The 114,519-nt window shown below is 66.7% G+C and carries 105 protein-coding genes, 1 other RNA gene and 1 pseudogene (2 of these 107 running past the window's edge); 51 read left to right on the top strand and 56 right to left on the bottom strand.

Annotated features, from left to right (window positions below; translation table 11 throughout):
- The 19 genes from IB225_RS01005 to asnS all read right to left on the bottom strand — a co-directional run.
- Positions 1-71: the start of a DUF2939 domain-containing protein gene (locus IB225_RS01005; RefSeq protein WP_192308899.1), read on the bottom strand. 472 nt of this gene lie to the left of the window's left edge; only the first 71 of its 543 coding nucleotides appear in the window; its start codon is at positions 69-71; its stop codon lies beyond the left edge, outside the window.
- Between the two features lie 31 nt (positions 72-102).
- Positions 103-789 (bottom strand): DUF2461 domain-containing protein, encoded by a 687-nt coding sequence (locus tag IB225_RS01000; RefSeq protein ID WP_192308898.1) that lies wholly within the window; start codon positions 787-789, stop codon positions 103-105.
- Positions 790-847: 58 nt separating this feature from the next.
- On the bottom strand, positions 848-2,287 hold the full coding sequence (gene sbcB / locus IB225_RS00995) for an exodeoxyribonuclease I (RefSeq protein ID WP_192308897.1): 1,440 nt from the start codon (positions 2,285-2,287) through the stop codon (positions 848-850).
- Positions 2,284-3,657, bottom strand: a complete 1,374-nt coding sequence (locus IB225_RS00990; protein WP_192308895.1) for an NAD(P)/FAD-dependent oxidoreductase — start codon at positions 3,655-3,657, stop codon at positions 2,284-2,286. The genes sbcB and IB225_RS00990 overlap by 4 nt, the downstream gene beginning before the upstream one ends.
- A gap of 12 nt (positions 3,658-3,669) precedes the next feature.
- Entirely contained in the window at positions 3,670-3,999 is a 330-nt protein-coding gene (locus IB225_RS00985) for a GIY-YIG nuclease family protein (protein WP_192308893.1), read from the bottom strand.
- Positions 4,000-4,074: 75 nt separating this feature from the next.
- Entirely contained in the window at positions 4,075-5,349 is a 1,275-nt protein-coding gene (kynU, locus tag IB225_RS00980; protein ID WP_192308891.1) for a kynureninase, read from the bottom strand.
- A 107-nt stretch (positions 5,350-5,456) separates the two neighbouring features.
- On the bottom strand, positions 5,457-6,467 hold the full coding sequence (locus tag IB225_RS00975) for an amidohydrolase family protein (RefSeq protein WP_192308889.1): 1,011 nt from the start codon (positions 6,465-6,467) through the stop codon (positions 5,457-5,459).
- A gap of 79 nt (positions 6,468-6,546) precedes the next feature.
- Positions 6,547-6,954, bottom strand: a complete 408-nt coding sequence (locus tag IB225_RS00970; RefSeq protein ID WP_192308887.1) for a hypothetical protein — start codon at positions 6,952-6,954, stop codon at positions 6,547-6,549.
- Entirely contained in the window at positions 6,938-7,579 is a 642-nt protein-coding gene (locus IB225_RS00965) for a nucleotidyltransferase domain-containing protein (protein WP_225583159.1), read from the bottom strand. The genes IB225_RS00970 and IB225_RS00965 overlap by 17 nt, the downstream gene beginning before the upstream one ends.
- Before the next feature lie 44 nt (positions 7,580-7,623).
- On the bottom strand, positions 7,624-8,172 hold the full coding sequence (locus IB225_RS00960; RefSeq protein ID WP_162337415.1) for a 3-hydroxyanthranilate 3,4-dioxygenase: 549 nt from the start codon (positions 8,170-8,172) through the stop codon (positions 7,624-7,626).
- 1 nt (position 8,173) lies between these two features.
- The gene (locus tag IB225_RS00955; protein WP_192308885.1) at positions 8,174-8,794 is read right to left on the bottom strand and encodes a hypothetical protein; all 621 of its coding nucleotides are present in this window, start codon (positions 8,792-8,794) and stop codon (positions 8,174-8,176) included.
- Positions 8,791-9,192, bottom strand: coding sequence for a RidA family protein (locus IB225_RS00950; protein WP_192308883.1), 402 nt, complete (start codon positions 9,190-9,192; stop codon positions 8,791-8,793). The genes IB225_RS00955 and IB225_RS00950 overlap by 4 nt, the downstream gene beginning before the upstream one ends.
- Complete coding sequence (can, locus tag IB225_RS00945; protein ID WP_192308881.1) at positions 9,185-9,859, bottom strand: carbonate dehydratase; 675 nt, start codon at positions 9,857-9,859, stop codon at positions 9,185-9,187. The genes IB225_RS00950 and can overlap by 8 nt, the downstream gene beginning before the upstream one ends.
- A 15-nt stretch (positions 9,860-9,874) precedes the next feature.
- Positions 9,875-11,296, bottom strand: coding sequence for an aldehyde dehydrogenase (locus tag IB225_RS00940; protein ID WP_192308879.1), 1,422 nt, complete (start codon positions 11,294-11,296; stop codon positions 9,875-9,877).
- Between the two features lie 44 nt (positions 11,297-11,340).
- Positions 11,341-12,129, bottom strand: a complete 789-nt coding sequence (locus tag IB225_RS00935) for an SDR family oxidoreductase (RefSeq protein ID WP_192308877.1) — start codon at positions 12,127-12,129, stop codon at positions 11,341-11,343.
- A gap of 133 nt (positions 12,130-12,262) precedes the next feature.
- On the bottom strand, positions 12,263-12,907 hold the full coding sequence (locus IB225_RS00930; RefSeq protein WP_192308875.1) for an FMN-binding negative transcriptional regulator: 645 nt from the start codon (positions 12,905-12,907) through the stop codon (positions 12,263-12,265).
- A 7-nt stretch (positions 12,908-12,914) separates the two neighbouring features.
- A complete protein-coding gene (locus IB225_RS00925; protein ID WP_192308873.1) occupies positions 12,915-13,223 on the bottom strand; it encodes a hypothetical protein in 309 nt (102 codons plus the stop codon).
- Positions 13,220-13,525, bottom strand: coding sequence for a hypothetical protein (locus tag IB225_RS00920; RefSeq protein ID WP_192308871.1), 306 nt, complete (start codon positions 13,523-13,525; stop codon positions 13,220-13,222). The genes IB225_RS00925 and IB225_RS00920 overlap by 4 nt, the downstream gene beginning before the upstream one ends.
- Positions 13,525-14,925 (bottom strand): asparagine--tRNA ligase, encoded by a 1,401-nt coding sequence (asnS, locus tag IB225_RS00915; RefSeq protein ID WP_192308869.1) that lies wholly within the window; start codon positions 14,923-14,925, stop codon positions 13,525-13,527. The genes IB225_RS00920 and asnS overlap by 1 nt, the downstream gene beginning before the upstream one ends.
- A gap of 111 nt (positions 14,926-15,036) precedes the next feature.
- Between asnS and IB225_RS00910 the strand changes: the two genes are divergently transcribed.
- From IB225_RS00910 to IB225_RS00890, 5 genes are all read left to right on the top strand, one after another.
- Entirely contained in the window at positions 15,037-15,375 is a 339-nt protein-coding gene (locus IB225_RS00910) for an iron-sulfur cluster assembly accessory protein (protein WP_192308867.1), read from the top strand.
- 171 nt (positions 15,376-15,546) lie between these two features.
- A complete protein-coding gene (gene rpsF / locus IB225_RS00905) occupies positions 15,547-15,972 on the top strand; it encodes a 30S ribosomal protein S6 (RefSeq protein ID WP_192308865.1) in 426 nt (141 codons plus the stop codon).
- Positions 15,973-15,983: 11 nt separating this feature from the next.
- Complete coding sequence (rpsR, locus tag IB225_RS00900; RefSeq protein ID WP_056880329.1) at positions 15,984-16,214, top strand: 30S ribosomal protein S18; 231 nt, start codon at positions 15,984-15,986, stop codon at positions 16,212-16,214.
- Positions 16,215-16,312: 98 nt separating this feature from the next.
- A complete protein-coding gene (gene rplI, locus IB225_RS00895; RefSeq protein WP_192308863.1) occupies positions 16,313-16,762 on the top strand; it encodes a 50S ribosomal protein L9 in 450 nt (149 codons plus the stop codon).
- A 225-nt stretch (positions 16,763-16,987) separates the two neighbouring features.
- Positions 16,988-18,388, top strand: a complete 1,401-nt coding sequence (locus tag IB225_RS00890) for a replicative DNA helicase (protein ID WP_192308861.1) — start codon at positions 16,988-16,990, stop codon at positions 18,386-18,388.
- Positions 18,389-18,390: 2 nt separating this feature from the next.
- Here IB225_RS00890 and IB225_RS00885 read toward each other — a convergent pair whose 3' ends face one another.
- The 6 genes from IB225_RS00885 to IB225_RS00860 are packed head-to-tail and all read right to left on the bottom strand — an operon-like array spanning position 18,391 to position 24,503.
- The gene (locus IB225_RS00885) at positions 18,391-19,404 is read right to left on the bottom strand and encodes an aromatic ring-hydroxylating dioxygenase subunit alpha (RefSeq protein WP_192308859.1); all 1,014 of its coding nucleotides are present in this window, start codon (positions 19,402-19,404) and stop codon (positions 18,391-18,393) included.
- Positions 19,401-20,510 carry a GNAT family N-acetyltransferase gene (locus tag IB225_RS00880; RefSeq protein WP_192308857.1) on the bottom strand — a complete coding sequence of 370 codons (1,110 nt, stop codon included), beginning with the start codon at positions 20,508-20,510 and terminating at the stop codon, positions 19,401-19,403. Before IB225_RS00880 ends, IB225_RS00885 begins: the two co-directional genes overlap by 4 nt.
- Positions 20,507-21,670 (bottom strand): ATP-grasp domain-containing protein, encoded by a 1,164-nt coding sequence (locus IB225_RS00875; RefSeq protein ID WP_192308854.1) that lies wholly within the window; start codon positions 21,668-21,670, stop codon positions 20,507-20,509. The genes IB225_RS00880 and IB225_RS00875 overlap by 4 nt, the downstream gene beginning before the upstream one ends.
- Entirely contained in the window at positions 21,667-22,506 is an 840-nt protein-coding gene (locus tag IB225_RS00870; protein WP_192308852.1) for an MBL fold metallo-hydrolase, read from the bottom strand. The genes IB225_RS00875 and IB225_RS00870 overlap by 4 nt, the downstream gene beginning before the upstream one ends.
- The gene (locus tag IB225_RS00865; protein ID WP_192308850.1) at positions 22,493-23,485 is read right to left on the bottom strand and encodes an NAD(P)-dependent oxidoreductase; all 993 of its coding nucleotides are present in this window, start codon (positions 23,483-23,485) and stop codon (positions 22,493-22,495) included. The genes IB225_RS00870 and IB225_RS00865 overlap by 14 nt, the downstream gene beginning before the upstream one ends.
- Before the next feature lies 1 nt (position 23,486).
- A complete protein-coding gene (locus IB225_RS00860; protein ID WP_192308848.1) occupies positions 23,487-24,503 on the bottom strand; it encodes a beta-ketoacyl-ACP synthase 3 in 1,017 nt (338 codons plus the stop codon).
- A 238-nt stretch (positions 24,504-24,741) separates the two neighbouring features.
- Between IB225_RS00860 and alr the strand changes: the two genes are divergently transcribed.
- The 4 genes and pseudogenes from alr to IB225_RS00840 form a co-directional block, all read left to right on the top strand.
- Positions 24,742-25,932 (top strand): alanine racemase, encoded by a 1,191-nt coding sequence (alr, locus tag IB225_RS00855; RefSeq protein WP_192308845.1) that lies wholly within the window; start codon positions 24,742-24,744, stop codon positions 25,930-25,932.
- A 31-nt stretch (positions 25,933-25,963) separates the two neighbouring features.
- A complete protein-coding gene (locus tag IB225_RS00850) occupies positions 25,964-27,382 on the top strand; it encodes a deoxyribodipyrimidine photo-lyase (RefSeq protein WP_192308843.1) in 1,419 nt (472 codons plus the stop codon).
- Between the two features lie 58 nt (positions 27,383-27,440).
- Complete coding sequence (locus IB225_RS00845; RefSeq protein ID WP_192308841.1) at positions 27,441-28,901, top strand: wax ester/triacylglycerol synthase family O-acyltransferase; 1,461 nt, start codon at positions 27,441-27,443, stop codon at positions 28,899-28,901.
- Between the two features lie 211 nt (positions 28,902-29,112).
- Positions 29,113-29,685, top strand: a pseudogene (locus IB225_RS00840) (OmpA family protein); the annotation flags it as partial.
- Between the two features lie 54 nt (positions 29,686-29,739).
- Here the strand turns inward: IB225_RS00840 and pip are convergent.
- Positions 29,740-30,693 carry a prolyl aminopeptidase gene (gene pip, locus IB225_RS00835; RefSeq protein WP_192308837.1) on the bottom strand — a complete coding sequence of 318 codons (954 nt, stop codon included), beginning with the start codon at positions 30,691-30,693 and terminating at the stop codon, positions 29,740-29,742.
- 154 nt (positions 30,694-30,847) lie between these two features.
- Here pip and IB225_RS00830 point away from each other — a divergent pair, with 154 nt between their 5' ends.
- A complete protein-coding gene (locus tag IB225_RS00830) occupies positions 30,848-33,211 on the top strand; it encodes a Tex family protein (RefSeq protein WP_192308835.1) in 2,364 nt (787 codons plus the stop codon).
- Positions 33,212-33,256: 45 nt separating this feature from the next.
- Here the strand turns inward: IB225_RS00830 and IB225_RS00825 are convergent, their stop codons facing one another.
- Both IB225_RS00825 and IB225_RS00820 read right to left on the bottom strand, forming a co-directional pair.
- Positions 33,257-35,005 carry a hypothetical protein gene (locus tag IB225_RS00825; RefSeq protein ID WP_192308833.1) on the bottom strand — a complete coding sequence of 583 codons (1,749 nt, stop codon included), beginning with the start codon at positions 35,003-35,005 and terminating at the stop codon, positions 33,257-33,259.
- A 173-nt stretch (positions 35,006-35,178) separates the two neighbouring features.
- Positions 35,179-37,230 carry a hypothetical protein gene (locus tag IB225_RS00820; RefSeq protein ID WP_225583157.1) on the bottom strand — a complete coding sequence of 684 codons (2,052 nt, stop codon included), beginning with the start codon at positions 37,228-37,230 and terminating at the stop codon, positions 35,179-35,181.
- Positions 37,231-37,369: 139 nt separating this feature from the next.
- Here IB225_RS00820 and IB225_RS00815 point away from each other — a divergent pair, with 139 nt between their 5' ends.
- A complete protein-coding gene (locus IB225_RS00815; RefSeq protein ID WP_225583155.1) occupies positions 37,370-38,635 on the top strand; it encodes a DUF1343 domain-containing protein in 1,266 nt (421 codons plus the stop codon).
- A 59-nt stretch (positions 38,636-38,694) separates the two neighbouring features.
- Here IB225_RS00815 and IB225_RS00810 read toward each other — a convergent pair whose 3' ends face one another.
- The 6 genes from IB225_RS00810 to smpB all read right to left on the bottom strand — a co-directional run bounded on the left by IB225_RS00810 (position 38,695) and on the right by smpB (position 43,919).
- Positions 38,695-39,324, bottom strand: coding sequence for a DUF2894 domain-containing protein (locus tag IB225_RS00810; protein ID WP_192308831.1), 630 nt, complete (start codon positions 39,322-39,324; stop codon positions 38,695-38,697).
- Positions 39,314-39,961, bottom strand: a complete 648-nt coding sequence (locus IB225_RS00805) for an OmpA family protein (RefSeq protein ID WP_192308829.1) — start codon at positions 39,959-39,961, stop codon at positions 39,314-39,316. Before IB225_RS00805 ends, IB225_RS00810 begins: the two co-directional genes overlap by 11 nt.
- Positions 39,958-42,045, bottom strand: coding sequence for a DUF802 domain-containing protein (locus IB225_RS00800; RefSeq protein ID WP_192308827.1), 2,088 nt, complete (start codon positions 42,043-42,045; stop codon positions 39,958-39,960). Before IB225_RS00800 ends, IB225_RS00805 begins: the two co-directional genes overlap by 4 nt.
- Positions 42,042-42,719: a DUF3348 family protein gene (locus IB225_RS00795; protein WP_192310802.1), complete on the bottom strand. Its 678-nt coding sequence runs from the start codon at positions 42,717-42,719 to the stop codon at positions 42,042-42,044. The genes IB225_RS00800 and IB225_RS00795 overlap by 4 nt, the downstream gene beginning before the upstream one ends.
- Before the next feature lie 118 nt (positions 42,720-42,837).
- Positions 42,838-43,191, bottom strand: a transfer-messenger RNA (tmRNA) gene (gene ssrA / locus IB225_RS00790).
- A gap of 239 nt (positions 43,192-43,430) precedes the next feature.
- On the bottom strand, positions 43,431-43,919 hold the full coding sequence (smpB, locus tag IB225_RS00785; protein ID WP_192268265.1) for an SsrA-binding protein SmpB: 489 nt from the start codon (positions 43,917-43,919) through the stop codon (positions 43,431-43,433).
- A gap of 41 nt (positions 43,920-43,960) precedes the next feature.
- On the opposite strand from smpB, the gene IB225_RS00780 reads away from it, so the two are divergent.
- Together IB225_RS00780 and IB225_RS00775 are read left to right on the top strand one after the other, a co-directional pair.
- Positions 43,961-44,389: a type II toxin-antitoxin system RatA family toxin gene (locus tag IB225_RS00780; RefSeq protein ID WP_192308825.1), complete on the top strand. Its 429-nt coding sequence runs from the start codon at positions 43,961-43,963 to the stop codon at positions 44,387-44,389.
- A 1-nt stretch (position 44,390) separates the two neighbouring features.
- Positions 44,391-44,639 (top strand): RnfH family protein, encoded by a 249-nt coding sequence (locus IB225_RS00775; protein ID WP_192308823.1) that lies wholly within the window; start codon positions 44,391-44,393, stop codon positions 44,637-44,639.
- A 12-nt stretch (positions 44,640-44,651) separates the two neighbouring features.
- On the opposite strand, the gene bamE is transcribed toward IB225_RS00775, so the two are convergent.
- Positions 44,652-45,044, bottom strand: a complete 393-nt coding sequence (bamE, locus tag IB225_RS00770; RefSeq protein WP_192308821.1) for an outer membrane protein assembly factor BamE — start codon at positions 45,042-45,044, stop codon at positions 44,652-44,654.
- A 103-nt stretch (positions 45,045-45,147) separates the two neighbouring features.
- On the opposite strand from bamE, the gene fur reads away from it, so the two are divergent.
- On the top strand, positions 45,148-45,552 hold the full coding sequence (gene fur / locus IB225_RS00765) for a ferric iron uptake transcriptional regulator (protein ID WP_192308819.1): 405 nt from the start codon (positions 45,148-45,150) through the stop codon (positions 45,550-45,552).
- 106 nt (positions 45,553-45,658) lie between these two features.
- Here fur and recN read toward each other — a convergent pair whose 3' ends face one another.
- Complete coding sequence (gene recN, locus IB225_RS00760; RefSeq protein ID WP_192308817.1) at positions 45,659-47,326, bottom strand: DNA repair protein RecN; 1,668 nt, start codon at positions 47,324-47,326, stop codon at positions 45,659-45,661.
- 89 nt (positions 47,327-47,415) lie between these two features.
- On the opposite strand from recN, the gene hrcA reads away from it, so the two are divergent.
- From hrcA to recJ, 14 genes are all read left to right on the top strand, one after another.
- Positions 47,416-48,465, top strand: coding sequence for a heat-inducible transcriptional repressor HrcA (gene hrcA, locus IB225_RS00755; RefSeq protein WP_192308815.1), 1,050 nt, complete (start codon positions 47,416-47,418; stop codon positions 48,463-48,465).
- Positions 48,466-48,506: 41 nt separating this feature from the next.
- Positions 48,507-49,025, top strand: a complete 519-nt coding sequence (gene grpE / locus IB225_RS00750) for a nucleotide exchange factor GrpE (RefSeq protein ID WP_192308813.1) — start codon at positions 48,507-48,509, stop codon at positions 49,023-49,025.
- A gap of 110 nt (positions 49,026-49,135) precedes the next feature.
- Positions 49,136-51,055, top strand: a complete 1,920-nt coding sequence (gene dnaK, locus IB225_RS00745) for a molecular chaperone DnaK (RefSeq protein WP_192308811.1) — start codon at positions 49,136-49,138, stop codon at positions 51,053-51,055.
- A gap of 94 nt (positions 51,056-51,149) precedes the next feature.
- Positions 51,150-52,268 carry a molecular chaperone DnaJ gene (gene dnaJ, locus IB225_RS00740; protein WP_192308803.1) on the top strand — a complete coding sequence of 373 codons (1,119 nt, stop codon included), beginning with the start codon at positions 51,150-51,152 and terminating at the stop codon, positions 52,266-52,268.
- 137 nt (positions 52,269-52,405) lie between these two features.
- A complete protein-coding gene (locus IB225_RS00735) occupies positions 52,406-54,307 on the top strand; it encodes a DUF3857 and transglutaminase domain-containing protein (RefSeq protein WP_192308801.1) in 1,902 nt (633 codons plus the stop codon).
- A gap of 28 nt (positions 54,308-54,335) precedes the next feature.
- Positions 54,336-55,463: a prephenate dehydrogenase gene (locus IB225_RS00730; RefSeq protein WP_345776585.1), complete on the top strand. Its 1,128-nt coding sequence runs from the start codon at positions 54,336-54,338 to the stop codon at positions 55,461-55,463.
- Between the two features lie 131 nt (positions 55,464-55,594).
- A complete protein-coding gene (locus tag IB225_RS00725; protein WP_192308797.1) occupies positions 55,595-56,905 on the top strand; it encodes an EAL domain-containing protein in 1,311 nt (436 codons plus the stop codon).
- A gap of 54 nt (positions 56,906-56,959) precedes the next feature.
- Positions 56,960-57,673 (top strand): 4-hydroxy-tetrahydrodipicolinate reductase, encoded by a 714-nt coding sequence (gene dapB, locus IB225_RS00720; protein WP_192310801.1) that lies wholly within the window; start codon positions 56,960-56,962, stop codon positions 57,671-57,673.
- A 224-nt stretch (positions 57,674-57,897) separates the two neighbouring features.
- Positions 57,898-59,022 carry a glutamine-hydrolyzing carbamoyl-phosphate synthase small subunit gene (gene carA / locus IB225_RS00715; RefSeq protein WP_192308796.1) on the top strand — a complete coding sequence of 375 codons (1,125 nt, stop codon included), beginning with the start codon at positions 57,898-57,900 and terminating at the stop codon, positions 59,020-59,022.
- Entirely contained in the window at positions 59,022-59,645 is a 624-nt protein-coding gene (locus tag IB225_RS00710) for a hypothetical protein (protein ID WP_192308788.1), read from the top strand. The genes carA and IB225_RS00710 overlap by 1 nt, the downstream gene beginning before the upstream one ends.
- Positions 59,646-59,762: 117 nt before the next feature.
- Entirely contained in the window at positions 59,763-63,008 is a 3,246-nt protein-coding gene (gene carB / locus IB225_RS00705) for a carbamoyl-phosphate synthase large subunit (protein ID WP_192308786.1), read from the top strand.
- Positions 63,009-63,016: 8 nt separating this feature from the next.
- On the top strand, positions 63,017-63,481 hold the full coding sequence (greA, locus tag IB225_RS00700; RefSeq protein WP_192310800.1) for a transcription elongation factor GreA: 465 nt from the start codon (positions 63,017-63,019) through the stop codon (positions 63,479-63,481).
- Between the two features lie 7 nt (positions 63,482-63,488).
- Complete coding sequence (locus IB225_RS00695) at positions 63,489-64,442, top strand: phosphoglycerate mutase (RefSeq protein ID WP_192308778.1); 954 nt, start codon at positions 63,489-63,491, stop codon at positions 64,440-64,442.
- A complete protein-coding gene (recJ, locus tag IB225_RS00690; RefSeq protein WP_192308776.1) occupies positions 64,439-66,166 on the top strand; it encodes a single-stranded-DNA-specific exonuclease RecJ in 1,728 nt (575 codons plus the stop codon). The genes IB225_RS00695 and recJ overlap by 4 nt, the downstream gene beginning before the upstream one ends.
- Before the next feature lie 7 nt (positions 66,167-66,173).
- Here recJ and IB225_RS00685 read toward each other — a convergent pair whose 3' ends face one another.
- Positions 66,174-67,379, bottom strand: a complete 1,206-nt coding sequence (locus IB225_RS00685) for an acyltransferase family protein (protein WP_225583151.1) — start codon at positions 67,377-67,379, stop codon at positions 66,174-66,176.
- Positions 67,380-67,534: 155 nt separating this feature from the next.
- Between IB225_RS00685 and IB225_RS00680 the strand changes: the two genes are divergently transcribed.
- Entirely contained in the window at positions 67,535-68,416 is an 882-nt protein-coding gene (locus tag IB225_RS00680) for a LytTR family DNA-binding domain-containing protein (RefSeq protein ID WP_192308772.1), read from the top strand.
- A gap of 1 nt (position 68,417) precedes the next feature.
- Here IB225_RS00680 and IB225_RS00675 read toward each other — a convergent pair whose 3' ends face one another.
- On the bottom strand, positions 68,418-70,343 hold the full coding sequence (locus IB225_RS00675; protein ID WP_192308770.1) for a GGDEF domain-containing protein: 1,926 nt from the start codon (positions 70,341-70,343) through the stop codon (positions 68,418-68,420).
- A 130-nt stretch (positions 70,344-70,473) separates the two neighbouring features.
- Between IB225_RS00675 and prfB the strand changes: the two genes are divergently transcribed.
- The 4 genes from prfB to IB225_RS00655 all read left to right on the top strand — a co-directional run bounded on the left by prfB (position 70,474) and on the right by IB225_RS00655 (position 76,905).
- Positions 70,474-71,599, top strand: a protein-coding gene (gene prfB / locus IB225_RS00670; RefSeq protein ID WP_192308762.1) for a peptide chain release factor 2 whose coding sequence is annotated in 2 segments (ribosomal slippage) — positions 70,474-70,548 and positions 70,550-71,599 — 1,125 coding nt in all. Because the reading frame shifts where the segments join, the coding sequence is not laid out codon by codon here.
- Between the two features lie 102 nt (positions 71,600-71,701).
- Positions 71,702-73,213 (top strand): lysine--tRNA ligase, encoded by a 1,512-nt coding sequence (gene lysS / locus IB225_RS00665; protein ID WP_192308760.1) that lies wholly within the window; start codon positions 71,702-71,704, stop codon positions 73,211-73,213.
- A 410-nt stretch (positions 73,214-73,623) separates the two neighbouring features.
- Complete coding sequence (locus tag IB225_RS00660) at positions 73,624-74,709, top strand: two-component system response regulator (RefSeq protein WP_225583389.1); 1,086 nt, start codon at positions 73,624-73,626, stop codon at positions 74,707-74,709.
- 3 nt (positions 74,710-74,712) lie between these two features.
- Entirely contained in the window at positions 74,713-76,905 is a 2,193-nt protein-coding gene (locus tag IB225_RS00655; RefSeq protein ID WP_192308756.1) for an ATP-binding protein, read from the top strand.
- Between the two features lie 183 nt (positions 76,906-77,088).
- Here the strand turns inward: IB225_RS00655 and IB225_RS00650 are convergent, their stop codons facing one another.
- Positions 77,089-77,955, bottom strand: coding sequence for a crotonase/enoyl-CoA hydratase family protein (locus tag IB225_RS00650; RefSeq protein WP_192308754.1), 867 nt, complete (start codon positions 77,953-77,955; stop codon positions 77,089-77,091).
- A 268-nt stretch (positions 77,956-78,223) separates the two neighbouring features.
- A complete protein-coding gene (locus IB225_RS00645; protein ID WP_192308752.1) occupies positions 78,224-79,903 on the bottom strand; it encodes a long-chain fatty acid--CoA ligase in 1,680 nt (559 codons plus the stop codon).
- Between the two features lie 114 nt (positions 79,904-80,017).
- On the opposite strand from IB225_RS00645, the gene IB225_RS00640 reads away from it, so the two are divergent.
- A complete protein-coding gene (locus tag IB225_RS00640) occupies positions 80,018-80,458 on the top strand; it encodes a nuclear transport factor 2 family protein (RefSeq protein WP_192308750.1) in 441 nt (146 codons plus the stop codon).
- On the opposite strand, the gene IB225_RS00635 is transcribed toward IB225_RS00640, so the two are convergent.
- On the bottom strand, positions 80,459-80,908 hold the full coding sequence (locus IB225_RS00635; RefSeq protein ID WP_192308748.1) for an LppP/LprE family lipoprotein: 450 nt from the start codon (positions 80,906-80,908) through the stop codon (positions 80,459-80,461). It lies immediately after the preceding gene.
- A gap of 112 nt (positions 80,909-81,020) precedes the next feature.
- Positions 81,021-83,789, bottom strand: a complete 2,769-nt coding sequence (gene acnA / locus IB225_RS00630) for an aconitate hydratase AcnA (RefSeq protein ID WP_192308746.1) — start codon at positions 83,787-83,789, stop codon at positions 81,021-81,023.
- A 224-nt stretch (positions 83,790-84,013) separates the two neighbouring features.
- Between acnA and IB225_RS00625 the strand changes: the two genes are divergently transcribed.
- The 3 genes from IB225_RS00625 to acnB are packed head-to-tail and all read left to right on the top strand — an operon-like array spanning position 84,014 to position 87,261.
- On the top strand, positions 84,014-84,220 hold the full coding sequence (locus IB225_RS00625) for an AbrB/MazE/SpoVT family DNA-binding domain-containing protein (RefSeq protein ID WP_192308744.1): 207 nt from the start codon (positions 84,014-84,016) through the stop codon (positions 84,218-84,220).
- Positions 84,217-84,618: a type II toxin-antitoxin system VapC family toxin gene (locus IB225_RS00620; RefSeq protein WP_192308742.1), complete on the top strand. Its 402-nt coding sequence runs from the start codon at positions 84,217-84,219 to the stop codon at positions 84,616-84,618. The genes IB225_RS00625 and IB225_RS00620 overlap by 4 nt, the downstream gene beginning before the upstream one ends.
- 51 nt (positions 84,619-84,669) lie before the next feature.
- Positions 84,670-87,261: a bifunctional aconitate hydratase 2/2-methylisocitrate dehydratase gene (gene acnB / locus IB225_RS00615; RefSeq protein ID WP_192308740.1), complete on the top strand. Its 2,592-nt coding sequence runs from the start codon at positions 84,670-84,672 to the stop codon at positions 87,259-87,261.
- A gap of 64 nt (positions 87,262-87,325) precedes the next feature.
- Here the strand turns inward: acnB and hflD are convergent, their stop codons facing one another.
- Genes hflD through IB225_RS00595 form a run of 4 tightly spaced genes read right to left on the bottom strand, consistent with a single transcriptional unit; the run spans position 87,326 to position 89,993 of the window.
- Positions 87,326-87,937, bottom strand: a complete 612-nt coding sequence (gene hflD / locus IB225_RS00610) for a high frequency lysogenization protein HflD (RefSeq protein WP_225583149.1) — start codon at positions 87,935-87,937, stop codon at positions 87,326-87,328.
- Positions 87,934-89,052, bottom strand: coding sequence for a tRNA 2-thiouridine(34) synthase MnmA (mnmA, locus tag IB225_RS00605; protein WP_192308736.1), 1,119 nt, complete (start codon positions 89,050-89,052; stop codon positions 87,934-87,936). Before mnmA ends, hflD begins: the two co-directional genes overlap by 4 nt.
- On the bottom strand, positions 89,049-89,510 hold the full coding sequence (locus tag IB225_RS00600; protein WP_192308734.1) for an NUDIX hydrolase: 462 nt from the start codon (positions 89,508-89,510) through the stop codon (positions 89,049-89,051). The genes mnmA and IB225_RS00600 overlap by 4 nt, the downstream gene beginning before the upstream one ends.
- Positions 89,511-89,993 (bottom strand): hypothetical protein, encoded by a 483-nt coding sequence (locus IB225_RS00595; RefSeq protein WP_192308732.1) that lies wholly within the window; start codon positions 89,991-89,993, stop codon positions 89,511-89,513.
- A 91-nt stretch (positions 89,994-90,084) separates the two neighbouring features.
- Here IB225_RS00595 and clpS point away from each other — a divergent pair, with 91 nt between their 5' ends.
- Together clpS and clpA are read left to right on the top strand one after the other, a co-directional pair.
- Positions 90,085-90,405: an ATP-dependent Clp protease adapter ClpS gene (gene clpS / locus IB225_RS00590; protein ID WP_192308730.1), complete on the top strand. Its 321-nt coding sequence runs from the start codon at positions 90,085-90,087 to the stop codon at positions 90,403-90,405.
- Between the two features lie 153 nt (positions 90,406-90,558).
- Positions 90,559-92,841 (top strand): ATP-dependent Clp protease ATP-binding subunit ClpA, encoded by a 2,283-nt coding sequence (gene clpA / locus IB225_RS00585; protein ID WP_192308728.1) that lies wholly within the window; start codon positions 90,559-90,561, stop codon positions 92,839-92,841.
- A 47-nt stretch (positions 92,842-92,888) separates the two neighbouring features.
- Here clpA and IB225_RS00580 read toward each other — a convergent pair whose 3' ends face one another.
- The 7 genes from IB225_RS00580 to IB225_RS00550 form a co-directional block, all read right to left on the bottom strand.
- Entirely contained in the window at positions 92,889-93,257 is a 369-nt protein-coding gene (locus IB225_RS00580) for a hypothetical protein (RefSeq protein WP_192308727.1), read from the bottom strand.
- Positions 93,258-93,442: 185 nt separating this feature from the next.
- The gene (gene infA, locus IB225_RS00575) at positions 93,443-93,661 is read right to left on the bottom strand and encodes a translation initiation factor IF-1 (protein WP_055943174.1); all 219 of its coding nucleotides are present in this window, start codon (positions 93,659-93,661) and stop codon (positions 93,443-93,445) included.
- Positions 93,662-93,747: 86 nt separating this feature from the next.
- On the bottom strand, positions 93,748-94,494 hold the full coding sequence (aat, locus tag IB225_RS00570) for a leucyl/phenylalanyl-tRNA--protein transferase (protein WP_192310799.1): 747 nt from the start codon (positions 94,492-94,494) through the stop codon (positions 93,748-93,750).
- 31 nt (positions 94,495-94,525) lie between these two features.
- A complete protein-coding gene (locus IB225_RS00565; RefSeq protein WP_192308725.1) occupies positions 94,526-95,653 on the bottom strand; it encodes a GNAT family N-acetyltransferase in 1,128 nt (375 codons plus the stop codon).
- Between the two features lie 11 nt (positions 95,654-95,664).
- Positions 95,665-96,552: a metallophosphoesterase gene (locus IB225_RS00560; protein ID WP_192308723.1), complete on the bottom strand. Its 888-nt coding sequence runs from the start codon at positions 96,550-96,552 to the stop codon at positions 95,665-95,667.
- Positions 96,553-96,576: 24 nt separating this feature from the next.
- Positions 96,577-97,530: a thioredoxin-disulfide reductase gene (trxB, locus tag IB225_RS00555; RefSeq protein WP_192308722.1), complete on the bottom strand. Its 954-nt coding sequence runs from the start codon at positions 97,528-97,530 to the stop codon at positions 96,577-96,579.
- On the bottom strand, positions 97,527-97,745 hold the full coding sequence (locus IB225_RS00550) for a hypothetical protein (RefSeq protein WP_192308720.1): 219 nt from the start codon (positions 97,743-97,745) through the stop codon (positions 97,527-97,529). The genes trxB and IB225_RS00550 overlap by 4 nt, the downstream gene beginning before the upstream one ends.
- A gap of 74 nt (positions 97,746-97,819) precedes the next feature.
- Here IB225_RS00550 and IB225_RS00545 point away from each other — a divergent pair, with 74 nt between their 5' ends.
- The 9 genes from IB225_RS00545 (at position 97,820) to IB225_RS00505 (ending at position 107,778) form a co-directional block, all read left to right on the top strand.
- Positions 97,820-100,183, top strand: coding sequence for a DNA translocase FtsK (locus tag IB225_RS00545; RefSeq protein ID WP_192308718.1), 2,364 nt, complete (start codon positions 97,820-97,822; stop codon positions 100,181-100,183).
- A gap of 92 nt (positions 100,184-100,275) precedes the next feature.
- Positions 100,276-100,899 carry an outer membrane lipoprotein chaperone LolA gene (gene lolA / locus IB225_RS00540; RefSeq protein ID WP_192308710.1) on the top strand — a complete coding sequence of 208 codons (624 nt, stop codon included), beginning with the start codon at positions 100,276-100,278 and terminating at the stop codon, positions 100,897-100,899.
- A 51-nt stretch (positions 100,900-100,950) separates the two neighbouring features.
- Complete coding sequence (locus IB225_RS00535; RefSeq protein ID WP_345776555.1) at positions 100,951-102,318, top strand: replication-associated recombination protein A; 1,368 nt, start codon at positions 100,951-100,953, stop codon at positions 102,316-102,318.
- Between the two features lie 22 nt (positions 102,319-102,340).
- A complete protein-coding gene (crcB, locus tag IB225_RS00530; RefSeq protein WP_192308708.1) occupies positions 102,341-102,754 on the top strand; it encodes a fluoride efflux transporter CrcB in 414 nt (137 codons plus the stop codon).
- A 207-nt stretch (positions 102,755-102,961) separates the two neighbouring features.
- Positions 102,962-104,488: a hypothetical protein gene (locus IB225_RS00525; RefSeq protein WP_192308706.1), complete on the top strand. Its 1,527-nt coding sequence runs from the start codon at positions 102,962-102,964 to the stop codon at positions 104,486-104,488.
- 116 nt (positions 104,489-104,604) lie between these two features.
- Positions 104,605-105,024 carry a hypothetical protein gene (locus tag IB225_RS00520; protein WP_225583146.1) on the top strand — a complete coding sequence of 140 codons (420 nt, stop codon included), beginning with the start codon at positions 104,605-104,607 and terminating at the stop codon, positions 105,022-105,024.
- Positions 105,021-105,725, top strand: coding sequence for a C39 family peptidase (locus tag IB225_RS00515; RefSeq protein WP_192308704.1), 705 nt, complete (start codon positions 105,021-105,023; stop codon positions 105,723-105,725). Before IB225_RS00520 ends, IB225_RS00515 begins: the two co-directional genes overlap by 4 nt.
- A gap of 1 nt (position 105,726) precedes the next feature.
- Positions 105,727-106,230 (top strand): hypothetical protein, encoded by a 504-nt coding sequence (locus IB225_RS00510; protein WP_192308702.1) that lies wholly within the window; start codon positions 105,727-105,729, stop codon positions 106,228-106,230.
- A 48-nt stretch (positions 106,231-106,278) separates the two neighbouring features.
- Positions 106,279-107,778 (top strand): transporter, encoded by a 1,500-nt coding sequence (locus IB225_RS00505; protein ID WP_225583144.1) that lies wholly within the window; start codon positions 106,279-106,281, stop codon positions 107,776-107,778.
- A gap of 9 nt (positions 107,779-107,787) precedes the next feature.
- On the opposite strand, the gene IB225_RS00500 is transcribed toward IB225_RS00505, so the two are convergent.
- The gene (locus IB225_RS00500; RefSeq protein ID WP_192308701.1) at positions 107,788-108,162 is read right to left on the bottom strand and encodes a DUF4345 domain-containing protein; all 375 of its coding nucleotides are present in this window, start codon (positions 108,160-108,162) and stop codon (positions 107,788-107,790) included.
- 156 nt (positions 108,163-108,318) lie between these two features.
- On the opposite strand from IB225_RS00500, the gene IB225_RS00495 reads away from it, so the two are divergent.
- Positions 108,319-108,768 (top strand): hypothetical protein, encoded by a 450-nt coding sequence (locus tag IB225_RS00495; protein WP_192308699.1) that lies wholly within the window; start codon positions 108,319-108,321, stop codon positions 108,766-108,768.
- Positions 108,769-108,778: 10 nt separating this feature from the next.
- Here the strand turns inward: IB225_RS00495 and hemN are convergent, their stop codons facing one another.
- A complete protein-coding gene (gene hemN, locus IB225_RS00490) occupies positions 108,779-110,185 on the bottom strand; it encodes an oxygen-independent coproporphyrinogen III oxidase (RefSeq protein WP_192308697.1) in 1,407 nt (468 codons plus the stop codon).
- Between the two features lie 45 nt (positions 110,186-110,230).
- Positions 110,231-111,463: an MFS transporter gene (locus IB225_RS00485; protein WP_192310795.1), complete on the bottom strand. Its 1,233-nt coding sequence runs from the start codon at positions 111,461-111,463 to the stop codon at positions 110,231-110,233.
- Positions 111,464-111,635: 172 nt separating this feature from the next.
- Between IB225_RS00485 and IB225_RS00480 the strand changes: the two genes are divergently transcribed.
- Together IB225_RS00480 and fdhD are read left to right on the top strand one after the other, a co-directional pair.
- The gene (locus tag IB225_RS00480; RefSeq protein ID WP_192308695.1) at positions 111,636-113,945 is read left to right on the top strand and encodes an FdhF/YdeP family oxidoreductase; all 2,310 of its coding nucleotides are present in this window, start codon (positions 111,636-111,638) and stop codon (positions 113,943-113,945) included.
- Positions 113,935-114,519: the 5' portion of a formate dehydrogenase accessory sulfurtransferase FdhD gene (gene fdhD, locus IB225_RS00475; protein WP_192308693.1), read on the top strand. 225 nt of this gene lie beyond the right edge of the window; the window shows 585 of its 810 coding nt (coding positions 1-585); its start codon is at positions 113,935-113,937; the stop codon falls past the right edge of the window. The genes IB225_RS00480 and fdhD overlap by 11 nt, the downstream gene beginning before the upstream one ends.

Genomic DNA, 114,519 nt, shown 5'->3' with positions numbered 1-114,519 from the left:
CCAGCCACCACGTAGGCAACCAGTCCCAGGACGATGGCCAGCAGTACGCCACCCACGAGCCACTTCTTCATTGGCGAGCCCTGCATCGGTGCGTCCTCCGGGTCAGAATTCCAGGTCCAGCGCGGCACACAGGTAGTCGACGAACGGGCCCAGCGTCTTCAGGTCGCCTGCCAGCGTCTGGCGCAGGCGCGGCCCGGTCATCGTCGCATCGTCCAGCGAGCGCCAGAAGACGAAGTTGCGGTGCTTCAGATCCTCGATGAACTCGAAGTCCGCCGGAAAACCACGCGGCGGGCGCACCAGTTTCTCGCTTTCCTCGAATTCGAAACGCCGGCGGAAGCCGGGATCGTGTGCGGCCTTCTTCCAGCTGCCCGGATTGTCGAGGATGAACTGGCGAACGCGACGCTGGGTGTCGGGTTCGGGATGCCACAGTCCCGCGCCGACGAAACACTCGCCGGGCTGCAGATGCAGATAGAAAGACGGTGCGGGCACCTGCTTGTGGCGCTCGTGGTACAGGCGTGCGCCTTGCCAGGACTTGTACGGCGACTTGTCGTTGGAGAAGCGGGCATCGCGGTAGATGCGGAACAGCGAACCGCCGACCGTCTTCGGGTCGGCACGGAAATGCAGGCTGACCGCCGCCAGATCCGGCTGCATATCGGTCAGCAGCCGCAGGAACGGCTGACGGACGTGGTCTTCGTACTGCGCCTTGTGGTCGTTGAACCAGGTCTTGTCGTTGTGGCGCGCCAGCCCGCGCAGGAACTTGAAACTGGCATCGGAAAAGTAGGTGGCCATGGCGCCATTCTAGTCAGGCCGGTGTCATGGAACCGACAAGACTGCCCTCGATGTCCGCTTACAGGCTGGCCTGCACGTCGTCGCGCCACTGCTGGATCCTGTCCAGCAGCGCGAGGCGGTCCGCATTCCCGGCTTCGGTCTGTCGCAACTGGGCGACTTCCGCGTCGAAGCTTTCGAAGGTGTACTCGGACAGACCAGTGTCCGTCGCCAGCCGCTGGCGCCGGTAATCGTCCCAGCGCTGGCGCTCCGCGGCAGACAGGGTATCGGGCCAGTTACGTGCGCGGAACCGGAACAGCAGCTCCGGCAGTCGCGCATCGCGGAAGCCGAAGTCGCGCTGGCCGAGCAGGGGAGGCGGGGTGGTGCGCACGTCGGTGAAGCGGCGCTTGTCCGTATCTGCCAGGAAGCCACTGTAGAGCGAACCGTCGACATCGCCGGGCTCGAAGCTTCGCTCGGTGGAGAAGACACGGCGCACGGTTTCGGCCAGGTCGGGACCCGCTTCGCGCAGGATCGCGGCATGGCGCTCGCAACGGGCGGGATCGATGCCGAGCCGGTCCATGTCGGCGGGTCGTAGGTGCGACCAGGCCACCAGCGCCGGTGCGCGATTCAGATGGACTTCCTTCAGCGGGATCCGCTGTTCGCCTTCCGGCAAGTCAGCCGCCGGCGTGTAGAGCCGGTCGGCGATATCCTCCGGCGACATCGACAGCAGCGGCGTGGGGTCGCTGTCCAGATCGAACACCACAACCCGGTTGTCGATGCGCGGATGCCGCGCCAGCGGCAATACCGGGGCAGCGCACAGCCGGTTCGCCGGATAGCGTTGCGACACATGCAGGACCGGCAGCATGGCCGTCGTATCCAGCAGGCGCGCCGCGAAGCGCTTGTCGCGCAGCTGCAGTGCGTATTCCCACAAGCGCGGCTGCGACTGCCGCATCAGGCGCGCCAGCCCGATGGTGGCGTATACGTCCGACAGCGCCTCGTGCGCGTCGCCCTCGCGCACGCGGTTGGCGAGGGCGAGCTGTTCCAGCTTGAACGAGGTGGCGCCGTCGTCGCGCTTCGGCCAGACGATCCCGTCCGGACGCAGCGCGTGCATCAGCCGCATCACGTCCAGCAGGTCCCAACGCGAGTTGCCGCCGCGCCATTCGCGTTCGTAGGGCTCGTGGAAGTTGCGGAACAGCCCGTGGCGTACGAACTCGTCGTCGAAGCGCAGGCTGTTGTAGCCCAGCGTGCAGGTTTCCGGGCGGCCCATCTCGTCGGCGATGCGGGCGAAGGCTTCGGCTTCGTTGACGCCTTCGCGCAGGGCCTGCTGCGGCGTGATGCCGGTGATCAGCGTGGCGACGGGCGAGGGGAGCAGGTCATCGGCCGGCTGCACGAAGAAGCTGATCGGTTCGTCGATGACTTCGAGCGCCGGCGTGGTGCGCACGGCGGCGAACTGCGCGATCCGGCTGCGCCGAGGGTCGGCGCCGAAGGTTTCCAGGTCGTAGAAGAGGAAGCTGGCGCTCACGCCACCGCCTCCTCCAGCACCGGCAGAAGGCCATGGACGTCGGCGTCAACGGCGGCCCAGTCGACACCGTCGAGCGACGCGCGGCCGACGGTATGCCGTACCAGCAGGTCGCGCTGCACATGGCTGCGGTGTTGCGCCACCGCGTACGGGATGCGCATGAAACTGACCATCGTGTAGTGCGGGACGAAACGCTGCGGGTGGCGCTCCTGCAGCGCCAGTTCCAGTTCGCGCTGGAGCAGGAAGCCGCTGTCGTCGACCTTGTCACGCATCTCTACGTAGTTTTCCAGCGCCATCTCCTGGATGGCCAGCGCGTTCGGCTTGCGCTCGGCCTCGAACGCGGCGAACGCGTCGGCCAGGCTGTGAGTTGCCTGCAAATGGCGTGCAAGTGACACGCAATCCTCGAAGGCGCAGTTCATGCCCTGGCCGTGGAACGGCACCATGGCGTGAGCCGCGTCGCCGAGCAACACGGCCTGGCCGCCGAGATGCCAGCGGTCGAGATACAGCGTGGCCAGCAGGCCGGTGGGGTTCGTCTCCCAGTCCTGCTCCAGGTCCGGTATCAAGGGAATGGCGTCAGGGAAGTCGCGCAGGAACAGCGCCTTCGCGTCCTTGCCCGTGCGCACGCTGGCGAAGCTGGGATCGCCCTGGTTGGGCAGGAACAGCGTCACGGTGAACGTGCGCTCGTCATTCGGCAGCGCAATACACATGTAGTGGCCGCGCGGCCAGATGTGCAACGCATTCGGCTCCATCATGAAGCTTCCATCGGCCGACGGCGGGATTTCCAGTTCCTTGTACGAGTGGTCGAGGAACTCGGTGCGTTCGCCGAGATCCTCCTGCGAGAGCATCGCGCCGCGCAGCGAGGAGCCTGCGCCGTCCGCGCCGACCAGCGCCATGAAGGGGGTCGGATGCTTGCTGCCGTCCCGGTCGTCGGCGAAATGCGCGATGCGCCCGTCGAAGTCCACCTTGTCCAGCCGATGGTTGAAGTGGAGCGTCGCGCCTGCCTTCTCGGCGAGGTCCAGCAGCGTGATGTTCAGGTCGCCGCGATGGATCGACCAGATCACCTCGTTGTCGTCGCGACCGTAGCGCTGGAGCTGCAGCCGCCCGTCCAGCGCATGCACCATCCGCCCGCGCATCATCACGGCCTGACGCATCACCGCATCGTCGGCATCCGCCATGCGCAGGGCGTGACGGCCGCGTTCGGTCAGCGCCAGGTTGATCGAACGTCCCCCGGCATAGCCCTGCACACGCGGGTCGCCGCGCTTCTCGAACACGTCCACGCGCCAGCCGGCACGCGCCATCAACGTGGCCAGCAGCGCGCCGGCCAGGCCGGCGCCGATGATGGTGATCGAGCGAGTGTCTTCAGTAGTGTCCAAAGCTTTGATCCGTCATCCCCGCGAAGGCGGGGACCCAGTGACTTGGCCCTGACCGATGATGTCGTGCCAGAGATCGTTCCAGTAAGGATTGGATTGCTCGATAAGCCGGATTTTCCATGCCCTTTCCCACTTCTTCAGTCGCTTCTCCCTAGTGATGGCAGCATCCATCGTCTCGTGAAGCTCGTACCACACCAGCTGCGTGACACCATATCGATGAGAGAAGCCTGGGACTGCATGATGGCGATGTTGCCAGATACGTCCCACGAGATCGCTGGTGACGCCAATGTAGAGCGTTCCGTTGCGCTGGCTGGACAACATATAGGTGGCCGGTTGCTTGTCCATAAGCGTCCGTTGTGTAGCGAAGTCGCTGGGTTCCTGCCTGCGCGGGAATGACGGGTTCCCTATGCGTCGGGCTTGTCAGAATCCCCGCCACGTCTCGACTTCCTCGACGAAGCGGTGGACATCCATGTAGCGGTTGTAGAGCGGAGCGGGGGAGATGCGGATCACGTCCGGTTCGCGCCAGTCGCCGACCGTGCCGACGGACAGCAGGTACTCGAACAGTTCGCGCCCGCGCTCGCGCCCGCCGATCACGCGCAACGACAACTGCGCGCCGCGCTGGGCGGTGTCGGCGGGCGTGATGATCTGCAGCACGTCCGACAGTCGCGCCTGGATCAAGGCTTCCAGCAGACCGGTGATCTTCAGCGACTTGGTGCGGATCGCCTCCATGCCGCCGGCCTTCTCGAACAGTTCCAGCGACGCGCGCAACGGTGCGAGGCCGAGGATCGGTGGATTGCTGAGCTGCCAACCTTCGGCACCGGGCGTCGGCACGAACGCCGGCCCCATGCGGAAACGGGTTTCCTTCTCGTGGCCCCACCAACCTGCGAACCGCGGCCGGTCGGTGTTCGCATGGCGTGCATGCACGAAGCAGCCCGCCACCGCACCGGGACCGGAGTTCAGGTACTTGTAGTGGCACCACACGGCGAAATCGACGCCGCTGTCGTGCAGACGCAGCGGCAGGTTGCCGACGGCGTGCGCCAGATCGACACCGACGATGGCGCCCTGCGCATGACCGAGGCGCGCGATCTCGGCCAGGTCGAAGGCCTGGCCGGTGCGGTACTGGATGCCGGGCCACAGCACCAGCGCCAGGCGCGGACCGTGTTCGGCGATGGCGCGTTCGATCGCCGCCATCGACAGCGTGCCGTCGGGCTGGTCGGGTTCCACTTCGATCAGGTCGGTCGCGGGATCGAAGCCATGGAAACGCACCTGCGATTCCATCGCGTGACGGTCCGACGGGAACGCACCCGCTTCCATCAGGATCGCCGGGCGCTCCGCCGTAGGGCGGTAGAAGCTGACCATCATCAGGTGCAGGTTGGTGGTCAGCGTGTTCATCGCCACCACCTCGGCCGGCTCGGCGCCGACCACGCGCGCCAGCGGTTCGCGCACCAGTTCGTGGTACGTCATCCACTGCGCGTTGCCGGTGAAATGGCCTTCGACGGCCTCGGTGGACCACTTGTCCAGCACCTCGTTGAGGTAGGTGCGCGCACCTTTCGGCTGCAGGCCCAGCGAGTTGCCGCAGAAGTAGATCTGGTCGTTGTGCTTGTGGCGTGGAATCAGGAACTCGTTGCGGAGCGCACGCAGCGGGTCGGCGGCGTCGAGGGCGATGATGTGGGTGCGGGACAGCGGGTCGGTCATGGATGCGTCGGTGGACTAAATGAAATGTTGTGGGAGCGACGTGAGTCGCGATGAGGCTTTACAGGGATTCATTGATCGCGACTTACGTCGTTCCCACAGGTGCGGCGTCACAGGAACCTCGCCGCGGACAGGCCCAGCCATTCCAGCGCAGTGCCGTGATACAGGCGTGCCTGCTGTGGCTCGTCCAGCCCCAGCGCGGCGATGCCGGCGCCCGGCTCCTGTTCGCCCAGCGGGAAGGGGTAGTCGGTGCCCAGCATGACGCGCTCGTGGCCGACGGTATCCAGCAGGTAGCGCAGCGCGCGCGGATCGGCGACCCAGGAGTCGAAGTACACGCGGCCCAGGTAGTCGCGCGGATTGCGCGGGTTGTCGGTGGCCACCAGGTCCGGCCGCATGTTGAAGCCGTGCTCGATACGGCCGATGGTGTAAGGGAAGCTGCCGCCACCGTGGGCGAAGCAGACCTTGAGCTGCGGCAGGCGCTCCAGCACGCCACCGAAGATCAGGCTGCAGGCGGCGCGCGACTGTTCGGCGGGCATGCCGACCAGCCAGGGCAGCCAGTACTTCTGCATCGACGCGGCGCCCATCATGTCCCACGGATGCACCAGGATGGCGGCACCGAGCTCGCTGGCGGCCTGGAAGAACTCGAACAGCTCGGGCGCGTCCAGGTTCCAGTCGTTGACGTGGCTGCCGATCTGCACGCCCTGCAGGCCCAACTGGTCCATGCAGCGCTCGAGCTCCTGCACGGCCAAGCGGGGCGACTGCATCGGCACGGTGCCGATGCCGGCGTAATGGCGGGGATAGTCGCGGCAGGCGGCGGCGGTGTGGTCGTTGAGCGCCTGGTGAAGTTCCAGCGCGTGATGCGGTTTGGCCCAGTAGCTGAACATCACCGGCACCGTGCTGATCACCTGCACCTGCACGCCGAACTGGGCGTAGTCGGCGATACGTTCCTCGGGATCCCAGGTCTTGGGCCAGATTTCGCGGAAGAACTTGCCGTCCTTGTAGATGCGGTGCCGCCCGTCGTCGCCGTGGTGGATCACCGGGAAGCGCAGGTCGCCGTACTTGGCCGCGAGGTCGGGCCAGTCGCGGGGCAGGAAGTGCGCATGGGTGTCGATCTTCAGCATCGTCGGATTGTAGGGGCAGCGTGCGCGGGATTCGCGCTGCACTGCCGAAAGCTGCACGCAGTGCGAGAGGCGTGCGCTGTCATTTTTCCAGCGCGTCCGACACGCGCTCGCAAGCGGCGATCAGGTCGTTGACCAGGCGTTGGTCGACGTCCACGTGACCCTCGTATTCGGCCAGGTTGCGCAGGTCATGCGCCTTGGCCAGTACGCGCCATACCTCGGGTCCGAGGCCCAGCGTATGGGGCAGCACCTGGAAGACGATGTAGCGGTGGCGTGCGCGGAAGCCGGCGCGGCGCAACGCCGCCAAGCTCAGGGCGTGGGCCGCGTTGTAAGCCAGGTCGAAGCGGCTTTCCAGCGACAGGGCGTCGTTGTGCGCATCGGCCAGGCGGGCCAACCCCGAGCGCAACAGGCCGGCGGTTTCCTTCTTGTCGGGAGGCTCGGCACTGAGCGGGCCGCTGTGGGTGGCCAGCTTCTCAAGCGGCGAGGTCATCTTCGCCCCCGATCAGCCACTGACGCGGTTGCTGCAGTACGCGGGTAACGAAGCTGTTGCCGGCATCGAGGCGGCTGCGCAGTTCATCACGTGCGTACACAGTGGGATTGATCTGACGACCCAGCCGTTCCGCCACCGGGTGCAGGGCCAGCATGATGTCGGCGTAGGCCAGGTCGTCGGCGATCACCATCAGGTCGATATCGCTGCGGGTGGTGTCGCTGCCTTTGGCAATCGAGCCGTAGAGGAAGGCCGCGTGGATGCCGCTGGCCAGCGGCGCGAGCGCTTCGCGCAACGGTTCGGCCAGTCCGAACGTCTTGCGGACGATCGATGCCAGTTCGTCATGGATCGGCGCGTCGGGATTGGCGCGGTAGCGCTTCTGGTTGCCGACATGTTCGACGGTGAGCAGCCCACTGCCGGCCAGCCGGGCCAGCTCGCGCTGGACGGCGCCACTGCCGGCGCCCGTGGCCTGGATCAGTTCATTGACCGCGTAGCTGCGCCCGGATTCGCCGAACAGGCAGGCCAGCACGCGCTGCTGGGTGGTAGTGAAGAGGGCGCCCGACAGGCTGGCGGTGGCATAGCGTGCCGCCGCCTCGCTGACCTTCCCGGATCGGGGGGTGTCGTTCATGCCCATATCGGGCACGATAATGCCCAGATTGGGCAAGTGCAAGCTCAGGTGATGTCGGCCTGCGAATCGGCCTGCATCTCGTAGCGGCTGGGCCGGGGATTCAGGTGGCCGCAGGCCTTGCAGGTGCGCAGGTCGTCGTTGCGGTAGAAAGCCTCGAACACGCGGAAGAAGTCCTGCTCGATATCGTTGAGGTGGAAGTATTCTTCGTAGACCTTGTGGTTGCAGCGCTCGCAGAACCACAGCAGGCCATCGTCCTCGTGCGGCAGGCGCTTGCGCTCGATCACCAGGCCGACGGAGCCTGGCATGCGTTGCGGCGAATGCGGCACCCGCGGCGGCAGCAGGAAGATCTCGCCGGCCCGGATCGGGATGTCGCGTACGGCGCCATCCTCCTGGATGCGCAGCACCATCTCGCCCTCCAACTGGTAGAACCACTCCGGACCCTCGTCCCAGTGGTAGTCGGTGCGCGCGTTCGGGCCACCGACCACCATCACGATGAAGTCGCCGTCGTAGATGACCTTGTTACCCACCGGCGGCTTCAGCAGGTGGCGGTGCTCGTCGATCCAGGCCTGGAAGTTGAGTGGATTCGGCAGCATGTCAGCCCCCTTTGGGCGCTTTCGCAGCGTCGTTCTTCAGATCTTCGATGCGCGGGGCAGGATCACGGAGTGGAACGCCGGCATTGCGCGCCATCTCCGCAGTCCGTGCCCGTGATTCCGCCAGCGTGAGGCCCGTCATGCTCTTGCGCTGCTCGTCGGTGACCGCGTCTTCCGCCACGGGATACAGGTACATCCCGGTCGCATCGCTCAGGAATTGTGTTGCGTACCACTGCGGCTGCTGTTGCCTCATCAGCAGGCGATCCCACGACGCCGCGACCAGCCAGCGTCGCCGTTTCTCTTCCGGCGCCAAGTTCATCGCCAGTGTCGCCAGCGCATGGGCCATCCGGATGTCGTCCGCCGTGTCTCCATGCTGGAACACCCACGCTGCGTTCTCGTAATCGCTGCCGGTACGCAGGGCGCCTTCGCGTATCAGCGCCTTCACGCGAGCCAGCCGCGCGGCGTCGCGAGGCGCCACCTTTGTCCAGTCGATGGCCCCCTGCCGGTCCGCCTGGTCCTGTTGACGAAGGGACGCCAACTCGCCGTTGTCCGCGAGTGTCTCGCGCGCCGATGCGTTGACGCTCAGCAACAGGAAGAACAGCGTGGCGAGCAACCGATGCTTCATGGGGTCCTTTCCCTGGGCACGTGGGCGATGCATTTCAGTTCTATGGAGATCGGCGTGGGTAGGGCGGTGATACCAAGCGTGGTGCGGCAGGGAGCCGTGGCCGCATCCGGGAAGTATTCCGCCCACACCCGGTTGTAGCCGGCGAAGTCGCCGGCCATATCGGTGAGGTAGACGGTCACGTCCGCCAGGTCTTCCCAGCGCGCATCGCTGGCGTCGAGCACCGCGCGTACGTTGGCGAAAACGGCGTGCGTCTGCGCCTCGATGCCCGCGGGAATCGCGTTGGTCGCCGGCTCGCGCGGGCCGATGCCGGAGAGGAACAGCAGGTCGCCGACGCGTCGCGCATGCGGGTAGTGACCTACAGGCTTCGGTGCGCCGCCGGCATGTACGGCATCACTCATCGCGCTTGCCCTTGACCGGTACGCCCGACAACGCGCGCTGGTAGGCGGGCTGCAGTTCGTCCTGGGCCGCGATGTCCATGCCGAGTTCGCGCACGCGGCCATCGAACAGGCTATAGACCCAGCCGTGGATCGCCAGCGGCTGTCCGCGTGCCCAGGCGTCCTGCACGACGGTGGTCTGGCAGACGTTGAAGACCTGCTCGATGACATTCAGTTCGCACAGGCGGGCGTGGCGCAGCGACTCCGTGTCGACCTGTTCGAGCAACGCGTTGTGCTTCAACGCGACGTCGGCCACGTGGCGCAGCCAGTTGTCGGCCAGGCCCACGCGCAGGCCGGTCATCGCGGCGTGCACGCCGCCGCAGCCGTAGTGACCGACCAGCAGGATGTGTTCGACCTTGAGGATATCGACGGCGAACTGGATCACCGACAGCGCATTGAGGTCGCCATGCGACATCACGTTGGCGATGTTGCGATGGACGAAGACCTCACCCGGGTCCAGGCCCAGGATCTGGTTAGCAGGCACGCGCGAATCGGAACAGCCGATCCACAGGTAGCGCGGCGATTGCTGTTGCGACAGCCGCTTGAAGAAACCGGGGTCCTCCTGCTTGATGCGGGCGGCCCAGTCGCGGTTGTTCTGCAGCAGTTTCTCGAGTTCGGATTGATCAGACATCGTGTGTATTCGTCCTCAGCGCAACGCCACGCAGACGTTCTTGGGTTCGGTGAAGAAACGCATGGCTTCCAGGCCGCCTTCGCGACCCAGGCCTGACGATCCCGTGCCGCCGAAAGGCGTGCGCAGGTCGCGCGTCATCCAGGTATTGATCCAGACAATGCCGGCGCGCAGACGCGCGGCCAGGCGATGGGCGCGGTCCAGATCGCGCGTCCACACGGTCGCTGCCAGCCCGTAGTCGCTGGCATTGGCCAGCGCGAGTGCATGCGCTTCGTCCTCGAAGGACTGCAGCGTAACCACCGGCCCGAAGATCTCTTCGCGGTTGGTGGTGGCCTCGGGGCCCAGGCCGTCGATCACGGTCGGCGCGATGTACCAGCCCGGCCGCTCCAGTGGCTGGCCACCGGCCAGGACGCGGCCGCCTTCCAGACGGGCGCGCTGAATGCAGGCCAGCACCTTGTCGAACTGCGCCTGCGACACCATCGCGCCAAGGCGTGTGGCGGGATCGTCGAGCGGGCCGGCTTTCAGGTCGCGGACGCGCTCGAGCAGGGCGTCGCGAAACTCATCGTAGATGGCCTGCTGAACCAGCAGGCGCGAGCCGCACAGGCAGATCTGGCCGGCGTTCTGGAACGCGGAGCGGAGCAGGGTATCCAGATGCGCACGCCAGTCGCTGTTGGCGAACACCAGCGTCGCGTTCTTGCCGCCCAGTTCCAGCGACACCTTCTTGAGTTGCGGGCCGGCGAGGCCCGCGATGCGCCGCCCGACCGCCGTACTGCCGGTGAACGACACTGCCTTGATCGCCGGGTGCAACACCAGTGGCTCGCCAACGGCCGGTCCGGTGCCATGCACAATATTCAGTACGCTGCGCGGCAGGCCGACTTCGGCGGCCAGTTCGCCCAGCATCGTCGCGGTCGCAGGCGTGATTTCGGAGGGCTTGGCGACCACCGTGTTGCCGGCGGCCAGCGCGGGCGCGATCTTCCAGGTGAACAGGTAGAGCGGCAGGTTCCAGGGTGAGATCGCAGCCACCACGCCCAGCGGTTGGCGCAGTGTGTAGTTCAGCCCGGCTTCGCCATGGTGCGACTCGCTGGCGAACTGGGTGGCCGCGTGCGCGAAGAAGCGCAGGTTGGCGACGGCGCGCGGAATTTCGATGTCGCGGGCCAGTGCCAGAGGTTTGCCGGTGTCGCGCGACTCGGCCGCAGCGAAGGCGTCGCGCCGCTGCTCCAGCGCATCGGCCAGTTTCTCCAGCCATCGTGACCGCTCGCTTGTCGTGAGTCCCGACCACAGGGGGAAGGCGTTCTCGGCTGCCTGCACGGCCAGCAGCACGTCGCTTTCGCTGCCCTCGGCGACCTCGGCGTAAACCTCGCCGGATGCCGGCTCGAACACGGGACGCCAGGCGCTGCCGGTGCGCGGTTCGCCTTCGATGAAGTGGCCGAAGCGGTCCATGCCCACTAGCTTAACCCGGCTGGCAAGCCCCCCGTCCCGCCGCCTCAGATCGACTGCATGCGACCGCCGTCCACGGCGAGGCTGACGCCGGTGATGTACCCGGCCGCCGGTGAAGCCAGGAAGGCGATGGCGGCAGCGATTTCGTGGGCCTCGGCGAACCGGCCGGCGGGTACGGAGGCCAGCATGGCGGCGCTGATCGCGGACTCGTCCTTGCCGGTGGCCTGCACGCGATCGCGCAGGATCTGCTCCAGCCGCTGCGTGCGCGTGTAGCCGGGCAGCAAGTTGTTGACGGTGATGCCGTCGGCGCCGAGCTCCTTCGACAGCGTTTTGGCCCAGCTGGCCACCGCGCCGCGGATCGTGTTGGACACGCCGAGGTTGGCGATGGGCTCCTTCACCGAGGTGGAGACGACGTTGACGATGCGACCCCAGCCGGCGCTGCGCATGCCGGGCACCGTCAGTTGCGACAGTGCCTGGTTGGCGAGCAGATGACGCTGGAATGCCGCCAGATAGTCGCTCGCGCCGGCATCGATGGCGCGTCCACCCGGCGGGCCGCCGGTGTTATTGATGAGGATGTGTACCGGCCGTTCCGCTACCAGACGGCCAACCTTGTCCTGCAAAGTCTCAGCGTCCGATACGTCGGTGGCGATGCTGTCATGCCGCTGTCCGTCCGCGACGCGGGGCAGGGCGGCCGCTACCTCCGTCAGTACCTCTGCACGGCGGGCCAGTACGGTGACGTCGGCGCCCAGCAGGGCGAGCTCATGGGCGGCGGCACGACCGATGCCTTCGGAAGCGCCGCAGACCAGGGCGTGCCTGCCGGCGAGATTGAGGTCCATGCGTCGTTCCCGGAATGACAGGGCGTCGAGTGTAGCTCTGCCGAGTACGCGATGCGGGATGTGTGGTGTGGGAGCGACGTAAGTCGCGATGCTCTCCCTCCCCAGGCTCGGGGCATGAATCCCGCTTCGCGACTTACGTCGCTCCCACACCGTCTGTCCGGTGGGCGAGGCGCTCGCGCATGAGATCGGATACCGCCACATTGTCTTCGCCGCCCAGTTTCTGAAGTGCTGCAGCGGCGCCTTCGACATTGGCGACCGGATGGTTCTGGCTGAGCTTGAACTTCAATTCAACGCGCTCCACCACGAAACGGAAGCCGACGATGCCGCGCAGCTGGCGGACATGGTCGTCGCGGTCGTGTTCGAAGCGCCAGTCGTTGCCGACGTGCGCTTCATTGATCTGGCTGAGCCGGTCGACGATTGAGGCCAGTTCGGCCGTGTCATCGGTGGTATGCAGCACACCATGCAGGTGTGCGACCGCGTAGTTCCAGGTCGGCACGCGGGCGGCTTCTTCCTTGTCCGCGTACCAGCCCGGCGACACATAGGCATGCGGTCCATGCACGATCATCAGTGCCGGGCCGGCATGTCGTGCCTGCGGATTCGGTCGGGCCCAGTGGCCTTCGATGACGATGCGGTCCCCGTCGCGCGCGTACAGCACCGGAAGATGGCTGACGACCGGCAGTCCGTCGGCCACGGTTACCAGGGTGACGAAGGCATCGCGCGCGATCAGCCGGTCGAGTTCGGCAAGGTCGGTTTCGACGAATGCGCGCGGCGTGTACATGAAGGGCTCAGGCGCGGGCGCCGAGCGACTGCACCATCTGCGGCACCAGGGCGGCATCGTCGTCGCCTTGCGGCGGCTGCACGCCGGTCAACGAGAAGCCGCGTCCCAGTGCGTCTTCTTCGTCCAGGCCGTCGAATGCGACGAACTCCGCATCGAACAGCGCAGCGCGGGCGCTGTCTTCGCTGTCGTAGGGCAGGGTGTTGCCGTCGCTGTCCAGCACCTCGGCGGTGCCGGCTTCCAGCAGGCGCAGGCGGGCCCAGATCAGCGTGCGACCCAACGAGGCGATGTACCAGTCTTCGCGGATAAAGGGATTCATGCGAAGGCCTCCGCCCACAGCGCGAGTAGGCCGGCCATCAGCAGGCCGAACATGATGACGCACAGCGAAATGCGGGCCGGTGTCGCCAGACCCGACAGCGAGGTATCCGCAATCCGGCGGTAGTCGCCCGACAGCAGCCAACGCAGTGCGACAGGTTTCAGGAACGCGCCTTCGCCCCACTGCGCGCCGAGCGCGCCGTGGCGGTCACGCACGTGCACCAGCGTGAGCGGCCAGAAGATCACGAACGCGCAGAACCCGGCGATGGCCACACCGACGAAGCAAAGGGCGAAGAACAGGATCATCAGAACTCCGCGTTGCCCGGCGCGCGCGGGTAGGCGATGGCGTCGCGGATGTTGCTCAGGCCGCACACGTACACCACCAGGCGCTCGAAGCCGAGGCCGAAGCCGGCGTGCGGCACCGAGCCGTAGCGGCGGAAGTCGCGGTACCAGCCGTAATGCGCCGGATCCAGGCCGAACTGCGCCATGCGCGCGTCCAGCACGTCCAGGCGCTCTTCACGCTGGCTGCCGCCGATGATCTCGCCGATGCCGGGCGCCAGCACGTCCATCGCGGCGACGGTCTTGCCGTCGTCGTTCAGGCGCATGTAGAACGCCTTGAAATGCTCGGGGTAGTTGGTGACTACCACCGGCCGTCCCACATGCTGCTCGGTCAGCCAGCGCTCGTGTTCGGTCTGCAGGTCCAGGCCCCATTCGACCGGGAACTCGAACTTCTGCCCGGACTTCTGCAGCAGCGAAATCGCGTCGGTGTAATCAATGCGCTCGAACGGCGAGTTGACGAAGGCTTCCAGACGGGTCAGCGCGGTCGGTTCGACGCGCTCGGCGATGAAGGCCAGGTCGTCGGCGCGCTCGCTGAGCACGGCGCGGAACAGGTACTTCAGGAAGTCCTCGGCCAGCTGCGCATTGGCGGCCAGGTCGTTGAAGGCGACTTCCGGTTCGATCATCCAGAACTCGGCCAGGTGGCGCGTGGTGTTGCTGTTCTCGGCACGGAAGGTCGGGCCGAAGGTGTAGACCTTGCTCATCGCCAGCGCGTAGGCCTCGGCGTTGAGCTGGCCGGACACGGTCAGGAAGGTTTCCTTGCCGAAGAAGTCGCGCGAGAAATCCACCGCGCCTTCCTTGTCGCGCGGCAGGTTGACCAGGTCCAGCGTGGACACGCGGAACATCTGGCCGGCGCCCTCGGCGTCGGAGGTGGTGATGATCGGCGTGCTGATCCAGAAGTAGCCGTTCTCGTGGAAGAAACGGTGCACGGCCTGGGCCAGCGAGTTGCGGATGCGGGTGACCGCGCCGAACAGGTTCGTACGCGGGCGCAGGTGGGCGAACTCACGCAGGTACTCCAGCGAGTGCTGCTTGGGCTGCATGGGGTAGGTGAGGGGGTCTTCCACCCAGCCGACCACCTCGATGGACGAGGCCTGAATCTCGAAGCTCTGGCCCTGGCCCTGCGAGGCCACCAGGGTGCCGGTGGCGACGACCGCACAGCCGGTGGTCAGGTGCTTGATCTCGGATTCGTAGTTGGCCAGCACGTCGGGCGCGACCACCTGGATGGGCGCGAAGCAGGAACCATCGCTGACGTTGACGAAGGACAGGCCCGCCTTGGAATCGCGCCGCGTGCGCACCCAGCCGCGCACCGTGACTTCGCCGCCGGCCGGGAGCTTGCCCGCCAGCGCATGTTCGACGCTCACCACCGTCATGGCTTGAATCCTTCGATAACAGACTTATTAATGGAACGCGGAGTTTACAAGAGCCGCGCAGCCCTCGGCAGACCGACGGCTATAATCGTCCGCGTCGCACAGGAGACACGCATGGCCATCACCCTGACCCCGGTCGCACTCGAGCGCGTACAGCGCTTTGTCGAGCAGACCCCGGCTGCGCTGGGCCTGCGCTTCGGCGTGACCCGCACCGGCTGCTCAGGCTGGGGACATGTGGCCGACCTGGCCCGCGACGAACGCGAGGGCGATACCGTATTCGACTTCGCCGGTGTGAAGATCTACGTGGACGCCACCAGCCTGCCGCTGGTCGACGGCACCGAGATCGACTTCGCCAAGCAGGGGTTGTCCGAGACCTTTGTCTTCAGGAACCCCAATGCGGCTGCCGAATGCGGCTGCGGCGAGAGCTTCACCACGGCCGCGGACGCTGCCTGATCGCGTTCGGGGGCACGACTTGCCCCTAAGTGATTGACCTGCCATAATTTCCGGCTCCCGGAGGCCTGCGGGCCCCGGTTCCTCGCCCCACCGTGTCCGATTCCGGGCATCGGGGGGCTGTCCCGTCCGGCCGTTTTCCTGGCCGGGCTTACATCCGAAAGGTAAATAACGATGCGTCACTACGAAGTCGTGTTCCTGGTCCATCCGGACCAGAGCGAGCAGGTGCCGGCCATGATCGAGCGCTACAAGGCGCTGATCGAAGGCGGCAACGGCAAGATCCACCGTCTGGAAGACTGGGGCCGCCGTCAGCTGGCCTACCCGATCCAGAACCTGGTGAAGGCCCACTACGTCCTGCTCAACATCGAGGCCGACCAGGCCGTGCTGAACGAGCTGGTCGAGAGCTTCCGCTTCAACGATGCGGTGCTGCGCAACCTGGTCATCAAGCGCGATGGCCCGGACACCGAGCAGTCCCTGATCATGAAGAACAAGGACGAGAAGGGCGACAAGCCCGAACGTGGCGAGCGTCGCCGCCGTGACGACGACGAGGTTGGCAACGAAGCCTCCTCGACCGATTCCGACAACGCCGAAGCCGCCTGAGGAGCACCCCCATGTCCAAGTTCTTCCGTCGCCGCAAGTTCTGCAAGTTCACCGCCGAAGGCGTGAAAGAGATCGACTACAAGGATCTCAACACCCTGCGCCAGTACCTGACCGAGAACGGCAAGATCGTGCCGAGCCGCGTCACCGGTACCAAATCCCGCTACCAGCGTCAGCTGTCCGCCGCGGTCAAGCGCGCCCGTTTCCTGGCGCTGATCCCGTACACGGACAACCACGACGTGTAATCCAGGACCTCCCCGCACGGGGAGGTTCTTCTTTCCCACTGTCATTCGGACAGCCAATCGCTGCAGGCCCTGCCTGCTAACGAATACGGAGCAATACGATGGAACTGATTCTTCTGCAGAAAGTGACCAACCTGGGCGTCCTGGGTGACAAGGTCAACGTGAAGCCGGGCTACGGCCGCAACTTCCTGGTGCCGCAGGGCAAGGCCGTGCCGGCCACCGCCGCCAACGTCGCCGAGTTCGAAGCCAAGCGCGCCGACTACGAAGCCAAGGCCAAGGCCGTGCACGACGAGGCCGAAGGCCGCGCCGCGAAGCTGGAAGGTGCCAGCGTCACGATCACCGCCAATGCCGCAACCGAAGGCAAGCTGTTCGGCTCGGTCGGCCCGCGCGACATCGCCGACGCCTTCACCGCCGCTGGCCTGCCGCTCGAGAAGAGCGAGGTCATCATGGGCGAAGGCGCGCTGCGCAACATCGGCGAGTACGACATCGTGGTGAAGCTGCACGCCGACGTGCAGACGACCGTCAAGGTCGTGGTGCAGGCGGAAGCCTGATCCCACCCCGCGCATCATCCGTGATGCCGACAGACGGGCGCCGAAAGGCGCCCGTTCTGTTTTGAGCTTCATCGTTCGCCGACCGACGACCGGCATCGTCGCAGCGGGTGAGACGACATGCGCCCAGCGTGCTGTCACTTATCCACAGGTTGTTCCGTCGCGAACCCACAGGCCGGGCTCCTAGCATGTCCGGTCCGGCCTTCCACGATCTGGTTGTCTCTGCCCATGTCCGCACGCCCCGGTTTCCGCTCCGATCCCCACGATGCGCGCATCGAACAACTGCGCGTTCCGCCGAACTCCATCGAAGCGGAGCAGGCGGTGCTGGGTGGCCTGATGCTGGCGCCGGAAGCCTATGACCGCATCAACGACAAGCTGACGCCGAACGACTTCTACCGGCGCGACCACCAGCTGATCTACCGCGCCATCGGTGAGTTGGCCGAGCGGAACCGGCCGTTCGATGCGGTGACGCTGGGCGAATGGTTCGAGTCGCAGGGCCAGTTGGAGCTGATCGCCGGCGGCGCCTACCTGGTCGAACTGGCCAGCACCACGCCATCCGCCGCCAACATCACCGCCTATGCGGAAATCGTCCGCGACAAGGCGGTGATGCGCCAGCTGATCGAGGTGGGCACCGAGATCGTCAATGACGCCTTCCAGCCCGATGGCAAGGAAAGCGATGAAATGCTGGCCGTGGCCGAGCAGAAGGTGTTCGCCATCGCCGAGCAGGGTGCGCGCGGCCGCACCGACTTCGTGGCGATGAACGACGCGTTGAAGGACGCGTTCGAAGTCCTGCGCGTTCGCTCGGAAAGCGGCGGCACGGTGACCGGCCTGCCGACCGGCTATACCGAGTTCGACCAGATGACCGCGGGCCTGCAGCCGACCGACCTGGTGATCCTGGCGGCGCGCCCGGCGATGGGCAAGACCACGTTCGCGCTGAACATCGCCGAGTACGCCGCGATCAAGTCGAAGAAGGCCGTCGCGGTGTTCTCCATGGAAATGTCGGCCGGCCAGCTGGCCATGCGTCTGATCTCGTCGGTCGGCCGCATCAACGCCACCCGCCTGCGTACCGGCGCGCTTGAAGACGAGGACTGGAGTCGCGTCACCAGCGCCATCCGCATCCTCAAGGACCAGGCCAAGGTCTTCATCGACGACACGCCGGGCCTCTCGCCCGACGTGCTGCGCTCCAAGGCGCGCCGGTTGAAGCGCGAGCACGACCTGGGCCTGATCGTCATCGACTACCTGCAGCTGATGTCGGTGCCCGGCAACAGCGAGAACCGCGCCACCGAGATCTCCGAGATCTCGCGCTCGCTGAAAGGCCTTGCGAAAGAACTCAACGTCCCCGTGATCGCGCTGTCGCAGCTCAACCGCTCGCTGGAAACGCGTACCGACAAGCGCCCGGTGATGGCCGACCTGCGCGAATCGGGCGCCATCGAGCAGGACGCCGACATGATCGTCTTCATCTACCGCGACGATTACTACAACAAGGAAACCTCGCCGGACAAAGGCCTGGCGGAGATCATCATCGGCAAGCAGCGTTCCGGTCCCACCGGCTCGTGCAAGCTGCGGTTCTTCGGCGAATACACCCGCTTCGACAACCTGAGCCACGACAACATCGGCGCGTTCGAGTAGCGCTAGAGCATCATCCGTACAAGGCGTTCGGCGGAGGGTGCAGGAGATTCGCCGCGCAGCCAGAAGGCTTCCAGCGCACCGCGCACCACATCCAGTTCGGTGGACGCGCCTTGCCGGCCGGGAAAGCGCCGGCGGTTGTCCGTCTGCAGGGCCAGCATCGCGGCGTCCTGCGCATTGACCCGCTTCAGGAAGGGCCAGGCCAGCAGGCGCACGGCCCATGCCGGCGCCCAGCGCCCTTCGACGTGCAGGGCCACGAACACATCGGTGGCATCGGTTGCCACGGGCGTGAAGTGCAGGTCGATCAGTACGCGGCTGCCGTTGGCGTACCCGTACTCCAGGCGGGCGGTGCCCGGAGCTGCGAAGTGCGCGCGCTCCATCGTCCGTTCGGATTCGAACAGTCGGTAGAGCAGGCCGGACTGCGACGGCCTGCCACTGTAGTCGACGATGAAGCCTTCCGTGGTGCCACGAAAGCGCGCTTCCATCGGCATCCGTGCGCCGTCGCGCCGCACCAGGCCGGCGTGGACGAAGTGGGTGTGCAGGGGATCGAGGAAGTTCTCCATCGCGTCCACCACATGGGCGGACCAGCGGGTCTGCCACTGGAAGCGACGTGTGGCGCCATCGGTTTCCCGTATCAGCGCGCTGGGTGCGGACGCGCCGCTGTCGCCCGGGCGTACCCAGACGAAACCATCCAGTTCGTGCACGGCGAAACGACGCACGCGCACGTTGGGGAGTGATGCGTCCGGCGGCAGGCCAGGGATGCGCTTCAGGCCACCGTCGGCGCCGAAGGACCAGCCGTGATAGGGGCAGGCGATGTGGTCACCCTGCACGCATCCGGCGGAGAGCGGCGCATGCCGATGCGGACAGCGATCTTCCAGCGCGATCCAGTCGCCTGCGTCGGTACGCGCGAGCGCGATGTGGCGATCGAGCAGCGAGATCGCGACCGGTGCACGGCCGATCCGGTTCGCGCGCGCCACCGCGTACCAATGACCATGCAGAGCGGGATGCCAAGGGTTCACAGACGATACCTGCGCAGCAGCGGTGCGCCGATATGGCAGGTGATCGCCGACAGTGCCGCCACGGTGAGGCGCGTGCCGCGGGGCAGATGTCGCGCATAGACGGCGCTGTACTCGATCGAAGGCGTACCGCCACGCAGGCGCTTGAAGTCCGCCGCGCCCGCACTGAAGTTCAGGCGCCAGCCGTTCTCGATGCAGGCCCGGTACGCGCAGGCCATCGCCAGCCGGTACAGGCCCATCCGCTGCGGCATCGCGGTGTCATAGCCGACGATCGGGGCGGTCACGGTGCATCCCTGGCGGAACAAACCGATCACGCAGACCAGTCGCCCGTCGTCATCGCGGAATCCTTCGAAGGAAAGCAGGCCGGCGTGATGCCATGCGCGCAGGAAGTCTTTGCCGTAAAGCGGATTGTGGCGCGAGTATTTGCCGATGTAGAGCAATGCATACAGTTCGGCGATGCGTGTGTAGTCGTGCTCCGTGACCTCGTCATCCCTGCAGTGGCGCAACGGTGTGCGGAGCAGCAGGGACAGGTCGCGCTTGAGATCGCGGCGGCGGCTCGCCAGCGAAGCGATGTCGTCGTACAGATAGACCTGCCGGCTCGCCACGGGCAGGCAACCGGCTGCGCGCAATGCGTCGAGCCAGTCGCCGTTGTGGTGTTCGTTCAACGAACGGAACCACAGCGTATGCCGGGGCCACCGCGCCACGGCTTCTTCGATCATGGAAGCAGGATCGACTGCGTCCAGTGGCGGGTAGAGGTTGGTCGACAGCAACCAGTTGTTGATCGCCACGGCGTTGTCCAGACCGCTCAAGGCGAGGCCGCCTCCCAGCGTCGACAGCAGCCAGTGCGCGCCGTCGCGCAGCGATGCAGGCAGGTAGCGGGCGCTCTCCTCGCCGGCGCAGTCGGCGTAGGTGGTACGCGGCGAGCAGACCCAGGCGTCGCCCTGGCGGCCATCGTGCACGCTGACGGGTAGAGTGCCGGCGCCCGTGTGCAGGGTTTCGACCCGGACATGCAGGTTGGACACCATCGCAGCAGTGGGGCGGCCCGCATGAAGGGCGGCGAACGTGCTCGCCTGCGTTGCGAAGTCCGCATGGGCGGCCCGCGCGTTCAAGCGTCTACCACCGGCATCGGTTCGCCGTCCCACTCGATGTCGCGGGTGGCGGCTTCGCGCAGGTTGCACTGCTGTCGCAGGGCGAGCACGGCGTACGCACCGAGATCGGTGAGCGCACCGACCAACGGCGAGCGGTCGCCGGGCACGGAGACCACGTCGTCGGCGCGCTGCCAGTCGCGTTGCCACTGGCGCAGGCTTCCCTTCGCCGCCGCGCTCGCCAGGCCGGCGCTGGACATCAGCGCCGCGATCATCCTGGGGCGCGCATTGATCGGCTCGTGCAAGGGGCCTTCGCCAACGAGGGCCGCCGGCAGGTCCGCGTCGGAGGGAAACAGGTGCAGGCCGCTGGTGGCGCGCGGATTGCACTCCAGCACCCGCGCGATGCCGTCAGTGCCCTCGATCCAGTCGAACGACAGCTGGCCGCTGTAGCGTGTGTGGCGGACCAGTGCGTCCACCGCCTCACGGATCGCGGGACGGTCCACCGGCTCGAAGTAGTAGCTCGAACTGCGCCTCAATCGGTAAGACGGGCGATAGACCGCGTGCGCGAGCAGGCGTCCGCGGTGCGCGATCGCATACGAGCACAGTTCCTGCCCAGGCAGGAATTCCTGCACCACCCAGTCCCCCAGCGCGGGCAGTTCGGGAGCCGCGGCGGGAATGCCCTCCGGATACAGCCGCACGTGCACGCCGAACCGCGAGTATTCGGGCTTCAGGACCACGCCGCGTCCGGATGCCCATTCACGGGCTTCGTCCAGTGTGCGTAGCCGCGTCGTCGCCGGTGCCGGCATGCCGCAGGCCGCGGCGATACCGGCGAACTGCCATTTGCTGTGCAGGGAGGCTACGGTGGCGAAGTCGTCCACCGCTACCTGCAGTTCGCGCGGCAGAGCCGGCCGGTGTCGCGAGAGGTAGACCGCTTCCTCGCAGGTCGGCAGCAGCAGGTCGATGCGCTGTCCGGCGACGATGCGCCGCAAGTCCTCGACGAAGCCTCGCGGGTCGTAACGCGGTGGCGCGATCGCGTGGGTCTGCGTGACCGACGAGGACCAGCCGGTCAGCCGGCAGGGAATCGAATCGGCGACATGTACCTGCCATCCGTGGTGATGGAAGCGCCGCGCGTGATCCAGCGCGACAGGCGCGCGTCCACCGAGGATCAGGATGCGGCCCGTCATGCACGTGGCTCGCGCGATGGGCGCCAGTCGCGGCAGTGCGAGGGCACGATGCGCACCTCGGGCGACGCGCGGTGCAGGGCGTGCAGGCGCGCGAGCGTCTCGCGATAGGCGGTGGTGTCGCCCAGCCAACCCGTTACTGCCGCCGGCGGCGGCACATTGTCGCGGATGGCCTGGGACGACCAGCTGGCATCGGCCACCAGGAAGACCGGACCTTTCCCGTCGTCGAACACGGCACCGTAATGACCCGGCGCGTGACCGGGGAGCGGCACCAGCAGCAGGCTGCCGTCGCCGAACAGGTCGTAACCCTCGTCGAACAGGTGCAGGGCCGCAGGAAGGGAACGTCGCGGCAGTGCTTCGAACCAGCGGATCGTCGCTTCCTGCCTGCCGTGCAGCAGCGACGGAAGCAGGCCGCGGCGCAATGCGCCGATACGGCCGTGCGCATGCAGGTCGTCCCACGCGGCGCGTGCGCAGGCCAGGCGTGCCTGCGGGAAGTCCGCGAGTCCGCCGACATGGTCGCCGTGCATGTGCGAAAGCACGACCCACGCGACGTCCGCGGGCGCGATGCCGTCGCGGCGCAGTTGCGATGCGAGCGTGTCCTGCGGAGGCAGGTGCACGGGGGTCACCACGCGGTAGAGACGTTCGGGCAGCGCTGACGTGGCTTTCAGGAAGTGCTCGGAATAGCCGGTATCGAACAGCATCCAACCGTGTTCGGCGTGCCGCAGCACGGGCACCAGCGCAGGGAACTCGCAGGCCTGCAGGCCCGCATCGCGGCGGGTCGCGCGTTCGGGATGGGTGCAGAAGCCGGCTTCATAAAGCCGCCACTCAAGGATGGCCATGGGCCTTCCACCATCGTGCGTAGCGGGCGATGCCATCGGCAACGCCCATCTGCGGCTGGTAATGCAACTCGCGTTGTGCCCGGGAGATGTCCAGCGTCTGCGAATAGCCGATCACGCCGACGCCGTAGCGGGTCAGGCGCGGCTCGGGCTGTCCGGGCCGCAGCCGCGCGATGCGTTCGGACAGCGCGGCCAGTGCCAGCAGTGCGGCGCGTGGCACCGGCAGCAGACGCACCTCCTGCCCGAGCGAGGAGAACAGCGTCTCCAGCAAGTGGCGGACGCGGACCGGTTCGCCATTGCTGACGTTGTACGCGCGCGCATTGCCGGGCAGGTCGGTGTGAACGCAGGTCGCGATCAGTTCGACCAGATTGTCGATGTGGGTGACGTCGATCAGTGCCTGTCCGCCGCCGACCAGGGGAAAGCGTCCCCGCGCCGCCACTGCAAGCAGGCGGGGCAGGATCGCCCGGTCGCCCTCGCCGAACACCGCGCGCGGCCGCAGGATCAATGTCTGCAGCTTGTGTCCGGACGCGGCGCGTACCCGGCATTCCGACTCCCATTTGCTGCGCGCGTAGTCGGTGATCCAGCGTCGCGGCGGCTCGAAGTCTTCGCTCACGTCGAACTGGTCGCGGAAGCGGAAGTAGATGCTTGGTGAGCCGAGATGGATGAAGCGGGATACACCCTCCCGGCGCGCGGCATCGAGCAGGCGCTCGGTGGCGTGCACGTTGGCGGACTCGAAGTCCTCGGAGCGCCCCCACGGCGACGACAGTGCGGCGCAATGCACGACGGTGTCGCAGGCGTGCAGCAGGGGTTCGAGTGGATCCCGGGTGAGATCGGCGACGACGGCATGCGCACGCGTGTCGATGCTGGCCAGGCGCGCGCGATCCCGGCCCGTCGCGACGATGGCATGGCCCGCGTCGGCAAGGCGGCGCACGGCATGGCTGCCGATGAAGCCGGTGGCACCCGTGACCAGGATGCGCGCCATGTCAGTAGCGCAGCACCGCGCCGGCGAACGACAGTCCCGCGCCCGAGCCGACCATCGCGAACAGATCGCCGCGGCGCAGCGCGCCACGTTCGATCGCGTGATGCAGCGCCAACGGGATGGACGCCGCCATCTGGTTGCCGTGTGTCTCCAGTATCCGGACCAGCACCTGCGGCGGGAGGCCCAGCGCCCGCTGCAGATGGTCCAGGGCCTTGACGCTGGCCTGGTGTGGAATCAGGCAGGCCAGGTCGCGGGCTTCCACGCCGGCGCGGGCAAACAGGGTGCGCATGAATCCGGGCAGCTTCTGCGCGGCCAATCGATAGGTGGCGCGGCCCGCCATCTCGAAGCGGGATGCGCGGGCATAGGCGTCCACGTCGTCGGCCAGGCGCATGCGCGTGCCGCAGGCGCGGACCTGGCAGTACTCGGCCCCTTCGCTGTGCGTTTCCATGTGCGTGGCGAGCAGGCAGGACGCGTCGTCGCCGGCACCGGCTTCGAGGATCACCGCCGCACCGCCGTCGCCGAAGAGTCCGGCCGTATCGGTGTCATCCCAGTCCAGACCTGCCGACGCGACCTCCCCAGCGACGATCAGGACGCGCCGGTAGCGCCCGCTGGCCAACGCCGGCGCGACCAGATCCAGCGCGACCGGAAAGCCCAGGCAGGTGGCATTGACGTCGAAGGCCGGCGTGCCGGTACTCGACAGGCCCAGTCGTCGTTGCACCAGCACGGCCGTGCAGGGGATCGCCTGTTCCATCACGCCGCCCACGCTGATGATGGCGTCCATCTGGTCCGTGCGCAGGCCTGCGCGTTCAAGGGCAGCCTGCGCTGCCATGGCGGCCATCATCGAGGACGACTCGTCGCCGCCGGCGTGCTGCCGGTGCCTGATGCCAACGTGGCGTTCGGTCCAGCCATCGGGTTTGCGCCAGCGCCGGTCGAACGCATCCGAGCCGACGCGGCGCACCGGTACGTATTCGCCTGTCGCCACGATGCGCAACGGGGTGGAGCGGGGCCTTTCCTGATCCATGGGGGCTCGATGTTCTAGGCGATGCAAAGCCGAGCCTTGACCAGTGGCAGTGCGCTGGCAAGCCGCGTTGGCGGCTGGAGCATCCGATGGGCCGGACGGTATCACATGGTGATACCCCGCGAAGTGGACGACCCGTGCACGTGCGGCGACGCAACGGATGCAGTGACGGGTCCGCGTTGCGCGACGGCCCGATGGTCTGCGTGGGCGACAGTCGCTTGCGCGCCGCTACAATCCCGACATGAGCGCTTCTTCGCCTGACATCGCCCACGACACCGCATTCCGTCCCGAGGCCAACGATCGTCCCACGCGCATCCGTGTGGACCTGGAGGCGATCGGTCACAACTTACATGCGTTGCAGGCGCATGCCGGCGTACCGGTGATGGGCATCGTCAAGGCGAACGCCTACGGCCATGGGCTGGTGCCGGTGGCCCTGCACCTGCAGGCGCAGGGCATCGGACAGCTCGGCGTTGCGTTGGTGGAAGAGGGGTTGGCGCTGCGGCGGGCGGGCGTCAGCGTGCCCATCCTCGTCATGGGCGGCATCCATGCGCCCCAGGTCAGCCAGTTCCTGGCCTGCGATCTCGAAGTGACGGTGTCATCGATCGCCAAGCTGGGGCAGGTGGCACAAGCGGCGGAGGCGCTGGGCCGCAAGGCCGTGATCCATCTCAAGATCGACACCGGCATGGAACGCATCGGCGTGCACAGCGAGAACGCCGCGCCCTTGATCGAAGCCGCACTGGCGTCTCCCTGGTGCACGGTGAAGGGCATTTACTCGCATCTGGCATGCTCGGACGATCCGGCCTCGCCGATGACGCACGAACAACTGCAACGCTTCCTGCATGCGTGCGCGCACTTCGATCGTATTGGCGCGCCCATGCCGGTCCGCCATCTGGCCAACTCGGGCGGCGTACTGCATTTCCCCGAGACCTGCCTGGACATGGTGCGTCCCGGCATCGCGCTGTATGGCGTGATGCCGGACCCTGCTTCGCGGCACACCGTGGCGCTGAAGCCGGCGCTGTCGCTGGTCTCCAAGGTGGTCTACTTCAAAGTGGTGAAGGCCGGTCGCACCGTCAGCTACGGTGCCACCTGGACCGCGCCCGTGGACACCCGCGTGGTCACCGTGCCGATTGGCTACGGCGACGGTTATCCGCGCTCGCTGTCGTCGCGCGGCGAGGTACTGGTGCGTGGCGAGCGCCATCCCATCGTCGGTCGCGTGTGCATGGACCAGTTCATGGTCGATCTTGGTCCGGGCGGCTCGGCCTACAACGAAGACGAGGTCGTGCTGATCGGTCGGCAAGGCGACGATGCGATCTCGTGCGAAGCGGTGGCCTTAACGGCGGGGACGATTCCCTACGAGATCCTGACGGGACTCAATGCGCGCATCCCTCGGGAATATGTCAGGGGTGCATCCATCGGCGCTCCGGCTGCGTAAGCGTTGCGACTACCGCTCCGAGTTTTCCTGCATGCCGAACGCGCTCGTCTGGTTCCGCCACGATCTTCGCCTGGACGACAACCCCGCGCTGCGTGCTGCGCTCGACGCAGGCTTCACCCCCGTTCCCGTGTACATCCACGCGCCGGCCGAGGAGGGCGAGTGGGTGCCGGGCGCGGCATCCAATGCCTGGCTGCACCGTTCGCTGGCGTCGCTCGACGCCGACCTGCAGGCTCGTGGCTCCCGCCTGCTGCTGCGCCAGGGGAAGAGTGCGGCCGTGCTGGAGATATTGCTGGAGCAGACCGGTGCGGAAGCCGTGTTCTGGAACCGAAAGTACGAACCCGCTACCCAGCCACGCGATGCGGCACTGAAGAAAGCCCTGCGCGAACGCGGGCTGCAGGTCGAAAGCTTCAACGCCAGCCTATTGTTCGAACCGTGGGACCTAGCCACCCAGCAGGGCACGCCGTACAAGGTGTTCACGCCGTTCTGGCGTTCTGCGTTGAGTCAGTGGCGCGCACCGTCGCCGTGGGACGCGCCGGATCTACTGCCGCCGATCACCCCTGCGCTGTATAGCGAACCGCTCACTGACTTGAAGCTGGCGCCTGCCCTGGGCTGGGATGTCGGGTTCTGGGAGGAATGGACGCCGGGCGAAGCAGGGGCGCGCGAAGCCCTGGAGGTCTTCATCGACGGCGCGCTCAACGGGTACCGCAATGATCGCGATCGCCCGGACCGGGTCGGGACCTCGCGCATATCGCCATACCTGCACTTCGGCGAGATCGCACCGTGGCGCATCGTCGCCGGACTGGAGCGCGCACGCACCGCCGCCAACAGTGCCGACATGGACGGTTACATCCGCGAACTGGGCTGGCGTGAGTTCGCCTACCACCTGCTGCACCATTTCCCGCAGACGACCACGCAGAACCTCAATCCGCGCTTCGAGCACTTCGACTGGGCGAAGGTGGACGCCAGCGCGCTGGAGGCCTGGCAGCGGGGACGTACCGGCGTGCCGATCATCGATGCCGGCCTGCGCGAGCTGTGGGCCACGGGCTACATGCACAACCGTGTCCGCATGATCGTGGCCAGCTACCTGACCAAGCACCTGCGCTATCACTGGTCGCATGGCGCCCGCTGGTTCTGGGACACGCTGGTCGACGCCGACCTGGCCAATAACACGCTGGGCTGGCAATGGGTCGCGGGTACCGGCGCCGACGCCGCGCCGTACTTCCGTGTGTTCAATCCCGTCACGCAGGCGGAGAAGTTCGATCCGAAGGGCAGCTACATCGCGCGCTGGGTGCCGGAACTGGCGCCGGTGCCGGTGCCCCTGCGCTTTGCCCCTTGGCAGAAGCCGGATGTGCTGGCTGCGTTGGCGCCTGGCTATCCGCGCCATCCCGTCGTCGATCTGGCGGCGGGGCGCGAAGGCGCGCTGGATGCCTACCGCAAGACCGGTGACTGAGCCGCGTTGACGCCTTTCGGCGCCGCGTGCTTCACTCGGTGCGGGAGAGGAGGCAAGCATGGCCACGAAGAAAGCGCCGGCAAAGCCGCGTCGCGAGCCGATGTCGCGGGTGGATACCGCCTGGTTGCGGATGTGTCGTCCGACCAACCCGATGATGATCACCGGCGTGCTGATGTTCGACGAGCCGATGACGCTCGACAAGCTGAAGCAGGTCATCAGGAAGCGCTTCCTCGCATACCCGCGCTTCCTGCAGAAGGCGGTGGACACGCCCGCAGGCGCTTCGTGGGTGACCGATCCCGATTTCGACCTCGACTGGCATGTGCGCCTGTCCGCGCTGCCCGGTCGTCACGATCCCAAATCCGAGAAGAAGGCGCTGGAGCGTTTCACCAGCCAGATGGCGTCTTCGCCCTTGGACAAGACCAAGCCGCTGTGGCAGTTCCATTTGATCGAGAAGTACGGCACCGGCTCGGCGCTGGTCGCGCGCATCCATCACAGCTACGCCGACGGCATCGCGCTGGTGCAGGTGCTGCTGTCGCTGACCGATACCAGCCGCACACCGGACGCCGGCAAGGACCTGCGCTCGGCGTGGCTGAAGAAGGACGGTGTGGAAGTCGTGCGCCGTGTCGGCGCGATCGACCGGTACGTGCAACTCGGCGGCAAGGTGCTCGGCAAGGGCATGGAGATGATGCAGGACCCCACGCTGGCGACGATGCTGGCGAAGGAGGGGGGGGAAATCGGTCGCGAGCTGCTGCATGCGCTGTCGCTGTCCGACGATCCGCCAACCTTGCTGCGCGGCAAGCTGGGCGTCAGCAAGCGTGTCGCCTGGGCCGAGCCGTTGGACCTGGAGGACGTGAAGGCGGTTGGTCGCGCCTGCGACTGCACCGTCAACGACGTGCTGATGGCCGCCGCGGCCGGCGCGCTGCGCAGCTACATGCTGGAGCGCGGTGAGCAGCTCGAAGGCGTGACCCTGCGGGCCACCGTGCCGGTCAACCTGCGTCCGCTCGAGCATGCGCGCAAGCTCGGCAACCATTTCGGCTTGGTGTTCCTGGATTTGCCGGTCGGCGAGGACAATCCGATCCGTCGGCTGGAGCGGGTTGCAGATTGCATGCGTGACCTGAAGAACTCACGCCAAGCCATTGTTGCATTTGGACTTCTTGCCGCGCTTGGCATGGCGCCGTCAGCACTCCAGGGCGTGGCGCTGGAGCTGTTCTCGCGCAAGGCGACTGCCGTGGCGACCAACGTGCCGGGCCCACAGCAGCCGCTGTACATGGGCGGCAGCCGGGTGCGGGAGATGATGTTCTGGGTGCCGCAGACAGGCTCCATCGGCCTGGGCATTTCGATCCTCAGCTACAACGGACGTGTGCACTTCGGACTGATCGCCGACGCCAAGCTGATCCCCGATCCCGACGCGGTGATCCGTCGCTTTGGGCCCGAGTTCGAGAAGCTCCTGTACCTGTCTTTGATGGGCGATTGGGACCGCACATTGGACGCGCCGGCCGCCGCCGCGTTGCTCGGGTGATCCCTGACGCCACCTGAATGAACAGGGCACAAATCGCGTCCCGTAAACATTCCGCTGGTTAGGCTTGCGGCCGTTCTTGGCAGTTCCCGCACGCCACTAGGAGGATGTAATGAACGCGATGCTGAAGACCGGCGCCCTGGCGGCGCTCACCGTGACCCTGCTGGGCGGCTGCGCCAGTTACACCGGCCAGACCAATGATCCGAACGACCCCAACCGCACCCGTACGGGCGCCCTGATCGGTGCCGGCATCGGCGCGGTCGCCGGCCTGCTGAGCGGCAGCGACGCCACCGAACGCCGCCAGCGTGCGCTGGTAGGCGCGGGCATCGGCGGCCTGGCCGGCGGTTCCATCGGCGCCTACCAGGATCGCCAGGAAGCCGAACTCCGCCGCCAGACGGCAGGTACCGGCATCGACGTCAGCCGCGATGGCGACGTCATCAAGCTCAACCTGCCGGACGGCGTGACCTTCGACTTCGGCAAGGCCGACCTGAAGCCGCAGTTCTACCCGGCGCTCAACAACGTGGCCTCCACGCTGCGCGAGTACAACCAGACCATCGTGGAAGTCAGCGGTCACACCGACAGCATCGGCAGCGATGCGGTCAACCAGCGTCTTTCGGAGCAGCGCGCGTCGTCGGTCGGCAACTACTTGATCGGCCAGGGCCTGCAGCGCGAGCGCTTCGAGATCGTCGGCATGGGCAAGCGCTATCCAATCGCCAGCAACGACACCGACTCGGGTCGCGCCGCGAACCGCCGCGTCGAAGTGCGCGTGCTGCCGGTGCGTTCGTAAGCCCCCCGCTTCACGTCAACACGGACGGGCCGCCCAGTGCGGCCCGTCTGCGTTTCAGCGGGAGGCACGGTCCGCGAACGTGTCCGTCGCGCGCACCAGTGCATCGACGATGGCGGGCTCGGTGGCACTGTGGCCGGCCAGCACCATCTCCAGCACCGCTTCCGGCCAGGCCTGCGCCAGATCCCAGGCGCTGCGTGGCGGACAGATGATGTCGTAGCGTCCCTGCACGATGACGCCGGGCAGGTGGCGTATGCGGTCGACATCGCGGAGCAGCTGGCCGTGCTCCAGGAAGGCGTTGTGGCGGAAGTAATGCGCCTCGATGCGCGCCTTGGCCAACACCTTGTGCGGGTCTTCGGTGGTCTCGGCATCCGGGTCGTGGACCAGCGTCGCCGCATGATCCTCCCACCCCAGCCACGCCAGTCCAGCCTCGAGGCGCGTCGCCTCGTCCGCACTGTCCATGCGGCGCCAGTAGGCCTGGATAATCGCGTGGCGCTCGTCTTCCGGGATCAGCGCTTCGTAACGCGCCCAGCGCTCCGGGAAGATCCAGCGCGCGCCGCCATCGGCTTCGTTGAACCAGCGGTTCTCTTCTTGACGGCCCAGGTAGACGCCGCGCACGATCAGTCCGGTCGCCCGCTGCGGATGCGCCTGCGCGTAGGCCAGCGCCAGCGTCGAGCCCCACGAGCCGCCGAACACCAGCCATCGGTCGATGCCCACCCGTTCGCGGATCTGTTCGATATCGGCGACCAGGTGCGCGGTGGTGTTGTCGTGCAGTTCGCCGAACGGGGTCGACCGGCCCGTCCCGCGCTGGTCGAACAGCACGATGCGGTAGCGCGCCGGGTCGAAGAAACGACGGTGGACCGGCGACAGCCCGGCACCGGGTCCGCCGTGCAGGAAGATCACCGGTATGCCGTCGGGATTGCCGCATTCCTCCACGTACAGCGTGTGGAGCGCATCGACGGGCACGGTGTGCGTGCGGTAGGGCGTGGTCTCGGGATACAGGGGGCGCATGGGGCAGGGGTCCGTGCGGGGTGCCTGAGCATAGCCAGCCATGCCGCGTCCGTCAGCCCGCATCGTCCGCTGCTGTCAACCCGTTTCCAGCACCGCCATCCGTTGCCACAATCGGGGTCCCACCCGGTCCATCGGGTATTCCAGTACGGACGCAATGCAAGACCGCAATCCCAAGATCGCCCAGCACATCGCCGCCACCATCGCCGACGAGATCGGTGCGCAGACCGCCCAGGCCAAGGCCGCCATCGCCCTGCTCGACGAGGGCGCCACCGTGCCCTTCATCGCCCGCTACCGTAAGGAAGTCACCGGCGGGTTGGACGACACCCAGCTGCGCAACCTCGAAGTGCGCCTGACCTACCTGCGTGAGCTGGAAGACCGCCGCGCTGCCGTGCTCGCCAGCATCGACGAACAGGGCAAGCTGACCGATGAACTGCGCGCCGAGATCGAAGGTGCGGACAGCAAGGCGCGGCTGGAAGATCTCTATCTGCCGTACAAGCCCAAGCGCCGGACGCGCGCGCAGATTGCGCGCGAAGCCGGCCTGGAGCCGCTGGCCGATGGCCTGCTCGCCGATCCGACGCAGGTGCCCGAAACCGCGGCCGCGACCTACATCGACGCCGAGAAGGGCGTCGCCGACGCCAAGGCCGCGCTCGACGGCGCACGCGCCATCCTGATGGAGCGCTGGGGCGAGAACGCCGCGCTGGTCGGCGAACTGCGCGGCTGGATGACCGATGTCGGCGTGATCCGCGCCAAGGTCGCCGACGGCAAGGAGAACGAAGGGGCGAAGTATCGCGACTACTTCGACCACGCGGAATCGCTGGCGAAGATTCCCTCGCACCGCCTGCTCGCGCTGTTCCGTGCCCGTCGCGAAGAGATCCTGCTGCTCGACCTCGATCCGGGCATGGAGGCCGAAGCCGGCCACCAGCAGGCCGAGGGTCGCGTCGCCGTGCATGCCGGTGTGTCCGCGCAGGGCCGTGCCGCCGACAAATGGCTGCTCGATGCCTGCCGCCTGACGTGGCGCGCCAAGCTGCACATGCACCTGCTGCTCGACCTGTTCAACCAGGCGCGCGAGAAAGCCGAAGCCGAGGCCATCGCGGTGTTCGGCGACAACCTCAAGGATCTGCTGCTGGCAGCGCCTGCGGGACCGAAGGCGGTGCTCGGCCTCGATCCGGGCCTGCGCACGGGCGTGAAGGTCGCGGTGGTCGACCGCACCGGCAAGCTGGTCGATACCGCGACGATCTATCCGCACGAACCGAAACGCCAGTGGGACCCGTCGCTGCACGTGCTGCGCGCGTTGTGCGCCAAGCACCAGGTCGACCTGATCGCCATCGGCAACGGCACCGCCAGCCGCGAGACCGACAAGCTGGCCGGTGATCTGATGAAGCAGGCCGCCGAGCTGAAGCTGGAGAAGATCGTCGTCAGCGAGGCCGGCGCGTCGGTGTACTCGGCGTCGGAATTCGCGGCGAAGGAATTCCCCGATCTCGACGTCAGCATCCGCGGCGCGGTATCGATCGCACGCCGTCTTCAGGATCCGCTGGCCGAGTTGGTGAAGATCGAACCCAAGGCCATCGGCGTGGGCCAGTACCAGCACGACGTGGACCAGTTCCGGCTGGCGCGTGCGCTCGACGCTCGCGTCGAGGACTGCGTGAATGCGGTCGGCGTGGACGTGAACACCGCTTCCGCTGCGCTGCTGACGCGCGTGTCCGGCCTGTCGTCCAGCGTGGCCGAGAACATCGTGCGTTTCCGCGACGAACACGGTGCCTTCCGCACCCGCAAGGCGCTGCTGGGTGTGCCGCGCCTGGGCGAAAAGACGTTCGAGCAGTGCGCCGGCTTCCTGCGTATCGCCGACGGCGACGAGCCGCTGGATGCATCGTCCGTGCATCCGGAAGCCTATCCGGTGGTCGAGCGCATCCTCGCCGGCAGCGGCCGGCAGGTGAAGCAGATCGTCGGCGACACGGTCTTCCTGCGGGGCGTGAAGGCCGAGCAGTACACCGACGGGAAGTTCGGCGTGCCGACCATCCGCGACATCCTGAAGGAACTGGAAAAGCCCGGTCGCGATCCGCGTCCCGAGTTCAAGGCCGCGCGCTTCGCCGACGGTGTGGAAGACATCAAGGACCTGCGCGAAGGCATGATCCTGGAAGGCGTGGTCAGCAACGTGGCCGCGTTCGGCGCGTTCGTCGACATCGGCGTGCACCAGGATGGCCTGATCCACATCTCGGCGCTGGCCGACCGTTACGTCAAGGACCCGCGCGAGGTGGTGAAAGCAGGCGACATCGTCAAGGTGAAGGTGCTGGAGGTCGACGTGGCACGCAAGCGCATCGCGCTGACGCGCCGTCTTGATGACGCCCCGGCACCGCAGGCGCCGCGTGAAGCACGGGCGAACGACCCGCGACCGCCGCGCGGACCGGATCGGGGCCACCCGCGCGACCAGCGCCGTGGCACCGCGCCGGCCAAGTCGAGCGCACCACCGGCCGACAACGCCCTGGCTGCCGCGTTCGCGCGAGCCCGCGACAAGCCTTGATCCGGTAGCGGGGCATCGAACCTCGATGCCCCGCATGGGTGGCGCTCAGCGCTTCTTGCGTGGCTTCTGCGTCGAGACTGCCTTCGGTACGGATGCCAACAGCTCGGCGGAGGCGATCATCGAGTCCATCGCGCGCTGCAGGCCGGCGTTGGCGCCCTCCCGCAGTACCTTCTCGATCTGATCGCCTTCCAGCTTGCGCACCGACTTCTCGTCAGGTGACGGGAAGGCCTCGCGCAGTGCCACCAGCGCACTGCCGATGGCGATGTCGAACAGCTGCGTGCCGTCCAGCCATTCCAGGCCGTCGAACTTCTCGCGCAGCGGGTCCGGCTCCGGCCACCACGGATCGATCTCGGGGATGAGTGGCGGCAGGCGCTCGTAGAGCAGGTCCAGGGCCAGACGGATGCCCTGGCAGCGACCGGCGAAGCGCCCGAGCACGTCGCGTGCATGCTGGCCGATCAGGCGGATCGCGCCCAGGTCGAGCTTGGCCAGCGGAATGTCCGTGGTCGTCAGCACAGCTTCCATCACACGCTCGTCCCACAGCAGCGTCCAGTACAGACGCGAGTTCATGCAGCGGATGCGTTCGGGGCGCGACAGCCACACGGCCAGATTGCGGTAGTACGCCTTGATCTCCTCGAAGTGCGCCTGGCCGCTGGCCGACGACAGGAAGCCGTTGCGCCACACATGCCCGGCCGGCAGGCCGCCGTCGTTGAACAGGCCGATCAGGTTGACGTTGACGAAGTGGTGCCAGGTCGCATCGGTGACGACACGGCCGATGCCGGCACGGTGGCCGTCATAGGCGCAGATGCCGCCGAACGCCTGCGACTGCGTCGGATCCTTGCCGCCGGAGCGCGTGCCGCCCAGTACGCTGTTGGTCGAGATGAGCTCCGGCAGCGGACGCGGTCCGCCATCGGTCGCAGCGGGATACTCCGCGCCCAGGGCGCCGCCGAAATTGAGATTCGCCCCGGTCGATGACGGCTCGACGCATTCGCCTTCATGCGGATGGTCAGGCATCACGCGGATCACGCCGCGCGGACCGCACAACAGCGGATGCGGATAGGTGTAGCGGAACAGCCCGTTGCGACGCGAGTACATGCGTGGCTGGATCGTCTGCGGGACGTCGTCCGACTGGTCGGAGAACGAGGAGACGCCGGGGGGACGATTGGTGTCGTTGCGGCGCGAACCGCCCATGCTGACTTCGTCCTCGCCGCCGACACCCGGCGTGGATTGCCACAGGCGCATGCCGCGCACGCGCGGTACCGCATGGCACAAGGCCCGTCCGAGCGCACCATGGTCGCCGGTGGCGAAGACGCCGCCGCCGGCATTCATGAACTGGGTCAGCGCACGCAGTTCGGTGTCGGACAGTCGGTCCGACGGATAGGCCGCGCCCCGTGTGTTGCCGTATGCGGGATCGATGCCGAACAGGAACACCGTGTCGTACATGCCGGTGCCGAAGTGCGTGGCATCGTCGAACTTGAATGCCGGGATGCGCCGGGTGACGCGGCTTTCACCCGACATCAGGCGGCTGCCGCCCACGTCGTCGATATGCGCAAGCGTGATCTCGAAGCGGGCATGCCGCCCCGGCATGTCGAGCAGCGAGCGGACGAAGGTGGACAGGCCGAAGTCGCCTTCGGAGAAATCCAGTCCATCGTCGGCGACCAGCAGCACCTTGACGGTGCAGGGCCTCAGGAAGGGCCAGTAGATTTCGGGATTCAAGCGCCAGTCGTCGCGGAAGCGTTCGCGAAACTCCAGGTGGCGCAGGTTCTCGATCGTAAGCGGTGTGTCGGTAATGGGCATGGTGCTGTCCTTGGCGTAGTGGCTGAGGATCCCTCCTGCGTCCAGAACAACGCCGGCCCATTTCAACGACGGACACGCACAGCGGCGAAACGCACCCTGTTCACCAAAAATCAGGGTTTTCCTACAGTGTCCGGCTTCGCGATGCCGAGGTCGATCGGCACCACGAAGACGCGTCAGCGCGTCGCGTAGGACGCGAGATACGGGCTCAATCCGCCGGCGCGCAACTGCGTCGCGGCGGTTGTCCAGTCGATCGACTTGCCCGACTTGAGCGCTTCCAGCGTGGCCACGACCGACAGTTCGACTTCCGGCAGGCCGGCAGCACCGGGCGCAGTGCGTCGCTGCTCGATGGCATCGAACAGCACCGCGTTGGCTTCCGCGTAGGTCAGCGGGGGCGTGGTGCCATGCGCATCGCGCCAGGCCGCTGTCTCCAGCACGCCGTTGACGTGCGAGAGGATCAGCCAGGTCGCCCGGCCGATCAGCTTCAGGTTGCCTGGCTGCACGCTGGTCATCGTGTTGCCGACCACGCGCCCGCGCTTGGCCATCACGCCGGTGGAGTGCGCATTGAGCAGCATCTTCAGCACGATGGTCTGGCTGAGCTCGAAGGCATCGCGCTGCGGCACGGTCACCGCGATCACCGGCACGGTACGGGGCAGGGCGGCCACATCGCGCAGGACGTCCGATGCGAGGGGGCGCGCGGAGACCGACATCAGCACCAGATCCGCACCGGCCGAGGCGGCGGCCTCCAGCCATTGCCGGTTCGCGTCCTGGTGCGCTTCGTCGCCCAGCAGGATCAGTGCACCGGAATCGCCGGCGGTCGGCGCGGTGCGTTGCATGTTCGCGGGCGTGTACGACAGGTCATACAGCGCCTGCTGTTCGTCGCCGGCGTTGGACAGGCCGCGCAGCGCGGCTTCGCGCAGATACGGGTCGGAGATGCCGTTCTCGAACGGCGGCAGGTACAGCGCCTTGTCCAGTCCGTGGAACGGACGGTGCAGCAGCGCTTGCCAGGCCTGGGCGCCACCAGCTGCGGGCGTCCACACCTGGATCCACGAGCGCCGCTCGGGCGCATTCACCGCATCCAGTGGGCCCAGCCGGAACGTGGGCGCGCGTTCGGTGACGTCGACGAACACCGGCATCAGTGCCCGCGTCGCCAGATAGGTCGCATACCGTCCGTTCGCATAGCTCGCGGCTTCGCGATCGGTCCATGCGGCGAGTTTCGGCGCAGTGGCCGCAGCCGTCTGCTGCAGCTGCGTGAAGCCGCGCAGGCGGTCGGCGATGCTGGCGTCGCCGAAGCCCAGCGAGGCCAGTTCGTCAGCCGACAGGACGTCGCGCAGCAGGGCACGCGTGGCGTCTTCCAGCACCACGCCCAGCACATACAGGCTGGTGGTGGTGGCCTGCATGCGGGTGGAGCCGGTGATGGCCTGCGGCCCGGTCGGCAGCGCGATCTTGGTGATGCGCCCGTCGTCCAGCACGCGGCGGCTGCGCTCGAACGGGCGGAGCACCTCGTCCGGATTGTTGTAGACGAACCACGTGCGTCGGGCGTCCGCGCCGGCCTGGTCGGCGGCGGCCAACGCGGTGCCGATCACGGCGGAGGTCTCGCCGCCTTCGGTCACGGCGAACACCAGATCATCGGGTTGGATGCCGTTGTCCTGCAGCTGCAGGCGGCCGATTTCGGGGATGTCCTCGAAGCCTTCGAGCGAGGCGATCAGCGCACGGTCGCCGCCGGTGATCTCGCCCCGCACACGCTCGCCGAGCGCGGGATAGCGCGCTTCGATCTTCTTTGCCAGCGGCGACTGCGCGGTGCGCTGCCAGAACGGACGCCACAGGCCGCTCTCCAGCGTCTCGGCCAGGCGACCGGTCGAGCCGGTACCGTAGAAGTACAGGCGATGCCCGTCGCGCAATGCGCGGGTGATGTCTCGTGAAGCGGCTTCCAGCGTGGCCAGGCGCGCTGGATCGTCGGCGACGCCCTGCAGCGCCTTCGCGATGTCCTCGTCCACCGCCAGCAGCGACGCCAGTCCATCGGCAGTATCGGTGGCGATGCGCGTGCTTAGGTCGAAGCTGCGCGGATGGCGCTGCTCGGTCAGCAGGCTGTGCAGCTGGAACTGCTGCTTGTTCGCCACGAAGTCCTGCGATTGCGCGGACGGCGTGACCCCCAGGCGGTCCGGGGTGGGCTGTGCGCCCGCGGGTATCGCCGCGGAGGCCATGAAAAGGAAAGACATGCTGCGCATGATGCGGTTCGCCATACGGGACATCGGATCCCTCACCTGACAACGGAAGAATGCGGCGACACCGGCGGAACATCCCCTTGCACGGCGCCACACGCAGGCTGCTATCGTCGTGACCACGATAGCAAACGGTGATGACACTATGCCCCGGTTCGGTCGTCTGCTGCACGCTGCACTGCGCGTCTCCATGCTGCCAGCGCTGTTGTTGCTGGCCCTCGCATGGCCGTATGCCGCATTGGCGTCCGAGGCCGCAACGTCGCGGTTGGGCATCGAGGTGCTGCTCGACCAGCGCCTTGATCTGCTGCGCGACAAGCGGGTCGGGCTGGTGACCAACGCCACCGGCGTGGACAGCCAGTTGCGCAGCGACGTCGACCGCTTTGCGGCGCAGAAGGACTTCGCGTTGGTGGCGCTGTTCGGGCCGGAACACGGCGTGCGCGGTGATGTGCAGGCCGGCGACAAGGTCGCCTCGTCGCGCGATGTCGCTACCGGTCTCCCGGTGCACAGCCTGTATGGGGAGCACCGCGAACCGACGCCCGCGATGCTGGAGGGCATCGACGTGCTGGTGTTCGACATCCAGGACGTCGGCACGCGCTTCTATACCTACCCCTACACGCTGGCTGGCGTGATGCGGGCGGCGAAGAAGGCAGGGATTCCTGTCGTGGTCGCTGATCGCCCCGATCCGCTGGGCGGTGTGCTCGTCGAAGGGCCGGTGCTGGAGCCGGCGCTGGCGTCGTTCGTCGGCATGTTTCCCATCCCGATCCGCCACGGCATGACCGTCGGCGAACTGGCCACGCTGTTCAACATCGAGTTCGGCATCGGCGCGGACCTGCACGTGGTGACGGTGCAGGGCTGGGCACGGGGCGATGAGCCCCTGCGCGATGCACTGCCTTGGGTGCCGCCGTCACCCAACATGCCCACGCCCGATACGGCGCTGGTCTATCCCGGCACGGGCTTGCTGGAAGGCACCAACGTGTCGGAAGGGCGTGGTACGACGCGGCCGTTCGAAATGATCGGCGCGCCCTGGGTGGACGCACCGGCGCTGGCCGCGCGCCTCGATGCGATGGCCTTGCCCGGCGTGCGGTTCCGCCCGGTATGGTTCACTCCGACCTTCTCCAAGCATGCGGGCGTGGCCTGCGCGGGTGTGCAGCTGCATGTCACTGACCGCGCCGCGTTCCGTCCGGTCCGCACGGGCATCGCGGTGCTGAAGGCGCTGCATGACCAGCATCCGAAGGAATTCGCCTTCCTGCCCGGCAATCCTCCGTTCTTCGATGCGCTGGCCGGCGTGCCGTGGTTGCGCGTGGCGATCACGAAGGGTGAGTCTGTCGATGCCATCGAGGCACGCTGGACGCCCGCGCTCGAACGGTTCCGGACGCTTCGGCAGCGGCATTTGCTCTACCTGGAACGATGACGCGCGTACGTCGGTCCCATACCCGGGAATCAGTCCACCAAGTCCTCAGAGGCCCGGGTTCATGCGGATCGCTTGCGGGCCCTGCTACGGCGCGCAGATTTGGCGCTGTCGGCGGTGGCCGGTGTCGCGGTGGCCAGGTCCAGCTGCAGGCGTTCCAGCGAAGACAGCGTGTCGGCATAAGCGATGAAGTGCTGCAGATAGCCCGGTGCCACGTCGCGCATGACGTGGAGGGCGCGATGGACCAGCATGCCCGAGTTGAGCGGGCCGGCGTCTGCGGGGAGGTCATGGAGCGAGGCACGCAACTGGCTGTCGGTGCGCACCTGTGTCCACACCCGCCGTGCTTCCTCCAGCACGGCGGGCGCGTGCCCTGCAGATGCCGCGAGCGCCGTCGTGAGCGTGGCCGCTGTCGAGGCGCGTGCCTGCATCTCGGTCGTCAGCGTGCGCAGCAGGGCGGCAGGCGAGCCGGTCGATGTCGATGTGCGCGGCGTCCAGCGGGCTAGGTCATCGGCGTAGAGCGCGATCAGGCCGGACAGGCGGGCATCGAGCAATCGGCGCGCTTCTCCGGCGTGGGCATGCGCGCGCGCCGCCAGCGCATCGATGAAGGCGAAACGCAACGGATCCATCCGGTCGGCGCCGCGCGCCCGCCAGGCCTGCAACTGTGCGGGGACGGGCAGGGCGTCACCGTCCATCGGCGGCAGCACGCTTGGCGGGACGCGGAATCGGCGCAATCTCGACGCGACGGTTGCGCGCGCGGCCGGCTTCGCTGTCGTTCGCACTGACCGGCTGTTCGGCGCCGAATGCGGCGGCGAACACCGACGACGAGGGCACGCCATCGGCGATCAGCGTACGCATGACCGTCAACGAGCGCTGCGCCGACAGTTCCCAGTTGTCGGCGAACTGGCGGTTGTTGCCACTGACCTGGCGGTCGTCGGTGAAGCCGCTGACCATCAGGATCTCGTCGCGCGTGCGCAGGTAGCCCGCCAGCGGAGCGGCCAGGCCTTTGAGCAGTTCGCGGCCTTCCGGCTGCAACTGGTCGGAGTTCAGCGCGAACAGCACGTTGCCGCGGATGCCGATACGGCCATCCACCAGCGTGACGCGGCCTTCGGCGAGCGGTTCGGCCAGCGCCTCTTCCAGCGCCTTGCGCTGCTGGGCTTCCTGTTCGCGCCGCTTCACTTCCTCATCCAGCCGCTGCGAGAGTTGGGCCTGCACGGCGATCACACCCACCAGCACCAGCACGAAGGCGCCGAGCAGCACCGACATCAGGTCGCCGAAGCTGGCCCAGACGGGCGCGCCGAGATCGGCGTCGTCTCCGGTCTCGACGCTCACGCGGCTTCCGCCGGCTGCGCGCCGCTCAGCTGCTGCAGGTCGAGCGTGATCTGCCGCTGTGCGGACAGGCTGAGGTCGATCACTTCGCGCGCCTGCGCCACGTAGTACGCCAATTGGTCGTCGCTACGGGCCAGCGAACGATCCAGCGCACCTTCGATGGCCTGCAGGCGCACGAGCAGTTCTTCGTTCGACTTGCCGAACGACTGCACTGCCGTGCCCAGCGCGTCGCCCAGGCTGGCGACTTCCGTGGCGCCCGCGGCGACCTGCGCGGCGATGCCGCCGAGCTTGCCGGTTTCGGCTTCGACATGGTCGGTGAAGCGCGTGCCGACGCGGTCGAGCAGGTCGGCCGAGGTGGCGACCAGTGCGTCGATCGCACTGCGCTGCTCGGTGGAGGCGTGGTTCACCGCATCGAGCAAGGTCTGCAGCGTTTCCATCAGCTGGTTGCGTTCTTCCAGCATGGCGGTGTCGCGCACCATGCTGTCGGACAGCTTCTGGCGCAGCTCGGCGATGACGTCGGCGGCGGCGCGCGGCGCCTCGGAGGCGACCTGCACCAGCTGCGAGATCTCGGCGATGGTCTGGGTTGAATGCGCTTGCGCCTGGGTGGTGATGTCCTGTGCGCTGCGTGCGAGTGCGTCGCAGATGTCCTGTTGGAGCTGCGCTGTCTGCGCGCCGGCCCGTTCCCACTCGTCGCGCAGCGTGGCGCTCATCGCGGCCAGGCGCTCGGCCCAGGCGGCGAGGCGCTGGTCGTCCTGCGATGCAAGCGTCTGCTGCAGCGTGGCGTGCGAGCGTTCCATTGCCTGCAGCAGCGCGTCGGCGTGCCGCTCGATGCCGCCGGTGGCTGCCGTCAGCGCCTGCGCGTTGCGCTCGGCCATGCCGGCATGGCCCGCCTCCTGCTGTGCCAGGACCTGGTCCCAGCGGTCCGCCAGGGTCGTGGCATTGGCTTCCAGGCGCGAGGACACGCTGTCGACCAGCGCGGACGACTGCTGCTCGAACGTGCCGGCCAGACGTGTGGCCAGCACCTGCATCTCGGCGGTGAGCGCCGTGTTTGCCTGCTGCTGGTGCTCCAGCACCGAAGCCCAGCTCGCGGTAGCCGCCGTGGTGGCGGCGCCGAAGCCGGCGCTCAGGCCATCGAGCTGGCGCTGCACGGCCCCGGTGACGGTGGCCTGCATCGCTGCACTTTCACGGGCCAGCCCCGCCAGCGTCGCTTCGGTCGACGGCTGCAGGGCCGCGACGACGGCGCGCGCGCTCGCATCGACGCCGGACTTCAACGTCTGCTCGAACGAGGCGGCCCACTGGGCCTGCGCGGCCTCGGTGCGTTCGTGGAACGCCTGCTGATGGGTCGCCAGGCGTTCGCCTGAGGCGGCGTTCTGTTGTTCGATCGAGGCCACCATCGCTTGCAGGCGTTCGACCAGATCCGGCATCAACGCGGCCTGCTGCTGCAACAGGCGGAAGGATTCCTCGCGCTGGAAGGCTTGCGAATGCGCATGCAGCGACGTGGTGATTTCTGCATCCAGCAGATGAACCGCCTCCAGTCGCTCGCGACGGCACAGCGCCGCCATCAGGCCAAGCACCGCCGATGTCGCCACGCCGGCGATCGATGTGCCGAACGCAAAGCCCAGGCCCTTCACCGGTGCGGCCAGCGAGCCACGGATGGCGTCGATGTCGGTCGCGCTTTCCAGGGCCAGACCGGTGCCGCGCAGCGTGGCCATCATGCCCAGCAGCGTGCCCAGCATGCCGAGCAGGACCAGCAGGCCGACCAGGTACGGCGTGAGGGCGGGGGCTGGCAGGGCGACGCGCTCGCCTTCGATGCGCTGGCGGACCGACGGGCGCAGGCTCGCATGCAGCGATGAAAGCCAGGTCGACAGACCTTGTTTCGCGGCTGACGTGTCCTTGACCGCCTGCAGCAACGAATCGGTGGCTTGGCGATAGCGATGCAGTTCCACCGCGCCGGCCACATAGCAGAGACCGATGATCAGGGTGACCACCACGCCCAGCGCATGCGTACCGACGTAGCCGACCCCGATCCAGGTGACGATGGCGAGGCCCAGCAGGAACAGGGCGGTCAGGAGGGCGTGTCGGGTCATGGTGTTCCAGAGTCGTGCGAGGTACGAAGCGCGGCGAGTAGCGCGTCGAGGGGATGGAAGCGGAGGTCCAGCTCGGCGAGCAGGATGTCCTGGAGGTCGTGGCGGAAGCGGGCGAGCCAGGCGTCGTCGCTGGTATCGGCATGCGCCTGCTTCAGTCGTTCGAAGTGCTGGACGAGCAGGGTAGGTGTCGCGGTCAGCAGCGTTTGTTCGCGCGGGCTCAACGTCATCTCCATGACCCCGTCGATCTCCGCCAAGCGAACCTGATCGGGTGAACCCGCCGCCAGGGCATCGCGCAATCGCCCGCGCAGTTGGCCGGTGCCCGCCTGCATGGCGCGTTGCAGATCCAGGATGTGGCGCTGGAAGGGCGCGAACGCATCGCTGGCGAATGTCTCAAGCTTGTCGGTGCGCGTGATGGCGGTGCGCAGGGACGCCTTCACGCGTGCGCAGGCCGCTTCTTCGTCGCCGGCTGCCGTTGCCACACCCGGTGCCGGCGAGGCATCCAGGGCGCGCGACAACGCGACAGCCCGATTCCAGTCGATCCACTGGCCCAGTCGCTCGGACAGGGCAGGGCCGGCGACGGGGGCGTCGAGGCCACCCAACCGGGAGAGTCGCTGGACGAAGGCGGGGGCCGAAACGGCCGTCCGGTGCTGCGGTAAAGCCACGCTGACGCTCAAAAAAGACGGCGATTTTACAGGAAGCACCAAGCCGGCTGCCGGATTCAGGTTCAATCTGAGGCGAGCGCAGCCGGTGGGCAAAGAAAAAGCCGGAACCGTGAGGTTCCGGCTTTCTGAATGGTGGAGGTGGGCGGAATTGAACCGCCGTCCGAAGGCACTCCATCCCCGGTACTACATGCTTATCCCGCCGTTGGATCTCGTCCTGCGACAGCACGGTGGGCAAAGCGCACCGCAGGACCAGCCTGTTTTAGGTTAACCGGATGCTGACAGGCAGCCACTCCCGGCGATTCCGTGATGATGACCTTACGCTGCGAGCACGGACACAAGCAGTTTCAGGGCTTAGGCCTTAAGCGGCCAGAGCGTAGTTGTCGTCGTTGGCAACTAGAGTTTTGCCGCTGGATTTACGAGGAAAGCTGCCCCCTCGGCATGCACCAGGCAACTTCGCAACCCCCGTCGAAGCCAGTGCACCCCCGGGAGTCAGAAACGTCCTGACGAAGGGAAGTGTAGGGGTGGGATAGGCAGGTGACAAGGTTCGGGGCGTATCAGGGTCAACCGGGCTTCACTTGGGGATATTCACACAGGAACATCCGATGTGGGAGCGACGTCAGTCGCGAGCTCCTGTTCGGTAGCGCAGTGCGCAATCGCGCTGAGAGGGTTACCGGGAAGAGCGATCGCGACTGACGTCGCTCCCACATTCGGCACCTCGATGCCTCATGCGTCCTTATTATGCTGGCGCATCACGCGGGATTTTTCGCGTGCCCAGTCGCGATCCTTCTCGCTGGCCCGCTTGTCGTGGGTCTGCTTGCCCTTGGCCAGGGCAATCTCGGCCTTCACCTTGTTGCCCTTCCAGTACAGCGAGGTCGGCACCAGCGTGTAACCGTCGCGTTCGACCTTGCCAATCAGGCTGTCGATCTCGTTCCGGTGCAGCAGCAGCTTGCGGGTGCGACGGTCATCGGCCACCACATGGCTGGAGGCCTGGATCAGCGGCGTGATCTGCGCACCGAACAGGAAGATCTCGCCGTGGCGGACGATCGCGTAGGCCTCGGTGATGTTCGCGCGGCCGGCGCGGATCGCCTTCAGCTCCCAGCCCTGCAGGGCGAGGCCCGCTTCGTAGCGCTCCTCGAAGTGGTACTCGTGACGGGCGCGCTTGTTCAGCGCAATCGTGCCCGTTGCTTTATTCTTGTCCGGTTTCTTTGCCATCCGTCCTATTGTCGCCGAAGGCGGAACCCTACGCGAGCCACATGCATACGATCCGCCGCAGCGCCCTGGTCGAACACTCGGCCACCCGGATGTTCGACCTGGTCAACGACGTGGCGGCCTACCCGCGGCGGTTCGACTGGTGCAGCGCGGCCGAGCTGATCGAGCAGGGCGAGGCGAGGCTGGTCGCCCGGCTGGACCTCGGGCTGGGCTCGCTGCGTACGTGGTTCACCACCGAGAACGCGCTGGACCGTCCGCACCGCATCGACATGAACCTGGTCGACGGCCCGTTCCGCAAGCTGCACGGGCGCTGGGACTTCCATGCGCTGGACGAATCCGCCTGCAAGGTCACGCTGACGCTGGAGTTCGAGCCGTCCAGCCGGTTGCTGGCGCCCGCGATGGCGCTGGGCTTCCAAGGCTTGGCTGACCGCATGGTGGACGATTTCGTGCGCGCCGCCGACCGCGGGGAATGACGTGAGGGTGGAAGTGATCCGTGCCTGGCCGCATCGGTTCGAGTCGGTGGTGTTGGACCTGCCCGACGGTGCCGTCGTGGCGGATGCGCTGGCGGCCAGCGGCTTTGCGGATGCGGCCCATGCGGCGATCGCGATCCATGGCGTGAATGCTACGGCTGAGACGGCGCTACGCGCGGACGACCGCGTGGAAGTGCTGCGGCCGCTGCTTATCGATCCCAAGGACGCGCGCCGCCGTCGGGCGCGCGGTTGAGCGGGCCCACCGTCAGCGGCGGCCGCCCTTCTTCTTTTCTTTCGCGAGGTTCGGACCGAACTTGCGCACGTCTTGCGAAAGCTGCAGGTCGGCTTCGGGGAAGTACTCGCCTTCCCAACTCGCCAGCGTGCCACCGTTGAAGACCAGGGTCAGGTTCTTGATCTCGGTGGTCCCGCGGCGGTTGGTGCGGTTGCTGGCGGTGTAGTCCCAGCGATCGGCATGGAACGGGTCGGCGATCGAGGGGCTGCCCAGCAACGACTGCACCTGCTGCTTGCTCTGTCCCACCTGCAACTGCTCGACGGCCGTCTTCTCGATCAGGTTGCCCTGGTAGATCGGCTGCTTGTAGAGGATGCCGCAGCCGGCAGTGGCGGAAGCGAGGACGGCAACCAGCAGGAATTTGCGCATTGGGACGGGTACGGTGGGAAACCGGGCCGATGATACACTCCCACGGACCGCCGCAACCGCGCTTCAGGCAGCTGGCGCTAAACCGAGAGTGAACGGAGACGCCATGGAATCGCAGGACCTTCGCAAAGTCGGCCTCAAGGTCACCCACCCGCGCATGCGCATCCTGGAGTTGCTGGAGCAGAAGAACGCCCAGCATCACCTGAGCGCGGAAGACATCTACCGGCAGCTGCTGGATCACGGCGACGAAATCGGCCTCGCCACCGTGTATCGCGTGCTGACCCAGTTCGAGGCCGCCGGCCTGGTGCTGAAGCACAACTTCGAGGGCGGCCAAGCCGTCTACGAGCTCGACCGCGGCGGCCACCACGACCACATGGTCGACGTCGACACCGGCAAGATCATCGAGTTCGAAAGCGCCGAGATCGAGAAGCTGCAGCGCGAGATCGCCGCCAAGCACGGCTACGAGCTGGAAGAGCATTCGCTGGTGCTCTACGTGCGCAAGAAGCGCTGAAATCCCTCTGATGTAGGGCTGTGGGAGCGACGTAAGTCGCGAGGCTGCGTCGGTGATGCCTCATCGCGACTTACGTCGCTCCCACAAGACCCCGCGATAGCGCGGATCAGACCGCGTTGGCCAGCAGTCGCTTGGCCGCGGCGTGGGCCTCCTTGCTGACTTCCACGCCCCCCAGCATGCGGGCGAGTTCCTCTTCGCGCTGCTTCGCGCCCAGCTTCTCGACCGCACTCTGTGTCATGCCGTCCACCGGCGCCTTGCTGACGCGGTAGTGCGCGTGGCCCTGCGCGGCGACTTGCGGCAGGTGGGTCACGCACAGCACCTGCCGCTCCGCGCCGAGTGCGCGCAGTTTCTGGCCGACGATCTCGGCCACGGCGCCGCCGATGCCGGTGTCCACCTCGTCGAAGATCATGGTCGGGACGGCGTCCAGGCCCAGCGCGGCGACTTCGATGGCGAGTGAGATGCGCGCCAGTTCGCCACCCGATGCCACCTTGCGCAGCGCGCGTGGCGGCTGTCCCGCATTGGCCGAGACAAGGAATTCGACGCGTTCGGCACCCGTGGGGTCCGGACGCTCGCTGTCCTGTGGTTCCAGCGCGATCTCGAAGCGGCCCCCGCCCATGCCCAATTCGGCAATCAGCGTGGTGGTGGTGGCCCCCAGGGCTTTCGCGGCACGCTGGCGTGTGTGCGTCAGTGCGGCGGCGGCATCGCGCCATGTCCCCTTGGCCACGTCGATCTCGCCATTGAGCAGGATCAGGCGCTCGCCGGCGCCGCGCAGCGAGTCCAGTTCGGCGGCCAGGCGGTCGTGTTGTTCCTGCAGCCCGTCCAGCGACACTCGGTGCTTGCGCGCCAGGTCATGTACGCGGGCCAGCTTGCGTTCCAGGGCATCGAACTGCAGGGGTTCGCCATCGAGATCGTCGCGCACCTGGCCCAGCAGGGAGAGGGCTTCCTCGATCTGGATGCCGGCGCCTTCGAGCAGTGCATCCACGTCGCGCAGGCGGGGTTCGTGCTCTGCCTGCCGGGCGAGATCGGCCCGCACCTGCTGCAGCTGCCTCGCCAGCGAGGGTGTGTCGTCGCCGGCCAACTGACTCAGCGCAGCGTCGCAGGCCTGGATCAACCCGGTGGCGTGCGCCTGCCGGCGGTGGCTGGTCACCAGCGCCTCCAGCGCGGCGGGAGCAAGGTCCTCGCGCTGCAGTTCCGCCAGCTGGTGTTCGAGGTAGTTGATCCGGTCGGAGACATCCCCTTGGCCTGACAGCTGCTCGCGTTCCCGCAGCAGCACCGTCCAGTGCCGGGCCGCCTCGCGCACGGCGGCGCGCTCGGCGTCGCTGCGGGCGAAGGCATCCAGCAGGTCCAGCTGGCTGTTGCGGGCGAGCAGGGCCTGGTGCTCGTGCTGGCCATGGATCTCGACGAGGCGCCCCGCCAGTTCGGTCAGTTGCGACAGGGTCACGCTGCGGCCATTGATCCAGGCGCGCGAGCCGCCATCGGCGCGGATCACCCGGCGCAGCTGGCACTGGCCGTCGTCGTCCAGCTCGTTGTCGGCCAGCCACGCTTGCGCGGGCGAACCGACAGCGGCGGCGAACTCGGCGGACAGTTCGGCCCGTTCCGCACCGTGACGGACCACGCCACTGTCGGCGCGCAGGCCGGACAGGAAGCCGAGTGCGTCGACCAGCAGCGACTTGCCGGCGCCGGTTTCGCCGGAAATGACGGTCATGCCATCGCCGAACTCCAGTTCGGCGGCACGGACGACGGCGAAATCCTTGAGCGCGAGATGTCTGAGCATGCGGCGGATTGTAAGCGGACCCGGCTCATAGACTGAGACACCGGGCGCGGCGGCTTGCAAAGGTGAGGGCGCGACGTTATCTAGCTGCCATGAACACGTCATCGCCCCCGCTGGATCCGCGCGCCCGACAGCTGCTGCGCACGCTGATCTCGCGCTACATCCGCGATGGCGAACCGGTGGGGTCGCAGACGCTGGCCCGGCACGCGGGGCTGGAAGTCAGTCCGGCCACCATCCGCAACATCCTGTCCGAACTGGAAGAGGTCGGCCTGCTCAGCTCGCCGCATACCTCCGCCGGCCGCATCCCGACCGCCCAGGGCTACCGGGTGTTCGTCGACAGCCTGGTACAGGTGAAGTCGCTCGGGGACGGCGAGGTGGCGCGGCTGCGGGCCGAATTGTCTGCCGGGGCGGGAACGCAGGCGCTGCTGGGCAACGCCTCCGAGCTGCTGTCGGCAATGACCCACTTCGTTGGCGTGGTCAGCGTGCCGCGGCGCGAGCAGTTCGCGTTCCGCTACATCGATTTCGTGCCGCTGGACGGTCAGCGGGTGATGGCGATCCTGGTGTTCGCCGACAACGACGTGCAGAACCGGGTCATCGAGACGCGGCGCTCCTACGAGCGGTCGGAGCTGGAGCGGATCGCGAACTACCTGAACACCCAGTTCGCCGGCCGGCCGCTGTCCGAGATCCGCGCCAACCTGCTGCGCGACCTGCGCCGGGCGCAGACGGAAATGGAGGGGCTGCTGGCCGAATCCATCGAGCTGGCCGAGCAGGCCCTGACGCCCCCGGGCGACGATGTGGTGCTGGCCGGGCAGACGCGGCTGATGGGCGTGCAGGAGTTGTCGGACCTGGAACGGCTGCGTGACCTGTTCGAAGCCTTCGCCCGCAAGCGCGAGATCCTGCAGTTGCTGGAACGCACGATCCGCGCACCGGGCGTGCGTATTTTCATCGGCGAAGACACCGGGCTGGCACCGCATGACGGGGTGTCGGTGGTGACGGCGCCATACATGGCGGGCGGGCAGGTGCTGGGCGTGCTGGGGGTGATCGGGCCCACCCGCATGGCCTACGACCGGGTGATTCCGGTGGTGCAGGCGGCGGCCGATGTCCTGGGCGCAGCCTTGAATCCGGAATCCCAGACCCCATAGGTTCCCGGTTGGGCGGCTGGACCGGCCGCCAGGGAACCGAAATGAACGAACAGCACGACTACGACGCCCAGGGCCAGACCCCCGAGCCCTCCGATACCGACGCCGCCCTGCTGGCCGAGCTGGAAACACTGCGCAACGAGCTGGACCAGCTGCGCGCCGCCACGCTGCTGGAGCGCGCCGATCTGGAAAACCAGCGCAAGCGCGTGGCCCGCGACATCGAGCAGGCCCGCAAGTTCGCCAACGAGCGCCTGCTGGGCGACCTGCTGCCGGTGTTCGACAGCCTCGATGCCGGCCTCGCCGCCGCAGGCACCGAGCCCAGCCCGCTGAAGGACGGCCTGGACCTGACCTTCAAGCAGTTGCTGAAGGTGGCCGGCGACAACGGCCTGACCCTGCTCGATCCCACCGGCGAAGCCTTCAATCCCGAACACCACCAGGCCATCAGCCAGGCCGACGCCCCCGGTGCCGCGCCCGGCAGCGTGGTGCAGGTATTCCAGAAGGGCTACGTGCTCAACGGCCGCCTGCTGCGCCCCGCGCTGGTAGTCGTGGCCAGACACGACTGAACGCCTTCGCGATGGCGCTTGAACCGCGTCATCGCACCCCTATATCGGGACCATCCACCCGGTCGATCACCGGGTCCAACATCAGCATTCGCTAGGGAGCGACATCCATCATGGGCAAGATCATCGGCATCGACCTGGGCACGACGAACTCGTGCGTGGCGATCATGGACGGCGGCAAGGCCCGCGTCATCGAGAACTCGGAAGGCGACCGCACCACGCCCTCCATCGTGGCCTACACGAAGGACGGCGAAGTGCTGGTCGGCGCCTCGGCCAAGCGCCAGGCCGTGACCAATCCGAAGAACACCTTCTACGCGGTGAAGCGCCTGATCGGCCGCAAGTTCACTGATGCGGAAGTGAAGAAGGACCTGGACCTGGTCCCCTACGACATCATCGCGCACGAGAACGGCGACGCCTGGGTGCAGACCAACGATGGCAAGAAGCTGTCGGCACAGGAAATCTCCGCGCGCATCCTGGAGAAGATGAAGAAGACGGCCGAAGCCTTCCTCGGCGAGACCGTCACCGAGGCGGTCATCACCGTGCCGGCCTACTTCAACGACAGCCAGCGCCAGGCCACCAAGGACGCCGGCAAGATCGCCGGCCTGGACGTAAAGCGCATCATCAACGAGCCCACCGCCGCCGCACTGGCCTACGGCCTGGACAAGGGCGAGGGTGGCGCCGACCGCAAGATCGTCGTCTATGACCTGGGCGGCGGTACGTTCGACGTCTCGATCATCGAGATCGCCAACGTCGACGGCGAGAAGCAGTTCGAAGTGCTGGCGACGAACGGCGACACCTTCCTGGGCGGCGAAGACTTCGACAAGCGCGTCATCGACTACCTCGTCGAGGAATTCCAGAAGGACCAGGGCATCGACCTGCGCAAGGATCCGCTGGCGCTGCAGCGCCTGAAGGACGCGGCCGAGCGCGCCAAGATCGAGCTGTCCAGCTCGCAGCAGACCGAAGTGAACCTGCCGTACGTGACCGCCGACGCCTCCGGTCCGAAGCACCTGAACATCAAGCTGACCCGCGCCAAGCTGGAAGCCCTGGTCGAAGACCTGGTGAAGAAGACCATCGAGCCGTGCCGCATCGCCCTGAACGATGCCGGCCTGCGCGCCAGCGACATCGGCGAGGTCATCCTGGTCGGCGGCCAGACCCGCATGCCGAAGGTGCAGCAGGCGGTGGCCGAGTTCTTCGGCAAGGAACCGCGCAAGGACGTCAACCCCGATGAGGCCGTGGCGCTGGGCGCCGCGATCCAGGGCGGCGTGCTGGCCGGCGACGTCAAGGACGTGCTGCTGCTCGACGTGACCCCGCTGTCGCTGGGCATCGAGACGCTGGGCGGCGTGTTCACCAAGATCATTGAGAAGAACACCACCATCCCGACCAAGGCTTCGCAGACCTTCTCCACCGCCGAGGACAACCAGTCCGCGGTGACGGTGCACGTGCTGCAGGGCGAGCGCGAGCAGGCCCGCTTCAACAAGTCGCTGGCCAAGTTCGATCTGTCCGGCATCGATGCTGCGCCGCGCGGCATGCCGCAGGTGGAAGTGTCGTTCGACATCGACGCCAACGGCATCCTGCATGTGTCGGCCAAGGACAAGAAGACCAACAAGGAACAGAAGGTCGAGATCAAGGCCGGTTCGGGCCTGTCCGAGGACGAGATCGCGCGCATGGTCGCCGACGCGGAGGCACACCGTGAAGACGACAAGAAGTTCCAGGAACTGGTGCAGGCGCGCAACCACGCCGATGGCCTGCTGCACGCCACCCGCAACGCCATCGCCGAGCACGGCAGCAAGGTGGGCGGCGACGTGATCGGTCGCGTGGAAGCGGCGATCGCCGACCTGGATACCGCGATGAAGGGCGACGACAAGGCCCAGATCGAAGCCAAGGCCAAAGCGCTGGAAGAGGCGGGGCAGTCGCTGTACGCGGCGGCGTCGGCCGACCAGTCCGGTGCCGGCGGCCCGGCGGGTGGCGCGTCCGCGCCGGCCGACGACGTGGTCGATGCGGAATTCACCGAAGTGAAGGACGACAAGAAGTAATCCCGATCCACGGGATGCGGCGGACGGGAGACGTGGCCTGCCACGGCCTCCCGTTTTGCCATCCGGCGACCCTGCGAGACCAGCCTGACAGCACATGAGCAAGCGCGATTACTACGAAGTCCTGGGCGTGGCCCGCGACGCCAGCGACGAAGACCTGAAGAAGGCCTATCGCCGCTGCGCGATGAAGCATCACCCGGACCGCAATCCCGGGGATGCCGCCGCCGAGGCTGCGTTCAAGGAATGCAAGGAAGCCTACGAGGTGCTGTCCGACGGCGCCAAGCGTCGAACCTATGACGCGCATGGCCATGCCGCGTTCGAACACGGCATGGGCGGTGGCGGTCCGGGCGGCCCGGACATGGGCGATATCTTCGGCGACATCTTCGGCAACATCTTCGGCGGGGGTGGCGCACGTGCCGCACGGCGCGGCGCCGATGTCGGTTATGTGATGGAGCTGGATCTCGAAGAGGCCGTGGCCGGTGTCGAGAAGCGCATCGAGATCCCGTCGCTGATCGCCTGCGAACCTTGTAATGGGTCGGGTTCGGCGGATGGCAAGGTCGAGACCTGCACGACCTGCGGCGGGCGCGGCAACGTGCGCATGCAGCGTGGCATCTTCGCCATGCAGCAGGCCTGTCCGACGTGCGGCGGTCGTGGCCAGACCATCAAGAATCCCTGCACCGAGTGCCACGGCGCGGGCCGTGTGGAAGAAGAAAAGGTCCTGTCGGTCAAGATTCCCGCCGGCGTCGACAACGGCGATCGCATCCGTCTGACCGGCGAAGGCGAGGCCGGTCCGCCGGGCACGCCGCCGGGCGATCTGTACGTGGAAGTGCGGGTGCGCGAGCACGACATCTTCCAGCGCGACGGCGACGATCTGCATTGCGAGGTGCCGATCCGCATCTCGCAGGCGGCCTTGGGCGACACCGTGCGCGTGCCGACGCTGAAGGGCGAAGCCGAGATCCGTATCCCGGCCGAGACCCAGACCGGCAAGCTGTTCCGCCTGCGCGGCAAGGGCGTCAAGTCGGTGCGCAGCCGCAGCGAAGGCGACCTGTACTGCCGCGTGGTGGTGGAAACCCCGGTCAACCTGACCAACGAGCAGCGCGAGTTGCTGGAGAAGTTCGAGGCCACCTTCGTCGGCGATGAAGCACGCAAGCATTCGCCGAAGTCGGCGACGTTCCTCGATGGCGTCAAGGGATTCTGGGATCGCATGACGTCCTGAGGTCCTGGCAGCCCCCTGTGTTCCCACCGACGCCCGGTCCCTGCCGGGCGTCCTGCGTTCTGGAGTCGCCGAACCATTGCTAGGATGGCGCGTCGCCAACGGGCGGCCTACGCATACGGACAGGGAGGACGTGGGGAATGCGCAACCACTTCGGGAAGGTGGCCGGGCTTTGCCTGGTCGCAGCAGCGGCATTGGCACCGGTTGGCGCCGCATCGGCGCAGGCGGCGGAAGAACGACCTTTGCAGGTCGAGCATGAGCACATCGACTACGTCATCCAGGCCGATGGCCGTTACGTGGAGACACGCGAAACAGCGACCAAGGTGTTGAAGGAGGCTGCGCTGGAAGCCGCCAAGACCACATCCGTCGGCTACAGCACCAGTATCCAGAAGGCCGAGGTGGTGACGGCTTACACGCTCAAGGCGGATGGTCGCAAAGTCGTGGTGCCGCCCGGCAACTACCAGGTGCAGTCCGCGGCCGGGCACGAGGGCGACTCGCCCGTGTACTCCGACAACACAACGCTGACGGTGGTGTTTCCGGACCTGGCCGTGGGCGACACCACGGTGTTCGCCTACCGGCTGACCGCACTGCAACCGATGTTCCCCGGCCAGTTCTCGGTGATCGAGAATTTCAACCCTGCGCAGTACTACGGCGACGTGAAGATTACGCTGGATGCGCCAGCGACACTGCAGGCCGGCCACCAGGCATGGCAGATGCAGGAAAGCACGCGCGAGCGCGATGGTCGTCGCCTGCTCGAGTGGCGCTGGCGCAACCGCACGCCCGTACCGCGCGAGAGCCTGCGCGACAGCGTGTACAACCCCGAGCGCTATCCCGGTTATGCCTACTCCACCTTTCGCGACTATGCCCAGATTGCGCAGGCCTACGGTGGGCCGGCCAACGCCAAGGCGGTGCCGACCCCGCGTATCCGCAAACTGGCTGACGAGGTTGCCGGTGACGCCCGCGAACCACGCGAGATCGCCAGGCGCTTGTACGAATGGGTATCGCGCAACATCACCTACGCAGGCAACTGCATCGGGCTGGGGGCAGTGGTCCCGCGCGACCTCGATGTCGTGCTCGACAACCGGATGGGCGACTGCAAGGACCACGCCACCTTGCTGCAGGCGCTGCTTTCGGCGAAGGGAATTCCCAGCACGCAGGCACTGATCAACGCTGGCGGCACCTATACGTTGCCCAAGGTGCCGGTGGCCTCGGTGGTGAACCACGTCATTACCTACATCCCCAGCCTCGATCTTTACGCCGATTCCACGGCGGCCACCGTGCCGTTCGGGTCTTTGCCGAACGGATCGGCAGGCAAACCGGTGCTGCTGGTGGAAGGTCACCACGAAGGCGCATCGACGCCATTGCGCGAGGCCGGCCGCGATGGCCAGAAGTTGCGCACGACGCTGAGCATCGCCGCCGACGGCTCGGTCAAGGGTAGCCAGCAGGTCGAACTGAGCGGTCGGCTGGCGGTGATGGCGCGTGACCAGTTCCGCGAGCTACCCGTGGCCGAAGCGGGGAAGATGGTGCGCCGTTACTACGAACGCATGGCCCTGCGTGCCGACGGCACGGTGCGTTATCCGGACGCGGGTCCGTTGCTGGACGACTTCAGCATCGACGCCGATTTCGAGGTCGCGCAGATGCTGCCGACCTCCGGCGGATTGCAGACGCAGCCCTGGTTCATCAGCTATGCGCCAATCGCAAGCATCGTGGCGCGCAACCTGGGGAGCGTGGATCAGCCGGAAGGCGAGAGCGGCTGCGGCGGCATCTACTCCGAAGAGGAGTACACGATCGACCTGGCTCCGGGCATGCGCATCGCCTCGTTGCCGCGCAACGTGGACGTCGAGGAGGGCAACGTCGCTTTCCGCGCGACCTATCAGCGCGAAGGCAACCGCATCCGCATCAGCCGTCGGCTGGATGACCGTACACCGGGACCGGTGTGCTCGCCGGAGTACAACACCGCCTACGCACGGACGATGCAGAAGATCCTTCCCGGCCTGCGTGAGCAGATCGTCTATCTGGCAGCGGATGTCCGTGTCGACTGAAGCTGCCTTTCCCCGCGCGGGCGCTGCGGTGCAGGACGCATCGCAGCGCCCGCTGGTGGGCATCGTCGGCAGCGCCGGCGCCTATGGCCGCTGGCTGCAGCGGTTCTTCCGCGCGAGCATGGGGCTGGACGTCATCGGCCACGATCCCGCCGATCCGTCGTCGGTCGGTGAAGCCGAGCTGGTTCGCCGCGCCGACGTACTGGTGTTCTCCGCACCCATTCGCCACACCGGGGCGCTGATCGAGCGTTACACGTCGTTGGCGGCCGGCAGCGAAGCCGGCAAGTTGTGGCTGGACGTCACGTCGATCAAGTCCGTCCCCGTGGACGCGATGCTGCGTTCGCAGGCGGAAGTGGTCGGCCTGCATCCGATGACCGCGCCGCCGAAGGCGCCGACATTGAAGGGCAGGGTGATGGTGGTGTGCGATGCGCGCCTGGACCGTTGGCGTGCCTGGCTGGACCGCCTGCTGTTCGCGCTCGAGGCCGAGTGCGTGCACGCCTCGCCCGAACAGCACGACCGTGTCATGGCGCTGGTACAGGCGATGGTGCATGCGACGCATCTGGCGCAGGCTGGGGTCCTGAAGGGGCAGGCGGCGCAGGTCGGAGATCTCGCCGCCGTGATGCCGTTCCGCTCGGCGTCCTTCGAAATGGACGCGGCCATCATCGCCCGCATCCTGTCGCTGAACCCGGCGATCTACGAGGACATCCAGTTCGGCAATCCGCACGCGGGTGACGTCCTGCGTGCGCTGGGACAGCAGATCAATCGCATGGCGACGCTGGTGGGCGAGGGCAGCGACGCAGCCCGCGCCGCGTTCCGGGACGAATTCCTGCACGACAACCGCGCCGCGATCGGCGAGGCGGCGTTGGCTGATGGCAACTACAGCTACGAGCGGATCGGTTACCTGCTCGCCGATCTCGCTGCGGGACAGTCGGTGAGCGTGCATCTTCCGGACGACCGTCCCGGTGCGCTGCGTACCCTGTTGCATGTCTTCGAACAGCATGCGGTAAGCCTGTCTTCGATCCATTCCTCGCGGACGCCCGAGGGCGAAGTGCATTTCCGCATCGGATTCGACGATGCCGATCCTGCCGCATTGCGAGGCGCGATCGATGACATCGTCGGGCAAGCGCTCGGTCGCGTCCTTCACACGTCGCGTGTTTAGCGATACTGGACAACCTGCTCGTAAGTAAACCTGTTTACTCGACAAGCGTGAGATGACCGGCCTAGCATCGGTGCCATCGGGATGCATGGGTGTTCCGCATCCCTTTCATCATCCGCAAGGAGTGACGGGAGATGGCTCGCAACAACAAACTGGTTTCGCTTTCCTCCGCACGACCGTCCGTCCCGGTGATGGTCGAGGAAGACGCGGTCGCGCTGCTGACGCGGATCGTCGCTGCGCAGAGCGAAATCGCGGCCGCGGGGCCTGATCCGCAGGATGTGGTCGATGCGATCACGTATCGCGCGCAGGAGCTGACGCGCTCTGCCGGTGCCGTGCTGGAAATCCGCGACGGCGAACAAATGCGCTACTGGTCGGCGAGCGGCATCGCCGCCAACCAGGTCGGCATGGTGCTGCCGGTGAAGGGCAGCCTGTCGGGGCGATGTCTCGAAGAGGGACGTGTCATGCGCTGCGACGACAGCGAGACCGATTCCCGCGTCAATCGTGATGCATGCCGGAGCGTCGGTCTGCGTTCCATGCTGGTGGCGCCGCTGTACTTCCGGCGCCAGGCCGTGGGCGTGTTGAAGGTGGTGTCGACCCAGCCCGCTGCGTATGGCGATACGGACCAGCGCACGCTCGACCAGCTAAGCACGCTGGTAGCGGCGAGCCTCTACAAGGCCATCGAACACGCACAGATGCGTGCCGCGCTCGATCTCAGGAAGGGGCAGAGCGAACGCGAGCGCCAGCAGTCGAAGGAAGGGCGTGCGCGACTGGAAGCGGTGCTGGAGGACGACCAGCTGGCCGCCGCACTGCAGCCGATCGTGCGCCTGGAGGATGGCAAGGTCGTCGGTTACGAGGCGCTCGCACGGTTCCCGGTGGAGTACGACATGTCGACGGGGCGCTGGTTCGAGGAAGCCGCCCGCCACGGGATGAGCATCCAGTTGGAGCTGGCGGCAGCGCGCGTCGCGCTCGCGCACATGAAGCGGATTCCCGCCGATGCCTACCTGGCCATCAATGCGTCGCCGGAAACCGTCTGCAGCGACGAGTTGAAGACAATGCTGAAGGATCACGATCCGCACCGGCTGGTGCTGGAAATCACCGAGCACACGCCTGTCGAAGACTACAGCCGGCTCAACGCATGTCTCTCGGCTCTGCAGGCACTGGGGGTGCGCATCGCCGTGGATGACACGGGTGCGGGTTTCTCCAGCCTCCGCCATGTGCTGCGCCTGGCGCCGGACATCATCAAGCTCGATTTCACGCTGGTGCGCGAGGTGGACCAGCGGCCGCGTATGCAGGCGCTGATCGGCGCGCTGCTGACCTTCGCGCGCGGTACGCAGGCCGAACTGGTCGCCGAGGGCGTGGAAACCCCCGAGCAGCTGGAAACCTTGCGGCAGCTCGGGGTGCCGTACGCACAGGGCTACCACCTGGGGTATCCGCAGGTTCCCTGAGGGCCTCGAAGGCCGATGGTCGCGCCGCCGGTGGCCGACGGCTACCATGCGGCGATGAACGCCATCCGTCTCCTCATCCATGGTGCGTCGGGCCGCATGGGCCAGGCGCTGCTCCGGCTCGCCGGCGAACAATCCGACCGTTACCAGGTCGTCGCGGCCGTGACACGCCGTACGCCGTCTCCCCGCGTCGTCGATGGCGTGCCGTACTTCGCCGCCAGCGAACTGGCGGGCGTGCCGGCTTTCGACGTCGCAATCGATTTCAGCCTGCCTGACGGCTTCGATCCGATCCTTGCGCTGTGCGTCGAGCGCGGCGCACCGCTGGTGTCCGGGACCACGGGCATCTCCGGGCAACAGGCAACAGCGCTGAACCAGGCCTCGACTTCCATCCCGCTGGTGTGGGCGACGAATTTCAGCCTGGGCGTCGCCGTGCTGGCGGAACTGGTGGAGCGGGCGGCATCCGCATTGCCCGGATGGGATGTCGATGTCGTGGAGTCGCACCACGTGCACAAGAAGGATGCGCCGTCCGGCACCGCGCTCACCCTCGGTCAGGCGGCAGGCAGTGCGGGCGCGCAGGTGCACTACGCCAGCCTGCGCGCGGGGGACATCGTCGGCGAGCACACGGTGCAGTTCACCGGCCTGGGCGAGCGCGTCGAGCTGGTCCACCGGGCGACGCATCGCGATGTATTCGCGCGCGGCGCCCTGCACGTGGCGCAGAAACTCGTCGACCGGGCGGCAGGCAGTTACCGGGTTCGCGATCTGCTGGATTGAGGATGTAACGCGTCGACGGCGTCACGCCGGAACCTGAACACGCTCGCCATCGGCGGTCTGCCAATGGTCTGGCGGGGAAAATAACGGTGGCGCTGAACAGGCCGTTTCCGTACAATTCGCCCTCGCCTGTTACCCATCGCCACGGACCGGATGAACGCCGCGTCTGCGGTTTCTTGCAGCCGCAAGTCGGTGGGGCAGGGTTCCTTCACCCCAAGGCGAACCCCGTGACACGACCCGCAATTCTCGTACTCGAAGACGGCACCGTATTCGAGGGCGAATCCGTAGGCGCAGACGGCCTCTCGGTCGGCGAAGTGGTGTTCAACACCGCGATGACCGGCTATCAGGAAATCCTGACCGACCCGTCCTATGCCCGCCAACTGGTCACCCTGACCTATCCCCATATCGGCAACACCGGTTGCACCGACCAGGACGACGAAGCCGCCAAGGTCTGGTGTGCCGGCCTGATCGTGCGCGACGTGCCGCGCCGTCCCAGTAGCTGGCGCAACCAGCAGGCCCTGCCGGAGTGGCTGTCCACGCGCGGTATCGTGGCCATCGCCGGCATCGATACCCGCAAGCTGACCCGCATCCTGCGCGAGCGCGGCGCCCAGAATGGCGCGCTGATGGCGGGTGATGGTGTTGACGCCGAGAAGGCGCTGGAAGCCGCCCGCAAGTTCCCCGGCCTGAAAGGCATGGACCTGGCCAAGGTGGTCACCACCGACAAGCCGTACCCATGGCGCGATGGCCAGCTGGACCTGGACCGCAACGCGTTCGTGCAGGCCCCGGCGAAGTTCAAGGTCGTGGCGTACGACTTTGGCGTGAAGCACAACATCCTGCGCATGCTCGCCGAGCGCGGCTGCGACGTGACCGTCGTGCCCGCGCAGACCAGCGCAGCCGACGTGCTGGCGCTGCAGCCGGACGGGGTGTTCCTGTCCAACGGTCCGGGCGATCCGGCGCCGTGCGACTACGCCATCACCGCCATCCGCGAGTTCATCGCGAAGAAGATCCCGACCTTCGGTATCTGCCTGGGCCACCAGTTGCTGGCGCTCGCCGCCGGTGCGCAGACCATGAAGATGGGCCACGGCCACCACGGTGCGAACCACCCGGTGCAGGATATCGACAGCGGCCGCGTGATGATCACTTCGCAGAACCATGGCTTCGCCGTGGACGAGGCTTCGCTGCCGGCGAACGTGCGCGTGATCCACCGCTCGCTGTTCGACGGCACCAACCAGGGCATCGAACTGACCGACGCGCCGGCGTTCTCGTTCCAGGGTCACCCGGAAGCGTCGCCCGGCCCGCATGACGTGGCCCCCTTGTTCGACCGCTTCGTCGCCTCGATGGAAGCCCGCTGATGCGCCCGCATCGCATGCCGGTCCTGTTGGCGGTCGCAATGGCGCTGTGCGCCGGTGGCGCGCACGCGGCGGAGCCGAATGATCGCCAGATCGACGAACTTACCGATGCCATCGTCGGCCTGCTGCCGCTCGGCGAGGTCATGCAGAAGGCGGCTGAAGAGGATCCCACGTGGCCGGTGCAGGGCAAGGCGGATGCCGTGTCGGCAGAACAGCTGGCCTGCCTGCGCCGCGAACTTTCGGCGGATGGCTTCCGCCGCTTCAAGCGCGAGGAAGTCGCGCGCTACGCCAGTGAGAACGGCAAGCGGTTGGCCGACGACACGCGCATGGTGAAAGAGGTCGCGCCGTTGTTCTCCCGCCTGGTACAGGCGGGTATCGACGCGAAGGAGAAGGGCACCGACGCCGACGCCGCCGCGCTGATGCGCGATGCCACCCCCGATCAGATGCTGGCGATGGTCACCCTGGCGCGCGATCCGAAGCATCGTGATCTGCGCGCACTGACCGGGCTGGGCGAGTCGCTGGGCGAGAACAAGGACGATGACCGCGCTTCCGGCGAGATGCTCGCGATCAAGGTCATGTTCCATGGTTTCAAGCTGTGCGACGTCTCGCCTGCCGCCCTGATGTAAGGCAGTCCCGACGCCATCGCGTGTTGCCGGCACCGTTGCCCGTGGAGGGCACGCGCCGGTGAAAGCCTGCAGGCGGCGCATGCCGCGGCGGCTCCCACTTCTGGAAAGTAGAACCCCATGCCCAAGCGCAACGACCTAAAAACCATCCTCATCATCGGCGCCGGCCCGATCGTCATCGGCCAGGCCTGCGAGTTCGACTACTCCGGCGCGCAGGCGTGCAAGGCGCTGCGCGAGGAGGGTTACCGGGTGGTGCTGGTCAACAGCAACCCCGCCACCATCATGACCGACCCGGAGATGGCGGACGCGGTGTACATCGAGCCGATCAACTGGCAGACGGTCGAGAAGATCATCGCCAAGGAGAAGCCCGATGCCCTGCTGCCGACGATGGGCGGACAGACCGCGCTTAACTGTGCGCTGGACCTGGCCGACAACGGCGTGCTGGAGAAGTACAACGTCGAACTGATCGGCGCCAAGCGTGAAGCCATCCGCATGGCCGAAGACCGCGAGCTGTTCCGCGTGGCGATGGGCGAGATCGGGCTGGAGTGCCCGAAGGCCGCCGTCGCCCACACGCTGGAGGAAGCGCTGGAGATCCAGACCCGCGTCGGCTATCCCACCATCATCCGTCCCAGCTTCACCCTGGGTGGCAGCGGTGGCGGCATCGCCTACAACCGCGAGGAACTGGTCGACATCGTCACCCGCGGCCTGGAACTGTCGCCGACCACCGAAGTGCTGGTCGAAGAGTCGGTGCTGGGCTGGAAGGAATTCGAGATGGAAGTGGTTCGCGACACCGCGGACAACTGCATCATCGTCTGCTCGATCGAGAACCTCGATCCGATGGGCGTGCATACCGGCGACAGCATCACCGTCGCACCGGCGCAGACCCTGACCGACAAGGAATACCAGCGCCTGCGCGATGCCTCCATCGCCGTGCTGCGCAAGATCGGCGTCGACACCGGTGGTTCGAACGTGCAGTTCGGCATCAACGCGCAGACCGGCCGCGTGGTCGTCATCGAGATGAATCCGCGCGTGTCGCGTTCGTCGGCGCTGGCCTCCAAGGCCACCGGCTTCCCGATCGCCAAGGTCGCGGCCAAGCTGGCCGTCGGCTACACGCTGGATGAACTGAAGAACGAGATCACCGGCGGCCTGACCCCAGCGTCGTTCGAGCCGGCGATCGATTACGTGGTCACCAAGATCCCGCGCTTCGCGTTCGAGAAGTTCCCGCAGGCCGATGCGCGCCTGACCACCCAGATGAAATCGGTGGGCGAGGTGATGGCGATGGGCCGCACCTTCCAGGAGTCGCTGCAGAAAGCGCTGCGCGGCCTGGAAACCGGCAAGGTCGGCCTCGACCCCACCGGCCTCGACCTATCCGACGAAGATGATCTGGCCAAGCTGCGCCGTGAACTGAAGGCGCCGGGTCCGGAACGGCTGTTCTACGTGGCCGATGCGTTCCGCGCCGGCATGACGGTGGAGCAGGTGCACGCGCTGTCGTTCATCGATCCGTGGTTCCTCGACCAGATGGAAGAGATCATCGCGACCGAGCAGCAGCTCGCGGCCGACGGCCTGGGTTCGCTGGACAAGGCACGCATGCGCAACCTGAAGCGCATGGGTTTCTCCGACGCGCGTCTGGCCCAGTTGGCCGGCACCGACGAAGCCGCCGTGCGCGTGCTGCGCAAGGCGCTGGGCGTGAAGCCGGTCTACAAGCGCGTGGACTCCTGCGCGGCCGAGTTCGCCACCAGCACCGCCTATCTGTACTCGACCTACGAGGACGAGTGCGAAGCGCAGCCGACCAACCGCGAGAAGATCATGATCCTCGGTGGCGGTCCCAACCGCATCGGCCAGGGCATCGAGTTCGACTACTGCTGCGTGCACGCGGCGCTGGCACTGCGCGAGGACGGGTTCGAGACCATCATGGTCAACTGCAACCCGGAAACCGTGTCGACCGACTACGACACCTCCGACCGCCTGTACTTCGAGCCGCTGACGCTGGAAGACGTGCTGGAGATCGTCGAACTGGAGCAGCCGAAGGGCGTGATCGTGCAGTACGGCGGCCAGACCCCGCTGAAGCTGGCGCGTGCGCTGGAAGCCAACGGCGTGCCGGTCATCGGCACCAGCCCGGATTCCATCGACCTGGCCGAAGACCGCGAGCGCTTCCAGCAGCTGGTCGACCAGCTCGGCCTGAAGCAGCCGCCGAACCGCATCGCCCGCAACGACCAGGAAGCCCTGCTGCTGGCCCGCGAAATCGGCTATCCGCTGGTCGTGCGTCCGTCGTACGTGCTGGGTGGCCGCGCGATGGAGATCGTCTACGGCGAATCCGACCTGGCCCGTTACGTGCGTGACGCGGTGAAGGTGTCGAACGATTCGCCGGTGCTGCTGGACCGCTTCCTCGACAACGCCGTCGAGGTGGACGTGGACATCATCGCCGACGCCGAGGGCAACGTGCTGATCGGCGGCGTGATGGAGCATATCGAAGAAGCCGGCGTGCACTCGGGCGACTCGTCGTGCTCGCTGCCGCCGTATTCGCTGTCGGCGAAGACGCAGGACGAACTGCGTCGTCAGGTGGTCGAACTGGCCAAGGCACTCAAGGTCGTCGGCCTGATGAACACCCAGTTCGCCATCCAGTCCAACGAAGATGGCAGCGACGACACCGTCTACTTGCTTGAAGTGAACCCGCGTGCTTCGCGCACCGTGCCGTTCGTGTCCAAGGCCACCGGCATGCCGCTGGCGAAGATCGCGGCACGCTGCATGGCCGGCAAGACGCTGGCCGGGCAGGGCGCGACGAAGGAAATCGTGCCGGACTACTACTCGGTGAAGGAAGCGATCTTCCCGTTCGCCAAGTTCCAGGGCGTGGACCCGATCCTCGGGCCGGAGATGCGCTCCACCGGCGAGGTGATGGGCGTGGGCCGCAGCTTCGGCGCCGCCATGGCGCGCGCGCAGGAAGCCGGCGGGATCAAGGCGCCGCCGGTGGGCAAGGTGTTCATCTCGGTGCGCGATCCGGACAAGAAGCGCGTGCTGCCTGTCGCCCAGGAACTGGTCGGTCGCGGCTACAGCATCGTCGCCACCGCGGGTACGGCGGGCTGGCTGCGCGAGCACGGCATCGAATGCACCCAGATCAACAAGGTGCTCGAGGGCCGTCCGCACGTGGTCGATCTGATCAAGAACGGCGAAATCGTGTATATCGTCAACACGACGGAAGGGCGCCAGGCGATCGCCGACTCCTTCTCGATCCGGCGTGAGGCGTTGCAGCATCGCGTCACCTATTCAACCACCGTCGCCGGCGCCAAGGCGCTGGTGCATTCGCTGGAATACCGTGGCACGGGCCCGGTGCTGGCGTTGCAGGAACTGCACAAGGAGCTTCAAGGGTGAGAGCCCCATTGACCATGCAGGGCGCACAGCGCCTGCGCCAGGAACTGGACCTTCTGAAGACGGTCAAGCGTCCCGAAGTGATCACCGCCATCGCGGAAGCGCGTGCGCACGGCGACCTGAAGGAAAACGCCGAGTACCACGCCGCCCGCGAACAACAGGGTTTCATCGAAGGCCGCATCAAGCAGCTGGAAGGCGAGTTGTCGCACTCCGAGATCATCGACGTCAGCAAGCTCAACGCGGGCTCGCGCATCGTGTTCGGCGCCAAGGTGGTGCTGGCCGACGTGGATACGGATGAAGAGAAGCGTTACCAGGTCGTGGGCGATCTCGAAGCCGACATCAAGCTGGGCCTGATCGCGATTTCCTCGCCGCTGGCGCGCGCCCTGATCGGCAAGCACGAGGGCGACAGCGTCACCATCGACGCGCCAGCCGGCCAGCGCGAGTACGAAATCGTCAGCGTCTCTTACGCCGACTGACGGACTGATGGCCCAGGCCACCCTGCTGCTGCCCGCGCGTACCCGCCTGGTCGGGCAGGTGCTGCCGCCCGACGTGGCGAAAGCACTGGGGCGCGCCGACCGGGCCGAAGGCGAGTCCGGTGAGCCGGCCCAGCTGCGGCGGCAGTTCCAACTGGTGCCCGACCACTGGCCGGTCGCGGCGCTGACGCGGGAGTACGATGCACGCGATGCCGCGGGCGCGCGGTGGCTGCGTGCGGATCCTGCGCGCGTGTCGCCGGACATGACGGGCGCGCGCATGCTGGCCTACGGCGAAGCGCTCGCGCTCACTGCCGAGGACACCGCCCAGCTGTTGCCTGCACTGAAGCCCCTGTTCGGCGATGCCGGCATGCTGCTCGACGCCCCGCATCCGGCGCGCTGGTACCTGCGCCTGCCTGCCGACGCGAAGCTGCCCGTGTTCGCGCCCGCCAGCGATGTGCTGGGCGACGATCTGTTCGCGCACCTGCCGGAAGGCGATGCTGGCCGGCGCTGGCGTGCCTTGCTCAGCGAGGCGCAGGTGCTGCTGCACAACCACCCCTGGAACGCGCAGCGTGCCGTCCAGGGCAAGCCGCCGGTGAACTCCCTGTGGTTCTGGGGCGGCGGCGTGCTGCCGGATGCCGTGCGCACCGGGTTCCGCCAGGTGAAAGGCAACGATGTGCTGTTGCAGGCGCTCGCGCAGCGCGCAGGCGTCGAGGCCGTGCACGCCAACGGTGAGGGTGGGGTGGACGCGCTGATCGACCTGCGCCATCTGCGCAACCTGGATCTGCTGTGCCGCGAGGCGTTGCGGCCGTTGCTGGAAGCGCTGCGCAAGCGCGAACTCGATGCCCTGAACCTCGACTTCGAAGATGGCGCGCTGTTCTCGTTGCGCCGCGAACAGCGGTGGCGCCTGTGGCGCGGCCCCCTGCAACGGTTGGATACGGTGCGTCCGGACCACGTTCCGGCATGACGCCGTCGCCGAAGATCCGCCGCCGGACCATCGCCGCGGGGGGAGACTGGCCGGACAGCGTGCCGCCCCTGCTGCGCCGGATCTACGAAGCCCGCGGTGCCTTGTCGGTCGACCAGGCGCAGCCGCGACTGGCGCAGTTGCTGCCCCCCGATCAGCTGGGTGGACTGGAAGCCGCGGCGGCGCTGCTGGCCGACGCGATCGCGCAGGGCAAGCACATCGTCATCGTCGGCGACTTCGACTGCGACGGCGCGACCGCCTGCGCAGTGGGCGTGCGCGGGCTGTGCCTGCTGGGTGCGCACCATGTGACGCCGGCGGTGCCCAACCGCATGGTCCACGGCTATGGCCTGTCGCCCACGCTGGTGGACGAACTGGCGGCATTGCAGCCCGATCTGCTGGTGACGGTGGATCACGGCATCGCTTGCCACGCCGGCATCGCGGCGGCGAAAGCGCGTGGCTGGCAGGTGCTCGTCACCGACCATCACCTGCCTGGCGACCAGTTGCCGCCGGCCGACGTCATCGTCAATCCGAACCTGCGCGGCGATCCGTTTCCCAGCAAGATGCTGGCCGGCGTCGGCGTGGTGTTCTACGTGCTGCTGGCGTTGCGCCGCGTGCTGCGCGACCGCGGTGTGCTCTCCGCTCCCGAACCGGATCTTGCGACGCTGCTCGACCTGGTCGCCGTCGGCACGGTTGCCGATCTGGTGCCACTGGATGCCAACAACCGTGCCCTCGTCGGTGCCGGCCTGCGGCGCTTGCGCGCGGGGCAGGGCAGTGCGGGGCTGCAGGCATTGATGCGTGTATCGGGCCGCGATCCGGCGCGGCTGACGGCGGCCGACATCGGCTTCGCGCTCGCGCCCCGGTTGAATGCGGCCGGGCGGCTCGAAGACATGGCGCTCGGGATCGCCTGCCTGCTGACGGACGATGCATCGCAGGCCGACGAGATCGCGCGCGTGCTGGACGGCATCAACGCCGAGCGTCGCGGCGTGCAGCAGCAGATGGTCGACGAAGCGCAGGTTGCGCTGGCGCGCTTCGATGCGGTCGAGGCCGGCGCCATTCCGTTGGCGCCGTGCCTGTTCGATCCGGACTGGCATCCGGGCGTGGTCGGGCTGGTGGCCTCGAAGATCAAGGAGCGCCTGCACCGGCCGGTGATCGCCTTCGCGCCCGCCGAGCCTGGCAGTACCACGCTCCGTGGCTCGGCCCGTTCGATCCCGGGCTTCCACATCCGCGATGCGCTGGCGGCGATCGACGCGGCGCAGCCGGGTCTGATGCAGCGTTTCGGTGGCCATGCGATGGCGGCCGGCCTGTCGCTGGACGAAAGCGCGCTTCCTGCGTTCCGCGAGGCGTTCCACCGGCAGGCGACGCTGCTGCTGGATGACGACCTGCTGCAGGAAGAAGTACTGAGCGACGGTGAGCTGCATGCCGGCGAACTGGACCGCGCGCATGCCGATGCATTGCGCAGCGCCGGCCCCTGGGGGCAGGGATTCCCCGAGCCCTTGTTCGATGGCGTATTCGATGTGCTCGACTGGCGCGTGGTGGGCGAGAAACACCTGAAGTTCTCGCTCCGGGCTGCGGGACAGACGACCCCGTTGAGCGCCATCCACTTCAACGGCTGGCATGACCAACCGCCTCCGGCGCGCATCCATGCGGCCTACCAGTTGGACACCGACGACTGGCGCGACCGTCGCGGCATCCAGTTGTTGCTGCGCCACTGGCAGGCGGCAGGCTGATCCTGCGTCAGCGTGGCTCCGTCGCCAGCGCTGGATTGCCAGGCGTTGCGTCCGTGCGCTTCAGTCCGAACAGCGGCCGCAGCCAGCGCACGCGCCGGATCACCTCATAGCCGGCAAAACAGGCGGCGAACGTGATCGCGACCAGCAGCGGGCCTTCGATCAGCGGCGGGATCGCCATCGGCTTCAGATGATGCGCCACGACCACGATCACGGTCTGGTGCAGGATGTAGACCGGGAACACCGCAGGCACCAGATAGCGCAGCACGCGACTGTCGCCGGGACGCCAGTGATACGTGAAGCCGAGCACGGCGACGATGGCGCACCACTGGTTCAGCGCCCAGCCCATCCGCATTATCATGCGCAGCCATTCCGGCGGATCGATGTTCGAGAAGCGGACGAAGTAGGCGATCAGGCCCGCCCAACTGGTCAGCCACAGCAGCACGGCGGGCCAGCGCAGGCGATCCATCGCCTTCCAGACCCCGTCGGTGCGGGCGACCAGGAAACCGAAGAGGAACACGCCGAAGTACTGCGCGTGGTTGTACCAGTCGTCGACCAGCGCATGCGTCTGCTCGAAGCGACCTACCAGCAGGACGCGGGCGACGCCCAGGAACAGGAACGGCCACACCAGCACGCCCAGACCGCTCATGCAGGAGGCGAGCAGGCTGCCGGCCGCGTCCAGCATGCGTGGCGCCAGCCGCCAGAGCAGCCACAGCGCGACGGTGTAGACCCACAGGTAGGCGACGAACCACAGATGGTTCCAGGTCGGGATCCTGAGGCAGCCGTCCGCGTCGCAGAAGCCGTCGTAGGCCCCCAGGTAGCGCGCATAGAACGCCAGGTAGCCCTCGTGATAGCCGCCCGGCAATTGTTCCACCACCTCGTAGTAGGCCTGCGGCGGCACGATCACCAGCATGCCGAACACCAGCGGCACCAGCAGCCGCCAGGAGCGGCTGCCGAGGAACCGTGCGCGCGCCCCGGCCGCGTCGGCCGTGCGCGTCGACTTGCCGAGCAGGAAGGCGGTCGCCGCCCCCGACACGAGGAACAGCAGCGACAACCGCCACGGCGAACTGAGCAGCATGAAAGGCTCCAGCGCGTCGCTGGCATCCGGGCTTTTCACGTGCCAGTCCCAGCTCACGTAGTACATGCCCACGTGGTACAGGACCAGCAGCGCGAAGGCGCAGACCCGGACCCAGTCCAGGTCGTGGCGACGTTGCATGGCGTTCTCCATCTTCGGTGAGGCTGCCAGAATCGACGCGGGCCGGGCCTGTCACCACGGCGAAGGGACGAACCGCAGGCTGCGAGTGCCGAACCGCGGGGCGCAGGGGACGAATCGCGGTGCGTGCCGTGGAGGGGCGCGGCTAAAATGCGCGCATGAACCAGGACACGCTGACCTACGAACGCTACCTGCCATGGAAGCGCTGGGTGGAGGCGGGATTCTGGATCGCCGTGACCGCTGCCAACTGCATCGCCAACAGCCTGACCACGCTGATGGAACTCCGGCGCGGCGACTCGGGCGTGCAGGCGTGGGAACCGATGGTCTGGGAAACCAGCAGCGCGCTCGTCTGGGTGCTGGTGCTGATTCCCGCCATCGTCTGGTACACCCGCGTACGTCCCCTGCACTGGGAGAACTGGCGCGCGCGACTGGGCGAGTACGCGATCGCCAGCCTGCTGGTCTGCCTGGTGCACGTGGTCGGCATGGTCGCCTTGCGCGTGCTGGCCTACCGGACGCAGGGCATGACCTACGAGTTCGGTCCCTGGCCCCGCGAACTCGCTTACGAGTACCTGAAGGACGCACGCAGCTTCGCCACCATCGTGGTGGCGGTGGAGGGCTATCGCTTCCTGCTGCGGCGCTGGCAGGGGGAAGCGAGCCTACTCGCGGAGCCCGACGAGGGGCCGCCGCTGGAGCCGGTGGACCAGCCGGAACGCTTCCTCATCCGCAAGCTCGGGCGCGAATTCCTGGTGGCCGCCAACGACATCGAGTGGATGCAGGCCGCCGGCAACTACGTCAACCTGCGCGTGCGCGGCCACGACTATCCGTTGCGCAGCACGATCGCGGGTATCGAGGCACGACTGGATGCCCGCCGCTTCGCCCGCATCCACCGCAGCTACATCGTCAGCCTGGACCAGGTGGCGTCGATCGAACCGCTGGATACCGGCGACGCCCGTGTGCACATGAAGGATGGCAGCGCCCTGCCATGCAGCCGGCGCTATCGGCAGGACCTGCGTCAACGCACCGGCGCTGACGCCACCTGAGTTACGCCGCCCGCGTCGCCGGCACCTGCGGCAGGCGCTCGACCGCGTAGCTGGCGACCAGTTCGATCACGCCGCTGCGGACCGCTTCTTCCGGTGCGTCCAGCAGCGTCTGCAGCGACGAGGTTTGCGGCAACGAGCGGCCCCACAGCCCGGCCCACGCATTGCGGCGGTCCTTGGCCGCATAGAGCGCGCGGTCGGCCATGCGCAGGGCATAGTCCCAGCCACTGGCCACGTTGCCGAAGAACGGGAAGGGCGCGAAGCCCAGCGATACCGTCAGCGACCAACGCTGGTGCGGTGCCAGTTCGTGCACCTCGCACAGGGCTTCGTGCAGGCGCGAGGCGACGGTGCAGGCCTGCGCCTCGGTGAGGTTGGCGCAGGCCATCAGGAACTCTTCACCGCCCCAGCGAGCAATGACGTCGTCGACACGGCCGATGTCGCGCAGGCGCCGTGCCAGGGCGATGAGCACCTGGTCGCCGGCGTGGTGACCGAAGCCGTCGTTGACCTTCTTGAAGTGGTCGATGTCGATCAGGAACAGCACGTGGCGCGTGCCGGCGTCCGGGCGTTGCACCGACATCGCCTTCAGGGCCTCGGTGGCGGCGCGCCGGTTGCGCAGCCCCGTCAGCGAGTCGGTCGCGCTGACCTTGCGCAGCTGCCGGTTCTTGCGACGCTGCAGCAGGCCGAAGCCGACACCGGCCAGCACCAGCACGACCAGCACGGTGATGCCTGCCCGGCGCAGCAGCGTCGACTTTTCGTCGTTCAGTACTCGGATCTGCGCCTGGTGGCGCATGGTCTCCAGTTCCCGCTGCGCGGCGGCGCCCTCGCTGCGCGCCTGCAGGTCGGCCAGCAGTTCCAGTCGCTGGTCCTTCAGGGTCTGCATCTCCAGGGCGTGCAGGCGCGCACCAACGCCCATGGCGTCGTCCGCCTGGCCCAGGGCGGCATGCGCGGCCATCCACGCGCGCAGCACTTCGCGCTGCTTCTGCGGCTGCGGTGTGCCGTCCACGTTGGACCAGGCACGCCGTGCGGTTGCCAGCGCACCGGCGTAGTCGCCGGACAGGCGTTGCAGGACCGAGAGTTTCGCCAGTGAACCGGCGAGTCCCGGCTTGTCGGCGCTGTTCTCCTGGGCTTTGATGGCGCCGTCCAGCAACGGACGGGCCTGTGCCAGTCGCCCTTGGGCAATCCAGAGACCCGCACGCTCCGCGCGCAGGCGATCAACGACGGATTGCGCCTGCTTGCGACGCGCCAGGGCTTCGCCTTCGTCGATCACCGCCATCGCCTCGTCGGTCCTGCCGAGCCGGACCAGATTCAGGGCGTGGTTGTGCAGGATCAGCGGATCTTCCAGGCCGACCGATCCGGCCGCGGCGAGCGCCTTGCGGTAGTAGCCGTCGGCGACTTCTGGCGAGTCCAGATAGTCGGCATGGATCAGGCCGATGTTGGTCAGCGTGGTGGCCTGGAACAGGGCGGCTTCTTCGGCCGGCAGGCGTGCGGCGATGTCCTGCGCGTGCAGGTAGGCCGCCTCGGCCCGATGGATCTGGCCGGCGCCGTGGAAGATGGAGCCGGCCTGCGAATACGCACGGGCGCGGAACTCCGCGGGAAGGCGGGGATGTTCATTCACCAGTCGCTCCATCTGCGCGCCGGCTTCCATGGCGCGGGCCCTGTCGCCCGCCAGTCCGGCCGCGATGCCGAGGCAGCTGAAGATCTTCACTTCGTCCTCGACCGTCAGGTCGGGCTCGCGCAACAGCATTTCCGCCAGGGCCACCGCCACCGGGGGCGCATCGCGGCGCAACTGCAGGCAGCGCTTCACCTCGCCGGCGCGATCCTGCATGGCCGGTTGCGTGCCCTGTGCACGCGAAGAAGGCAGGCCCAGCAACAGCGCCAGGCCAAGGAGCCAGGGCAGCAGCGGGGCGGGCAGGGCAACGGGAGTCGGCATCGGCGAACGGCTCTCGGAAGGACGCACATGCAGCGATGCAAGTCCCGTTCCAGAGAAGGCGCGCCGGCGCGGCCCGCGGCGCGCCTCTGGTATCCTTGCCGACCGATTCCATCCCCCCGCGACACGACCCATGATCGAGCTCAATCCCATCCGCCAGCGCATCGCCGACCTGCAGGACAGGCTGGCCTCGCTCCGGGGGTATCTTTGACTACGATGCCAAGCGCGAGCGCCTGGAAGAAGTAAACCGCGAGCTGGAAAGCCCGGACATCTGGAACAACCCTGAATACGCCCAGCAGCTCGGTCGCGAGCGCTCGCTGCTGGACAAGACGGTCAACGGCATCCGCGACATCGAGGAAGGCCTGGCCGGTGGCAGCGAACTGCTGGAACTGGCGGAAATGGAGAACGACGAGGACACCGCGCACGCCGTGGTGGCCGATGTCGAGCGCTACGCCGGACATGTCGACAAGCTCGAGTTCCAGCGCATGTTCTCCGGCAAGATGGACAGCTCCAACGCCTTCGTCGACATCCAGGCCGGTGCCGGCGGTACCGAAGCGCAGGACTGGGCCGAGATCCTGCTGCGCATGTACTTGCGCTGGTGCGAGTCGCGCGGCTGGAAGACCGAGCTCATGGAGGCCAGCGGCGGCGACGTCGCCGGCATCAAGTCGGCCACGCTGCGGGTGGAAGGCGATTTCGCCTACGGTTGGCTGAAGACCGAGACCGGCGTGCACCGCCTGGTGCGCAAGTCGCCGTTCGACTCGGACAACCGCCGCCACACCAGCTTCACCTCGGTGTTCGTTTCGCCAGAAGTCGACGACAACATCGACATCGACATCAATCCCGCCGACCTGAAGACCGACGTGTATCGCTCCTCCGGTGCCGGCGGCCAGCACGTCAACAAGACCGAATCGGCGGTGCGCATCACCCACGTGCCGACGGGCATTGTGGTCGCCTGCCAGACCGGCCGCAGCCAGCACCAGAACCGCGACAACGCGATGAAGATGCTGGCCGCCAAGCTGTACGAACTGGAGATCCAGAAGCGCAACGCCGAGCGCGATGCGGTGGAGGCCACCAAGTCCGACATCGGCTGGGGCAGCCAGATCCGCAACTACGTGCTGGACCAGAGCCGCATCAAGGACCTGCGCACCGGCGTGGAGCGTTCGGACACGCAGAAGGTGCTGGACGGCGACCTGGACGAGTTCGTCGAGGCCAGCCTGAAGTCCGGCCTGGAAGCGGGCTCCAAACGCATCGACGCCTGACCTACCCACGATTCGCCTGTGGGAGCGACGTGAGTCGCGAGCTCTTCCGGCACTCGTTCGCGACTCACGTCGCTCCCACGCCCAAGAACACGATAAGACCTCATGACAGATCAAACCGCTCCGCAGGACGAGAACAGCCTCATCGCCGAGCGCCGCGCCAAACTGACCGCACTGCGCGGGCAGGGCATCGCGTTCCCGAACGACTTCCGTCGCAGCGATTACGCCGGCGACCTGCAGACGCAGTACGAGGATGCCGACCTGTGGACGGGCGAGGCGCTGGAGGGCAGTGGCCGGCAGGTGAAGCTGGCGGGCCGCCTGATGGCCAAGCGCGTGATGGGCAAGGCCAGTTTCGTGCAGATCCAGGACGAGTCCGGCCGCATCCAGCTGTTCTTGCAGTCGAACACGCTGGGCGACACCTATGACGCGTTCAAGGGCTGGGACATCGGTGACATCATCGGTGTGGAAGGTGGCTTGACCCGTACGCGCACCGGCGAGCTGTCGGTGAAGGCGGATGCATTGCGCCTGCTCACCAAGTCGCTGCGTCCGCTGCCGGACAAGTGGCACGGCCTGTCGGACGTGGAGCAGCGCTATCGGCAGCGTTACGTCGACCTGATCGTCACGCCGGAAGCGCGCGCCGTCTTCATCAAGCGCTCGCGCATCATCCGTGCGATCCGCGAATGGCTGGATACGCGGCGCTTCCTCGAGGTCGAGACGCCGATGATGCATTACATCCCCGGCGGCGCCGCAGCCAAGCCGTTCACCACCCACCACAATGCGCTGGACCTGGACCTCTACCTGCGTGTCGCACCGGAGCTGTATCTGAAGCGCTTGGTGGTCGGCGGCCTGGAGCGCGTCTACGAGATCAACCGCAATTTCCGCAACGAAGGCGTCAGCACGCGCCACAACCCGGAATTCACCATGCTTGAGCTGTACGAGGCCTACGCCACGTACACCGAGATCATGGACCTGACCGAAGGTGTGATCCGCGACGTCGCGCATGAGGTCCTCGGCACCGGGCAGGTGGCGTGGGATGGCCAGGACATCGACCTGGAGCCCGCCTTCCGTCGCTGGCGCATGGACGAAGCCGTGCGCCACCACAACCCGGAGATCACGCTCGCCGACTGCACCGACCGCGATGCGCTGGTGCGCCATTGCGAGCGCCTGAAGATCCACGTCAAGCCGTCGTATGGCTGGGGCAAGCTGTTGCTGGAGATCTTCGAGAAGACGGTCGAGCACACGCTGGTGCAGCCGACCTTCATCACCGACCACCCGGTCGAGGTGTCGCCGCTGGCGCGCGCCAATGATGACCAGCCGGGTTACACGGACCGCTTCGAGTTGTTCATCAACGGCAAGGAGATCGCCAACGGCTTCTCCGAACTGAATGACCCCGAAGACCAGGCGGCACGGTTCATGGCCCAGGTCCAGGCGAAGGAAGGCGGTGACGACGAGGCCATGCATTTCGACGCCGACTACATCCGTGCACTGGAGGTTGGCCTGCCGCCGACCGGTGGCCTCGGCATCGGCATCGACCGGCTGGTCATGCTGCTGACCGGGTCAGACTCGATCCGCGACGTGCTGCTGTTCCCCTACATGCGTCCCGAAAGCCAGGGCTGAGGGCAGGACGAAAAGCACCCCGGAGTGACGCTCCGGGGCAGCATACGCACCCGTCTGGATGACGCGACGGGTCCACTGGCGCGGGGAGGCTGCTGTGCGGCATCCTCTTCCTGGCAAGCCGCCCGCAACGGAAGGCGCGGGAAGGCCGTCAATCCGTGACGGAGGTCTACTTGCTCAGTCCTGACAGGCCATTGCGACGGCTGGCACGCTTCCTGCGTGGTTTCACGCGCAGGACGGTCAATTTATCGCCGCCCGCGCCGATAGAGATCAGGGGAGGGGGCTCCTTGATTGGTATCGGTTCCCTTCGTGGAGCGCGGCCCCCCTCCGGGACCGTGCCGCCGAACAGGACTGCCGACATGTTGGATGCGAGCCCCGCCACCGCCGGAGTATCCTTGCCCGACAGCCACGTGATGTGGCCCCAAGGGGTGGGTAACGCTTTGAATATCGTCATCGTCGACGATCAGACGTCTGCGCGCACGATGCTGCGCCATGTCATCGAGGACATCGCGTCCGAGCTGGCCGTCCATGATTTCGGCGATCCGCTGGCTGCCCTGGAATGGTGCGAGAAGAACCGCACCGACCTGCTGCTCCTCGACTACCGCATGCCGGGCATGGACGGACTGGAGTTCGCCCGCCGTTTCCGCCGGCTGCCGATGCACCGCGACATCGCCATCATCCTGATCACCGTGGTCGGCGATGAGCCCATCCGGCAGGCCGCGCTGGAAGCCGGTGTCATCGATTTCCTGGTCAAGCCGGTACGCCCGCGCGAACTGCGTGCCCGCTGCCGCAACCTGCTGCAACTGCGGCAGCAGTCCGAAAACGTCAAGCAACGCGCCCTGTCGCTGGAGCAGCGCCTGCTGTCCAGCATGCACGAGGTGGAAGAGCGCGAACGCGAAACCCTGTCCCGGCTGGCGCGCGCCATCGAGTACCGCGACAGCGGCACCAGCGCCTATCTGGAGCGCATGGCCCATATCGCCGGCCTCATTGCCGAGCAACTCGGCCTGCCCGAGGACGAAGTGCGCACCATCGAAATGGCGGCGCCGCTGCACGACATGGGCAAGATCGCCATTCCGGATTCCGTGCTGATGAAGGCCGGTCCGCTGACGTCGGAAGAAACCGACGTCATGCGACGCCACCCGAAGATCGGTCACCAGTTGCTGTCCGGCAGCCAGAACCGTTTCATCCAGACCGGCGCGTTGATCGCGTTGCGCCACCACGAACGCTACGACGGCAGCGGCTACCCCGATGGCCTCGTGGGCGAACAGATCCCGTTGGAAGCGAGGATAGTGGCGGTTGCGGACGTGTTCGATGCCCTGATCTCGCCGCGCCCGTACAAGAAGGCCTGGGACAAGGATGCCGCGCTGGCCTACCTGTACGCACAGCGCGGTCGCCTGTTCGATCCCGCATGTGTCGACGCGCTGATCCGTGGGCGGGCGCGCTTGGACGACATCTGCGAGCGCTACTCGACGGTGCAGAACCGTCCAGGGATGGAGTGAGCCATGACCAATCCCATTGAATGGATGAAGTCCCGACTGGCGCATCGCGGCGACAGCGAGCACGGCCAGGCCGTGATCCGCATCGCCGTCATCTCGATCATCCTGATCTACGCGCTGCTGCCGTCATCGCGCGCCGCGCTGCCGGCGGACCAGTACACCATCGTCCTCACCATCATCAGCTCGGGGCTGATCAACGGCCTGGGCATCTTCGCGTGGCTGCTGGTGCAGCCGGGCAAGTCGCACGTGCGCCGCGGCCTGGGCATGATCGCCGACTACGGCCTGCTCGCTGCCGCGATGAACGGCATGGGCGAGCCGCTGTCGTGGGCCTACGTGGTGCTGATGTGGATCACCGTCGGCAACGGCCTGCGCTACGGCAACCGCTACCTGGTGGTCGCGGTGGCGATGGCCAGCACCGCGTTCGCGGCAGTGGTCGCGATGAACGACTACTGGAACACCAACCTGACGCTGGGCGTGGGCCTGGTGCTGGGCCTGATCGCGGTGCCGATGTACCTTTCCGGCCTGTTGCGCGACCTGACCCGCGCCACCGACGAAGCGCGCCGTGCGAACGAAGCCAAGAGCCGCTTCCTGGCCAACATGAGCCACGAGTTCCGCACGCCGCTCAACGGCTTGGCGGGCATGTCCGAACTGCTGGCGACCACGCGCCTGGACGCGGAACAGCGCGAATGCCTGTCCACCATCCAGGCATCCACGCGCACGCTGCTGGGTCTGGTCGAGGACGTGCTGGACATTTCCGCGATCGAAGCCGGCAAGGTCAAGCTCAACGTGGTGGAGTTCTCGCCGCGCGAACTGGTCGACAGCATCGGCCTGATCCTGATGCCGCAGGCGCGCGGCAAGCAGGTCCGCTACGAAGGCGTGGTGGACGATGCCATTCCGCTCAAGCTGCGTGGCGACGCCGGCCACCTGCGCCAGGTGCTGTTGAATCTCGCCGGCAATGCGGTGAAGTTCACCGACGAAGGCGAAGTGCGCATGGTGGTCGCGCCGACGCACGTCGAGGAAGGGCGCGTACGCCTGCGCTTCACCGTCACCGATACCGGCATCGGCGTTCCGCTGGCGCTGCGCGAGCGCCTGTTCGAGGCCTTCGAACAGGCCGACGTCAGCCTCTCACGCCGCTACGGCGGCACCGGCCTGGGCACGACCATCGCAAAGGGCCTGACCGAGGCGATGGGCGGCACCATCGGTTTCGAGAGCCACGAGCAGCGTGGCAGCTGCTTCTGGGTGGAACTGCCGTTCGACGTGGTGCCGGAGCGCGTCGTCGTGCCGGCCGTACACGGCCATGCCGAGTGGCTCCAGGAAGAACCCGAGACCACGAGCGCCGAGAACATCATCGCGTTCTCCGATCCGTTCCTGCGCCATCGCGCGCGCGTGCGCAGCATGCAGATCCTGGTGGCCGACGACCACGAGGCGAACCGCATGGTCGTGCAGCGCCTGCTGCAGAAGGCCGGTCACCGCATCACCTGTGTCAACGGCGGCGAGGAAGTCCTCGACGCGCTGGAGTCCGCTTCCTACGACGCGGTCATCTGCGATCTGCACATGCCCGGCCTGAGTGGCCTGGACCTGTTGAAGCAGTTGCGCGTGATGGAAGCCGGCAGCGGCAGTCGTACCCCGGTGCTCATCCTGAGTGCGGACGTCACGCCCGAATCCATCCAGCGTTGCGAGCAGGCCGGCGCACGTGCGTTCCTGGCCAAGCCGGTGGTCGCCACGCGCCTGCTGGATGCCCTCGCGGACATCGCCACCTCGGGTCGTGTCACCGCGACCGCTGTGTCGACGGCGCCGGTGCGTGCCGAAGTGTCCGACGGCGTGCTCGATGTCAGCGTGCTGGATGAACTCACCGCGCTGGGCATGGGTGAGGCCTTCGAGCGCGAATTCATCGAACAGTGCCTCAACGATGCCGACGGATGCATTGGCGCAATGGCGCATGCGATGGAGCGGGGCGATGGCGAACATCTTCGCGAGCACGCGCATGCCTTGAAGGGCGTGGCGAGCAATCTTGGTCTGGTGAAGCTCGCCGCAGCGGCGGGCGAGATGATGAGCCTGGCCGACTGGCAGATCACGCGCGAGTGGCGGCATCGGCTGGCGGCGTTGAATTCGCATCTGAGTCACGGCCGCGCCGCGCTCGATGCACGTCAGCGTGTGCGTGGTGCGGTGGAAAAGGGCAACGAAGGCACGTCGTCCTGATGCAGCTGCCCGCCGCCAGCGAGGCGGTGGGAGGCAGTAGCGGAACGGTGACGCATCGGGATTGCCGGCGGCAGGTCCTTGGCGAGTACGGTTGCCCGGACTCGCCCTTGAAGACGCTGGATGCGCTTCAACCCCCTGATTTCCCCTGTCGTTGCCTGCGATGAAAGCAGGAGTTCAGGTGTTTCAGGCCGCGCGGATGGAGCGCTTTTCCTGTGCGCGGACAATGCGTTCCATCATCTTCAGCGACTTGTCGCCGAGCGTCAGGGCGGTATCGACCCACACTTCGGTGATGCCCATCAGTTCGTCATAACCGACCGGCTGCGCCAGGTTGCGGCAGGCGTTCAGCGCCAGGTGCGCGTGCGGCGAGCGGCGCTGCTTGTCGATGATGGTCTGCACGGCGGCGGCGCCCTGGCCCTTCGGCACCAGCACATCGACCACGCCCAGCTTGTACAGCTCGTCGCTGGTGTAGATGTTGCCTTCCAGGATGATCTTCTCGGCGACCTGCGGCGACACGCGCTTGCACAGGAACGAATAGGCGCCCATGCCCGGGAACAGGCCGAACAGCACTTCCGGCAGGCCCATGTCCACGCCTTCTTCGGCCACGATGGTGTGGCAGGACAGCGCGATCTCCAGGCCGCCACCCAGCGCATCGCCCTGGATCAGCGCGATGGTGCGAACGTCGCCACCCAGGCCGGTGTTGAGGTGGTGGACACCGTCGATGCAGCGGCGTGCGTAGCTCAGCAGGCGATCGCGGTTGTTCTCGCGGATCAGCTGCGAGAACAGCTCGAGGTCGCCGCCGAGATTGAAGGCGTTCGCGTCGGACGCGACGACGAGATGGCGCAGTTTTCCCGGCTGGCGCTGGGATTCGCGCAGGGTGATCGAGTTCATGAAGCTCAACACGTCGTCCAGCATCTGGCTGCGGAAGCAGGGGCGCACGCCCGGCGCGACATCCGAATGCATGTACATCCAGTGCGCATCACCGCTCGGCTCGGATTCGACGCGGATGGTCGGGAAGGAACGGGTGCGCTGCAGTTTTTCGACGTTGTTCATGGAGAGCTCCTTGGAGGGGTTTCTTGCCCGCGCGGCAGGGGAAGCGGGTGACGGATTAATGTGACGCAGGTGGCATCACGCGCCGATCCTACACCTGAACGAATAATTAAAATCCAGTGCACAAGCGCGCTTGTGGGAAGTTCCCGCCGCCGGGCCGCCATCAGTCTCGATATTTGTGACAGGCGTCTAGAATCGACCCCTAAAGTCCTGAACCAAAAGAAAAAGGCCGGCGCAGGGCCGGCCTTCGGGAGAAAGCTGAACAGGGATTTCAGGCGGTTTTCGCGGGCTCGCGAAGTTCCTTGCGCAGGATCTTGCCGACGTTGGTCTTCGGCAACTCCGTACGGAACTCGATGTGGCGCGGCTGCTTGTAGCCGGTCAGGTTGTCGCGGCAGAACGCCTTCACCTGCTCGGCGGTCAGCGACGGATCCTTTTTGACGATGAAGACCTTCACTGCTTCGCCCGACTTGTCGTCCGGCACGCCGATCGCGGCCACTTCCAGCACGCCGTCCAGGCCGGCGATCACGTCTTCGACTTCATTCGGATACACGTTGAAGCCGGACACCAGGATCATGTCCTTCTTGCGATCGACGATGTAGAAGAAGCCGTTCTCGTCCATCTTCGCCATGTCGCCGGTGTGCAGCCAGCCGTCGGCGTCCATCACGTTGGCGGTTTCCTCGGGGCGCTGCCAGTAGCCCTTCATGACCTGCGGACCCTTGATGCACAGCTCGCCGACTTCACCCAGCGGCACGACATTGCCGTCGTCGTCCTTCAGGCAGGCGTCGGTGGACGGAACGGGCAGGCCGATGGCGCCGTTGTATGCCTGCAGGTTCATCGGGTTGATGCAGGCGGCGGGCGAGGTTTCGGTCAGGCCGTAAGCCTCGACCAGCGTCACGCCGGTGACCTTTTTCCATTTCTCCGCGACGGCACGCTGCACGGCCATGCCGCCGCCGAGTGTCATCTTGAGGTTCGAGAAATCCACTTCGTCGAAACCGGGCGTGTTGAGCAAACCGTTGAACAGCGTGTTGACGCCGGTGATCGCGGTGAAACGCGTCGCCTTCAACTCTTTCACGAAGCCCGGCATGTCGCGCGGGTTGGTGATCAGGTGATTGAGGCCGCCGAGCTTCATGAAGACCAGGCAGTTCGCCGTCAACGCGAAGATGTGGTAAAGCGGCAGCGCGGTGATGATCACCTCGTTGCCGTAGTCCAGCCCGGTGCCGACCCACACGCCGGCCTGCTGCATGTTCGCCACCAGGTTGCGGTGCGTCAGCATCGCGCCCTTGGCCACGCCGGTGGTGCCGCCGGTGTACTGCAGGAAGGCGATGTCGCCGGAATCGATGTCGACCTCGGGCAGTGTGTGCAGCTGTCCGAGCGTCAGCGTGTCCTTGAAGCGGACCGCACCGGGGATGTCGTAGTCCGGCACCATCTTCTTCACGTACTTCAGCACGAAGTTGACGATGGCGCCCTTCGGGAAGCCGACCAGGTCACCCAGCGCGGTGGTGACGACCTGCTTGACCTGCGTGCCGGCGAGGGCCTCCTGCGCGGTCTTGCCGAAGTTGTCGACGACCAGCAGCACGCTGGCGCCGGAATCGGTCAGCTGGTGCTTCAGCTCGCGCGGCGTGTACATCGGATTGACGTTGACAACCGTCAGGCCGGCACGCAGCACGCCGAAGATCGCGATGGGGTACTGCAGGCAGTTCGGCATCATGATGGCGACGCGGTCGCCCTTCTTGAGCTTGAGCTCGCCAAGCAGGTACGCGGCGAACTGCCGGCTGAGCTTGTCGATCTCGCCGTAGGTCAGGGTTTTGCCGAAGTTGCGGAACGCGGGGCGGTCACGGTACTTGCTGATCGCCTCATCGAAGACGGACACGATGGAGCGGTACTGCTCCAGGTCCACCTGCTGCGGCACGCCTTGCGGGTAACTCTTGAACCACGGACGTTCCTGACTCATCGTTCCACTCCCTCCCCAGGGTCTTCGGGTCGCCTCGCGGCGTTCAATGGGCAAACGCCGGACATGGCGCCTGCTGGGAGCATACCGTTCCGGATGGAAAAGGCGAAGGTTTCGATGAGGAAGACCGGATTCAGTGCGCATGCCTGCTGGCTGGCGGTGGCGATGATGCTGGCCAGCTGCTCCGGCGATACGCCTGAAGCGCAGTTGCGGCAGCAGTTCGACGCGATGCAGGCGGCGGTGGAGGCGGGCAAGCCCGGCGATTTCATCGAGGGCGTCAGCGCGGATTTCACCGGCGAAGAAGGGATCGATCGTGCTGCGTTGCACAACATGGTTCGTGCGCAGACGCTGATGAATGCACGCATCGGCGCCACCACGGGCCCGCTCGACGTCAAGGTGGACGGCGAGAACGCGGAGGTGGCATTCAACATCCTGCTGACCTCCAGCAGCGGACGCTTCTTGCCGAGTCAGGCCGGTACGTATCGCGTCACGACCGCATGGCGACGTGAGGACGGGGATTGGCGCGTCTACCACGCCCGCTGGGAACCCGGGCAGTGATCACTTCACCGGCGTGAGCGTTCCCGGTGTCCAGCGATAGCGCAGCGTCTTGGCGACGCTCGGGCAGCAGCGCGGATCGTTGGGGCCGGGCCACTTCGTCTTGAGCTGGATGGTGCGGTCGGCCACCGTCATGCCTTCCACCATGCCCAGCGCATCCTCTGTCTCACCTGCCAAAGCGTAGCGCGCGCCCTGTTTCGAAAGCACGGCCACGCCATGGTTCCAATAGGTGGGGCCGTACATCGTCCACAGGACGATGACTTCATCCTGGCCATCGCCGTTGAGGTCGGCGGTGGTCACGTCGGTGGCTTCGTAGCTTTCCATATGACCGGCCTGCTTGCCGGCGACGAACTGCTCGCCGATGCGCTTGGCCTGTTCGGCATCGGGACCGGCAGCCCACGAGGCGGGAGCGGCAAAGAGAAGGGCTAGCGGGAGCAGGTAGGCGGCCTTCATTCGACATCTCCGCGGGCGACATGAAAGGGCCAACGAGGATCGTCGCGAGAACCGGCAATCATGGCGCCACCCCCGGATGCTCGCCGTACCTGCGGGCATCCGGAGGCGGGGATCAGGCCGCCTTGCGTGCCGCCAACTGGCGGAGCACGTAGTGCAGCAGGCCGCCGTGGCGGAAGTATTCGACTTCCTTCGGCGTCAGCAGCAGCACCTTGGCCCGGAACTCGACCGTCTTGCCATCTTCCTTGCGGGCCGTGACCTTGGCGGTCTTCGCGGCACCGTCTTGCAGGCCGGTCACGTCGAACACCTCCGAACCATCCAGGCCCAGCGACTGGGCGTTCTCGCCGTCGTTGAACTGCAAGGGCAGAACACCCATGCCGACCAGGTTGGAACGGTGGATGCGCTCGAAGCTCTCGGCGATCACCGCCTTTACGCCCAGCAGGTTGGTGCCCTTGGCCGCCCAGTCGCGCGACGAGCCGGTACCGTATTCCTTGCCCGCGATCACCACCAACGGCACGCCGTCGGCCTGGTACTTCATCGAGGCGTCGTAGATGGACAGCTTTTCCGGCGGCGTGCTGCCGAAGTACAGCGTGTTGCCGCCTTCCTCGCCGCCGAACATCAGGTTCTTGATGCGGATGTTGGCGAACGTGCCGCGCACCATCACGTCGTCGTTGCCGCGGCGGCTGCCGTAGCTGTTGAAGTCGACGGGCTGCACGCCGCGCGAGATCAGGAAGCGACCCGCAGGCGAGTCCTTCTTGATGTTGCCGGCCGGCGAGATGTGGTCGGTGGTGATCGAATCACCGAACAGGCCGAGCACGCGTGCACCGTGGATGTCATCGATGCTGCCGACCGCCATCGACATGCCGTCGAAGTAGGGCGGATTCTTGATGTAGGTGGAATCGCCATCCCACGCGTACAGGTCGCCGTCGGGCGAGGCGATGGTGTTCCAGCGCGTGTCGCCCTTGAACACGTCCGCGTAGTTCTTGGCGAACATCTCCGGCCCGATGGTCTTGGCGATGAAGTCGCCGATCTCCTTGTTGCTCGGCCAGATATCCTTCAAGTAGACAGGCTGGCCATCGCTGCCGGTTCCCAGCGGCTCGGTCGTCAGGTCGATGTTGGTCGTGCCTGCGATGGCATAGGCCACCACCAGCGGCGGGCTGGCGAGGTAGTTCATCTTGACCTCGGGATGCACGCGACCCTCGAAGTTGCGGTTGCCCGACAGTACCGAAGCGGCGACCAGGTCGTCGGCGGCGATGGCGGCCGACACATCGTCGGGCAGTGGGCCGGAGTTGCCGATGCAGGTGGTGCAACCGTAGCCGACCACGTAGAAGCCGAGCTTTTCCAGGTCGTCCAGCACGCCGGCCTTCTGCAGATAATCGGTGACCACACGCGAGCCCGGGCCCAGCGAGGTCTTGACCCACGGCTGGGCCTTCAGCCCCTTGGCGGCCGCGTTGCGGGCGAGCAGGCCTGCGCCAAGCATGACCGCGGGATTTGAGGTGTTAGTGCACGAGGTGATCGCGGCGATCACGACATCGCCGTCGCGCAGCTTCATCGCGGAGCCGCTGTCGGGCGCTGACTCATGAGCCGACTCCTTCGCACCGACGGCCGTACCGCCGCCGCCCTCATTCTTGAGGCGGTCTTCCTGCACCAGGTCGATGCGCTTGCGGCGGGCATCGGCGAAGGGCTTGAGGTTGTCGATGAAGTTCTGCTTCACGTCCTCCAGCAGCACGCGGTCCTGTGGGCGCTTGGGGCCGGCGAGCGAAGGCTTTACGTCGCCCATGTCCAGATGCAGCGTGGCGCTGTACTCGGCATGCGGGCTGTCCGGCGAATGCCACAGGCCCTGTGCCTTGGCGTATGCCTCGACCAGCGCGATTTGCTCTTCGCTGCGGCCGGACAGGCGCAGGTAGTTCAGCGATTCGTGGTCGATTGGGAAGATGCCGCAGGTGGCGCCGTATTCCGGCGCCATGTTGCCGATGGTGGCGCGGTCGGCGAGCGGCAGGTGCTGCAGGCCGTCGCCGTAGAACTCGACGAACTTGCCCACCACGCCCAGCTTGCGCAGCATCTGGGTGACGGTCAGCACCAGGTCGGTGGCAGTCGCGCCCTCAGGCAGCTTGCCGGTCAGCTTGAAGCCGACCACCTGCGGGATCAGCATCGACGAGGGCTGGCCCAGCATGGCGGCTTCGGCTTCGATACCGCCGACGCCCCAGCCCAGCACGCCGATGCCGTTGATCATCGTGGTGTGGCTGTCGGTGCCAAACACGGTGTCGGGGTAGGCGATGGCCTGGCCGTCCTTCTCGCCGGTCATCACGACGCGCGCGAGGTTTTCCAGGTTCACCTGGTGGACGATGCCGGTGTTCGGCGGTACCACCTTGAAGTTGTCGAATGCCTTCTGGCCCCAGCGCAGGAAGCCGTAGCGCTCCTTGTTGCGGTCGAACTCGATCTTGCCGTTGAGGTCCAGCGCATCCGGGCTGCCGAACACGTCGACCTGCACCGAGTGGTCGATGACCAGTTCCGAGGGGATCAACGGGTTGATCTGGTCGGGGCTGCCGCCCAGCTTGACCACGGCGTCGCGCATGGCGGCCAGGTCGACCACGCAGGGCACGCCGGTGAAGTCCTGCAGGACCACGCGCGCCGGCATGAAGGCGATCTCGGTGTCCGGCTCCTTGGCGGCCTCCCAACTGGCGACGGCCTGGATGTGCTCGGGAAGGACGGTGACGCCGTCTTCGCAGCGCAGCAGGTTCTCCAGCAGGATCTTCATGGAGTAGGGCAGGCGGGCGAAGCCGCCCTTCGGATCCAGCCGCTCGGCCAGGGCCGGCAGGCTGTAATAGGTATAGGACGTGCCGTTGACGTCCAGGGAACGGCGGGTGGCGAAGGAATCACTCATCGCGGAGGCTCCTGTAGCTGGGGGAAGGGGTACGGGAGCAGCTTAAGCCGCGGATCCCGGGCGTCTTGTCGATGCTTGCCCGGATTATCCGCCAAGACTGAGACGGCGGAGACCCGACCAAGGATGAACGTGGCAGCAGGCGGAGATGACAGATGGCGGGGCTCTGGGCTGGGGTATGTCAGACAAAGTATGTATAATTTCTCCATACTCAAGAGGGCCCGCTGATGGAAGCCACTGTTGCAGAACGCGGCCAGATCACTCTGCCGAAGGCAGTGCGCGACGCCCTGGGCCTGACCAAGGGCAGCGTGCTGAAGGTCGAACTGGAAGGTAGCCGCATCGTGTTGCGGAAGAGCGTCGACGACGCGATTTCGCGCGTGCGCGGTAAGTTCGCGCTGGATGCGGATACTGCCCAAGGCGCTGCCAGCGAATGATCGCCGTCGATGCGCCCGTCCTGATCGAACTGCTGACCGATGGCGCGCGCGCCGATGCGGTCGAAGCCGGTCTGCGCCAGAGCCTCGGCAGTGGGCGCGTGGTGGTCTGCGATGCCGCGCTGGCCCAGCTGTGTGCTTCGCTGCACAACGGCGCGGATGCGTTGGCTGCGATCGAAGAGATGGGCGTCCACTTCAACCCGGTCGAAGCCAAGTCCGCGCTACGGGCCGGCGAGATGCAGCGCCGCCACCGCCAGCGCTCGGGTGAAGCGCGGCCGATCGTCGATTTCCTGGTCGGCGCGCATGCGCTGCTGCAATGCGACGGCCTGATCACCTTCGATACCGCTTTCCATCGCGATTACTTCAAGGGTTTGAAGTTGATCGTGCCTGCAACCGAATAAGCCGTTTCCGTTTTCCCTTTCCACCGCACCATCGAACGACCGGAGTCACCCATGTTGGAAGCCTACCGCCACCACGTAGCCGAGCGCGCCGCGCTGGGCATCCCGCCGCTGCCGCTGACCGCCCAGCAGACGGCCGAGGTCATCGAGCTGCTGAAGAACCCGCCCGCGGGTGAGGAAGCGTTCCTGGTCGATCTGATCACGCACCGCGTGCCGGCCGGCGTGGATGATGCCGCCAAGGTCAAGGCGTCCTACCTGGCCGCCGTCGCGTTCGGCACCGAGAAGACGCCGCTGATCACCGCGCAGCGCGCTACCGAACTGCTGGGCACCATGCTGGGCGGCTACAACATCCACCCGCTGATCGAGCTGCTGGACAACGCGGAGCTCGGCGCCACCGCGGCCGAAGGACTCAAGCACACGCTGCTGATGTTCGACAGCTTCCATGACGTGCAGGAGAAGGCGGAAGCCGGCAACGCCCACGCACAGGCCGTGCTGAAGAGCTGGGCCGACGCCGAGTGGTTCACCAGCAAGCCGGAAGTGCCGCAGAGCCTGACGGTCACCGTGTTCAAGGTGCCGGGCGAGACCAACACCGACGACCTGTCGCCGGCACCCGACGCCACCACGCGCCCGGATATCCCGATGCACGCGCTGGCGATGCTGAAGAACAAGCGTCCCGACGCGCCGTTCGTGCCGGAGGAAGACGGCAAGCGCGGCCCGATCCAGGAAATCCTGTCGCTGAAGGACAAGGGCCATCTGGTCGCCTACGTCGGTGACGTGGTCGGTACCGGTTCCTCGCGCAAGTCGGCGACCAACAGCGTGCTGTGGTTCACCGGCGAGGACATCCCGTTCATCCCGAACAAGCGCTTCGGCGGCGTCTGCTTGGGCAGCAAGATCGCCCCGATCTTCTACAACACCATGGAAGACGCCGGCGCGCTGCCGATCGAACTCGACGTGTCGCAGATGAACCACGGCGACGTGGTGGAACTGCGTCCGTACGACGGCAAGGCGCTCAAGAACGGCGAAGTGATCGCCGAGTTCCAGGTGAAGTCCGACGTGCTGTTCGACGAAGTGCGCGCCGGTGGCCGCATTCCGCTGATCATCGGTCGCGGCCTGACCGCGAAGGCGCGCGAAGCGCTGAAGCTGCCGGCGACGGACCTGTTCCGCCAGCCGCAGCAGCCGGTCGACAGCGGCAAGGGCTTCTCGCTGGCGCAGAAGATGGTTGGCCGCGCCTGCGGTTTGCCGGAAGGCCAGGGCGTGCGCCCGGGCGCGTACTGCGAACCGAAGATGACCTCGGTGGGCTCGCAGGACACCACCGGCCCGATGACCCGCGACGAGCTGAAGGATCTCGCGTGCCTGGGCTTCTCCGCTGATCTGGTGATGCAGTCGTTCTGCCACACCGCGGCGTACCCGAAGCCGGTCGACGTCAAGACGCACCACACGTTGCCGGAATTCATCTCCACCCGCGGCGGCATTTCGCTGCGCCCCGGTGACGGCGTTATCCACAGCTGGCTCAACCGCATGCTGATGCCCGACACCGTCGGTACCGGTGGCGACTCGCACACGCGTTTCCCGGTGGGCATCTCGTTCCCGGCCGGCTCGGGCCTGGTCGCATTCGCCGCGGCCACCGGCGTGATGCCGCTGGACATGCCGGAATCGGTGCTGGTGCGCTTCAAGGGCGAAATGCAGCCCGGCGTCACCCTGCGTGACCTGGTCAATGCCATTCCGTACTACGCCATCAAGGCCGGTCTGCTGACCGTCGCCAAGCAGGGCAAGAAGAACATCTTCTCCGGCCGCATCCTCGAGATCGAAGGTCTGCCGGACCTGAAGGTGGAGCAGGCGTTCGAGTTGTCCGACGCGTCGGCCGAGCGTTCTGCTGCCGGTTGCACGGTGCGCCTGAACAAGGAGCCGATCATCGAGTACCTGACCAGCAACATCACGCTGCTGAAGTGGATGATCGCCGAAGGCTACGCTGACGCCCGTTCGCTGGCCCGTCGCATCAAGAAGATGGAAGAGTGGCTGGCCAATCCGGAGCTGCTCGAGCCGGATGCGGACGTCGAGTACGCGGCCGTCATCGACATCGACCTGGCCGAGGTGCACGAGCCGCTGCTCGCGTGCCCGAACGACCCGGACGACGTGAAGACGCTGTCGGACGTGGCCGGCACCAAGATCGATGAAGTCTTCATCGGTTCGTGCATGACCAACATCGGCCACTTCCGCGCGGCTGCCAAGCTGCTGGAAGGCAAGCGCGACATCCCGACCCGCCTGTGGGTCGCGCCGCCGACCAAGATGGACGCGTCCGAGCTGACCAAGGAAGGCCACTACGGCACGTTCGGCACCGCCGGTGCGCGCATGGAAATGCCGGGCTGCTCGCTGTGCATGGGCAACCAGGCGCAGGTACGTGAAGGTGCGACGGTGTTCTCGACCTCGACCCGCAACTTCCCGAACCGTTTGGGCCGCAACTCCAACGTGTTCCTGGGCTCGGCCGAGCTGGCCGCCATCTGCTCGCGCCTGGGCAAGATCCCGTCCAAGGCCGAGTACATGGCCGACATCGGCGTGATCAACGAGAAGGGCACCGAGATCTACCGCTACATGAACTTCGACCAGATCGAGGAGTACCAGGACGTGGCGAAGACCGTCGCGGCCTGATCGCACAACGGCAACGAAAAGGCCCGGCAATGCCGGGCCTTTTTCTTTGGAAGCCCGGGGCCCGTCAGGGCAACCAGTCGTCCACCGCGTCCAGCATCTGCCGGCGGCTGAAGACGAAGTCCCACATGGTGCCGCCGAGCTGGCGCCACAGCACCGCCGAGCGCACGGCGGCGAGCAGGATCGCGCGGATTTCCGCCACCACGCCGGGCTGGCCGAGATAGTGCGGATTGCCCTGGACCATCACGCGCGGACGCAGATGGCTGATGGTGTCGGCGTACAGGCCGCCCAGCGCGGACAGCACGTCCGGATGCGTGCTGCCCTGTTGTTCGGCGCGCTGCGCGATGTCGCCCAGGCCGCGGGTGACGGCATGCACCGTGTCTTCTTCGCGCACGAACCGGCGCTCGAGCTGCAGCACGGCCATCGCAAGGCGGGAAAGCCCGTCGTCCTGCGCTTCCTTGGCCAGGTAGCCGCGCAACACGCGCAGGCCCGGGGTGACGTCGCCCACGCGGCCGTACACAGCCAGCGGCGTCGCCGCATCGATGCGGAACACGCTGTCCAGCGCGGACTGCACGGCAGCGCCTTCGGACTGGCCGGTTTCGGCGATGCGGCGGACCTGGTGGAGGGCCTGTGCCAGCCCGGCAAGGGCCAGCACACGGTCGGAATATCGATTGCTCAAGCTGCTTGCTCCGCGAGTTTCGTTTCGAGGGGGGCATCCGTGCGTGCGATCACGGCGCCTCCCAGGCATTCATCGCCAGCGTAGAGGACCAGCGACTGTCCGGGTGTGACGGCACGCTGCGGGCGCAGGAACCGCACTGCCACGTTGCCGTCATCAAGCACCTCCACCTCGCAGTCCTCGTCGGGCTGGCGATAGCGTGTCTGTGCGGTGCAGGTGAAGCGTCCCGCCGGTGGACGGCCGGCCACCCAGTGGGCCGCTTCCGTCCAGAGACGCGTGGACATCAAATAGGGGCTCTGCGTGTCCTGGTCAACGTAGAGCACGTTGCTGCCGACGTCCTTGCCGACCACGTACCACGGCGCCTGCGGACGGCCACGCACGCCGCCGATCTGCAGGCCCTCGCGCTGGCCGAGGGTGAAATAGAACACGCCGGGATGCTCGCCGATCACCTGGCCGGACGGGTCACGCATCTCGCCCTTCCGCGCGGGCAGGTAGCGCCCGAGGAACTCGCGGAAATCGCGCTCACCGATGAAGCAGATGCCGGTGGAATCCTTCTTGTCGTGCGTCTGCAGGCCGGCCTCGCGCGCGATGCGGCGCAGGTCGGTCTTCTGCAGTTCGCCGATCGGGAACAGCGTCGCCGACAGCTGCGCCTGGCCCAGCTGATGCAGGAAGTAGCTCTGGTCCTTGCCACGGTCGACGCCGCGCAGCAAACGCCATCGGCCCTCGTGCTGGTCCACGCGCGCGTAGTGGCCCGTCGCGATCTTCTCGGCGCCCAGGTCGCGGGCCGCATCGAGGAAATGCTTGAACTTCACTTCGCGGTTGCACAGCACGTCCGGATTGGGCGTGCGCCCCGCGGCGTACTCGGCCAGGAAGTGCTCGAACACGCCTTGCCAGTACTCGCCGGAGAAGTCGCGGAAATGGAAGGGAATGCCCAGGCGACCACAGACCGCCACGGCGTCGCGGCGATCGTCCTCGGCCCGGCAATCACCGCTGCCATCGTCGGCCCAGTTCTGCATGAACAGGCCCGCGACGGGTTCGCCCTGCTGCACCAGCTGCAGGGCGGCGACGGACGAATCCACGCCGCCGGAGACGCCGACGATGACCCGCGGCCCGCTCATGTGATCTGCTGCAGCGTGGACAGCGGCGAACGGCGGCCCGACAGGTAGTCCTGCACGACCTGCCAGACCAGCGGGCTGCGATGGCGGTCGGATTGCGCCTGCAGTTCGGCCGGCGTCAGCCACACGGCCTGCACGATGCCGTCATCGAGCGGCCGCTCGGGCAGGTGCCGCACCGGATCGGCGGCGAAGGCGAAGCGCAGATAGTGGCGGCCAGTTTCGGCCTTCCACTGGTAGGCGCCGATGAAGGCGGTCGGCGCGACTTCCCAGCCGGTTTCCTCCAGCGTTTCGCGACGGGCGGCTTCCAGCAGGCTTTCGTCGGGTTCCAGGTGGCCGGCGGGCTGGTTGAACACCAGCCGCCCCTGGGCGCGCTCTTCCACCATCAGCAGCCTGCCGTCGCGCACCACCACCGTGGCCACGGTGACGTCCGGCTGCCAGAAGCGGCCCTCGCGGTAGCTCACTTACAGTTCGTCCTTGTCGCCGGAGAGTTCGATCTCCTGGTTGTCGGCCGTTTCCGAGGCGATGTCCATGGCCGCTTCCAGTCCCGCGCCATCGACGCTGTCCGGCAGCTTGATGACGAAGTACAGAACATCCCCCGAGATCTCCCAGGCGCCGATCTTCTTGCTGCGGCTGTCCGCAAGCAGGGCCAGCGCCTTGGCGCCGTCGATGCCGTCTGCCGCAACCCGACCGGCCGGCGAGAAAATCTCGCGCACGCTGATGCCGTTCACCTGCTCCGTACGACCGGACACGAAAACCAGCTGCGTGCGGTTCTCCTGCTTGTAGGAGTAGGTCACCTTGTAGTCGCCGTCCCCATCCACCTCGAACTGGATGCCGCGCGCCTTCAGGCGGGCGTCCACCGACGCATCCTCGGCCAGGGCAGGCGTGGCGAGCGTGGCGGCGCACAGCAGGAGGGCGGCAGGCAGGCGGGACAGCGTCGGCTTCATGGGCGGCTCGTTGGATGGGGATGGCGCATTGTGGCCGGGGTCACGCATGGCGTCCATGCGGCAGGTGGTGGCTCGCGCCTATAATTGCCGCATGCCCCGCAAGAATGAAAACGAACGCGACCATGGCCTGATGGTGGAAACCGGCCGTCCCGAGGTCGCGCCGCCGCCCCTGTATCAGGTCCTGCTGCTCAACGACGACTACACCCCGATGGATTTCGTGGTCACGGTCCTGCAGCAGTTCTTCGTCATGGATCTGGAGAAGGCCACCCAGGTGATGCTGCACGTACATACCCGCGGCCGCGGTGTCTGTGGCGTCTACACCCGCGAGGTAGCCGAGTCCAAGGTGGCCCAGGTCAACGAGTTTTCCCGTATGAACCAGCATCCCCTGTTGTGCACGATGGAGAAGTCCTGACGGGGGACCGGCGCGGGTACGCAGGGCCGGATACGGTGTGGGGGCACCGCCGCTGTGGGACAAGGCAACGATCCCTGAACACTGAAATCCGGTAGGGTGATGGAAAACCGCCCGCCAAGCCGCATATTGTCGGCATAGGCCCCGGAGGCAACCATGTTCAGCAAAGACCTCGAGCAGACCATCGGCCAGTGCTACAAGCGCGCCCGTGAAGCTCGGCACGAATTCATGACCGTCGAGCACTTGCTGCTCGCACTCCTCGAGAACCCGTCGGCGCAGGCCGTCCTGAAAGCGACCGGCGCGGACGCGGGTCGTCTGCGCGCCGACCTTGAGCAGGCGATCGAAGCGTCGGTGTCGCGCCTGGCGGAAGACGACGGCCGCGATACCCAGCCCACGCTCGGTTTCCAGCGCGTGCTGCAGCGCGCCGTCTACCACGTGCAGTCCTCGGGCAAGAAGGAAGTGACCGGCGCCAACGTGCTGGTCGCGATCTTCGGCGAGAAGGACTCGCATGCGGTGTATTTCCTCAACCAGCAGGACGTCACCCGCCTCGACATCGTCAACTACCTGTCCCATGGCATCGCCAAGCAGGGCGAGGAGAACGAGGCCGGTGGGCAGCCGGAAGGCGAGGGCAAGGCCGAGGGGCCGGAAGGCGAGGGCAAGGGCGATGCCCTGACCGAGTTCGCCAGCAACCTGAACGACATGGCCCGCCAGGGCCGGATCGATCCGCTGGTGGGACGGGGCGACGAGATCGAACGGACCATCCAGGTCCTCTGCCGTCGCCGCAAGAACAATCCGCTTTATGTCGGTGAAGCCGGCGTCGGCAAGACGGCGCTGGCCGAGGGCCTGGCCAAGCGCATCGTGGAAGGCGAGGTGCCCGACGTCCTGCTGGACGCGGTCATCTATTCGCTGGACCTCGGCGCGCTGGTGGCCGGTACGAAGTACCGCGGCGACTTCGAGAAGCGTCTGAAGGGCGTGCTGGCGGCGATCAAGAAGATCCCCGGCGCCATCCTGTTCGTCGACGAGATCCACACCATCATCGGTGCGGGCTCGGCCAGCGGCGGCACGATGGATGCGTCCAACCTGATCAAGCCGGCGCTGGCGTCGGGCGAACTGCGCTGCATCGGTTCGACCACGTTCCAAGAGTACCGCGGCATCTTCGAGAAGGATCGGGCGCTCGCGCGCCGCTTCCAGAAGATCGATATCGTCGAGCCCACGGTGGGCGAGACCTACGAGATCCTGCAGGGTCTGAAGCCGAAGTACGAGTCGCACCATGGCGTGACCTACGCCGATGACGCGCTGCAGGCAGCGGTGGATCTGTCGGTCAAGCATATCGGCGACCGTCTGCTGCCGGACAAGGCCATCGACGTCATCGACGAGGCGGGTGCCCGCCAGCGCCTGTTGCCGGAAGGCACGCGCAAGGAACTGATCGACGTCGAAGAGATCGAGACCATCGTCGCCAAGATGGCGCGCATCCCGGCCAAGCAGGTGTCCTCGTCCGACAAGGACGTGCTGCAGCACCTGGAGCGCAACCTGAAGATGGTCATCTTCGGGCAGGATCCCGCGATCGAGACGCTCGCGTCGTCGATCAAGCTGGCGCGCAGCGGGCTGGCCAATCCCGAGAAGCCGATCGGCAACTTCCTGTTCGCTGGCCCTACCGGCGTCGGCAAGACCGAAGTGACCAAGCAGTTGGCGCTGCAGTTGGGCATCGAGCTGGTGCGTTTCGACATGTCCGAGTACATGGAGCCGCATTCGGTCAGCCGCCTGATCGGCGCGCCTCCGGGCTATGTCGGTTTTGATCAGGGCGGCCTGCTGACCGAGAAGATCGTCAAGACGCCGCACTGCGTGCTGCTGCTCGACGAAGTGGAGAAGGCGCACCCGGATATCTTCAACATCCTGTTGCAGGTCATGGACCGTGGCGTACTGACCGACACGAACGGCCGCGAAGCCAACTTCAAGAACGTCATCCTGGTGATGACCACGAACGCCGGTGCCGCCCAGGCATCGCGCCGTACGATCGGTTTCATGCAGCAGGACCACTCGACGGATGCGATGGAAGTGATCCGCCGCAGTTTCACGCCGGAGTTCCGCAACCGCCTGGACGCGATCGTGCAGTTCCAGGGCCTGGGCTTCGACCACATCCTGCGGGTGGTGGACAAGTTCGTCATCGAACTGGAAATGCTGCTGCAGGAGAAGCATGTCAGCCTGTCGGCCACGCCTGCCGCGCGCGACTGGCTGGCGCAGCATGGCTTCGATCCGTTGATGGGCGCCCGCCCGATGGCCCGCCTGATCCAGGACAAGGTCAAGCGCCCGCTGGCCGACGAACTGCTGTTCGGCAAGCTGGTCAACGGTGGCCGCGTCAGCATCGATGCGCGTGACGGCGAACTGGTGGTCGATACGCAGGCCGAACCGGAAAGACTGCTGCCGGCAACGGTGTCGTGATCACCGTCAGGTGAGAAAAAAAGCGGCCATAGGGCCGCCTTTTTTGATTATCGCGAGGCACGCCTCTTCTGCCTGGCGAACTCCTCCGCGGTCATTGTCTCTACGGATGCGACATGGCAGGTCTCGCGGCCGGTTTTCACGCGCGTATCGGTCGCACACAGGCGACTGGTCTTGTCCTGGGAGAGGATGTCGACGCGCGATGCGATCAGGATCGAGTCGCAGCGACGCTGGAAGTGGACTCTGTAGTGGTCGCCGCCATTGCGGAGCGAAAACTGCTGCCCACTATCCCTCAAGATCTCTTGGTCATTCCCCAAATCCACGCAGTCGGTGATGGGTTCTCCCGCCATGGCTGTTGCTGGAGCGAGCATGGCCAGCGTCAGTGCAAGCAGAACGGGGGTATGGCGACGGGAGTTCATGGCGGCTCTCTTCTGGGTCTGCGTCGGGATTGGACGCATCGCCATACTCGTATCGCCGCTGCCGGCCTGAATCTGCTTGAAGTCCGCGTGACGACCGGCCAGGTGCCTTTCGTCATGAAGACCAATGGAGGCCAATAACGAGAAAAGCGGCCGGAGGCCGCTTTTCAGTCACCGCGTCATGAAGATTACTTCATGCGGTAGGTAATACGACCCTTGGTGAGGTCATAAGGGGTCATTTCGACCTTTACCTTGTCGCCGGTCAGGATGCGGATGTAGTTCTTGCGCATGCGGCCGGAGATGTGGGCGATGATTTCGTGCCCGTTCTCCAGCTTGACCCGGAACATGGTGTTGGGCAGCGTCTCGGCAACGGTGCCTTCGAATTCAATGGAATCGTCTTTCGACATGTAAGCCTGTATGTGCCGCGAGGAGATGGCGGATGCCATGAAGCCGCGCATTGTACGCCAGCTAAGCCCGCGGTGCAAAAATTCCGTTATGGGACCGGGGCTTGCGACAGGGCCGCGGCCGGGAACAGGCCGAAGCGTGCCGTCCAGGCGCCATCCAGCGAGGGCTCGTCCACCAGGCCAGCGACCTGCTCCAGGAAGGTGGCGCGTGCCATCAGGCATCCGCCCAGGGAGTGGAGATGGGGGTTCTCCACCTGGGCATCGATCAGCGGCCACCCCCAGTCATGCAGTCGTGCCGCTAACGCTGCCAGCGCGATCTTCGAGCCGCCAGGACAGCCGCTGAACATGCTTTCCCCGAAGAACATGCGGCCGATCGCCACCCCATAGATACCGCCCACGAGTCGGTCGCCGTCGAAAACCTCTACCGAGTGGGCATGCCCGCTCCGGTGCAGGTCGATGTAGGCCTGTCGCATCCCGGAGGTGATCCAGGTGCCGGACTGACCGGGTCGTGAGGCCTGCGCGCACGCGGTGATCACCTGCTCGAAGCAGGTGTCCGCGCGGACCTGCCAGACGTTCTTCTTCAACTCGCGGCGGAATCGCGAGGACAGGCGCACAGCGTCGGTGCGGAAGACCATGCGCGGATCCGGTGACCACCACAGTGGCGGCTGACCGGGCGAGAACCACGGGAAGATCCCGTGCCGGTAGGCGTTGAGTAGGCGCGGCAATGACAGGTCGCCGCCGATCGCCAGCAGGCCGTCCGGATCACGCATGGCGCTGCCGGCGGGCGGGAACGGTGCGTGGGGGTCGGAGGACAGGACGAACGGCCGTTGGCGCATGTCGCGATTGTAAGCGGCCATCCCGTTGTCCTCATTCGCGATGCTTGAAGGGCGTATGAGCCTGCAGGGTGAGGGCGTAGCGACGCACGGCCAGCGCTTCTTCGTCGCACCAACGGGCCAGGGCCGCCGAGAAGTCCGGATGCGCCACCCAATGCCGCGAATGGACGAAGGTCGGCAGGAAACCGCGTGCGATCTTGTGCTCTCCCTGTGCGCCGGGCTCGAACGCGGTCAGCCGTTCGCGCAGGCAGTAGTCGATGCCCTGGTAGTAGCAGGTCTCGAAATGCAGCCCAGGAAGGCTGGTCTGGGCGCCCCAGTAGCGTCCGTACAACGTGTCGCCGCCGCGCAGGCACAGCGCGCCCGCCACGGTACGCCCCTCGTGTTCCGCCAGGAACATCACCAGCTTGCGCGGCATGGCGCCAGCCAGATGTTGCAGGAACGCTAGTGTCAACGCGGGTGAGTTGCCGTAGTCATTGAACGTCTGCAGGTAGAAGCCGTACATGGCCTGCAGATCGGCGTCGGTGGCGTCGCCACCGTGCACGACGCGGAAGGTCACGCCGGTGCGCTGCACCTTGGCGCGCTCCTGCCGGATGTTCTTGCGGTGCTTGTGATCGAAGTCGGCCAGGAATCCGTCGAAGTCCTGCCAGTGTCCGGGGTTCCGCCAGTGGTACTGCACATCGATGCGCGGCAGCCATGCGTCGGGGAATGCGGCATCCTCGCGGGCCGTGGGGAAGTTCACGTGGGCTGACGACAGATTCCGGTCACGCGCTTCCGTGCGGATCGCCTCCAGCAGTGCGGCGCGGTGGGCGTTCTCGTTGGCCAGCAGGCGTGGACCGGTGACGGGCGAGTAGGGCACGGCTCCGAGCCATTTCGGGTAGTAGTCGAGTCCGTGCTGCGCGTACGCGTGCGCCCAGGCGTGGTCGAATACGAATTCGCCGTGCGAGTTGTCCTTCAGGTACCCGGGCGCGGCGGCTACCAGGTGATCCTCTTCCCACACTGTCGCGTGATGAGGCGTCCAGCCCCAGTCCTCGCGCAGGCAGCCGTGGGCTTCGAGGCCATGCAGGAACGCGTGCGATACGAACGGATTGTTCCCGTCGTGCAATGCATCCCATGCGGACGCTGGCACGTCGGCGAGCGAGTGGAGGAAACGGACATCGGCCATTGGCGACGATGCTACGGGCGCAGGTCCAGCACGTCGATGGTGGGCGGATTGAACAACCGCATCGGCAGGCCGATCTCGCCGGTGCCGACCGTGGTGTAGACGCGAACGCGTCCTTGCGGTGTTTGCAGGAACTGTTCACCACGGTCGAAACCATACCGGCTGGGAATCACGTGACGGTAGAGCCACGGAATCCGGATCTGACCGCCGTGCGTATGACCGGCGAGCACCAGGGTCGCCGTGTCCGGGCCGAGGTCGATCGCGCTGTCGGGATTGTGGGTGAGCACGAGGGTGGGCGTTGGCGAGGATTCCGTGGCGAGGAACGCCGGGTCATCCTTGCCCGCCCAGCGGTCACCGAGACCGGCCAGCCGGAATCCGCGGACGGTAACGGTGCCGCCTTCGATCACATCGACATCGAGTGCCGCCAGCGCTGCCCTCAGTTCCTTGTCGATGTCGGGCCCGGGCGCCTGCTGGTCATGGTTGCCGAGCACGGCGTAGACCGGCCGCCGGAGTTCCGCCAGCGGCGAGAACAGCTCACGGAGCGATCGCCTGCCGGGTTCGTAGGTGAAGTCGCCCGCGATCACCAAGGCGTCGACGGGCAGCGAGTTGATCCTGTCCACCAGTCGCTGCAGGTAGGCGCGGTCCTTGTAGACGCCCAGGTGGATGTCGCTGATCAGCGCCAGCCTGGCCTCGGCACCGGTGCCGGACAACACCGTTTCCTGCACGCGGATGCGTTGTGGCTCGACGAAACGCGCCCAGGCGAACAGCAGGCAGCCCGCCAGCAACAGCACGATCAGCCAGCGGCCACGGCGCTCCCGCAGCCGCCACACCAGCCAGACGATCATCGGCCAGGCCAGCCAGCTCCCGTAGAACAAGCATTGCTTGATCAGCAACTTGTCCATCCCTGGAAAACGCCCGGCGTTGGCTCAGCCGTCCTTGTCCAGGAAGCGCTCGGCGTCCAGCGCCGCCATGCAGCCGAAGCCGGCCGACGTGATCGCCTGACGGTAATGCTGGTCGGTGACGTCGCCGGCTGCGAACACGCCGGGAATGGTGGTGGCGGTGGCGTTGCCTTCGATGCCGGAACGGATCTTCAGGTAGCCGTTGCTCATGTCCAGCTGCCCTTCGAACAGGCCGGTATTCGGGGTATGGCCGATGGCGACGAAGAAGCCGTGTACGTCGATGTCGCGCGTACTGCCATCCTGCACCGACTTCACCCGGATGCCGGTGACGCCGGCGTCGTTGCCCAGCACTTCGTCGACCGTGTGGTGCCACACCGGTTCGATCTTGCCGGCCTGGATCTTGGCGAACAGCTTGTCCTGCATGATCTTCTCGGCACGCAGGGTGTCGCGGCGATGGACCAGGTACACCTTGCGCGCGATGTTGGACAGGTACAGCGCCTCCTCGACCGCGGTGTTGCCGCCGCCGATGACCGCCACGTCCTGGTCGCGGTAGAAGAAGCCATCGCAGGTCGCGCAGGCGGACACGCCACGGCCCTTGAACTTCTCTTCGGACTCCAGGCCCAGGTACTTCGCGGTCGCGCCGGTGGCGATGATCAGGGCATCGGCGGTGTACTCGCCGCTGTCACCGATCAGCTTGAAGGGGCGCTGGGACAGGTCGGCGGTATGGACGTGGTCGAAGATCACTTCGGTCTCGAACCGTTCCGCGTGCGCCTGCATGCGCGCCATCAGGTCGGGGCCCATCAGGCCATGTGCATCGCCCGGCCAGTTGTCCACTTCGGTGGTGGTCATCAGCTGCCCACCCTGCTGCAGGCCGGTGACCACGACGGGCTTGAGGTTGGCGCGGGCGGCGTAGACCGCGGCGGTCCAGCCGGCGGGGCCGGAGCCCAGGATCAACAGGCGGCAGTGCTTCGAAGTGCTCATGTATACTCGCGAAAAGGTGGTGATCGGGCAGGCAACGACGCGTTGATGCATCGTCCGCAGGCACATAGAGTGGCGTTGCGTATCCGGCGAATCAAGGCGCGCAGATGGAAAGCGGTGATGCAGGCCGGACCCCGGATGGAATGATCGAAGACGCCGCGCGACTGCGCGGCGTTTTTGTTATCCGGCTTTCGTCCACCGCCTTCGATGATGCGCATGACTGGCTGTTGCGGCGGCCACGATTCGTTTACTATCAATCACTAACGGAAATTTCCTAAGGTCTGGTCCCAAGGTGGCGAAACAGCTCCCGGACAATGGCAAATCCAAGGGCGGCAATGCGGCCGCCCGCAAACAGTCGTCGCCGCCGAATCCCCGGAGGCAGCGCCTGTGGCGCGATCTGGCGCTGATCGCGATCGCGCCGTTGCTGCTGTATCTGCTGGCCAGCCTCTTTACGTTTTCCCCGAACGATCCCAGTTGGTCGCAGTCGGGAAGCCTGACCGCACCGGTCCACAACATGGGCGGACTGGCGGGCGCGTATCTGGCCGACATGCTGCTGTGGCTGTTCGGCTACGTGGCGTTCCTGCTGCCGTTGATTCTCGGTGCCGTCGCCTGGATTGCGCTGTTCGGCATGGACACCGACGGCGATGGTGAAGCCGATTTGGGGCCGGCGCTGCGCCTCATCGGCATGGTCGGCTTCCTGATCTCGGCGACCGGACTACTGCATTTGCGCGGCGTGCCGGCCGAGCATTTTTCCGCTGGCGCCGGCGGCATCCTCGGCACGCTGGTCGGCAAGTCGCTGCTGAAGCTGTTCGGCGGGCTGGGCGGTAACCTGTTCCTGCTGGTCCTGTTCCTGACCTCGGTGACGCTGGCGACCGGACTGTCCTGGTTCGCGGTGATGGAACGCATCGGCAAGTACGTGCTGATGCTGCCCGATCTGTTCCGGCGCAGCAGCCAGCAGGCCAACGAATGGCAGCAGACGCGGGCGATGCGCGAAGAGCGCGAGATCGTACGCAAGATCGACGCAGTGGCCCGTGCCAAGCGCGAGCCCGTCAAGATCGAACCGCCTGCGCCGGCGGTGGTCGAGAAGAGCGAGCGCGCCAAGCGCGAACAACAGATTCCCTTGTTCCACGGCACCGGCGGCGACGAGTCCGGCCTGCCGCCGCTGTCCTTGCTCGATGACCCCAAGCCGCAGGCCAAGGGCTATTCGGAGGAAACGCTCGAAACGCTGTCGCGGCAGATCGAGTTCAAACTCAAGGACTTCCGTATCGATGCGCAGGTGGTCGGTGCCTATCCGGGGCCGGTGATCACGCGCTTCGAGATGGAGCCCGCGCCGGGCGTGAAGGTCAGCCAGATCAGCTCGCTGGACAAGGACATCGCCCGCGGCCTGTCGGTGAAGTCGGTGCGTGTGGTCGACGTGATCCCCGGCAAGTCGGTGATCGGCTTGGAAATCCCCAACACCAGCCGCGAGATGATCTTCCTCTCCGAGCTGTTGCGCTCCAAGGAATACGACAAGTCCGGTAGCGTGCTGACGCTGGCGCTGGGCAAGGACATCGCCGGCCGACCGACCGTGGCCGATCTGGCGCGCATGCCGCACCTGCTGGTCGCCGGTACTACCGGTTCGGGCAAGTCGGTGGCGGTCAATGCGATGGTGCTGAGCCTGCTGTACAAAGCGTCGCCGAAAGACCTGCGCATGCTGATGATCGACCCGAAGATGCTGGAGCTCAGCGTCTACCAGGGCATCCCGCACCTGCTGGCGCCGGTGGTCACCGACATGAAGGAGGCCGCCAACGGCCTGCGCTGGTGCGTGGCGGAGATGGAGCGCCGCTACAAGCTGATGAGCGCGGTGGGCGTGCGCAACCTGGCCGGCTTCAACAAGAAAGTGAAGGATGCCCAGGACGCCGGCCAGCCGTTGATGGACCCGCTGTTCAAGCCGAATCCGGACTTGGCCGAGGCCCCGCGTCCGCTGGAGCCGATGCCCTTCATCGTCATCTTCATCGACGAATTCGCCGACATGATGATGATCGTCGGCAAGAAGGTCGAAGAGCTGATCGCCCGCCTGGCGCAGAAGGCACGCGCAGCCGGCATCCACCTGATCCTGGCCACCCAGCGCCCGTCGGTGGACGTCATCACCGGCCTGATCAAGGCGAACATCCCCACGCGCATCGCCTTCCAGGTCAGTTCGAAGATCGACTCGCGCACCATCCTCGACCAGTCGGGTGCGGAGACGCTGCTCGGCCACGGCGACATGCTGTACCTGCCGCCGGGCACCGCGATGCCGGAACGTATCCATGGCGCCTTCGTCAGCGACGAGGAAGTCCACCGCGTGGTCGAGCACCTCAAGGCCAGCGGCAGCGCCGACTACATCGAAGGCGTGCTGGAAGAGATCCAGACCATGGGCGACGGCATCGTCGTCGGTCCGACCGGCCTGCCTGAGTCGGGCGGCGGTGGTGGCGACGAGTCCGATCCGCTATACGACGAGGCGGTGAAGATCGTCACCGAGAGCCGCCGTGCTTCGATCTCCGGCGTGCAGCGCCGCCTGAAGATCGGCTACAACCGCGCCGCCCGCCTGATCGAGGCCATGGAAGCGGCAGGCGTGGTCACCCCGCCCGAACACAATGGCGACCGCCAGGTACTGGCACCGCCGCCGCCGCGCTGACTGAACGCTTTTACGGCCACTGGCTCTGGTCTGCGGCCTGTTCAGTTTCGCCCCGGCACACTCCGCCCAACGTCCTTCATCCGGAACGCACCATGCTCCACACCGCCCGCTACGCTGTCCTCGCCACCGCCTTGCTCGCCACCAGCGCCTTCGCCGGTGCGCGCGACGAGTTGAAGACCTTCACCACCGGCCTGAAGGGGTTGGACGGTCAGTTCACCCAGAAGGTCTATGACGGCGGCGGCAAGTTGAAAGAGACGTCCAACGGTCGCGTCGCGCTGTCGGCACCGCGCCTGTTCCGCTGGGAATACAACAAGCCATACGAGCAGTTGATCGTCGCCGACGGCAAGCAGGTGTGGGTCTACGATCCGGATCTGCAGCAGGCCGCGGTGCGCGAGCAGGGCATCGAGGAAGAGAACAGCCCGCTGGCCGCACTGATCGATCCAGGCAAGCTGGACCAGCAGTTCAACGTCGCCGAGGCCGCGGGGCAGGGTGGCGTGCAATGGCTGACCCTGACGCCGAAGCAGGAAGGTGATGCGAGCTTCCAGATCGCGCGGCTCGCCTTCAACGGCGGCACGCTGGTGAAGATGGAAGTCAAGGACGCCGTGGGCCAGCGCACCGAGATCAGTTTCTCGGGCTGGAAACGCAATCCGTCCTTCGCCGCAGGCACCTTCAAGTACGCCCCGGCCAAGGGCGTGGATGTCGTCGGCGGTCCCTGACGATAGCCGACCAGGGTACGGGTTACCGCACGTGCGACGCTACAATCACGCGTGGCCAGGACTCGTACCCCTCTTGAACCGCAGGCCGACCTGCTGAGCACCGACACGGATGCGCTTAGGCCCCTGGCCGAGCGCATGCGTCCGCGTACGCTGGATGAAATGGTGGGCCAGCGGCGTTTGCTGGCCCCGGGCAGCGCATTGCGTCGCGCGGTGGAGTCCGGTCACGTCCACTCGATGATCCTGTGGGGCCCGCCGGGTTGCGGCAAGACCACCTTGTCGTTGCTGCTGGCGCGTTACGCGGATGCCGAGTTCAAGGCGATCTCGGCGGTGCTGTCCGGCCTGCCGGAGGTGCGCCAGGTGCTGGCCGAGGCCGCGCAACGTTTCGCGGGCGGTCGTCGAACGGTACTGTTCGTTGACGAGGTGCACCGCTTCAACAAGGCGCAGCAGGATGCGTTCCTGCCCCATATCGAACGCGGCACCATCCTGTTTGTCGGCGCCACAACAGAGAATCCGTCCTTCGAACTCAACTCCGCGTTGCTGTCGCGCTGTCGGGTGCATGTGATGGAAGCGGTGTCGCCGGACGACATCCGGCATGCGCTGCGTTTCGCGCTGTCCGATTCCGAGCGCGGACTGGCCGACCTGGGGATCGAGGTCGACGACGAGGCGCTGCTGGAGATCGCCACCGCGGCCGACGGCGACGTGCGGCGCGGCCTCACCTTGCTTGAGATCGCCGCCGAGCTGGCCGCCGACGAGGGCGGCCGCATCACCCCGCAGACGCTGGCACAGGTGCTGGCCGACCGCACACGCCGCTTCGACAAGGGCGGCGAGCAGTTCTACGACCAGATTTCAGCGCTGCACAAGTCCGTGCGCAGTTCCAACCCTGACGGTGCGGTGTACTGGCTGGCGCGCATGCTGGATGGAGGCTGTGATCCGGCCTACCTGGCGCGGCGCATGACGCGGATGGCGGTGGAAGACATCGGCCTGGCCGATCCGCGCGCCCTGCAGATGGCAATCGATGCCTGGGACACCTACGAACGTCTGGGCAGTCCGGAAGGCGACCTGGCGCTGGCGCAACTGGTGATCTACCTGGCCAGTACCGCGAAGTCGAATGCCGGCTACATGGCGTTCAACGCCGCCAAGGCCGACGTGCGCGAGCACGGCACGCAGGATGTGCCGATGCACCTGCGCAATGCGCCGACCAAACTGATGAAGTCGCTCGGCTACGGCACCGGTTACCAGTACGACCACGATGCGGAAGGCGGCATTGCGCTGGACCAGACCGCGTTCCCGGATGCGATGGGCGAACGCACTTATTACCAGCCCGTCGAGCGCGGGCTGGAGATCAAGCTGAAGGAAAAACTCGATCGACTGCGGGAGGCACGCCGGCAGGCGCGCCAACGCGCTGGTCGCGGTGACTGAGTCCGACGACGAGACTTGACGCATGCCGGTACAGGCCTGGGTGTGGTGGCAGCAACTGATGCTGGTGATGGCTGGTGGCGCGCTGGGCGCTGCGGCGAGGTTCTGGCTGGGGGGCCTGCTACTGCGCCAGTTCGGCAACGGATTCCCGTGGGGCACGTTCGCGGTGAACATGGTCGGTTCGTTCACGGCAGGCTTCCTCGCGATCTGGCTGGACGGTCGTGGGCCGTCGTCGCTCTACTGGCGCGCCTTCCTCATCGTCGGCGTGCTGGGAGCGCTGACCACCTATTCGGCGCTGATGCTCGAGTGCCTGTTGTTCGCGCGCAGCGAACGGCAGGGCGCCGCCCTCGGCTATCTCGCGGTCACCCTGGTGCTGGGACTGTTGCTGGTGTGGCTGGGCGCGCGCGTCGCTGGCGCCATCCGACCTCCTGCGTGGTGAGGCAGCCTGCAACGCAGGCCCGTGGCGGTGACGGACATGCCGTGTCCCTTTGTTACAGCCTGTCTTGACTCGCGGACAGACGGTCGTATCGATAACGAAGTTTTAACCTTCGTGCCGGAAAGCGCTAACGAATCGTGTGCAAGTGTGACCCGCGTCGCTTTTTAGGGGCTTCCCCTGGGCTCCGGAGCGGCCACAAGGAGAAGCAACATGTGCACACGCAAGACTCTGATCGCTTCGGCGGTACTGCTGGCGCTCGGCATGACGGGACAGGCGTTCGCCCAACAGACCAACACCGAGAACGGGGATGGTGACGACATCCTGGTCAATCTCGACGCGGACCTGAGCAACAACAGCACCAACACCGACAATTCGAACCATAGCGACAACTCCAACAACAGCGACAACTCGGATCACAGCGACAACAGCACGCACGACGGCGACAACCGCGACAACCGTGGCCGCGCCAACGCCGAAGGTTATGGCTCGACCGCCGCCAACAACGGCAGCACTGCCACCTCGACGTTCTCCAACTCGTTCAACCACAGCAAGGCTGTAGCCGAGACCAAACTGATCGGTTCGGTCTCGGGCGTGACCGTGCATGACATCGGCAACGTCGCCGGGAACTGGGGCAATGCCAATGGTGGCAACGGTGGCGAAGGCGGCGCTGGTTACGGTGGCAACGGCCAAGGTGGCGCCGCCGCAGGCGGTACGGGCAATGGCGGTGCTGGTGGCGACGGTGGCGCAGGTGGTGATGGCGGCAGCGGAGGAAGCGCCAACAACGGAAGCGCGACGGCCGGTGATGCCTCCAATGGCGGCGCGTCGGTGGGCGATGCCACGGCGGGCAACGGTGGTCGAGGCGGCAACGCCAACGACACCGGCGGCGCCAACGGCGGCAACGGCAGCGGCTGGGGCGCGGACGGCAATGCCACAGCGGGCAACGGTCGCGGCCGTGGCGGCGACGCGGGCGGCTGGGGTGGTGACGGCGGTGGCGCCACGGGCGCGTCCGGCGGCGATGCCGGCAGTGCGAGCGGCGATACGGGCTCGATGGCCGGCGCCAGTGGCGGCGATGCGGGTGCAGGCAGCGGCGATGTGCGCGAGCGTGGTGCGGGTGACGGCACCAGCGGCTCCGGCACGGCCACGGGCGGCGCAGGTACGTCGGGTGATGCAACCGCAACCGGGAGCACCAGCACGGCAACCGCAGGCAACGGCACCTCGGGTGACGCCACGGGAACCGGAGGTGCAGGGACGGGCACCGGTGGTGCAGGCTCCGGCACGGGCGGCGACGCGACCGCCACCGGTGGCGCTGGCAATGGCTGGGGCGGCGCGGGCGGCAGCGTGACCGCCACCGGCGGCACCGGCGGCAATGGTGGCGATGCCAACAATGGCGACGCGACCAATGGCAGCGCCTCCTCGAGCGCCAGCAACGGTGACGCGACGGCAGGCAATGGCGCCGCGGGCGCGGTCGGTGCGACCGGTGGCGATGGCGGCGTCGGCAACGGCGGCGACGGCATGGGCGGCGATGGCAATGGCGGCGTCGGCAACGGCGCGACCGGTGGCGCCGGCGGTGCCGGCGGTTCGCTGGCCGTCGATGCGGGTACGTTCGACATGTCGAACAACATGACCAGCGTTGGTCAGTCCGCGGCCGGCATCATGGTGGCCGCGCAGAACAGTGGCATGGCCTCGCTGATCCAGCAGGGCATCACTGTCCAGGCCAACCTGACCGTAGGCCCGTAAGCGCTCCGCCGATATCCCGGCCTTCGTGGCCGGGATATCCCGCGTGGGCGCCGGTGTCCCGCAGGACGCGGGGCACCGCACGGCTGCGCGGCGGACGCATGGCAAGGAGACCGACCATGCTTACGCTCCAACAGACCGGGCTGCTGCTTGCAGCCTGCGGGCTTCACGCCGTCGCATTCGGCGCAGAAGCGCAGAACGTCGGCCCGATACTCGACGTGCCGCCGGCGATCCTCGCCGACACACGCACGCCAGACGTGCCCATCGCGGCGATCAGCGAGCTGGGGCGCGCGATCGCGACGGACCGGTTGTCCACCATGCGCGGTGGTGACGCCAGCCAGACCGAGAACCTGATCGATATCGATGGTTCGGTGGACGACAACACGGCGCACCACATCACCAGCGGTTCCAACAGCATCGCCGACGGCGCGTTCAACAACGCCAGCGGGATCAACACGGTCATCCAGAACACCGGCAGCAACGTGCTGATCCAGAACGCCATGATCGTGACCGTCGACTTCACCGGCGGCCCGCAATGAAACGCCGCCTGCGCGCCTGGCGCTGGCCTGTCTACGTCGCACTGGCGTGTGCGTCTGCCGGGCTGGGCGGCGCATCGGCGGCCACCAGTGACCTGCGCGTGCCGGGTGGTGCCTACAACGTGCGTCTGACCAGCCTGAAGGAGGCCAGGTTCAAGACCACGCTGCCGCAGCAGTACGACTTCAGCTGCGGCTCGGCCGCGACGGCGACGCTGCTGACGCACCAGTACGGCCATCCCGTCAGCGAGGTGGACGTGTTCGTGCAGATGTACAACAACGGCGACCAGGCACGGATCCGCAAGGAGGGCTTCTCGCTGCTCGACATGCGGCGTTACCTGCGCACGAAAGGCTATGAGGCCGACGGCTTCGAACTGCCGCTGGACAAGCTGCAGGAAGAGAACGTGCCGGCCATCGTGCTGCTCAACGACCGTGGTTACCGCCACTTCGTCGTGGTGAAGGGGCTGCGCAACGGACGCGTACTGCTCGGCGATCCGGCGCGCGGCACCCGCGCGATGCCGCGTTCGCGATTCGAGGCGCTGTGGGACAACCGGGTGATGTTCGTCGTGCACAACCGGCGCGAACGCGCCCGCTTCAACCAGGCCCGCGACTGGCAGACCGCACCTCCGGCGCCGCTCGACATGGGAATCCAGCGCGACGGCCTGCGCAACATCACCGTGCCACGGCGCGGTCCGGGAGACATCTGACATGGACGGCAACAAGTGCAGCCTGTTGTGCGCCACCGGCTTGTTAGCGCTGTTGTTGATGCCCGTGGGCGCACGCGGGCAGACCGGTGAACTGGGCGCTGACTGGCAACCCGTCGATCCCGCTCGCCTTGCGCAGATGCGCGGTGGATTCGAGATGCCGTCGGGCATGATGCTGTCGTTCGGCATCGAGCGTGTCGTGTTCGTCAATGGCGAACTGAGCGCGCGTATCGCGGTGCAGATACCCGACGTGGCGCGCATCACGCCGGAACAGGCGCAGGCGCTGGCCGACTTCAATCGCGGACTGGTCGTGCAGATCGGCGACGGCAACCACTTTGATCCCACGCAGGCGGCCGGTGGTCTGGTCATCCAGAACACCCTCGACGACCAGGATATCCGGACGGTCACCCGCATCGACGTGGGCGTCGACACGCTGGGCGCTTACCAGAACCTCAATGCAAGTGGCGCACTGACCGACGCGTTGATCCGCGCGCCCGGCAGCCCGTAAACACGCGGCGATCGGCAGCACCATCGCACACACGACAAGGGGACCATCATGAAAGGGACGTCGCTGATCGAAGTCGCACCGCTGGCGTTGGCCGTCGGGCTGGGCATGCAGGCAGGGCAGGTGCGGGCGCAGGACGTTTCGACGCCCCCCGCATCGCCGCCACCGATCCCGGTGCAGCCTTACGAAGTCACCGCCGATGCGCGACTGGATGCGCTGCAGCGGCAGCTCAATGAGCAGACGCAACGCCTGGAGCAGATGCGCGCGTTGATGCAGGCACAGGAGCAACAGATCTTCGGCCTGCAGAACGCCCTGAACGAAGAGATCCTCGCGAACGCGCGTGCACGGGGCGCGCCTGCACCGGTCATCGTGCCGTCGCTGAACCAGGCACCGACGTTCCGCGACGCGCCCGCGCCATCGCCCGGCTACATCGTGGTTGGCCCGGCGCCCGCGCCGGCAACGACGGCGCAATCCGGCGTGCCGCAGTCTGCTGCACCAGCTGCCGTGGCGCAGGCGCAGACGCAGACAACACCCCGACAGGGCGATGGTGCATCGGCGCCGCAGCGGGTGGGGCAGGCCCCGGAGAGCGACTCGCGGCCACCGGAAGTGGCGCAGATCTTCGACCAGCCCGGGGTGCTGACTCCCAAGGGCAAGCTGGTGGTGGAGCCGGCCGTGCAGTACGGCTACTCGGCGAACGACCGTGTCGCGCTGGTCGGGTACACCATCATTCCGGCGATCCTCATCGGCCTGATCGACGTGCGCCAGGTGAAGACAACGACGGCCGTCGCCACGCTCACCGGCCGTTACGGCCTCAGCCGACGCATGGAGGTGGAAGCGAAGCTGCCGTATGTCTACATCCACAGCGATACGGTCAGCCGCGAGATCTTCACCGGTTCCGCGCAGGACCGGGTGTTCAATGCGCGCGGCAACGGCATGGGCGACATCGAGGTCACCGGTCGCTACCAGCTGAACCAGGGTGGGGCGGACAAGCCGTTCTACATCGCCTGGCTGCGTTACAAGAGTCGCACCGGACGTGACCTGTTCGAGGTGACGACCGACTGCGTCACGCGCTGCGTCGCCAACACCACTGGCACGGGACTGCCGCTGGACCTGCCGACCGGCAGCGGATTCAACGCCGTGCAGCCCGGCATCACCTGGCTGTATCCGTCCGATCCCGTCGTGTTCTTCGGCAGCCTGAGCTATCTGCACAACTTCAAACGCAGTGATGTGTCGCGCCGCGTGCTGGGCGGACAGACCGAGTTCCTGGGCGACATCAAAGCTGGCGACATCCTCGGCTTCAATCTCGGCATGGGCCTGGCGCTCAACGAGAAAGCCGCCATCAGCATCGGCTACGACCAGAGCATCGTCGACAAGACCGAACAGAATGGCGAAGAGGTCGCCGGCGCGGTACGGACCACCCTCGGCACGCTGCTGCTCGGCGGCACCTACCGGTTCAGTGACCGCATGTCGCTCAACGTGGCGCTCGGTGTCGGCGTTACCCGCGACAGCCCGGACATGACGTTCACCGCGCGCCTGCCGATCAATTTCTGATCCGTCAGGTCAGCCTGGACGACCCTGACACCACAGCCACAGGGCCGCGGCCAGCATCAGCCATTCGACGGCAGCGAGCGCCAGCGTGGTGGGTTCCACCGGCCACCAGCGCAGCAGTCCGATGCCGCGGAACAGCACGATCGGCACGTAGAGCGCGAGTGCCAGCACCAGGCCGGTCCGCATCTGCTGGCTCCACGCGAACCAGGCGAACAGGAACGCGAGGCCAAACTGGAGTCCGCCGTAGATCGACAGGTACTCCACTTGCCCGGAGCGGGTCAGTGAGGCGTAGCCGACTGCTGCTGCGGTGCGCGCTGGTGCCAGTACACACCAGCATGCCAGCAGCAGGTAGATCACCGCATTGAGATAGAGATAGGCCGCCGCCACGGGACGTCTCCGGAAAGGTCTCCCTTCTTCTTGCACGCCATGCGGTGACGGCGCAGTGAACATGCGGCAAACCCCGACGACATGCCGTGGCGTCCGCCGATACGCCCGAGGTCAGCGCCTCCAGATGCTGGAGACTCCTCGTCACGGGAGTCTTCCATGTCCTCATCCTCCGCCTCCGCCTGCGCCTGGCGCGTGTTGCTGGCGTGCGGCCTGATTGTTGCGGGCACCAGCACGTGGGCCAGCGATCCCATCCACAAGTGCCGTGATCGCGACGGCCGTTCGCAGTACCAGGCAACGTCATGCAATGCGGTCCAGACAACGGAATGGGTACGCGAGTTTCCGCAGGACCCATCGCCACCAGCGACCTCCACGACACCCGAGCCAGCCGCGGCCGCGCGATCCGAAGGCACGCGACAGCGCAGCCGCTCAGGTCCGCGCAGACGGGCTTCATCGGCGCAGGGCGCCGTCATCTCGATGCATCGCGATGCCGTCGCCTGCGAACGGGCGAAGAAGGCGCGCGACCAGGCGTATGCACGGCTTGGTCTCAAGCGCGACTTTGCAACCAGCCGCAAGCTGGACGATCGCGTCAACGAAGCCTGCCGCTGAGCAGCTCAGCTCAAATCGTCCGCGAGAACCTCGGCGCGTCGGGCGCTGGCGTCGCCGGCAGGTAGCGATCGAAGCACATTGCGATCACCCGCAGCAACAGACGGCCTTTCGGCGTGGCCTGGAAGCCCACCCGCGTGAACGTCAGCAGGCCGTCGTCGGCGAGTGCCTGCAATCGCGGCAGGGCATCGGCGAAGTAGTCGGTGAACGCGATGTCGAATCGCTTGCCGATGCGGGCGTAGTCGAGTCGCCCATGGCACATCAGTTCCTGGATCACCTCGGCGCGCAGCACATCGTCGTGGTCCAGCGGCATCCCGCGCCAGACCGGCAACCGGCCATCGTCGATGGCACGCTCCCAGCTGGCGATGTCGCGTGGATTCTGGCTGAAGCTGTCGCCGATATGGCTGATGGCGCTCACGCCAAAGCCGATCAGATCGCTCTCGGCATGCGTGGTGTAGCCCATGAAATTCCGGTGCAGGTCGCCGCGCTCCTGCGCTCGCGCCAGTTCATCGTCCGGCAGGGCGAAGTGGTCCATGCCGATATAGACATAACCCGCGGCAACGAGTCGTTCGATCGCGCATTGCAGCAATGCCAGCTTCGCTTCCGAATCCGGTAGGTCTTCCTGTGCGATGCGCTGTTGCGGCTTGAACAACTGGGGGAGGTGCGCGTAGCTGTACACCGCGATACGGTCGGGACGCGCGTCGATCACGATATCCAGTGTCCTCTCGAACCCCGCGCGTGTCTGCTTCGGCAGGCCGTAGATCAGGTCGATGTTGACCGACCGCATGCCGTGCTCGCGGCACGCCGCCACGATGGCCAGCGTCTCTTCGATCCCCTGAACGCGATTGACGGCCTTCTGCACGACGGGGTCGAAGTCCTGTACCCCCAGGCTGGCGCGGTTGAATCCGATCCGCGCGAGGTCACCGATATCGGCCGGCGTGACGAACCGCGGGTCCAGCTCGATCGAGAAATCCATCCTGCCCGCCGCGCCGAAGCTGAACTGGCTGCGCAGCTCGGCCACGCAGTCCGCGATCTGCGCGGGTGTCAGGAAGTTGGGGGTGCCGCCGCCGAAATGCAGCTGCTCCACCGGCCGGCCGCTTGCGAACAATGGCGCCATGCGGGCGATCTCGCGGTACAGATAGTCGAGATAGAGCTCGCCACGCGCCTTGTCGCGGGTGATCACCCGGTTGCAGCCACAGTAGAAGCAGGGGCTGGTGCAGAAGGGCACATGGACGTACAGCGACAGTGCGCGGGCGTGCTCCTGCCGGTTGGTGGCGGCCGCATGGTCACTGAGTTCCTGTGCGCCGAATCCGGCACTGAACTGCGGCGCCGTCGGATAGGACGTGTAGCGCGGACCGGGCGTGTCGTAGCGCCGCAGCAGGTCAGCATCGAACAGCGGGGAAGGGGAGACGATACCCATGGCGCACAGGCTACGGGGCGCGTCAGCCGGCCGCATTGATCGGAATCAATTCACCCGTGAAGCGCGGTCGCCGACCTCGGCATCCGGAATCTCCGGGAGCATTTCCAGTGCCGCGGGCGTGGTGCGCAGCATGGGGTGGAACCGGGCGGCCGACAGCAGCCGACGTGCCTTGAACAGGCGGCGCCCGCCAGCCACCAGCGCCAATGTGCCCAGCGTGGCAGCGAAGAACAGGGGCAGGGCCGCCGCACCGAACTGCTGCATCAGTCCGCCCGCCACCGCGGGGCCTATCGCCGCGCCGATGCCGTTGAGCAGCAGCAGCGCACTGCATCCCGCCAGCAACTGCTCGGCCGGCAAGCGGTCCAGCAGATGCGCGACCGCCAGCGGGTACAGCGCGAATGCCAACCCGCCGAACAGGAAGAACAGCGCATGCGACTGCGCCTCGAACCGCAGCGCGAGCACTGCCGTTACCGCGCCGAGCGCCGCGACCAGGGCCAGGGTGCTGCGGCGATCACCGCGGTCGGAGAGGCGGCCGATCGGCAACTGCAGCGCGGCACCGCCCACGATGGTCACTGCCATGAAGGTGCCGACACCGGCGCGGTCCAGCCCCAGCGAAGCCGCGTATACGGCCCCCATTCCCCAGAACGCACCCAGTGCCAGACCGGCGAGCAGCGCTCCCGCCGCGGCACTGGGCGCGACCCGGCAGATCTGCAGCAGATGGATCTTCGGCGCCACGGTCATCGTGGGCGGCGTCAGGCGCGTCGCGCTGACGGGCAGGATGGCCAGGGCGAACAGGATCGCCACCACGCTGAACAACACGGGGCTGCGGGGCGGCTGCAGGTCCAGCAGCAACTGGCCGGCTGCCAGCGCCAGCAGGGACACCACCATGTACACGCCGAACACGCGACTGCGGTGCTCGGGGGCGGCCTGCGCGTTCAACCAGCTTTCGATCACGGTGCAGAGCCCGACCAGCGCGATGCCGGTGACCACGCGCAACAGCATCCAACCCACCGGTTCCATCCACAGCGGATAGACCAGCACTGCCGCAGCCGCCAACGCACCATGGAACGCGAACGCACGGATGTGGCCGACGCGGCGGATGAGGGGCGGGGCGGTGAACGTGCCGAGGAAAAAGCCGATGAAGTAGCCCGACATCACCAGGCCCGTCGTTCGCTCACCCCATCCCTCCACCTGACTGCGCATCGCCAGCAGCGTGCCCAGCAAGCCGTTGCCACCCAACAGGAGGGCGACACTCGCGAGCAGGGCGGTGATGGGAAGCAGGATGCGCAACACGATGTGCGGGCGTTACCTGGAAAAGGACGCCCGACATGCTAGCAACCCGTTCCTGAGCGACCGGTTCACATGCGCCGTCATGCACCGCGCACATGCTGCGCGATGCCATCGGGTATCCTGCCGCCGTAGCGGCGCTGGCATGCAACAGACAGGTGTTTCGATGAGCGAACGCAAAGTCCCCGGCATCGACGACTACGAAGGCGCCGCAGGCGGGTGGGGTGCGCTCGCGGCCGTCGCACGGGCCGTGAAGAGCCAGATGGCGGTCGGTCGCGAGACATCGGCGTTGCGCCGTGTCAACCAGCCCGCCGGTTTCGACTGCCCGGGGTGCGCATGGCCTGATCCGCGCCACACGTCATCCTTCGAGTTCTGCGAGAACGGCGCCAAGGCGGTGTCGTGGGAAGCCACCGGCAAGCGCGCGACGCCCGCCTTCTTCGCTGCACACACGCTGTCCGAGTTGTGGGAGTGGAGCGATCACGCGCTGGAGGACGAAGGTCGCCTGACGCATCCGATGGTGTACGACGCAGATGCGGATCGCTACGTGGCGATCGGCTGGGATGACGCCTTCACGCGGATAGGCGATGCATTGCGCGCGCTCCCGGATCCCGACATGGCCGAGTTCTACACGTCGGGCCGCACATCGAACGAAGCCGCTTTCCTCTATCAGCTGATGGTGCGTGAGTACGGCACCAACAACTTCCCCGACTGCTCCAACATGTGCCACGAGGCGACGAGCGTCGGCCTGCCGGAATCCATCGGTGTCGGCAAGGGCACGGTGACGCTGGAAGACTTCGAGTATTGCGATGCGCTCTTCAGCTTCGGCCACAATCCCGGCACCAACCATCCCCGCATGCTCTCCACGCTGCGCGAGGTCTCGAAGCGCGGTGTGCCCATCGTGGCGGTCAACCCGTTGCGCGAACGTGGGCTGGAGCGCTTCACCTCGCCGCAGCATCCCGCGGAGATGCTGACCAACACCGCCACGCCGATCGCGCAGACATACTACCAGGTGAAGATCGGCGGCGACCTCGCCTTGCTCAAGGGCATGATGAAGTGGCTGTTGCAGGCCGATGCCGAAGACCTTGCGAAGGGCGGGCCTGGGGTGCTGGATCACGCCTTCATCGCCGAGCATACCGAGGGCGTTGGCGCGCTTCGCGAAGATCTGGCGAGCACGTCATGGGACGAGATCGTCGCGCATTCCGGTCTGTCGTATGAAGATATTGCGGCCGCAGCAAGCCTCTACGCGAAGGCAGAACGCGTGATCCTCTGCTACGGCATGGGCATGACGCAACACCGTCGTGGTACGCAGAACGTGCAGCAGATGGCCAACCTGATGCTGCTGCGCGGAAACATCGGCAAGCAGGGCGCCGGCATTGCGCCGATCCGTGGCCATTCCAACGTGCAGGGTGACCGGACCGTCGGCATCACCGAGAAACCGACGCAGGCGCTGGTCGATGCGATCAAGCGGACCTACGGATTCGAGTTTCCGCTGACGCACGGCCATGACGCGGTCGAGGCGGTGCGTGCGATCCGCGATGGCCGTTCGCGTGCACTCGTCTGCATGGGCGGCAACCTGGCCGTGGCGATGCCGGATCCGGACACGACGATTCCTGCGATGCGCACGCTCGATCTCGCCGTGCATATCGCCACCAAGTTGAACCGCTCGCACCTGATTCCCGCGAAGCAGGCATTCCTGCTGCCTTGCCTGGGACGCACCGAACGCGACGAGCAGGCGAGCGGGCTACAGTCGGTGACCGTGGAGGACTCCATGTCGATGGTGCATGCCTCGCAGGGGGGGCTGACACCGGCCTCCGAGCATCTGCTGTCCGAACCCGCCATCGTCGCCGGTATCGCGAAAGCGACGTTGCCGCAGACCAAGGTGGACTGGGATGGCCTGGTCGCCGATTACGACCGCATCCGCGACGACATCGAAGCGGTGTTCCCGATGTTCAAGGACTTCAACCGGCGCGTGCGCGAGCCCGGCGGTTTCCGACTGTATATCGGTGCGTCCGAGCGCGACTGGGGGCCGGGCAGGAAGGCCCGCTTCCTGGTCGCACCCAGCCTCGACGAGGACCCGGGTACCGACCGACGCGATCTGCTGACGCTGACCACGATCCGTTCGCACGACCAGTACAACACCACGATCTATGGCTTCGATGATCGCTACCGCGGTGTCAGCGGGCGACGCGATGTCGTGTTCATGAATCGGGACGACATGCGCATCCGCGGGCTGGCGCAGGGCGATCGGATCATCGTGGCATCGTCTTTCGACGACGACCGTGGAGGATCGCGAACGGTCTCGGGGTTCATCGCAGTCGAATACGATCTGCCGCCGGGATCGGCGGCAATGTATTACCCGGAGGGCAATCGCCTGGTCCCGCTGGACAGCCATGATCCAACCTCCGGAACACCGGCCTACAAGTCGATCCCGGTCACCGTGCGGAAGCTGCAGCTTGCGGAAGACGATGCAGCCTGATCGCCTCGACGGCGTCGCGTGGCGGGAGGTCGTCGACATCACGCGCGACGTGGCAACGACGCGATCGGACCGGTTGGCCGAGGAAGTACCGCTCGAAGTCCGCTGCAACGGCGAACCGCTGGCAGTGATGATGGTGACGCCCTGCGACCTGGAAGACTTCGCCCGTGGCTTCGCACTGACCGAGCTGGGCGTCGCGGGAGACGGTCTGTCGTCGGTGAAGGTGCAGGCGCTGCTGGAAGGCATCGCGGTGGACATCCACACGTTCGAACCGCTTACGGCACGACCGGAGCGCTGGATGCCCGGTCGCAGCGGCTGCGGCATCTGCGGCAACCGGTCGCTGGAGGACGTCATCCGGCACCCCGACCGTGTAGGGCAGGGCATTGCCATCGCCTCTGCATCGCTTGATGTGGCGCGTACCGCACTGCACCTTCACCAGCCTCTCAACGCCATCACCGGCGCTCTTCATGCCGCGGCGTGGGCGATGGCTGATGGATCGCTGCGGCTGGTTCGCGAAGATGTCGGTCGCCACAACGCGCTGGACAAACTGATCGGCGGGATGCTGCACGAGGGCATC

This window comes from Pseudoxanthomonas sp. PXM02 (assembly GCF_014851805.1).
In the GTDB taxonomy this organism is placed as follows: domain Bacteria; phylum Pseudomonadota; class Gammaproteobacteria; order Xanthomonadales; family Xanthomonadaceae; genus Pseudoxanthomonas_A.
The sequence above is the reverse complement of the archived record's forward strand: the minus strand, read 5'-3'. Positions and strand labels throughout refer to the sequence as shown.

Excerpts from the sequence above, each read along its gene's own strand:
- IB225_RS01000 (WP_192308898.1), bottom strand. The coding sequence starts at position 789 with ATGGCCACCTACTTTTCCGATGCCAGTTTCAAGTTCCTGCGCGGGCTG.
- IB225_RS00985 (WP_192308893.1), bottom strand. The coding sequence starts at position 3,999 with ATGGACAAGCAACCGGCCACCTATATGTTGTCCAGCCAGCGCAACGGA.
- kynU (WP_192308891.1), bottom strand. The coding sequence starts at position 5,349 with ATGACCGACCCGCTGTCCCGCACCCACATCATCGCCCTCGACGCCGCC.
- IB225_RS00975 (WP_192308889.1), bottom strand. The coding sequence starts at position 6,467 with ATGCTGAAGATCGACACCCATGCGCACTTCCTGCCCCGCGACTGGCCC.
- IB225_RS00970 (WP_192308887.1), bottom strand. The coding sequence starts at position 6,954 with ATGACCTCGCCGCTTGAGAAGCTGGCCACCCACAGCGGCCCGCTCAGT.
- IB225_RS00965 (WP_225583159.1), bottom strand. The coding sequence starts at position 7,579 with ATGAACGACACCCCCCGATCCGGGAAGGTCAGCGAGGCGGCGGCACGC.
- IB225_RS00960 (WP_162337415.1), bottom strand. The coding sequence starts at position 8,172 with ATGCTGCCGAATCCACTCAACTTCCAGGCCTGGATCGACGAGCACCGC.
- IB225_RS00955 (WP_192308885.1), bottom strand. The coding sequence starts at position 8,794 with ATGAAGCATCGGTTGCTCGCCACGCTGTTCTTCCTGTTGCTGAGCGTC.
- IB225_RS00950 (WP_192308883.1), bottom strand. The coding sequence starts at position 9,192 with ATGAGTGATGCCGTACATGCCGGCGGCGCACCGAAGCCTGTAGGTCAC.
- can (WP_192308881.1), bottom strand. The coding sequence starts at position 9,859 with ATGTCTGATCAATCCGAACTCGAGAAACTGCTGCAGAACAACCGCGAC.
- IB225_RS00940 (WP_192308879.1), bottom strand. The coding sequence starts at position 11,296 with ATGGACCGCTTCGGCCACTTCATCGAAGGCGAACCGCGCACCGGCAGC.
- IB225_RS00935 (WP_192308877.1), bottom strand. The coding sequence starts at position 12,129 with ATGGACCTCAATCTCGCCGGCAGGCACGCCCTGGTCTGCGGCGCTTCC.
- IB225_RS00930 (WP_192308875.1), bottom strand. The coding sequence starts at position 12,907 with ATGTACACGCCGCGCGCATTCGTCGAAACCGACCTTGCCGAACTCGAC.
- IB225_RS00925 (WP_192308873.1), bottom strand. The coding sequence starts at position 13,223 with ATGAATCCCTTTATCCGCGAAGACTGGTACATCGCCTCGTTGGGTCGC.
- IB225_RS00920 (WP_192308871.1), bottom strand. The coding sequence starts at position 13,525 with ATGATCCTGTTCTTCGCCCTTTGCTTCGTCGGTGTGGCCATCGCCGGG.
- asnS (WP_192308869.1), bottom strand. The coding sequence starts at position 14,925 with ATGACGGTGGTGAGCGTCGAACATGCGCTGGCGGGCAAGCTCCCGGCC.
- IB225_RS00910 (WP_192308867.1), top strand. The coding sequence starts at position 15,037 with ATGGCCATCACCCTGACCCCGGTCGCACTCGAGCGCGTACAGCGCTTT.
- rpsF (WP_192308865.1), top strand. The coding sequence starts at position 15,547 with ATGCGTCACTACGAAGTCGTGTTCCTGGTCCATCCGGACCAGAGCGAG.
- rpsR (WP_056880329.1), top strand. The coding sequence starts at position 15,984 with ATGTCCAAGTTCTTCCGTCGCCGCAAGTTCTGCAAGTTCACCGCCGAA.
- rplI (WP_192308863.1), top strand. The coding sequence starts at position 16,313 with ATGGAACTGATTCTTCTGCAGAAAGTGACCAACCTGGGCGTCCTGGGT.
- IB225_RS00890 (WP_192308861.1), top strand. The coding sequence starts at position 16,988 with ATGTCCGCACGCCCCGGTTTCCGCTCCGATCCCCACGATGCGCGCATC.
- IB225_RS00875 (WP_192308854.1), bottom strand. The coding sequence starts at position 21,670 with ATGACGGGCCGCATCCTGATCCTCGGTGGACGCGCGCCTGTCGCGCTG.
- IB225_RS00870 (WP_192308852.1), bottom strand. The coding sequence starts at position 22,506 with ATGGCCATCCTTGAGTGGCGGCTTTATGAAGCCGGCTTCTGCACCCAT.
- IB225_RS00865 (WP_192308850.1), bottom strand. The coding sequence starts at position 23,485 with ATGGCGCGCATCCTGGTCACGGGTGCCACCGGCTTCATCGGCAGCCAT.
- IB225_RS00860 (WP_192308848.1), bottom strand. The coding sequence starts at position 24,503 with ATGGATCAGGAAAGGCCCCGCTCCACCCCGTTGCGCATCGTGGCGACA.
- alr (WP_192308845.1), top strand. The coding sequence starts at position 24,742 with ATGAGCGCTTCTTCGCCTGACATCGCCCACGACACCGCATTCCGTCCC.
- IB225_RS00850 (WP_192308843.1), top strand. The coding sequence starts at position 25,964 with ATGCCGAACGCGCTCGTCTGGTTCCGCCACGATCTTCGCCTGGACGAC.
- IB225_RS00845 (WP_192308841.1), top strand. The coding sequence starts at position 27,441 with ATGGCCACGAAGAAAGCGCCGGCAAAGCCGCGTCGCGAGCCGATGTCG.
- pip (WP_192308837.1), bottom strand. The coding sequence starts at position 30,693 with ATGCGCCCCCTGTATCCCGAGACCACGCCCTACCGCACGCACACCGTG.
- IB225_RS00830 (WP_192308835.1), top strand. The coding sequence starts at position 30,848 with ATGCAAGACCGCAATCCCAAGATCGCCCAGCACATCGCCGCCACCATC.
- IB225_RS00825 (WP_192308833.1), bottom strand. The coding sequence starts at position 35,005 with ATGCCCATTACCGACACACCGCTTACGATCGAGAACCTGCGCCACCTG.
- IB225_RS00820 (WP_225583157.1), bottom strand. The coding sequence starts at position 37,230 with ATGCGCAGCATGTCTTTCCTTTTCATGGCCTCCGCGGCGATACCCGCG.
- IB225_RS00815 (WP_225583155.1), top strand. The coding sequence starts at position 37,370 with ATGCCCCGGTTCGGTCGTCTGCTGCACGCTGCACTGCGCGTCTCCATG.
- IB225_RS00810 (WP_192308831.1), bottom strand. The coding sequence starts at position 39,324 with ATGGACGGTGACGCCCTGCCCGTCCCCGCACAGTTGCAGGCCTGGCGG.
- IB225_RS00800 (WP_192308827.1), bottom strand. The coding sequence starts at position 42,045 with ATGACCCGACACGCCCTCCTGACCGCCCTGTTCCTGCTGGGCCTCGCC.
- smpB (WP_192268265.1), bottom strand. The coding sequence starts at position 43,919 with ATGGCAAAGAAACCGGACAAGAATAAAGCAACGGGCACGATTGCGCTG.
- IB225_RS00780 (WP_192308825.1), top strand. The coding sequence starts at position 43,961 with ATGCATACGATCCGCCGCAGCGCCCTGGTCGAACACTCGGCCACCCGG.
- bamE (WP_192308821.1), bottom strand. The coding sequence starts at position 45,044 with ATGCGCAAATTCCTGCTGGTTGCCGTCCTCGCTTCCGCCACTGCCGGC.
- fur (WP_192308819.1), top strand. The coding sequence starts at position 45,148 with ATGGAATCGCAGGACCTTCGCAAAGTCGGCCTCAAGGTCACCCACCCG.
- recN (WP_192308817.1), bottom strand. The coding sequence starts at position 47,326 with ATGCTCAGACATCTCGCGCTCAAGGATTTCGCCGTCGTCCGTGCCGCC.
- hrcA (WP_192308815.1), top strand. The coding sequence starts at position 47,416 with ATGAACACGTCATCGCCCCCGCTGGATCCGCGCGCCCGACAGCTGCTG.
- grpE (WP_192308813.1), top strand. The coding sequence starts at position 48,507 with ATGAACGAACAGCACGACTACGACGCCCAGGGCCAGACCCCCGAGCCC.
- dnaK (WP_192308811.1), top strand. The coding sequence starts at position 49,136 with ATGGGCAAGATCATCGGCATCGACCTGGGCACGACGAACTCGTGCGTG.
- dnaJ (WP_192308803.1), top strand. The coding sequence starts at position 51,150 with ATGAGCAAGCGCGATTACTACGAAGTCCTGGGCGTGGCCCGCGACGCC.
- IB225_RS00735 (WP_192308801.1), top strand. The coding sequence starts at position 52,406 with ATGCGCAACCACTTCGGGAAGGTGGCCGGGCTTTGCCTGGTCGCAGCA.
- IB225_RS00725 (WP_192308797.1), top strand. The coding sequence starts at position 55,595 with ATGGCTCGCAACAACAAACTGGTTTCGCTTTCCTCCGCACGACCGTCC.
- dapB (WP_192310801.1), top strand. The coding sequence starts at position 56,960 with ATGAACGCCATCCGTCTCCTCATCCATGGTGCGTCGGGCCGCATGGGC.
- IB225_RS00710 (WP_192308788.1), top strand. The coding sequence starts at position 59,022 with ATGCGCCCGCATCGCATGCCGGTCCTGTTGGCGGTCGCAATGGCGCTG.
- carB (WP_192308786.1), top strand. The coding sequence starts at position 59,763 with ATGCCCAAGCGCAACGACCTAAAAACCATCCTCATCATCGGCGCCGGC.
- IB225_RS00695 (WP_192308778.1), top strand. The coding sequence starts at position 63,489 with ATGGCCCAGGCCACCCTGCTGCTGCCCGCGCGTACCCGCCTGGTCGGG.
- recJ (WP_192308776.1), top strand. The coding sequence starts at position 64,439 with ATGACGCCGTCGCCGAAGATCCGCCGCCGGACCATCGCCGCGGGGGGA.
- IB225_RS00685 (WP_225583151.1), bottom strand. The coding sequence starts at position 67,379 with ATGCAACGTCGCCACGACCTGGACTGGGTCCGGGTCTGCGCCTTCGCG.
- IB225_RS00680 (WP_192308772.1), top strand. The coding sequence starts at position 67,535 with ATGAACCAGGACACGCTGACCTACGAACGCTACCTGCCATGGAAGCGC.
- IB225_RS00675 (WP_192308770.1), bottom strand. The coding sequence starts at position 70,343 with ATGCCGACTCCCGTTGCCCTGCCCGCCCCGCTGCTGCCCTGGCTCCTT.
- lysS (WP_192308760.1), top strand. The coding sequence starts at position 71,702 with ATGACAGATCAAACCGCTCCGCAGGACGAGAACAGCCTCATCGCCGAG.
- IB225_RS00660 (WP_225583389.1), top strand. The coding sequence starts at position 73,624 with ATGTGGCCCCAAGGGGTGGGTAACGCTTTGAATATCGTCATCGTCGAC.
- IB225_RS00655 (WP_192308756.1), top strand. The coding sequence starts at position 74,713 with ATGACCAATCCCATTGAATGGATGAAGTCCCGACTGGCGCATCGCGGC.
- IB225_RS00650 (WP_192308754.1), bottom strand. The coding sequence starts at position 77,955 with ATGAACAACGTCGAAAAACTGCAGCGCACCCGTTCCTTCCCGACCATC.
- IB225_RS00645 (WP_192308752.1), bottom strand. The coding sequence starts at position 79,903 with ATGAGTCAGGAACGTCCGTGGTTCAAGAGTTACCCGCAAGGCGTGCCG.
- IB225_RS00640 (WP_192308750.1), top strand. The coding sequence starts at position 80,018 with ATGAGGAAGACCGGATTCAGTGCGCATGCCTGCTGGCTGGCGGTGGCG.
- IB225_RS00635 (WP_192308748.1), bottom strand. The coding sequence starts at position 80,908 with ATGAAGGCCGCCTACCTGCTCCCGCTAGCCCTTCTCTTTGCCGCTCCC.
- acnA (WP_192308746.1), bottom strand. The coding sequence starts at position 83,789 with ATGAGTGATTCCTTCGCCACCCGCCGTTCCCTGGACGTCAACGGCACG.
- IB225_RS00625 (WP_192308744.1), top strand. The coding sequence starts at position 84,014 with ATGGAAGCCACTGTTGCAGAACGCGGCCAGATCACTCTGCCGAAGGCA.
- IB225_RS00620 (WP_192308742.1), top strand. The coding sequence starts at position 84,217 with ATGATCGCCGTCGATGCGCCCGTCCTGATCGAACTGCTGACCGATGGC.
- acnB (WP_192308740.1), top strand. The coding sequence starts at position 84,670 with ATGTTGGAAGCCTACCGCCACCACGTAGCCGAGCGCGCCGCGCTGGGC.
- mnmA (WP_192308736.1), bottom strand. The coding sequence starts at position 89,052 with ATGAGCGGGCCGCGGGTCATCGTCGGCGTCTCCGGCGGCGTGGATTCG.
- IB225_RS00595 (WP_192308732.1), bottom strand. The coding sequence starts at position 89,993 with ATGAAGCCGACGCTGTCCCGCCTGCCTGCCGCCCTCCTGCTGTGCGCC.
- clpS (WP_192308730.1), top strand. The coding sequence starts at position 90,085 with ATGCCCCGCAAGAATGAAAACGAACGCGACCATGGCCTGATGGTGGAA.
- clpA (WP_192308728.1), top strand. The coding sequence starts at position 90,559 with ATGTTCAGCAAAGACCTCGAGCAGACCATCGGCCAGTGCTACAAGCGC.
- IB225_RS00580 (WP_192308727.1), bottom strand. The coding sequence starts at position 93,257 with ATGAACTCCCGTCGCCATACCCCCGTTCTGCTTGCACTGACGCTGGCC.
- infA (WP_055943174.1), bottom strand. The coding sequence starts at position 93,661 with ATGTCGAAAGACGATTCCATTGAATTCGAAGGCACCGTTGCCGAGACG.
- aat (WP_192310799.1), bottom strand. The coding sequence starts at position 94,494 with ATGCGCCAACGGCCGTTCGTCCTGTCCTCCGACCCCCACGCACCGTTC.
- IB225_RS00565 (WP_192308725.1), bottom strand. The coding sequence starts at position 95,653 with ATGGCCGATGTCCGTTTCCTCCACTCGCTCGCCGACGTGCCAGCGTCC.
- IB225_RS00560 (WP_192308723.1), bottom strand. The coding sequence starts at position 96,552 with ATGGACAAGTTGCTGATCAAGCAATGCTTGTTCTACGGGAGCTGGCTG.
- trxB (WP_192308722.1), bottom strand. The coding sequence starts at position 97,530 with ATGAGCACTTCGAAGCACTGCCGCCTGTTGATCCTGGGCTCCGGCCCC.
- IB225_RS00550 (WP_192308720.1), bottom strand. The coding sequence starts at position 97,745 with ATGCGCATCATCGAAGGCGGTGGACGAAAGCCGGATAACAAAAACGCC.
- lolA (WP_192308710.1), top strand. The coding sequence starts at position 100,276 with ATGCTCCACACCGCCCGCTACGCTGTCCTCGCCACCGCCTTGCTCGCC.
- crcB (WP_192308708.1), top strand. The coding sequence starts at position 102,341 with ATGCCGGTACAGGCCTGGGTGTGGTGGCAGCAACTGATGCTGGTGATG.
- IB225_RS00525 (WP_192308706.1), top strand. The coding sequence starts at position 102,962 with ATGTGCACACGCAAGACTCTGATCGCTTCGGCGGTACTGCTGGCGCTC.
- IB225_RS00520 (WP_225583146.1), top strand. The coding sequence starts at position 104,605 with ATGCTTACGCTCCAACAGACCGGGCTGCTGCTTGCAGCCTGCGGGCTT.
- IB225_RS00515 (WP_192308704.1), top strand. The coding sequence starts at position 105,021 with ATGAAACGCCGCCTGCGCGCCTGGCGCTGGCCTGTCTACGTCGCACTG.
- IB225_RS00510 (WP_192308702.1), top strand. The coding sequence starts at position 105,727 with ATGGACGGCAACAAGTGCAGCCTGTTGTGCGCCACCGGCTTGTTAGCG.
- IB225_RS00505 (WP_225583144.1), top strand. The coding sequence starts at position 106,279 with ATGAAAGGGACGTCGCTGATCGAAGTCGCACCGCTGGCGTTGGCCGTC.
- IB225_RS00495 (WP_192308699.1), top strand. The coding sequence starts at position 108,319 with ATGTCCTCATCCTCCGCCTCCGCCTGCGCCTGGCGCGTGTTGCTGGCG.
- hemN (WP_192308697.1), bottom strand. The coding sequence starts at position 110,185 with ATGGGTATCGTCTCCCCTTCCCCGCTGTTCGATGCTGACCTGCTGCGG.
- IB225_RS00480 (WP_192308695.1), top strand. The coding sequence starts at position 111,636 with ATGAGCGAACGCAAAGTCCCCGGCATCGACGACTACGAAGGCGCCGCA.